Source organism: Paenibacillus sp. J22P90 (assembly GCF_059692195.1).
In genome coordinates this window covers 115,344-230,686 of the sequence record NZ_JCAUAY010000003.1, presented here as the reverse complement: position 1 = coordinate 230,686, position 115,343 = coordinate 115,344, and the positions used below count along the sequence as shown (strand labels likewise).

Genomic DNA, 115,343 nt, shown 5'->3' with positions numbered 1-115,343 from the left:
AAATTTTGCGTTCTGAAATAAGGGATGTCATATGATGGTTAAAAATGATTTTGTTGTTGAGATTAAAGATTTATCTAAAAAGTATAAGATTTATTCTAAGCCCCATCATCGATTACTAGAGTGGATCACGCTTGGAAAATTGAAGAAGCATGCTGACTTTTGGGCTCTAAAAGATGTTAGTTTTTCTGTATCAAAAGGAGAATGTATAGGCGTAATTGGACATAATGGTGCTGGAAAAAGTACGCTTTTGAAAATATTATCAAGAGCGCTTTATCCATCTAGTGGCAGCATGAAGGTCAAAGGAAATATGGTTTCATTGCTTGAATTAGGAACAGGTTTTAACCCAGAACTTACAGGTCTACAGAACATATTTACAAGTGGAAAGCTGTTAGGTTTTTCTGATGAATATCTAAATGCGAAATTAACATCTATTCTCGAATTTTCAGAACTAGGCGACTTTATACATCAACCTGTGAAATCCTATTCTTCAGGGATGTATGTTCGGTTAGCTTTTTCACTATATGCAAGCTTAGAGCCAGATATATATGTAGTAGATGAAGCATTGTCCGTAGGTGACATCTTCTTTCAACAAAAGTGTTTTGATTTCCTCCAAAAACTTAAGGCTAATGGGGCAGCAATCATACTTGTTACTCATGATATGCAAAGCGTAAAAAAATATTGTGATCGCGTCCTTATCCTCAATAATGGTAAAGTTACTAATGAGGGTAGTCCATTAGAGATGGTTAATCTTTTTTATTCTTTAAATAAAAAGAATTTAGTTAACCGGAAATTAGAAGGAGAGCTAGTTGAAATTAATCCTAATGGTATAGTGGAGATGGATATTCCAGAGGAGAGCATACAGAATATTCAAAATGCTGTTGGTATTCGTCGTGGAGACGGTAAAGTAAGAGTTATTGGAGCAATCTTTTGCGATAGTGATGGTAAAGAAGCTAGAACAGCAAACACTGGTGATAATTTAACTTTACATATATTCTCTGAGATTATTGAAAATGTTGATGATTTAACATTTACATTTCAAATGTCCGACAGGCATAACACAGTAGTATTTGGACAAAACTCATATATGCTTAATAAAAATATTTTGAGCGCAAGGAAAGGCAATATTATTAAAGCTTCATTTAATTTAGAGATGAATCTTTTTCAAGGGTTATATACGGTTATGGTTGGTGCTACAGATTGTCAGACTGAAGTAAGCAATCAGATTTATGATTTAGTTGAAGGTTGCATGACACTAGAAATAATGAAACCAACATGGAGATCGTTCCACGGGGTGGCGTTTATGAAATCTTCGTTTGAAATTGAGGGTATAGCTAATACGATTGAAGTAATTCAAAGGAATGAGGTAAAGTATGCAAGAAAATAACTCCATTGAGATATTAGAATGCTGGTGTGGTTGTACGGAATTGGATAACTTCAGTGAAAAATATAAAAAGTGTAGAGAATGCCAAACCCTAATAAACACACCAAGGCAAATTACAATGTACTATGAAGTTGAGAATGATGAAGAAGCTTTTTATGGGAAAAACTATTGGATGGGCCATCAAACAGAAGATTTAGGTCATCCGAGCATATTTCAAAGATCCAGAAGAGATTTAACAGAAAGATGTCTGTACTGGCTTCGTTCCATCTTAAAGTATAAAAATACAGGTAATACGTTAGAGATCGGTAGCGGACCCGGTGCATTTGTACAGATGCTTAAGAGTGTTGGTTTTGATGCAAAAGGCCTAGAATTAAGTCCATGGGTCGCCGAGTATGGTAGGAATTCTCACGGAGTGGAGATTATTAATAGTAAAATTGAAGACGTTTCGGAAGATATGGATTTAAAAGATATAGTTGTTATGATGGATGTTCTCGAACACTTTACTGATCCAGTAGAGTCAATGAAACATACCCTTAGAGTAATTAAAAATGATGGGATAATCGTTATTCAAACACCATGTTATAACCATATGAGTTATGAAGAAATGGTTGCAACAAACGATCCTTTTCTAATTCAACTTAAGGATCAAGAGCATTTATACTTATTTAGTACTAAAGCAGTCACTATGCTTCTTGAATCTTTTGGATTTAAGTACATTAATTTTGTAGATCCATTGTTTCCTTATGATATGTTTTTAATTGCAAGTGCTGAGGAATTAGTACAAGCTGGTAACGATCAAGTTACAGAGCATTTGAAATCGAAACCAGAAACAAGGCTCATATTAGCATTACTTGATTTATACGATGAAGTGAATAGAGTTAGTAAAGAAGCTGAGATAAGGCTAGCAAATAACAAAAAACTAGATCAATTGCTTTGTGAATGTGAATCTGATAGAGAAGCAAGGTTGCAGTCAATTCATAAATTAGAAGGGCTGCTGAAGGAGTCAGAAGCAGATAGAGAAGCAAGATTAAAGTCAATTCAAAAACTAGAAGAGCTTTTGAAGGAGTCAGAGGCAGACAGAGAAGCAAGATTGGAATCGATTCAAAAGTTAGAGAAGCTTTTGCAAGAAAAACAAGGTCAGGTGTGAGATGAAAGTAGCGATTGATGTTGTCCCAATTAGAAATACTGGTGAAATGGGTGGAGCTTTTCAATTAGTTATCGAGCTAATTAAAGGCTTAGCTCAATTCAATAGCAATGATCAATACTATTTGCTAACAGCTGAATGGAATCATCAGTACTTCGAGGCATTCGAGCAATACGGAATTGAGAGAATATTAGTTCAAGCATCTAGCAAGCCACAACAACCCATTAAAACTAGTTTCTTTTATAAAGTTAAAAGAAAAATATTCAATAAGATTAAAAAGATTTCAAAAAAAATATTCAAATCAGTGAAACTGCCTAGAACTTCAATTCTAAAATCTAGATCAATTGATGTTTTGTTTTGTCCTATGAGCGCGGTGAATTATTCAGAACCTGGCATACCTACTCTCAGTTTGATTTATGATTTGCAACATAAATATTATCCGCAATTTTTCACAGAAGAAGAGAAAGCTGTACGTGATAATTATTATAAAGGGATATCTGAACTGGCGGATTATGTAGTATGTATCTCAGAATTCACCAAGAACACATTGATAGAGACGCTAAATTATCCTCAAGATAGAGCTGAAGTTATTTATATCAGTATTCAGGACAGATTGAATGGAAATAGTTCCATTGACCAAGCTGAGATCATTCATAAACTCGGTCTAAAAGGTAAGAGCTACGCCTATTATCCAGCAAATTTTTGGTCACACAAAAACCATCGTGTTCTTCTCACGGCTATGTCAATATTCATTAATAAATACCCTGAATTAGACTTACATTTATGCTTGACAGGGAGTTTATTAAAACAAGAAGTTTATTTTAGCGAATTAATCAATCAAATGAAGTTGCAAGATCGAGTACATCATTTGGGATATGTTACTGAACATGAAGTATCGGTGCTAATGGAGAATGCTAACTTTTTAATATTTCCAAGTTTGTTCGAAGGATTTGGAATTCCCGTAGCCGAAGCGATGTCGATGGGAACTCCTGTGATTTGCAGTAAAAACACAAGTCTTCCTGAGGTGGGGGGAGATGCAGTCCTTTACTTTGATCCTAGAAAACCCGAAGAAATTGCTGAAGTTATGAAAAACATTGTAACCGACACAGGTGTAAGAGATAGGCTAGTCCGAGAAGGTTATGAACAAATTAAAAAATTTGATAATAGTAATATGATTAAACAATACCATGAACTACTATGTAAAGTAGCAAACGTTGAGTCATTTAATAAATATTCAATTAATGGGATATACGGTGATAATTGGAGCGGGGAAGTTGTTGATATTTCAATTAATAATGAGTCAGTAGATCGTTATTTATATGTGGAATTGATTCTTCCTTCTATTTCTCCTCATAGGCGAGGACAATTGCATTTGAGTATTAATGGGAAAATAAAGAAATATTCCTTGACCACAGATTCACTTTTAGTAATAACTGAAGATTTACCCAAGGTAACTCGTGAGATTTTATTGGTAGTGCAACCAACCTTTAGGCCTAATGAAATTGGCATCCCAGATGACCGTCAATTAGGGGTGCAAATAATAAAGGTTGATATAAGGGAAAAGAACTCAGCTAATTCATTAAAAACGCTTCATGGAGCGTAAAATAATTTAAAGGATTTGAAACAAAAATGACAATAAAGATTTCAATCGTCACCCCATCGTATAATCAAGGTGTTTTTCTAAAAAGAACTTTAGATAGTATTCTTGATCAAAAAATAGAGAATTTAGAATTAATTGTTTTTGATGGTGGGAGCAAAGATAGTTCTGTTGAAGTCCTTCAAAGTTATGGTGAGCTGCTTTCCTATGTTTCACAAAGAGATGAAGGTCAATCCGACGCGGTAAATAAAGGGTTGACTCAAGCTAAAGGTGAAATAATAGGCTGGTTAAACTCGGATGATGTTTATTATCCAGGATCATTAAATAAAGTTATTGAAATATTTGATAACAACCCTGACATTGATGTGATTTATGGTAAAGCAGACCACATCGACGAAAATGACAATTATATGGAAGACTACTATACAGAACAATGGGATTATGAAAAATTAAAGGAGATATGTTATATCTGTCAACCAGCTGTATTCTTCAGGAAATCTGTTGTCGACAAATATGGGATATTAAACAAAGAGCTACGATATTGTATGGATTATGAATTCTGGCTTAGAATAGGACGCGAAAAGCCTTTTTATTTTCTTGAACAGAAACTAGCTGGATCTAGACTTTATTCTGATAACAAAACATTAGGAAGTCGAAGAGCGGTTCATGAAGAAATAATACTAATGCTTAAAGAGAAGTTTGGGTCAGCCCCAGAAAAATGGATATACAATCTTGCTCATGTAATTACTGAAGAGGCAGGGTATACCCGCGGGAATGAAAAAGAGAATTATGAGTTCGTAAAGGAATTAGTCAAAAAATCTGCTCTGTCATTTATGAAATATCAAAGATATATTAGGCTTTCTCAGGTTAGAGTAATGATGTCTTGGTTGAAGAGTTCCAGAAAAGCTATGTTGGAGGCGGAGGCTAAGTAAGTGAAAATTGGATTTGATGTTAGCCAAACTGCAGAAGAAATGGCTGGATGTGGCTTTTTTTCAAAACAAATGATTTCTCATTTGCTTGAAATTGATAAAGAAAATAAATACATGTTGTATCCATTGTTTTATGGTTATCGGCATCCGGATTATAAAAAGGCTTACCAGAGCACCCAGCATAATGTTACAAATCATTTCATAAATAACTCGTTAAATCATTTTAATCAAAAATGGAAAGATAACGTTGATAAAAGTGAAATGCTGGGGAACCCTGATATTGTTCATTCGAATAATTTCAGTTTTCCAAGTAATGTGAATGCCAAGAGGGTAATGACTATCTATGATATGGGATATTTAGATTGTCCAGAATATACGACTGAGGCGAATCGTTTAGTATGTTTTGAAGGCGCATTTGAAGCGAGTATATATGCAGATCATATTTTAACAATTTCTGAGTTCTCTAAACGATGCTTTATGAAGTATTTCCCTTATTACCCGGAAGAAAGAATTTCTGTCGTATATTTAGGTTCTAGACCGACATTAACTAAAGTGACAAATGTAACAACCATACAAGAAGTTCAAAAAAAGTTTGGTTTAAGCGATTCGTTTTGGTTAGGAGTTGGAACAATTGAGCCAAGGAAAAATTATCGGCTTTTGCTGGAGGCATACGCACAATTAGTTGAAGAGCAGACCGAACCGAAGCCTTTATATATTGCTGGAGGAAAAGGTTGGATGGAGCAAGATATTCAAGATAGAATTAACGAGTTGGGGATAGCTGATAAGATCAAATTTCTTGGTTATGTATCCGATGAGGAACTATCAGTTTTGTATTCAAAGTGTTTTGCTTTTATATATCCTTCTCTATATGAAGGTTTTGGGTTACCGGTTCTAGAGGCCATGAGTTGTGGTGCACCAGTAATAACAAGTAATACTTCGAGTATTCCAGAAGTAATAGGCCAAGCAGGGATCCTAATAGATCCAACAGATGTAAAAAGCTTATTAATAGCAATGCATAATCTTGAAAATAATAAGGAGCTTAGGACTGAGCTTATCGAGAAATCTGTTGGCCAAGCACAAAAGTTCTCATGGCACACAGCTGCTCAACAAATGTTAGATATTTATCATAAGGTGATGATTACTGAAACATGGTACAAGAAGAAAGTATAACAAGGTTACTACCATCCGTATCGGTAGTTGTCCCAAATTTGAATCAAGGACACTTTCTAGAAGAAGCACTCTTAAGTATTATAAATCAACCAAACTTGGATATTAGAATTGCAGTAATGGATGCAGGATCAACTGATGATTCACTCTCTATAATAAAAAAATATGAACAACATATTACATTCTGGAGATCGCATCCTGATAATGGACAAGCCGCGGCAATAAATGAGGGAGTGAAGAAGTTAGCTCCCTCTGATTATGTGTGTTGGCTCAATGCCGATGATACATATCTGGAAAATGGGTTAATCAAAATGGTGGAATATTTAGAAATGAACAAACAATGTGCTGCCGTGTATTCTCAAGCTTATATAACTGATCCCAAGAACCAGATTTTATTTGAGTATCCCACAGTTAACTTTTCAGTAGAACAACTTTCAAACTCTTGTATTATTTGCCAACCTGCTACTTTAATCAGACATAATGCTTGGGAAAAAAGTAATGGAATAAATGCATCATTACATATGTGCATGGACTATGATTTATGGTGGAGATTGCTCGAGCAGGGGGAAATCGGATATTTACGTGATTTTACAGCATGCTCGCGTGATCATGAAGGGACAAAAACAAGAAACAATAAAGAACGACACTTCAAAGAAGCATTCAACTTACTCAAAAAACATAATGGTTATGTACCTTGGAGTTGGTGTATAAGTAGGGTAATAGAAACACAAATAGAGCGAAAAAGCACATTTTCCAAAATTCGTATTAGATTGAAGGCTGCTTATTATTTCTTAAGATTTAAATATATAAAGTGAGAATGGAGAATTTCCAGTGGAAAACCTAATGTTTCTGCAAAGAATTAATATTGCACTTTCCAAGGGTGCTGTTACATCACAACTTAGAGACATCGATGAGACAAACCCGATAAGCTGGGAATTTTCAGCATTTAGTCAAAATGGTGAAGATGGAATTATTGACTATTTAACTAGAAGAATAATTAATCCAAACTATTATTTTATAGAAGTTGGTGCATCAGAAGGGCTTGAAAATAATACTTCTTGGCTAGCTTTAGGAAGAAAGTACGAAGGTACTATGTATGAAGGTAACTTGGAAGCGGTCTCGAGATTAAGAGAACACATATTACCCTTAGCTTTAGGTGTAGAAGCTTACCCTTTGTTTGTTAACTTGGAAAATACAGAAGAGATACTCTCTCGTTCACTATATAAAAATCCTGATGTCGTTTCTCTTGATATTGATGGTAATGATTATTACATTGTGAAAAAAATGTTAGAAGATGGGTTGAGACCTAAGATATTTGTTGTAGAATATAACTCTGCTTTTGGTCCAGATCAAAGTATGACTATTGTATATGATAAAGATTTTGTGATGGATTATGGTAGTTACGAGAATTACTTGTATTTTGGAGTTTCAATAACAGCGTGGAGAAAGCTATTTGAAGAGCATGGTTATAAATTTGTTACTGTAGAAAGAAGAGGCGTGAATGCGTTTTTCGTAGATCCAGCATGTTTTGAAACTTGTTTTCTTAATAATATAAAAGAATTATCTTTTGAAGAGAATTTTTATCAAATACAAAAATATAGAGTTCAATGGGAAGAACAATTTCAACTAATTAAAGATAGAATGTTTGTTAGTATCAATTAAAATGTATAATTAGGGAGTTTGAAATATGCTAAACTTTGATTTTGGATCACTATTATTTTATACATCGAGTTTAATTATTATATTTTGCTCCGGTATTTGGCTTAGTATATTATTAATCCCTACTGTAAATCGCAAATACATTATTGAATTTAGTTTTGTGTTAGGGATCTGTTGGTTAATACTTTCAAGCTCTATTTTGAGTTATATTGGATTATCAGTGAAGCAATTTGCTCATTACTTACTAGTTTTCTCCATATTAAGTAGTAGTTTGTCTATATATTTTGCCTATAAGCGCGGAATTATTGTAAAAGGGTTGATACCATCTAAAGGACAATTTGCTACATTTTTAATAGCATTTTTGTCAGGGATAGTAATTTTACTACCTATTCTTCTTTTTAATGCTTTAAATCCTTTTATTGATGGATTTACTTATATCTCTATTGCAGATTATTTGCAAAATTTCAGTTATTTTGAAAAGGCAGATCCGAATCCATATTTTCCATCGCTTACACAAATGAGTCTTTATCAGCATTTTGGGTTTAGAATGGGATTCCAATTTATCCTTTCTTTTTTTACAGTGCTTTTCAAAGAACATTTCTCGATTGCTTTATTTATGCCAGTTTTAGCAATAGGTCAATTCTGTCTGGTAATCACCATGCATTTATTTTGTAGAGTAGGACTAAAGCTTCCCAAACTGGCCTCGATTATTGCAGTAATATTCACTGCTTTCCATGCAAGCATTCCAATTATGTATTCTTATTTAGGATTTTCTCCACAAGCATATGGGATTTTTATTGCTTTGTTTTTATTTGTAGTATTCTTAAATATGATTAGTTGGAAAAATAGCTACACTTTTGTATTAATCGCTTCGATTTCTCTTTCAACATTGATCGTTACTTACAGTGAATTACTCCCATTTATTACATTATCAATTTTGTTTTTAATGATAAAATTTGGTGTTCAGGTTAAAGAAAAAATAAAAATTGTAGCAGTTAGATTATTATCAATAATTATTGTGACAACTGGATTATCTAATATTTCATTGTACAATGCATACAGAGCTATAAAAACTCAATTAAATGCTGTAGTTGGTTGGAACATACCATATACGTTGTGGGATTACATCCTAATCGTGTTTTCTGTTCCAATCGAAATTAAAATTAGACTATCCAATAGCTATCCTCTTTTATATGCCGTTTTAGCACTATTTGTTTTTACAGGGCTTTATTTAATCTTGAAGAATTTTATTAAATCTGTGGAATGGAAAGAACAAATTGGAAACATTTTAGTATTGGTAACACCATTTTTATTAATTATTTGTTATTTCTTATTTTTTGTTAAAAATCCATGGTTACCTGATGAAAGAGGACAAACATGGAGCATATATAAGACAGTGCAATATTCGTTTGTGTTAGTTCCACCAATTATAGGTATGACAGTTTACTATTTATACAAACAAGGCAGGCTATATAAATATGGAATAATATTATGGGTTGTTATGTTTGTAATATTCGGATTATCAACTAGCTATTTTTCCTCTAAGTCTAATGTTCAAGAGATGAGACAATATACAGGTAATACTACCAACCCTTTGGGCCAATATTACTTGCTCTATGATCAATTAAAAGATAATAATAAACCAATTAACTTAATAGTCCCGCAAAATTTAGCAAAACATAAACAACTTCTCGCTTATTTTTTAAGAGATCATGAAATAATAAGTGATTGGTCAAATGATGGGTATATTTATCCGCATTTATTGCCGGAAAACCGATCTCCAAAGATGAATACCAATGGAGTTATGCTAACATATAGCCCTAGTTCACCAGATCGGATTGCTAATATGGAAGTATCCACAAGCAATGTATTAATCGATTTTAAATCAGGCGTATATGATATAGAAAGAAATGATGTAAGGACTTGGAGATGGGCCTCCGGCGCTGTTGATATGTCAGTATTAAATTTCTCATCTGAAAAAAAAGAAGTAAAAGTAAGTTTTGAAGTTACGTTACCACCGAATGTCTCTAAGAGTGAAAATATAGAATTATGGTATAAAGAGAAATTGATTAAAAGAGTGAATGTTGAACCAAACATTTCAGAAAAGATAGATGTTAGTGTTCCGATAGATATTGGTGAAAGTAATATCAATATTAAATATAGTGGAACCCCTATTAAAGTTGGGACAGATCCACGTAATTTGGCATTCAATATTGTCAATTTTAATTATAAGACTGAATAAACATTAGTAATTTAATAAATCAATTGCCAATTTAATTGTTATCTCAAAGGAGAACCTACATGGTTTTTAGTTCTAATGTTTTTTTGTTTTTGTTTTTACCTACTTTACTCGGTATGTACTATTTAATTAATGCAAGGTTTAAAAATATACTACTATTAATATTTAGTTTGCTTTTTTATGCTTGGGGTGAGCCTAAGGCAGTTTTTATTATGTTAATTTCCATTCTTTTTAATTATATTTTAGCAATTGCGATAGATAAATATAGTGAATATAAGTCTATTCAAAAAAGCTTATTAATAATAGTGATTATATTAAATGTTGGTCTACTTGTATTCTACAAATATTTGAATTTCGTTTTTGAAAATTTTAATTATGTTTTATCCAAATTCGGATACTCGATTACAAGTGTAATAACAAGTGATATTACACTTCCTATAGGGATCTCTTTTTTTACATTTCATATAATGTCCTATGTCATAGATGTTTTTCGTAAACAAGTACCTGCTCAAAAAAATATTTTTGACTTATCTCTTTATATCTCATTCTTTCCACAATTAGTTGCTGGCCCCATTGTCAGATATCATGATATCGCGGATCAATTGACAAATCGCAACATAAATATGGATGACATTGTATATGGAATTAAAAGATTTGTAATAGGCCTAGCAAAGAAAGTGATTATTGCTAACTATCTTGCACAGTTTGCCGATCTTATTTTTGAAGGAAACATTTCAAATACTCCGCAAATTGTTGCATGGATCGGAATATTAGCTTATATGCTGCAAATTTATTTTGATTTCTCTGCTTATTCCGATATGGCTATAGGCTTAGCTAGAATTTTTGGGTTTAAATTTTTGGAGAATTTCAAATATCCATATTCTTCTCAAAATATCCATGAATTTTGGCGTAGGTGGCATATATCCTTATCTACATGGTTTAAAGATTATCTTTATATCCCATTAGGTGGGAATAAAAAAGGTAAGTTAAGAACCCACTTTAACAAATTTACTATTTTTATACTTTGTGGCCTTTGGCATGGTGCAAGTTGGAATTTTCTTGTTTGGGGTTTTTACCATGGTCTATTTTTATCTCTTGAAGGTTTATTTCTTGGAGGATTATTGATTAAACTATGGAGACCGTTAAGACATTTATATACTTGGGTAATTGTAATGGTTGGATGGGTCTTTTTTAGAACAGAAACGATGAGCGATGCTTTTGTATTTATTAAAAAAATGATAATTTTTGATGGGAAAAGTGTATTCAATTACTATAACATAATAAAATATTTGGATGCTGAAATGGTAGTTGTTTTCTTACTTGCAATCCTGTTTTCTTTCCCTATTATTAATAGATTAGAAATAGTATTGGAGAATAAAAAAAGCATTGCTATTAATGTAATTCATAACATCTCAATATTGATTATTTTTGTCATTTGTATACTATATTTAATTAATACAACGCATAACCCTTTTATTTATTTTAGATTTTAGTGAGGGAAGAGTGAACAAATGAAGAATGTACTTCAAAAGGTATATATAGCAATTTTTATGCTGTTGCTTTTATTTCCTACTCTTAATAGTTTACTACATGTTCTACCTCCCATTACGTTGGCAGGCGTAGAACAAAAAACAGAAAAACCAAAACTAAATCTACAAAGCTTTCTTCAAGGGATTTTTCCCAAACAATATGAGAAGTTCTATAATGAAAATTTAAGCATAAGAGGATATGCAGTGAAAAGTTATAATCAAATTAAATATGAGCTCTTTAATAAATCGACCAATAATGACATTGAAATTGGTTTAAATAAAACACTGTATTCTAGAACTTACATCAATGATTTATTTAAAGACAGTGATATTAATGGCGAAGATATGGATAAACTTGTAGAAAAAATGGCTGTGATTCAGCGTTTACTTAAAGAGCGTGGTACAGCCTTTATTTATAATATTGCCCCTAGCAAGGCAACCTTATATAGTGACAAAATACCAGCTAAATATAGCAACCTGACACAGAGCGCAAATAGAACATATGAACAATTCATTCCTTTATTAGATAAATATGATATTAATTATGTCAACGGTTTTAAAGTATTAAATGAACAGAAAAATAAGATAGAATACCCATTTTTTTCAGATGGAGGTCATCATTGGAATGAATTGGGGGCACTGCTGGTATTAAAAGAATTAATTAAAAAAAGTTCAATGGAACTAAATGTAAATATTTTTAATCCAAATTACAAAAAAATTATAGTTGATCAGATTCCTGAAAATGATGAAAATGATATTGCTAACTTAATGAATCTTGTGGAGGCACCCAAAAGTGATGTCCCTCACTTAGAATTTTCTTCTAGAGAAGGGGATTACTATAAACCCAATATTTTAATTGTAGGAGATAGTTTTAGTGATAGGCTAATTCGGATTATGAAAAAAAATAGTATTTATGACAGGCTTGATTTTTTCTATTATTATAATACGAAGATTAGTTTTCCAGAAGAAGAATCAAAGCCTATTCAATCATTGAACTGGGAAAACGAAGTATTAAATAAAAAATTAATTATTTTGAATTTTACAGAACCTCAATTGTATTTTTGCAAAGATTTTGTAGAAGATCTTTATAAAGTATTAACGAAGCAACAATTTACAAAAATCAACATAAATTTATCGGAAAATAAAGACTTCGTTGAAAAGCAAATAATAGATACAACTGAGGTATACAAAATGGTTGCTAAAAATCAAGAGCCAAAGATGTTGCTTCAATCTGATTCATTAAAACTTAAGAAGAATACGAAATACTTACTTAAATTTAAAGCGAAATCAGAAGGGGTTTCAAGATTAAACATTGATATGTTTCCGGACGTACTTCCTCAATATAAGGTTGAGATATCAAGCAATAATCAGTTAGTAGAGCAACAGTATGAGTTTATTAGTTCAGATGCTGCCATCGAGAATTGTGTATTGAGATTTTTCACTGATAGAGAATCCGCATACTTCGATACGGGTGCTAAATTAACATTATATGATATAGAGTTGCTTGAACAAGTAACAGTTCATTAAAAAGAAGCTTGCTTTGTTGAAAAGGAGCATTTATTTCAATGAGTTATGTATTGCAGGTAATTAATTTAACATCATTATTATGTTTGTTGTTTTTACTTTTTTGGGCAGGAGCTTTTATTCCAAGAGCTTTCCTTTCATCAACAAACGCTAAAAGTTTTATGCCAGAAGAAAAGGTAATCGGATTCATTATCCTTTCCTTGTTATGCATGTTTTCGTTACTATTAACAGGATCATTGCTAATAGGTGGAATAACTGGTTTCAGCCTAAATTTATTAGCTATTTGTTTAGTTATTAAAAGAAAGCATTGGGAGCCGAAATTTCCAGATTTGAATCTTGCACTTATTATACAAGTCGCTTTTATCGCAATAATCATAGCTGTTTTTGCTCCAACAATATTAGGAAGAGGAATAGAATACAAATTTCCACCAATATATGATTTTCCAAAACAAGTAGCTGCTGTATTATCGTTAGCTAATTCTCAAAGTTGGCCTCCGGTGAATCCATATTATCCTGAGGGGACATTTGCTTATAATGTATTATTTTATGCTGCATTAGGTTTCATAGTTAAAATATCAGCGTTATCCAGTTCGTTCATTGTTGTATTTTGTTTGTCTTTGATTTGGGTTTGTTGGCAAACTTTAAATGTATTTATTAGAATAGCAAATATGTTGAAACTTCAAAAAACAGTAGTGATAGTTGGTCTATTATTGTTAACGTTTATTGCAGGTATAATTCCACTGTTTGTGAAAAGTAATTTTCCTATTGGTTCTTTACTGCACACAACAGATATACCAGGTTTCTGGCTGGAGGATCCTTTTACATACTTTATATATTTGCCCCAGCATGTGTTTGCAATTATTTGTTTGCAGATACTTTGGGTATTACTAATTCAAAATCAAATTAAAGTTCATACCAGATCGGTGTTGTTAACAATTACAGCAGTTGGTGGAGCGTTAAGCAGTTATATATTAGCGCCGATAATAGTAGTAGTCTACTTCATTTTTATGGTATTTTTAGTTTGGAATAATAAGGTTAATATTAAATCAAGAATTACAACTGCCATAATAATAGCTTTATCTATTTTGTTCTTTATTTGTGCTGTATTCCCACTACTATTCCAAGCAACTCGTTGGGCAAGTGCTGGAGAAAATCCAGCATTATTTAATATGCATAGTCTGAAAGGATGGTATTACGTTGTCATTTCAGCTGGCCCCAATAGCCTTTTAACATGCATAGGATTAACAGTAATTTGGCAAAAACGAAAAGTTGAAAATTTTAATTTATGGTTGCTATATATAGTTCCTTTTTTTATTTCAATAATATCCCTAGTTGCTTTCGAATTTACAGATTCGAAAATTAAAACAGCGATGTTGCTTCGCTTTGTTTCGGTCCCAATAGCATGTTTAGGAATTTCAATGTTATATGAAAAATTTCGCGGATATTTTTATTCAGTATCTTTTATTCTTGGACTGTTCATTGTACTTATAAATGTTCTTTCAATTGGTAATTCAATAACCTTTGCGTACCAGCCAAGGAGTATAGAAGAAAAAAAATTAGTAACGCAACTCAGAGGGCTTGAGAAAAATAAAACAATTACGTTCTTGAGTCCTAATCAAGAGCTCGCTGCGGCATCAGGACACTTAGTATATATGGATTTTAAAGTTTATAGAGGGGATAGGTATTTGCCCTCTGACGAAAGAAGTCTTGCTGAGGACTATTTTAAGAAGATGACTGAAGATCATTTACAAAGTTATGATTTTGCAGATTTAAAAAGTGATTATTTACTTGTAGACAAAAAGTATATACCTCTTATTAAAGAAAACATTCTTGTTAAAACAAAAGAAGATTTTGAATATGCGACTTATTATAATTTGAATAAACTTCAAGAATCTGACATTCGATTAAAATACTCTAAAGATAACCTTAATTGGAACTTCTGGTCAGGTACAGAAAAGGATAAGGCAACTTATAATATCACCGACTTAAAAATTTCATCTCTGACTCTTGCCGATAATGCCTTAACTGCTCCAATGCAATTGGAAGAGGGTACTTATTTGTTAGAAGTTAACTTATCAGCCAATGTTAAAGGACCTAATGAAGGTGCAGCACACATTTCTTTATTGGGGAAAAGAAAATTAATTAATATTTTCACAAGTCAATTCGACTCAAAGACTTTTAAAACAATTATAACTGCAAACGAAGAAATGAATGATTATACTTTAGCTATTGGTCTAGGAGGATGGAGTCAAGGTTCTGGAGAAATAAAGATTAACGATATAAACATATATAAACTTGATTCAAAGATTGCGGGAGAAAAAAATGAGTGAATATTCTAATTTAATTGTTTTCGCATTCACCTTAAAGGCTATTGCTGTAATTGTATTGTCACAAATTTGCAGGAAATTTTGTAAAACGTTGTTGGAGGCAATTGTTGCAGCTTGGACCTTAACGTTTGTTTTTATGATAGGGATCATGCTTGTACTGTCCTCTGTAACAGCATTAACCGGTTTAAATCTAGTTGTATTATTCGCAATACTAATACTTATTTTGATGATTATTTATAAGTATACAAATTACAAGAAAAATATTGTTATAGATGATTTGAATTTTATAAGAGATGGCTTTGCACCTATCATTGTAATAATCGTTTTATTTATTTTTGGCATTTTATTTTACAGAAGTTTATTTTTTTTCGATACAACTTGGGATGCGATAGTCTATGAGCTGCCGAAGATATTCTTTTTTACACAAGAAATGTCACTTTTTGCAGCGGAGCCTACTATAGCAGTGAATATTTTCTCTAATGAATGGAACGGGGAATTGAACGCATTATTTTATTCATTAATTGCTAAAAATGATCAAGCAACTTCTTTTGGCAACGTGGAAATATGGTTATATGTAGTTTTCGTATTTACTTGGTTTGCATCTATACTTAAATTGGAGCCTAAATATAACTTATTAATTGGTTTAGCTGTTGGAACGTTACCTGTAACAATTGGGCTTTCTATGACTGTAAAGGGAGATCTTTTATCCTTCGTAACATTAACTTTGGTTTTTGGATGGTTAATTATTATTTTTAAACAGAGGAGACACAATTCTGTTATAATTATAGTGGCTTTTGCGTCAACTGGTCTTCTGGCAGGATCAAAAATTACTGTCTTTCCAGCAGCTATGCTCTTATTTGTAACCTTGTTTTTATATGTAACTTTCGTGAAAGTCGAATTAAATGTATCGGAAAAGATAAAATGTTTAACCGCGGGAACATTACTTTTTTTTATTGGAATTTCAAGATATATTGTTAACATATTTGTATATGGTAATTTCCTAAAGAGAGTTGAAGCTGAGAAAGCAGTATTCAATATTAATAACGTGATATTGAATACTAAGGGGATTTTGGGTAGCCTAATTAGTAGTTATTCTACCCCAGTCCATTTAAATGAGATTGTATGGGTTCTTGGGAAAGATACAGGTTATTTAGGTGTGATTTTATTAATTGCACCTGTATTCATTTATTTATACTTGAAAAAAAATATTAATAAACAATGGTTACATCAAAATTTTAATATTATTGTGACTGTTTCTATTATATCTTTTGGGTTCTTCCTACTTTTTGGTACGACAATATGGCAGTCATGGTCTTTTAGATATTTTGCTCCTTATTTATTAGGTATTTTTACAGTTATTTTGATAAGGATATTATTGATTTCAATTGATAAATGGAGACTTCCAGTAATTGTTGTTTTGCCACTGATATTGATAAGCTTATTTCATGTATATCTTATGATTCAAAAAGGTGAAGCGAGACCGACAAGTTTTATGCAGGCTTTGGATAAAACTCCCCTAGAACGAAGACTTGCATTTCATCCCTTTCTCTACGAAAATAAATATGGATTAAAATCAAATGATTTATTTAATAGAGGTGGAGGCAGGGTTCTAATATACAATGAACTCAATACTGCCATTTATCCTGTGTTTGGTAATGAAGTTAGAAATTTAATCGAATTGGTGGATACACCTGAATTATTAATTAGTATGGCTAAAAAATCTAAATATGATGCGATCGTAATAACCTTAAAATCATTATCAGCAAATTATGAAAATGCAATAATAAATCTAGGTTACATCAAAACAATAAATACTGATCAGTGGATAATTTATACACAAAAGAGTATGTAGTTCAAAAAAATATGTAAGTAAGGACCTGAAAATGAAAAAAATTCAACTGTGTATTGGTATTTTAATCAGCTTGCTCTTTGTATTCGTATTGTTGCGTAATATTGAGTTTAAACAGGTAGGTCAAATACTTCAAAATATTAATTATCTGATTCTAGTACCTGCTGTCTTCATTCAGTTAATGAGTTATTGGGTTAGGAGTTTACGTTGGTCTTTAATGTTAAGGGGTATTAAATATGTAAAATCATCTAATTTATTTCCGATAATATGTATTAGTTATATGGCTAATAATACATTACCTCTTAGACTTGGAGAATTTGTTAGAGCCTATTTAATTGGGCGGAAGGAAGAAATTAGCAAAACAGCAGCATTCTCAACAGTTATTTTAGAAAGAATTTATGATGGATTAACTTTAATATTATTATTAGGGGTAACAGCTATGTTGTTTCCTTTTCCTGATTGGGTAAAACTTATTGGATATTTAACGGCTATTCTATTCTTATGTGCTTTAATTTTTGTCATATCAATGGTGATTTTTAAAGAGCACACTCAAAGATTAATTCTGTTATGTTGTCGGCCCTTAAAGCCAAAAATGAGTGAGAAGATTAACAGTATTTTCGAACAGTTCACAAGAGGTTTTGATGTTATTAAAAACAAACGTAATTTATTGCCAATAGCGTTGTATTCTATTTTAATTTGGAGTATGGAAGGTTACTTGTTTTATGCGATCGCTGAGGCGTTTCATTTTTCAAGCACGATTTATATAGGAATGTTTGTATTAGTAGTTGTCAATCTTGGAATCATGATTCCATCATCTCCTGGATATGTGGGAACACTAGAATATTTTTGTTCTAAAGCACTTGAAATATTTAACGTTTCCAAAGAATTATCACTTAGTTATGCACTTGTGTTGAGAGTATTCCAGTATATTCCTATAACCGTTTTAGGTTTTTATTTCCTCCTACGCGAAGGAATTAGCATCTCACAAATGATTAAAATGAAGAATTCCAATACTATAGTGATGAGGGAGAGCCAAAAGTGAGTAAAAGATTAATATCAATCGTGGTACCCGTTTATAATGAAGAGTTAAATATTCGACGTATGTATGACCGTGTAACTAATGTTTTTAAAAATTTAAAGAATTACAATTATGAATTAGTTTATGTTGATAACTGCAGTACAGATAGAACAATTGAAGAAATTAAATCTTTGACTGAAATAGACATTAATGTATGTGGGTTATCTATGGCTCGGAATTTTGGTAGTTCTCAGCCAAGTACAATAGCTGGTATTCATTATGCTAAAGGTGATGCAGTCGTATTAATTGATGGTGATATCCAAGACCCTCCTGAAATGATCAAGGATTTTGTTGCAAAATGGGAGGAAGGGTACGAAGTTATCTACGGCATCAGAACAAAGCGAAAAGGCTCTATACTGAGAAGAATAGGTTATAAAGCATTCTATAGAATATTCAAAAAAATGTCGTACATTGATATGCCATTAGATGCTGGCGATTTTGGTCTGATGGATCGTGTTGTCGTCGAAGAAATAAAGAAATTAAAAGAAGTAGAGATTTTCTTTAGAGGCATTAGAGCATGGATTGGATTTAGACAGACAGGTATTGAATATACCAGAGATGATAGAGAACTTGGACAAACTTCAATACCATTTTTAGCTAATCTAAAGTGGGCTAAAATGGGGATTTTTAATTTCTCCTATAAACCATTAGAGTGGATATCTAATTTTGCTTTTATTGTAACTCTCATATCTTTAATAGGTATTGTGTATTATGTATTTCTTCATTTCTTCAAACCAGATACTCCATACGGATTTTCAACGATTATAGTGCTTGTTTTATTTTTAGGGGCTGCTCAGTTATTATCTCTAAGTATAATAGGAGAGTATGTTGCTCGAATATTTAATGAAACTAAAGGAAGACCGCGGTATATTGTTAGAGAAGTAATACGCCAAAATGATCAGCATCTTTATGTGTATACTAATGATGAGGTAGCAGCCGGGTTAGGGGAGAAGAACTAATATGATGAAGGATATTCCAGTAGTTTTATTGTGTGGGGGAAAAGGAACAAGAATTAAGGAAATGACGGAGACAATTCCTAAGCCATTAGTTGAAATTGGTGGGAAGCCAATATTGTGGCATATTATGAAAATATATTCATCATATGGATTCGTTAATTTCAACCTGTGTTTAGGTTATAAAGGGCAAAAGATAAAGGAATATTTCTTGAACTATGATTTGTTAAATAGTGATATTACTTTGGATTTAGGTAATAAGAGCAATGTTAATATTCACAATCTTCACAACGAGAAGGATTGGAAAGTTACATTGGCAAACACTGGTGAAGATAATATGACTGGCTCAAGAATAAAGCAAATTGAAAAATATATAAAAGGTGATGTCTTTATGTTGACGTATGGTGATGGGGTATGCAACGTAGATATCAATCGTTTATTAGATTTTCATTATTCTCATGGTAAGATTGGGACAGTAACTGGTGTGAGACCCCCATCTAGATTCGGTGAACTATTATTGGATGGAGAAAAAGTTGAGAGTTTCAGTGAAAAACCACAAACCTCTGAAGGCCGCATCAATGGAGGGTTCTTTATTTTTAATAGAGAAATTTTTAATTATGTAAGTGAGGATGAGGATTGTATCTTCGAAAGAGAACCCTTGGAGCGTTTGGCTGAAGACAATGAGCTCATGATGTACAAACATGATGGATTCTGGCAATGTATGGATACACTTAGGGACATGCAATATCTTGAAAAGTTATGGCAGGAAAAGAATACTCCTTGGAATGTATGGGACAAGTAAGGGGAACGTTATGTTTAATAATTTCTATAAGGGCAAACGAGTATTAGTTACAGGACATACTGGCTTTAAAGGCTCATGGCTTACCATATGGCTTCAAAAGCTTGGAGCAGAGGTCATTGGTTACTCGCTTGACCCATACACTGAACTAGATAATTTCGTGGTTTCAAATTTAGAAGATCGTATAATGGATATTCGGGGTAATATCTTAGATTTGGCAAAACTTCAAGAAGTTTTTGAAGTTCACAAACCAGATATGGTATTTCATTTAGCAGCACAACCTCTCGTTCGGTTGTCATATGAGATCCCAAGACAAACATTTGAAGAAAATGTCATGGGAACAATCAATGTTCTTGAGTGTGTTAGAATGAGTCCAAGTGTTACAAGTTGTATATGCATTACGAGTGATAAATGTTATGACAATAAAGAATGGGTGTGGGGTTATCGCGAGAATGATTCTATGGGAGGCTACGACCCCTATAGTGCTTCCAAAGGGTGCGCTGAGCTTGTTATAAGTTCTTATATTAATTCCTTTTTTAACCCAGATCAATATACAATGCATGGCAAGGTAGTGGCCTCTGTTAGAGCTGGTAATGTAATTGGAGGAGGAGACTGGTCCAAAGATCGAATCATTCCAGATTGTATGAGGGCTTTGGATGGAAATATTCCAATAGAAGTTAGGAGTCCCCAATCGATTCGTCCTTGGCAACATGTATTGGAGCCACTTAGTGGTTATTTATTAATTGGATCAAGATTGCATGCAAATCCAAGGAAATATTCAGGTGGTTGGAATTTCGGACCAGATAATGAATCAATCATCACAGTTGGTCAAGTTGTAGAGAAGATTCTTTCTCTCTTCCCTAATGGATCTTGGGTCGATAAGTCCAATAAGGATGAACCACATGAAGCTAAGCTGCTTAACTTAGATTGTAGTAAGGCTAATTTCATTTTAGGTTGGAAGCCTTCATTAAATATTGAAGAGTGTATAGCTCTAACTTGTGAATGGTACAAAGAATATAATCAAACTGACTCATACAATTTATGTTCGAATCAAATTGATTACTTTGTAGATAAATCTATTCAAAGAAATAACGATTGGGCACATTAATATTGTTTCTTTAAAGACTTAAACCTTGGTGTTTAAGTCTTATGTTACTTTAGCGAGGTGAATAATTTGCTTTTTGAATCTAACAAGAACAAGCGGATTCTAATTACGGGTGCAAGCGGTTTTGTAGGGCAGAGGCTAATAACCTTTTTGTTGAATAACAACTATACTCAAATTTATGCAGTTTCAAGGGACTGGCAAAATGTAAAACAAAAGCTTAATGCAGTGAGCTATATTTTCTGTGATTTAGAAGATATTGAACAAATCAGTCGTCTGTTAACCGAAGTAAGTCCTCACTTTATCTATCATCTCGCGGCTGATACGAGGCCAAGTCGAGAACTTAAGGATTTACATAGTATGATTCATTCCAATGTAATAAGTACTGCGAATTTATTATCCAGTATTGTTAAAGTTTCTTTAGATATTGAATGTTTTATCTCAGCAGGCACTTGTGAAGAATATGGTTTTAATAATCAACCATTTGATGAGAACATGGCAGTTAGCCCGATTTCCATGTACTCTGGAACAAAAGCTTCTGCAAACGCAATTACGAAAATGTTTCATAATTTATTTCAGGTCCCGATAGTGATTGTGAGGCCATCACTTATTTACGGTCCAGGACAAAGTGAACGTTTTTTTATCCCACAAGCTATAGGAAAGCTATTAAATCACCAGGACTTTCACATGACTCTAGGCGAACAAACACGAGATTTCATATATATTGATGATGTTGCAGAGGGGTTAGTAAGAATCAGTGAATGCAAAACGCTTATTGGCGAAACTGTAAATTTAGCTTACGGAAGTAGTTATAGTTTGAAGAAAATAGTTGATAAATTGTATAGTTTCATCAACTCAAATAGCAGAGTATATTATGGTTCTGTCCCATATCGGCCTAGTGAAATTATGAGTTTTGATGTAAGTAATGAAAAATTATTTACTCATACAGGTTGGAAGCCTCAAATTGCAATTGAGGAAGGAATTGAAAAAACCATTGCTTACTCGAAAGGAGAATCGTTTTGAAAATAGCTGTTATAGGTGGGGGAATAGCTGGAATGTCTTCGGCTTATTACCTCAATAAATTTTACCCTGATGCGCAAATTGAAATCTATGAAAAGAGTAGTGAAATAGGAGGATTAGCCGGAGCTATAGAAATCGGTAATACACATATTGAGAAGTATTATCATCATCTTTTCACTCATGATAAATACTATCTCGAATTGGTCAAAGAATTAGGATTAGAAGATAAGTTAATTTGGAAAGAATCGAAAGTAGGATTTTATTATAAAGGAATTAGTTATCCGTTTACTACAGCAATTGATTTAATTAAGTTTAAACCTTTAAGTTTCTTTAACAGAATACAGGTCGGACTATCGTCCCTTCTGATTTCGAAATACAAAAATGTTGATAAATTAGAAACAATGACTACAGAGCAATTTCTTACAAAATATGTTGGTAAACAAGGCTGGGAAGTTATATGGAAGCCGATGTTAAGAATCAAATTCGGGGATAATTACAATAAGATTCCAGCGGTATGGATATGGGAACGAATTGTTCAAAGATTTAAATCTAGATCTGGTGGTGGACAAAAGGAACTGCTTGGTTACATGAGAGGGAGTTTCCATACTTTAAATCAAAAGTTGCTAGAAACATTAGAAAGTAGAAAGATTAAGGTACACTTAAATGCCAATGTTGAAGAAATTGTAATTGAAAGTGGAATTAGTAAAGGTTTAAAGGTTGACGAAAACTTTCACGAGTTCGATATAGTTGTTTGTACTGCTGCGTTGCCAGTATTTGTGAATTTGATTAAGAAAGCACCTCGTGAATACATTGAGCCTTTAAAACAGATAAAATATGACTGTGCATTAGTAGTAATGATGACTTTGAATAAGAAATTAAGTGATTTATATTGGCTAAATATTGCAGATAATGAAATCCCTTTTGGTGGCCTTATTGAGCATACAAATTTTATTCCAAGTGAAGAATATGCTGGGAAAACAATCGTATATTTTTCGAAATATTTAAGTGTAGAACATCCTCTTTTATCATCAAAAAATGAAGATATCATTGAGCAGTACGTAGAACAATTGCTCAAAATATACCCCGATTTTGATCCAACAAGTATAGAAAGTTATGTAGTATCTAGAGACCGTTATGCACAACCTATTTGGCCAATGAAATACTCGAAGTTTAAGCCAACATATCAAACTCCGATTAGTGGATTATATTTGTCAAATACATCTCAGATATATCCAAATGATCGTGGAATGAATTTTAGTGTTAAGTTAGGAAAAGAAGTGGCGGAGGCAATTAAAAAAGCAGAGTCATGAAACTTGCCAACTTAATTTCAAAAGCAGTTATAATTTTCTCTGTTTGTATTATGTTATATCTAATCTTTATATTTTGGGGAGATTACCCTAGTATAAAAAACATTATTCGCAAAATTCATTTTCATGAATATTTCTTAGCTATATTGTCTTCGTTATGTGGCATATTAATTCGATTTATTAAATGGGATTTTATGATTAAGCAACTAGAAATTCGTATCCCCAGAACAGAGAGTGGTCATATTTTTTTGTTTGGTTTAGGGTTTAGTATTACGCCTGGAAGAATAGGTGAACTGATAAAATCCTATATTTTATATCGCAAATTTAATGTGGATGTTAGCATTAGTGCACCAGTTATTGTGGTTGATCACCTTACAAATTTCATATCGTTAAGTTTAATTGTTACTACTGGTGTAGGCTATATTGCCTTAGGAGTAAAAGCAGCTTCAATAATAATTGGTGTTTTTCTGTTAAGTATCTTTGTTTTACAAAAAAAAACTTTTATCATGTTCTTAATAAATAAGCTTTCATCTTACGGCAAACTTACCAAATATCAAAAATCTTTGAGTAAGTTATATCTAAGCTCTCATTCACTTTTGAGAGTTAGGCCTCTAACTGTTGCGGTTCTACTTACTTTAATTGGATGCTTATTTGAAGCACTCCCGCTCTGGATTTTTATTAATGCTCTAGATTTAAGTTTATCTTATCGAGATATTTTGTTTGTTTTGTCGACAGGTACTATAGCAGGTACACTCTCTATGTTTCCAGGAGGTATAGGGGTTGCAGATGCTAGTGTAATTGGTTTATTGATACAAATGGATATTCCAAAGTCAATGGCGGTTTCTATTTCACTGCTCGAGCGCATGATAGTGGTCTGGTTAGGAGTGCTAATTGGTTTAATAACTGTGATTTTCTTAAAGAATCGTTATTGGGGCACTAGTAATTATGAAGATAATAGTTAGAGGATAACTGAAAGCAATAGGGTTGGAAATAATAATTCTATTGGAGGCTTAGACATGAAAGGTATCATACTTGCTGGCGGCACCGGATCCCGCTTATTTCCTCTAACTAAAGTAACGAACAAACACCTATTACCTGTAGGTAAATATCCAATGATTTTCCACCCAATATATAAACTAAAAGAAGCGGGCATACAAGACTTCTTAGTTGTAACCGGAATCGAACATATGGGCGATGTGGTTAGCTTATTGGGTAGTGGTCGTGACATGGGGGTTAGTTTTACTTTTAAAGTCCAAGACGAAGCAGGTGGTATTGCACAGGCTCTGGGGCTTGCAGAGCAATTTGTTGGAGATGACCAAATGGTCGTTATTCTTGGAGATAATGTGTTCGAAGATAGCATTGTACCATTCGTGAGTAACTTTCGCGATCAGCAAAATGGAGCGAAAATCCTCATTCAACAAGTACATGACCCCCAGCGTTATGGTGTACCAGAGTTACATGGAGACAAGATTATTTCAATTGAGGAAAAACCAACGATTCCAAAAAGCAGCTATGCAGTAACGGGAATATATATGTATGACAGTTCAGTTTTTGATATAATTAAACAATTGAAGCCTTCACATAGAGGAGAACTTGAAATCACAGATGTGAACAACGCATATATCGAAAAGACTCAATTAACCTACGATATTCTCCAAGGTTGGTGGACGGATGCTGGTACACATGCTTCATTAGCAAAAGCCAACGAACTAGCTAAAGATATAGTGTTTGGCGAAGAGTTTGGAAAACTTAAATTTTAAGAGGTGCTCTAGCTGATGAAAATGATTTCTACTAAGCTACAGGGGCTTTATCTTATCGAACCCGATGTCTTTGGTGATAATCGGGGCTTTTTTATGGAGAGCTACAGCAGTAAGAAGTTTGCCGAGCTTGGCGTGGATCAATTGTTTGTTCAAGATAATCACTCCCTATCTGTGGAAGCTGGTGTGCTGCGTGGACTACATTATCAGCTATCTCCAAAAGCGCAAACAAAGCTCGTTCGTGTAGCAGCTGGTGCCATATATGATGTGGCAGTTGATATCCGCAAAAACTCCCCAACGTTCGGGCAATGGATAGGCATCATTCTAAGTGAAGCGAATAAACGCCAATTGCTCGTTCCTCAAGGCTTCGCGCATGGCTTCTGTACGCTTGTACCGAATACGCAGGTTTTATACAAAGTAGACGAGTATTACTCTCCTGAACATGATCGCGGTATTCTCTGGAATGATCCAGCATTAGGAATTGATTGGCCAACTTCGAATCCAATTCTATCGGATAAAGATCAGAAGCACCCATTGCTTAAAGATGCGGAAATTAACTTTTAATAGGAGTCATATCTACATGAAAATTCTTGTAACGGGCGGGGCCGGTTTCATCGGCAGCAACTTTGTGCACTATATGCTGGATCGCTATCCTAGCTATGGAATTATCAATTTGGATGCGCTGACGTATGCCGGTAATTTAGAGAATTTGGCTTCAATTCAAAATAAACACCAATACACCTTTATTAAAGGCGATATTACGAATTCGGAACTTGTGAACAGTTTGTTCGACAAGGGAATTGATACAGTCGTTCATTTCGCCGCGGAGTCCCATGTTGATCGTAGTATTCTTGAACCGGACATTTTTGTGAAAACGAATGTGCTGGGTACGCAAGTTTTGCTGGAAGCTGCCAGGAAGCATACGATAAAGAAATTTGTTCATGTCTCGACAGATGAAGTGTATGGTTCTCTTGGAGAGACTGGTCTTTTCACGGAAGAGACTCCCCTAGCTCCGAATAGTCCCTATTCGGCAAGCAAAGCAGGCTCCGATCTACTGGTGCGTTCCTATCATGAGACTTTTGGACTCAATGTGAATATTACTCGTTGCTCGAATAATTACGGACCCTATCAGTTCCCTGAAAAGTTAATACCTTTGATGATTGCTAATGCTCTAAGTGATAAAGCCTTACCTGTTTATGGTGATGGACTTAATATTAGAGATTGGCTGTATGTGGAGGATCATTGTAGTGCGATTGACTTGGTACTGCATAATGGAGTCAGTGGTGAGGTTTATAATATCGGTGGAAATAATGAGCGAACAAATATTCAAATTATCCAAACGATACTTCGAGAGCTTGGCAAGCCTGAGTCACTGATGCATTTCGTCAAAGATCGCCCAGGACATGATCGTCGTTATGGAATCGATGCGACCAAAATAACGAATGAGCTTGGCTGGAAGCCGAAGCATAATTTTGATACGGGTATTAAGGAGACGATTCATTGGTATCTGAACAATCAGGATTGGTGGAAACGAATTCAAACGGGTGAGTATCAAAAGTATTTTAATGAACAGTATAGTTCTCGTTTAGGTGAACAAGTATGAGAATAGTTGTAACTGGCGCAAATGGACAATTAGGACAAGATGTTGTTAAGCTGCTAGAAGCTAAGCATGAGGTACACGGGCTAGCGAGAGATCAGCTTGATATTACGAATGAGAGTCAGTGTCTTGAAGTAATTCGGCGCCTTAAGCCAGAGGTAATCATCCATAGTGCTGCGTACACTGCAGTTGATCTTGCAGAAACCAATGTTGCGGAGGCCTACCGAGTAAATTCAGACGGAACCAGAAATCTGGCGATTGCTGCTGAGAAGATCGGAGCTAAGTTCGTATACATAAGCACTGATTACGTTTTTGACGGGAAGGCTTCACATGCTTACCGAGAAGATGATGAAACGAATCCTCAAAGTGTGTACGGAAAGTCGAAAAGAGCTGGAGAAGTAAACGTGCAATCCATTTCTTCTAAGCATTTTATTGTAAGAACGTCTTGGGTTTATGGCTTGTACGGTAATAATTTCGTAAAAACAATGTTGCAGTTAGCAAAAACACGCGACTCACTAAAGGTTGTAAGCGATCAATTTGGATCACCTACGTATACACTTGATCTTGCTTTGTTCCTTGAGCAACTGATTCAGACAGATCGTTACGGCATTTATCATGCTTCTAACTCTGGCATTTGTTCGTGGTATGACTTCGCGTGTGCGATTTTTGAAGAAAGTGGCATTACGATTAAGGTTGAACCATGTACAACGGAAGAATTTCCGAGACCTGCTCGGAGACCCCAAAATTCGGCGATGGAGCACGAAGCGATTCGAGCAAATGGATTTGAAGATTTACGTAATTGGCGAGAAGGGCTTAGGGCTTTCTTACAAGAGCTCGGGAGGCTGATTTAGTTTGGAAGCTAGCAAACGGACGGTCAGTGTCCATATTGTCACGTATAACAGCGCAGAACACATCCAGGATTGCTTGGAGGCGGTTCTGAAACAGTCCAATCCTATTGACCGAATCATTATCATCGATAATGCATCCAAGGATTACACCCTTGCTACACTGGCAAAATGGCAAGACACATGCATCATTATTCGAAACGAGCATAACAATGGCTTCGCCGGCGGCCACAATCAAGCGATCCGGATGACGGAAACGGACTATTGTTTGATCCTGAATCCAGATGTCGTCCTTGAAACGGATTATGTTCTTAACACTATCCAGGCACTTCAGAATCACGCGAACGCAGGCAGTGCAACAGGCAAACTACTTTTCAAAGCAGCACCTCATCACATCGACAGCACGGGTCTCATTATAAACAAAGCACGAAGAGCCTTTGACCGCGGCGCTCATCAGTCTAACGAACAGTATCTTCACTCGGAAGAAGTATTCGGTGTTTCTGGTGCTGCTGCAATGTATTCACGTGAGATGATCAATGACATAAGTCTGAATGGCGAGTTTTTTGATGAGGACTTTTTTGCTTATAAGGAAGATGTGGATGTGGCTTGGCGCGCGCAAACACTAGGTTGGAAAGCCATCTATGAGCCAACTGCGATAGCTTATCATGAACGAGGTTGGAAGGAAGGCGGCAGGAGCAGTAAACCGCTTTTTGTTAGAAGATTATCCTATATCAATCGTTATAAAATGATGCTGAAAAACGATGACTTCTCTATAATGATGAAGCAACTCCTTCCACTTTTGATATACGAATGCCTTAGTCTCATATACGCACTCGTACGCGAACCTAGATTATTAGGAGCTTGGTTAGACTTGTATCACAAGTATTCCGAACTGAAGTACAAAAGAAGCCTAATTCAGAGTAAACGAAGAAGAGCATCATCCGAAGTATATAAATGGTTCATAAAATAATTTCCTGAGATTAGCAGCAGCTAGTCTTATTTTTTTAGGCGAAAATTAATAATCCCGTGCTATACTAAGGTTAATCAATCAATAAATGAGGTCATCTCTTGGATTTATCCATTATCATCGTGAACTACAAAACAAAGGATCTAACATTAGCCTGTATTGAATCGGTCTATACGTCAACTACAGCATACAATTACGAAATCATCCTAATTGATAATGCATCTAACGACGGCACTATTGAAGCGGTGAATGAGCGTTTCCCACAGTTGGTCACAATCACTAACACGGACAATGTAGGCTTCTCTAGAGCTAATAACCAGGGGATTCGCATCGCTCAAGGCCGATATGTCCTGCTTTTGAACTCAGACACCATCGTCCAAGAAGACACACTCCAAACCATGCTCCGTTTCATGGACGAGAACCCGACTGTAGGCGCTTCCGGTTGCAAAATCGTGCTGCCAGACGGTTCACTCGATAAAGCGTGTAAGAGGGGCTTTCCAACGCCCTCCGCGTCGTTTTACTATGCTTTTGGGTTCTCTAAGCTGTTTCCTAACATTCCACGATTCAATCAATATCAATTGGGATATTTAGATCCAGATCAAGCTTACCCGATAGATTCTCTTGTTGGAGCATTTATGTTGATCCGACGTGAGGCCATTGAGCAGGTTGGTATGTTGGATGAGGAATTTTTTATGTATGGAGAAGATATCGACTGGTGTTATAGAATTAAGGAAGCGGGCTGGGTTAATTACTATTACCCTCACACTCAGATTGTTCATCATAAAGGGGCTAGCAGTCGAAGGAAGCCGTACAAAATCATTTATGAATTTCATAGAGCCATGTTCCTTTTCCATAATAAGCACTACAAGCGTAAGTATTTTTTCCTTACAAATGGTCTCGTATACGCTGGAATTTCGTTGAAGTTCTTTTTAACTTTATTAAAAAATAAACTAATTAGGTGACATAATGTCTATTACTACTACTAAAATCGTTAAAGAAAAAGATTTTCACAATGAAGTGTTCGGCGGAAATAACGATGCACGCGAGAAAGCGAATGAAAAGTACTACTCCATTACACAAGCGATTATTACTTATTATTCGGATTTGCTCCTAGCGCACTGTGCCAATAAAGATGTGTTAGAATACGGTTGTGGTTTGAGTAGCTACTCTTATTTCTTAGTCAGAAATGGTGCCGCATCAGCGAAAGGAATTGACATTTCCGATGTTGCTATTCAACAGGCGAATGCCAGAGCCCAACATGAGGGACTTCAAGATAAGATGGACTTTTTAGTCATGGACGCAGAAAATCTCGATTTTCCAAACAATACATTTGATTTAATTTGCGGAAATGGGATTATTCATCATTTGGATTTACATAAAGCATATCGGGAGCTTGCCAGAACGATAAAACCGGATGGTGCTGTTATTTTCTCAGAGCCTTTAGGACATAATCCACTCATTAATTTATTTCGGAAACTGACGCCAGGAATTCGAACTGAGGATGAACATCCGTTGCTAATGAAAGATATCGAGTTGGCAAAAACATATTTTGATTCCGTGGAATTGAAATATTTCTATTTAGCAACACTTGCCTTAAGTCCTTTTCGTAAATTTTCTGCATTTTCTTCATTGGTTAAATTCGCTGATCGCTTCGACAATATGTTGTTCCGTACGCTCCCATTTATTCGTAAACACGCTTGGATGGCCGTTATTGTTCTTAAACAACCTAAACTATAAAACATCATTAATCTTTCGTTAGAGGAGGTGGAAGACATGATTCGGAAAAACGAGAAGTTTTTAACACAAATTTACGCACTTGCGGACTTTATCACTATTCAATTTGTATTTCTTTTGGCATGGTGGCTGAAGTTCAAAAGCAATTTGATCCCACACGAAGTGCCGCTGCCCATAGGAGACTATGCGATTTGGAGCCTTGTTTATGGGGCGATCGCGGTTGGAATTGGTTTTAATATTACGTTGTATTCGCCTAAAAGGAAGAAGAAGTTCGCGGAAGAATCCTTCAGGATTATCCAAGTTCATCTTATAAGTATATTTGTGCTTTTAAGCTTGCTCTTCTTTTTCAAAGCTGTTCATATCTCGAGAACGTACTTGGCGATTTACTTTATTGGTAGTGTCTGTTTCATATCGATTTATCGATATTTGGTGAAGCTTGGATTGAAGCGACTAAGAAAGAAGGGCTATAATAAGCAATTCATTTTGATTCTTGGTGCTGGTACGTTAGGACGGCGCTTTTATGCAAATCTGAAGCAGCATCCTGAGCTTGGTTTTGAGGTCGTTGGGTTCCTGGATGACTATACGGATCAGCACGAAGCTAACCATAAAAATTACAAACCCATTATTGGAACAATTGATCAACTGGAAGAAACCCTTCGGAACGTTATGATTGATGAAGTAATCATTGCACTGCCTTTGGAGGCACATCAGAAGTTCGGTAAGATCATTAGCATTTGTGAAAAATCAGGCGTTCGGACGATGATTATTCCTGACTTTTTTGATATTTTGCCATCAAAGCCTCACTTTGATAATTTTGCGGGAATGCCTCTGATTAATGTTCGTGATATTCCTCTTGATGAAATGTCTAACCGTACGTTAAAAAGAGGATTTGATATCCTGTTTTCATTAACAGCGATCATTATTATTTTTCCTCTATTGCTGATCATAGCCATAGCCATCAAACTCAATTCCGAAGGCCCAGTCATCTTCAAGCAAGAGCGCGTAGGCCTGAATCGTAGACGCTTCATGATGTACAAGTTCCGCAGCATGAAGAACCTTGGAGACAAGGTTTCAAACACGGAGTGGACGGTGGAAAATGACCCGCGGCGAACGAAGGTCGGCACGTTTTTACGTAAAACAAGCCTCGACGAGCTGCCGCAGTTCTTTAATGTGCTTTTTGGACACATGAGTGTTGTCGGACCAAGACCGGAGCGTCCTTATTTCGTGGAACAATTTAAGGAAGAAGTACCGAAGTATATGGTGAAGCATCATATCAGGCCTGGAATTACGGGCTGGGCGCAGAGCAATGGGTTGCGTGGCGATACGTCGATTGAGGAACGGATTAAGCATGACATTTTCTATATCGAAAATTGGACTTTTTTATTTGATATTAAAATTATTTGGAGAACCATTGTGAATGGCTTTATAAATAAGAACGCCTATTAATAAAAATTTGAATCCACCCGCATGATTCGCCAACATTTTCCCCATACTATTGCATATACTGTGTATGCGGGGAGGTTTTGGGTATGATCGATCATGAAGACGCTTACCAAGATGATCATTTGTCGATTGGCAAAGGATTGATAGTCGGTGTAGTGTTCGGTTCCCTGATTTGGGCAGGTATTATTTCGTGCATCGTGTATATGTGGTAGTTTCATCTCATACAAACAAGGAAAAGGCTGCTGGGGCTGAAAAGCCCATGGCGGCCTTTTTACGCTCCAGAGCTCTAGACTGCCTACCAATCGGTAAACTGCCTCTAAACCATTGTCTGAGGCTTTCTACGATTCTCTTGCATATGTTAGAAACAGAGGTGAGAGAAGGTATGAAGATTACGACAACAGCTTTAGAAGGGCTTGTGATTATCGAACCTGAGGTCCATGCGGATCATCGGGGCTTTTTTATGGAAAGTTATCATGCTGCGAAGCTGGCTGAACAGAGGATTACGATAGATTTTGTGCAAGATAATCATTCGCTCTCTGAAGAGATTGGCGTGCTGCGCGGGCTGCATTATCAGCTGAACCCACACGCACAATCGAAGCTTGTTAGGGTTATATCAGGTTCTATCTATGATGTAGCTGTAGACATACGTCCAAACTCTACAACTTTTGGCCAGTGGGTAGGTGTTACACTTAGCGCCGCCAATAAAGGGCAGTTGCTTGTACCACAGGGCTTCGCCCACGGCTTTTGTACGTTGGAACCGGGGACGCAGGTGCTGTATAAGGTCGACGCATATTATTCACCGCAGCATGACCGCGGAATTCTCTGGAATGATCCAGCAATCGGAATAGCATGGCCGACGACGAACCCTGTTTTATCAGCGAAGGATGAAAAGCACCCTTTGTTGAAGGATGCGGAGATTAATTTTTAAATTCAAGGCCAAGCCGTAAGCTTGGCTGCATAATCGAACAAGTCCCCTCATATGCATGTACTATGTTGATGTTAATCATGAGTGAGGGGATGATCGAATGCGCCGGGTCACATGGATGGTAGCAGTGGTAATGTGCGTAGCATTGGTTCTCGCAGGGTGCGGGATGGGCAAAAAGGATGCAGGATCTATCGTAAAGGATTTGGATCATGTGATGGGCAAGGCAAGCAGCTATCAAGCATCAGGTAGCATGATTTTGAACACAGGGCAGCAGCCGCAGGAGTATGCAGTTGAGGTGGCGTTCTCTCCGGAGCACTTGTACCGGATTTCCCTGACAAATGCTACGAAGGATGTTACACAGATTGTTCTGCGTAATGAAGAAGGCGTGTTCGTATTGACACCGCATTTGAAGAAGAGCTTCCGCTTCCAAAGCGATTGGCCAGAGAATCAAGGTCAAGTGTACTTGTTCCAATCGTTAGCTAAGAGCATCATTGCGGATAAGGATCGCCAATTTACGACGGACAAGGATGCCTATGTATTCGATGTTGCCGCTAACTATCAGAATGAGCAGCTATCCCGCCAAAAAATTTGGCTGAATAAGAAAACACTCGCACCTACACAAGTTCAAGTGTCCGATGCGAATCAGAATGTGTTGGTTCAGGTGAATTTCACGCATTTTGAATTCGATACGAAGTTCGATAAGGACTTTTTCCAAATGGAGCGCAACATGACTAGCTGGAATTTGCAGCAAACCATGCCTACGTCAGCTGACGTTGCGGTTACAGATGCTGATCACCCGACAACGGGGGGCAAATCGGTAACGGACAAAAATCTGTCTGCGACAGGTGGACAATCCGATCAATCCAAAGCTACGGGTGCAGCGAAACCGGATGCGACGAAAACGGCGCCAGCAGCGGCCAAAGCACAAAGTATTGGTATTGTTGAGCCGTACTACCTGCCCAAGGACGTTGTGAAGCAAGACATCAGCGATATGAAGCTGGGTGAGGATGCCGCGGTGCTTTTACGATACAAAGGCAAATATAACTTCAATCTGATTGAGGTTAGACCGCAAGCAAAATCCGTTTCATTGCCTCCAGGAGACATTGTGGATCTCGGGTTCACGGTTGGGGTAATTACGGGGAACAAGTCGAAGGATGAGCCTAGAACATTGACTTGGACGAACGATGGCGTTGAGTTCCGTATGTTTACGGGCGATATGCCAGTGAATGAAATGATTCAAGTCGCGATGGCGACGGATGGACAGTCTGGGAAATAATCGTAGACTCGTGGGAATGAAGGCTCTGTGCCATGGCGCAGATGCCTTTTTTCTCATTTTTGACAATAAAATTTGTGAAAATATGCAAGAAGATTTAACCAACTCCCACGAGCGGCTGTTTTTTTGGTATAATGCAACTTTGGAGCGAATAAGTAATTGGAGTGTTTGAGATGAATACAATTGATAATTTAACATCGGAAGAGCAACGGCAGTTCTGGGAAACTGAGTTGGGTGCTTTTGCGGATTATTTAACGAATGAAGGTAAATTAAAAGCGGAAACCGCTCAGAAGCATGCGGAGCGTATCGAATTTGTGACGACGGAGTATATGGTTCGTTACGGTATTCGTTATGAGGATCTGCAAGGTGAAACGATTGTTGATTTCTTAGGTCGTTTCGCGATTAGCCATGTTCTGAATAGCACAGAGTCGGATATAAGTGCTTATTTGACTGCGCTGAAAAAATGGGTGCAATTTCTAAGCCTGACATCGAAAATTTCGAAGGAGCAATCTGCTTCACTAAACGAAGTTTGCAAGCATAAACAATATTTTATAGATCGCTTTGATCAATATATGAAGGCAGACAGTGACTACGCATTGGAGCGTTGGCTGAATTCTAATGAGATCGAGGCCTATATAACCCCTAAGAAGGCATCATCTAAGCAAAAGCTAAAACCACTTGTGGTTGATCCGAAGCTGCTTCATCTTTGGATGGATACGCGCACGGCTGTTCCGCAGATTGTAGGGGAATTTAAAGCTTTTCTAGAGGCTGTACAGGAAGGGAAAAACGTTAAATTATCCGCTGCGCGCAAGCATTTGCCGCGGAAGTTCTGGAGCGAGTTCGACGAGCAGATTGGCTTGCAGCTATTCCGTAAACCAACACTCAATCAGGACCAAGAGCCGGTGTACCAATTCTTTTTCTATGTGGCGTTAGTGCTAGGGATCACAGAAGAAGGAACACAACTTAAGGTAAATGCGAAGCAATTGGCTAATTTCCAAGCGTTAACGGAGAAGGATCAGGCAGTCCTCCTTTTAGATACACTTTGGAACAAGTTAGCTTGGGGGATCCTGGAGGAAGTCAATGAAGGTGGCCGCCCTGAAGATATTCAGGCTTGGAGAAGAGCAACCGCAAGTGTGTTGGCAAGCTGGCCAGTCGGGCGTGAACACCATGTGGATACTGAATGGAAAAAGCATCGTCAATCCGGAATTTTGCTGGATACGAGCGTTGATGTATTTTTGCATGCGGTAGCAACGATTTTGGTGCGTTTCGGGCTGATCCAAGCACAATACTTGCCAGATTCCGAGATGAAATATGCTAATGAGCGAAAACCAGTGATGATGACCGTATTAGAATCAGGTAACCGAGTATTCCGTTATTTTGTGAATGAAGCGGCTTATGCCTTGAAGAACTATTCAAATGCAGCGCCTGAGCCAAAAATCGGACGTAATGACCCATGCCCATGCGGCAGCGGCAAAAAATATAAAAAGTGCTGTTTGTAAGCAATGACAATTTACTTGGAAGTGGATAGAAGAGGTGAACGCTGATGGATGCTTTTTATCGGCCCACGTGGGTGGAAATATCGTTAGATGCACTGCGGAGCAACATTGAGCAATTTCAGAAGGTACTGCCTGCGGGCATGAAGCAGATGGCAGTCGTTAAAGCGGATGCTTACGGACACGGGGCTGTTGAGGTATCCAAAGAGGTTCTCGCCGCGGGTGTGGATTATTTGGGAGTCGCTTTTTTCGATGAGGCGTTGGAGCTCCGAAATGCTGGGATTACGGCGCCTATTCTTGCGCTCGGCTACACGCCGCCTGAAGGCATTAATCGGGCACGTGAGCTGGATCTAACGATAGCGGTGTATAGCCGTGATGTGTTGGAAGCGCTGCGTGAGCAAGGACGTAAGCAGGAGAATGCAGCTCAGAAAAAGCTGAAAATCCATATCAAGTTGGATACCGGCATGGGAAGACTTGGCTTGCATACGGAAGCGGATGCCATTCCTTTTATTGAGGAGGCATTAACGCTGCCTGGTGTGGAAGTGGAAGGCTTGTTCACCCATTATGCGAATGCAGATGAAGTAGATAAAAGCTATACGCTGGAGCAATACGCCCGATTTGAGCGGATCGTGAGCTATTTTGCAGATAAAGGGGTAAGCTTCCCTTATATTCACGCGGGCAATAGCGCGGCGGCTATTGATTTGCCACACTTGACGTATTCGATGGTGCGTCTGGGCATATCGATGTATGGTTTGTATCCTTCTAGGGATGTGGATCAATCGAAAATTGAGCTAAAGCCGGTGCTGAGCCTCAAAACAGGGATTGTTCATCTGAAGACGCTGCCAGCGGGCTCTGGGGTTAGCTATGGAACGATTTATCACACCAAGGGTGAAGAGCAAATTGGGACGTTGCCGATCGGGTATGCGGATGGGTACTCGCGAATGCTTTCGGGTAAAGCGGAAGTGCTGGTTCGAGGCAAAAGAGTGCCGATCGTCGGCCGAATTTGTATGGATCAATGTATGATCAATGTTTCGGATGTGCCTGATGTAGAGGCGCTCGATGAGGTTGTTCTCATCGGAGAGCAAGGAGAAGACCGGATTACCGCAGAAGATGTCGCTGATCTGCTCGGAACGATTAATTATGAAATCATTTGTATGATTTCACACCGTGTTGCGCGTGTCTATGTTCGTAATGGGGAACGGGTTGAGGCTTTAAATCCTCTCATGCGACACCGTTATTAATAGGGTTCAAGGGATGACTTCCTAAAAATTTCATGAATTTACCATGCAACTTTTGCAGGTATTGGGAAGGGTTTTCAGATTAGGGTATAGAATACTATGTAATAACAATCTTATATCTTAAGGTGTAACATATTTGATATACCGGAGGCATATATTTTATTGTATAATTTGGTTTTTGGAATGACATACTGGTAATATTGTCTTTGTATCGTTTCTGGGGGTGCGAGAGTGTGAGCAATGCGCATAATACGAAAAGGATCATGATTAGCTTGCCTGACAATCTGTTGCAAGAAGTGGACGGAATTGTCGAGAAGGAGAACTCCAATCGGAGTGAATTCATTCGTCAGGCAATGAAGCTGTATTTAATTGAACGCAAAAAGCGCAGTCTACGCGAATCCATGCAGCGTGGGTATATGGAAATGGCGAAAATAAATCTCAGCATGGCATCTGAAGCTTTTCAAGCGGAGGAAGAAGCGGACGGAACGCTTGATCGCTTAGTAAGCGGGGTGTAAGACGTGATTGTGAAACGTGGCGATGTATTTTTCGCAGATCTTTCGCCGGTCGTAGGATCGGAGCAGGGAGGAGTCCGTCCTGTTCTAGTGATCCAAAATGATATCGGCAACCGCTTTAGCCCCACCGTGATTGTTGCAGCGATTACAGCTCAAATCCAAAAGGCAAAGCTTCCCACGCATGTAGAAATCGATGCGGAGACCCACGGTTTCGATCGAGATTCGGTCATTCTGCTTGAGCAAATCAGAACAATCGACAAGCAAAGACTGACGGACAAAATTACGCATTTGGATGAAGAAACGATGCGAAAGGTTGACGACGCTTTGCAAATTAGTGTGGGACTGATAGAATTTTGAATAAGGTCTGGAACGGACGAGGGAGGAAAGGTACCCTCGTTTTTTGGTTTGTACATACATATACATACGATCAATAGAAGAGAGGTATGACTGTGGCAAATGTGGAGACGGAAGGGCAAGTGACGGACAACGTAGGAAAACCAAAAGCAAGTGAGTATGAGGAACCGAAAGAGAAGATCCAGGTTTCTGCGGAGAAGAAAGCGGAGATTCAGGAGCGGATCCTGAAACAAATCTCCGCTGAATTACAGCTGCCTAGCGGCAAAGTGAAGACGACGATGGAGCTGCTGGATGAGGGCAACACGATTCCGTTTATCGCGCGTTATCGGAAAGAGATGACGGGGGAGCTTGACGAGAATCAGCTGCGGGATATCGAGGAGCGGTTGCAGTATTTGCGTAATCTCGAGGATCGGAAAATCGAGGTTGTCCGTTTGATCGATGAGCAGGGCAAACTGACGGATGAGCTGCGCAGCTCGATTGAGAAAGCTGTGAAGCTGCAGGAAATCGAGGATCTCTACAGACCTTATCGTCAGAAGCGGAAAACGAGAGCTAGCGTAGCTAAGGAGCGCGGTCTGGAGCCGCTTGCTGCGTGGATTTGGAAGCAGCCTCGTCAAGGCTCGCTGGAGCAAGAGGCTGCGCGTTATATTAACGCGGACAAGCAGGTTGGAAGCGCTGCAGAGGCGATTCAAGGCGCGATGGATATCCTAGCGGAGAATATCGCGGATGATGCGAAAATACGTGCCTGGGTGCGTCGATATACACAGGATAACGGCATTATGCGGACAGAGGCGAAGGATGCGAAAGCAGAGTCCGTCTACGAGATGTACTATGCATATCAAGAGCCTGTGAAGCGTCTGCCGCCGCACCGTATTCTCGCGATTAATCGCGGGGAGCGGGAAGAGATTCTAAAGGTTGGTCTCGATGTTGGGCCGGATAAAATTCACGACTATATGCTGCGTCAAATCGTGAGAGGCGATTCGGTCGTAAGAGACGTTCTGCGCAGCATCGTTGAAGACGCATATAAAAGGCTGCTAGCCCCGTCCATCGAGCGCGAGGTGCGCGGTGAAATGACGGAAGCAGGCGAGGAGCAAGCGATTAAGATTTTCGCGGAAAATCTGCGCAATCTCTTGCTGCAAGCGCCGATTAAGGGCCATGTCGTGCTCGGTGTCGATCCGGCGTATCGGACAGGCTGTAAGCTGGCCGTCATCGACGACACAGGCAAAATGCTTGAAATCGCCGTCACCTACCCAACCCCACCGAATAATAAGGTGGCGGAAGCGAAGGCGAAGTTCAAGCAGTTGATCAGCCAATACAGCGTGGAGCTGATTGTGATCGGGAATGGGACGGCTTCCCGTGAAACGGAGCAGTTTGTTGCGGAGCTGATCGGTGAGATCAAGGAGCGGAAGCTCAAGTACTTGATCGTCAGCGAAGCGGGCGCGAGCGTGTACTCCGCGTCGAAGCTGGCGCAGACGGAGTTCCCTGAGCTCGACGTCGCCGAGCGCAGCGCGATTTCGATCGCGCGGAGGCTGCAGGACCCGCTCGCGGAGCTTGTGAAAATCGAGCCGAAAGCGATCGGCGTCGGGCAGTACCAGCATGACGTATCGCAGAAACGTCTGGACGAGAACTTGAAGGCCGTCGTAGAATCGGCCGTTAACCATGTCGGGGTGGACTTGAACACGGCGTCCCCGTCCTTGCTTTCGTACGTGTCGGGGGTTAATGCGACACTAGCGAAAAACATCGTGAAGTATCGCGAGGAGAATGGCAAGTTCAACTCCCGACAGGAGCTGTCGAAGGTTCCGCGCCTCGGCGCGAAATCCTTCGAGCAGTGTGTCGGGTTCATGCGGATTCCGGGCGGCCGGAACCCGCTCGACAACACCCCGATCCATCCGGAGTCTTACGACGTGGTGGATCGGTTGTTCAAGGAGCTGCGCATCGATCTTGCGCAGCTTGGCTCACAGCAGCTGCTAGCGCTGCTGCAGACGCTGGAGCCAGAGGAACTGGCTCCTAAGCTTGGCGTCGGTGTCCCGACGATGCGGGACATCCTAGACAGCCTGCAGCGGCCTGGGCGGGATCCGCGGGACGAAGTCCCTGCGCCGATCTTCCGCACGGACGTGCTGCAGCTGGAGGACCTTGTGCCGGGCATGGAATTGACCGGCACGGTGCGTAACGTCATCGACTTCGGCGCCTTCGTCGATATCGGCATTAAGAACGATGGGCTGGTGCACATCTCCCAGCTCAAGAACGGCTTCGTGAAACATCCGATGGATGTGGTTTCCGTTGGAGACATCGTCCAAGTATGGGTGCTCAACGTGGACCAGAAGAAGGGCCGCGTAGGCTTAACCATGAAAAAACCGCAATCGTAGGTTGATGAGGATAGTTATATGGCAGTTGGGAGATAGGTCCCAACTGCTTTTTTTTGATTAAGACGATCACCTCCATATCTGCTGCATTTCATCTACCATCTACTGGCGCAATTTCTCTGCACTCCTCACCTCCTTCACCAAATAAGTCATCGTATACCGCTGACCGGCAATTAGTGAAAGCATCCCTTCTGTGGACAGGCGGATGAGCCACTCTGCAGCTATACGTATGTTCACATTGCACTCGGCTGCAACTTCTTGTAGCCGAATTATTCCATTACGCCGATTGGCGATCTGGAGGATAAACTGCTTCCGCAGCTCCCACACGTCCGCCTCAAGCTCAGCGATGCTAGGAGGATGTGATTTGTGAGCATTCTTTTTTTGTTCAAAAGGGATCACGTTGTTTTTGAAGCTAACAGCAGGAATATTCGCATTCTCCAATCCGTTTTTATGTCCTTTCTGCTGCCCTTGACTATTCAATCGTCCTTTATCTGCTCTTTCAAGCTGCACTTGTCCTATCCCTTCCTCCTTCACCCCAATCAAAATCCCCTTCTCCCTCAACCCTAAAATCCTACGATGCTTCTCACGCATTCTACGTAGCCATTGATTGCTATTTTGCTGCATGTCATTAAGCCCCCTTATGAATACCAGCACGCAAAAAAAGCACAAACGAACTGCAGAATAATCTGCAAGCTCGAGTGTGCTTCACTCAGGTCTGGTATTTAGTTTTTTTTATTTCATTACAATTTACTTTTCGTTACATTTATTTACAGTATAGTGGGCTCATTTCAAATATGCAACCACTTTTTTCCAAATGTTGATTCTTGGTTCCTGTAGGCAGCAAGCTCAGTTTGGGGATGCGTATGTAAGTACGACAAAAAAGCCAGCACTTGTGGCACAAGTACTAGCTTTTTGATCAAAATTTACGTTTACTCGGTCCGTCCGTCGATTGGCTGTCAGGCCACTCCTCTTGTGAGCGGCGAGTGCGGTAAAAGTACCAGCTATCGTTCAATAATCGAATTTGTCTGCGGTTTTTGTTCTGGAAGGCACGCATTAATTGATTACAAAGCCATTGAGGCATATGCCCATCCCCTTCTTCGCCATGTACTTATAGCATATGAAGAATGAGGGTATTGGGTGCAGGTCCTTTATGATTAGAGATCAAATTCCTCTTCATACCACTGCTCAAGCTGAGCTTGCAGCGCACGAATTTCAGTGAGCAAAGAGATCAATGGATATGATTTCTCTTGAATGCCCGCGAACGTTTTTTCAAGACGGTTGATGTAGTCCAAGCCTTGAATCAAAGTGTACGTCGTACCGATCAGTTCCAAGTCGTCACATTCAGCAATCACGCGTGGGAGCTGTGGTACATGATCAGCGGTTAGTTTCTCTAATTCTTTGTGCAAGCGTTGGTTCAAAGCTGTTAATTGATAGGAATAGGAGGAAGGCATTTCGACGAATTCTAGTTGTTGATCAAGCTTTAAAATCGCATAGCGCATCTGTGGCATAGGGTGGTTCAATTCCTTTCTGTATAGGGCGTTCGATCTTCTTTTCTACTTGACAGTATAGCCGTACATACGGTACAAATTCAAGTAAGAACTTGTCTTTGGGAGTGTTCGTAGATGGAAGATCAAGAGCTGCAGCAATGGATCGAGCAAATTTCGATGGAATCGTTTGGGAGACCCTTCATTCATCAGGCCCGTTTTAACCGGAGATTGCGGTCAACAGGTGGGCGTTACTTTATGAAATCCCATGATATTGAGATCAGTTGGAGCCAATGGGAGACGTACGGTCGAGATGAGATCGAGAAAATAATCAAACATGAGCTGTGCCATTATCATTTGCATATTTTGAAGCGAGGCTACAAGCATCGTGATCAAGATTTCAAAACATTGCTAGCCCGAGTAGGAGGCACCCGATTTTGCCAATCGTTACCGCGGCCTAAGGCGATACAACCCTACAAATACAGGCTGGAGTGCGTGAATTGCAAGACGGAATATTTTCGTAAGCGCAAGATGGATGTTCGTAAATTTGCCTGTGGGAATTGTAGGGGAAAATTGAAATCGTATACACTTGACTTAACAGCGCCTTCATAATAAAATAAAACTTGTCCATTCCCTGATAGCTCAGTTGGTAGAGCACTCGACTGTTAATCGAGTTGTCACAGGTTCGAGTCCTGTTCGGGGAGCCATATGGAGAGATACCCAAGTGGCTATAAGGGGACCCTCTGCTAAGGGGTTAGACTGCGTAAGCGGTGCGAGGGTTCGAATCCCTCTCTCTCCGTCACGAAATAAGTTCAACGGCATTTATGCTGTTGGGCTTATTTTTGTTCATCTCAATCTCAACTAATTCTAACAATTTTCTAATACCTGTTAAATGATTGTCCTCTATAGTGGATAAAAAATGCTTCACGATGGAGGGTCTTCCAAGTGACTAAATTATTTTCGATACGTGTACGGCTTATCTTATTACTACTGATTCCTTCCCTGTTCTATTTAGGGACGAGCGTGTATTTACTGCAGCTAAACAAATCAAATACGGCTGAGCTGTCCTCCTCCTTATACGAGACTACGGAAGTGAGTACATCCCTTATTTTGAATGCTGATCGCGATCTATATCAGGCTTTAGCTGCCTATCAATTGCTGGTGTCTGGTGCGTTGACTGCTGAGGAGAAAACGAGCCAGCTGAAGGCGTTGAAAGACAATATTGATCAAACGAATACGAGGGTCGGACAGGCTGTTACTATTTTAAAAAACAAAGAACTACTGCAAACTGCACATGTCGAAACGAAAGTGACGATTGAGCAAAGTGCAGCGAGCTTCCAAGCGTCCTTCGATCAATGGGTCAAAGATGCAAATGCCGTTGTCCAGGCCGGGAGTGTTGGCAAAGGCGTTTTGAATGAAGCGAAGCTGCAAGCAACGTTTGATAAAGGACGAGAAGGTCTGAATGCGATTGGAGAAATTCTAGACGCTTATGCCCACCAGAGCATTGTTTCTATCGAGGAGCAAAATAGTAAATCAGCACAAGGGGTCTATATTGGCGTTGTGGTTGTTATCCTCCTTTTGGCAGGAGCTGGCGTGTTTGTGATCCGGAGAATCATGCTGATGGTTCATAGGATTTTGACGATCACGAGTAAAGTTTCTGCAGGGGATTTGCGTCACGATCCACTGACGACTTACTCCCATGATGAGTTAGGTCAGATTTCAGCATCGGTCGATGATATGGTTGCGAAAATGAAGGGATTAATCGGCACGATCGCGCATAATACGCAATTCGTGCACGATGCTTCCGTGGAGCTTTCGGACAGCTCCAAAGAGTCTGCTCATGCTGCTGAGCATGTGGCTACGAATATTCAAGAGATGACACAAGAAGTCGAAGTGCAGGCGAGAAGCAGTGAAGAGACGAGCCGAGCTATCGAGGAGATGGCGATTGGCATTCAACGCGTCGCAGAGAACTCAAGTGTCATGGCGGATCACTCCTCGCTGACCTCCCAGCACGCAACACTCGGGAATGAGCTGCTATCGAAGCTTCAGCATCAAATTGTGAATATGCTTAGCTCGGTCGAGCAGTTATCGATGACGGTGCAGTCGTTAACACGTAAATCAGATGAGATCGGGCAGATTGCAGCGAGCATCACGAGCTTCGCTAACCAGACGAACCTGCTATCGCTTAACGCTTCGATTGAGGCGGCTAGAGCGGGGGAGCATGGCAAAGGGTTTAATGTTGTTGCCCAAGAAATTCGCAAATTAGCTTCACAATCTATTGAATCCGCTGACGGCATCAATCAGCTCATTCACGAGACGAGAGTTGAGATTGCAAGTGTATCTGACTCGATGAATGCGACGAAGCAAGAGGCGAGTGCAGGCTCACAAATGATGCTGGAAGTGAATCAAAGCTTCAAGACGATCATGCAATCCGTGACGCACATCGTTACACAAATTCACGAGACTTCCGCAATTACACAGCAAATGTCGGCTAGCTCGGAAGAAATTTCGGCAACGATGGACCAGTCAGCGGCAAGCTCATCCCACATCCTTACGAGATCTCAAACCGTGGCTGCGGCAACGGAGGAGCAGTTGGCTATGATGCAGAACATCGCTGCTGCTTCGGAGCAGCTGAAGTCGGTCGTACATACCTTGAACGAATCTGTGTCCTATTTCAAAATCAAATAGAAGGTCACCAAGGGGAGTTCTCATGGTATTCGTAACGGGAACAGGGGACTCCTTGCTAGCTAGCTTTTGTTTTCATGAATTAGACTTGTCAAAGTAAGCAGAATCCTTTATAATAACACTTGTCGTCCTAACGGGCTGAAATGTTCAATGACGATGTTATGGCCCGTTGGTCAAGTGGTTAAGACACCTCCCTTTCACGGAGGTAACAGGGGTTCGAGTCCCCTACGGGTCATTGTTTTTCTCTCTCGCGGTCGTGGTGGAACGGCAGACACACCATCTTGAGGGGGTGGCGCTCACAAGGCGTGAGGGTTCAAATCCCTCCGACCGCATCCCAGTTTCACAAGGAAGAACCCTTGATTCTCAAGGGTTCTTTTGTTTTTTTAGATGGAAAGAATTCGTTAGTACAGCTTCATAATACTTCTTGTTGACGAACTGTTGACTAAATATTTAATCGCTGAGGTGAGTGCTCGGTAGAGGTCAGAGTCAAGTCGCCTGCATTACTTTAAAGTCCACAATTTAGGGTTAATGCCTACTGTTTTCATAAGAAGTTCCAGATAATAATAGTCTCCCCATATTGTATAGCTGTTCATGACCCCTAATTTGGGATCTCTTACATAGCAATTTTGCAAAATCCCCTCTACCGATGGATCCATAGCTTTTGAATAGTTGGTTCTCAAGGATTCCAGAATTTTGTATGCAGAAGTTTCATAGAATCGGGCTTTTTCGGCTTCAGGCTCCAAGGTTGCTATATCAAGCATTCCGGCAGCAGCGATAGCTGCGGCTGAAGCATCCTTCACTGCATCCGTAAAGTCGGGAAGCTTGAAATCCCAATAAGGGATTAAATCTTGCGGCAAGTTGGCCAGGTAATAATCGGCAAGGTTTTCTGCAGCTGTTAAGTACTTACCTAAGCCAGTATGCTCATAGGAAAGGGCAAAACCGTAGATTCCCCAGGCCTGACCTCTTGACCAAGCTGACTCGTCCGCGTAGCCTCCTTCATTAAAACCAGCGATTGGTTCACCGGTATTGGGATTGAAATCATAGGTATGGTATGTTGAATAATCCTGGCGTATACAATATTGATAGGTGGTAGCTGCATGTCCTTCTGCAGCCTTGAGAAATTTATCTTGCCCTGATATTTCCGAAGCACAGTAGAGTAGAGGTAGATTCATCATACAATCCATGATGAGCTTTCCCTTACGATCATCCTCCTCCAATCTTCCCCATGCGCGTATGAATTTCCCTAAGGGATTATATCTTTTTAGAAGCTCCTCCCCGGCTTCAACGGCCATTACCTTGGCCTCTTCGTTTCCTGTGAGCTTATACAGTGCAGTAGCATATAGCTGATACAAAAAGCCCAGATCATGGTCTTTATAGCCGGTTTCAAGTCTTTGACGGAATACAGGCATATAATTTAATAGATAATCAATGTATTTCTTATCCTCTGTATACACATAGGCAAGTAGTACCATCCCTGTCCAAAAAGAACCAGTCCAATTTCCGTCTAAATTGAGTAAATCCGAATAATTTCCAGTGGCTGTTTTATGAGGAAACTTGTTTTGAAATGTATGTATATTGGTATCAATTTTATGAATAATGGCTTCAATTTCTGCCGTAATAACATTTTTTTCTGGGATAACCTCTTTGAATTTCATTTTCGTTTTTTCCTCTTTCATCTGAATTCCTCCACTATAATAAGGTTTGAAACCGTTGCAATTCCGGGAAACAGAGAAGGGAGCCATCGCATGGAACTTTGTGACTTGGCAGCCTTCTCCTGACTGCGGGCCTTTAACCTTTCATCGATCCATCGGATACGCCGGAAATAATGAACCGCTGCAGGAAGAGATAGAGCAGCAGAGTGGGAATGAGGACCGTTACAATGGCAGCTGACATCACAGGCCAATCAGTCGCATTTTCGCTGGAAAAGGAGTTAAGAGCAACGGTGACCGTCCGCAGAGAGGTCTTCGGCATAAACAAATACGGATTCAGGAAGTCGTTATAAATAGAAATCGTCTTCAGAATAATGACCGTCGCGATGCCGGGCATCATCTGAGGCAGAATGACTGACCAGTAAATGCGGAAGTAGGACGCTCCGTCAATCTTCGCGCTCTCGTCCATATGCTTCGGGATTTTCTCCAGGAACTGAAGGAAAATATAAATGCCAACGACATCGGCGCCTGTATACAGTAGAAAACCGGCCTCTCTTGTATTGAACAATCCCAAGGATTTGATGACCATGAACGTCGACACGGATGTCAGCACATGGGGAATCAGGACGGAAGCGACGAATGCCGTAATGATGATTTTCTTGAAGCGGAAGTCAAAACGGTTTAGGACATACGAGGCCATGGAACCAAGCAATACGCTTCCGGTTACACCTACCGCAACTTGGGCAAAGGAATTCACGAAAGCAGATAGCATTTTGCCCTGCTTAATTGCCTTTATGTAGTTATCGAAGTTAAACAGATTGTCAGGTAAAGCCATAAAGCCTTTCAGCCCATACTCCTCACTGGTTTTCAACGAGACGTTTAGGATGATAAAGAGCGGCAACATAATAATGGCCACCCCGATCAAAGCCATGGCATAATTGAATAGCTTCAGAAGAGGGTGGCTTATCTCTAGTCCGATGTCGGTTGCTTGGGATTTCATATCTGCCGCTCTCCTTTCGATAACCAGATTCTTTGCAGACCAACCACGATAGATACAATGATCAGCATGACCACAGCCATTGCAGCCGCTTTACCATAATTGCTGAATTCGAATGCGATGGCCAAGGATTTGGAGACGAATGTGTCGCTCAGGCCGTAAGGACCGCCCTTTGTCAGGACGAAAGGTTGGAAGTAGGCCTGCAGTGCTCCGTTAATTCCGAGGAACAGATTAAGCTCGAACACGGTTATGATGTTAGGAATAATCATATAGCGAATCATCTGATGAAAGTTGGCCCCATCGATACTGGCTGCTTCATATACGTCCTTTGGAATGGACTGTAAGCCGGCCAGATAGACGACCATACACCAGCCCGTGAACATCCATGTGCCGATGAAGGCAAGGGAGAAGTTGATCAGATAATTCTCCGGCAGCCAGTGCACTGGGTTCATGCCGATCCACTTCAGTGCGGCGTTTAGTGGACTGTTGGTGTAGTTGTACAAATAATTGAACATGAATGCGATCGCGATGCCGTTCAGAATGTTCGGCATGAATAGAACTGAACGAAAGAAATTTTTGCCTTTCATCTTGGTGCTGAGGATAATGGCAAAATACAAACCAATCACGTTCTGAACAAGCATGGCCACAATATAAGCCCCGTTGTTTTTGACCGCAGTCCAGACATCGGTATCCTCGAATACATCCAAGTAGTTTTTGAACCCGACAAACTGCATATCCGGGGATATGCCGTCCCATTTCGAGAAGCTCATTTGAAACAGTTTAAGGGCAGGCAGGTACGTAAAAGTTATCAGGAGTATGACCGGCAAGACCAAAAAAGCCAGTATGGTCAAACCTTTCTGATAGTCGTATCTGCGTCCCCTTCTGAAGGTATTCTCTCTCATAACTCCATCCTTCTTATATCCAGATTTTGAAACAAAAGATGGATCCAAGTTGAACCCATCTTCTGAACTGTGCAGCTATGTTATTTCCCTAGAACTTCTAATCTTGCCTTTTGCCATTTCTCATTGTACTTTTTCACGACGTCATCTGTATTTTTGCTCAGCATAAACTCTTGAACGACCTGCGACAGATTGATTTGAGATTTGTTCAAAGTGTCTTGGAATTTAATGTCAACAGCTGTGTCTTCAATGATAGGCAGCTTGGATGCCAGCAATTCATCTACTCCTGGAATGACGGCTTTATCTGCTTTGATGGATGAGTTCACACCACTTGCCTGTGCATAACGGCTATTGGTGAGCAGGAATTTGACGAACGCTTTGCTAGCCTCCGGGTATTTTGTGTTCTTGGATACGACAAATGGTTTGTCTGGTCCGACATAAACGGCTTTCGATCCCGGGTGGGGAAACATGCCGACTGAATCTGCCTTAGCACCTAAGTCGATCAACTGTGGAACAAGCCAATCCGCCATAAACATCATACCGACCTTGCCTGCCGCCAAATCTTTTTTGGTCTGTTCCCAGTTCGCCGACATGAGATCAGGTTCTGTAAATCCTTTCTGATAAGCATCCCTTGCCAAATTGAAGCCTTTCAAAAACTCGCTGTTGAACAGGTCTCCAGCTTTGGCAATTAAATCGTTTCTCCAATTCGCGTTGCCTGTGCTCACATGTGTGTATTGGAAGAAGTAAGGATCGAGTGTAAACGCGTCTTTAAAACCTGTACCCAGAGGAATAATGTTTTTGTCCTTCAGCTTTTGGAAGGCAGCGAACAACTCTTCTGTAGTTTTTGGCGTTGTAGTGATCCCAGCCGCCTGGAATGCGGTCTTGCTATAAACAACGCCTAGGTATGCTGCGCCGGAGTTGACCTTATACAGCTTCCCGTCTTCGCCTAAACCGCTTGCATGAAACCAGAGGTTATCCTTGTTAAAGCCCAAATCATCCAATGGCATATAATATTTAGGTAGATCAGCCTTCGTAATTTCGGGAAGGGCAATCGTAACATCCGGCAATTCACTAGCTGCCGCACGCGTCTTTAAGATTTGCTTCCAATCTTTATAAGATTCAATCGTAACTTGAACCCCTGGATTCGCTTTCATAAACTCGTCTGCAAGCGCTTTAATTTTGGTTTCAGCAATATCCGTACGATGGGTACCGAATACGATCTTGCCTTGCAAATTAGCAGCTTCGGAAGTCGGCTTCGCAGCAGTTGCTGCAGTGGCCGCTGGAGAGGAAGCGGGGGAGATGCTGTTGCCTACTTTGTTGCTTGAACATGCGACGATCGGCACTACGAGACTGAGAGAAAAAACGAGCGTGAGCAATTTTTTCATATTGACCTCCTTGTATGTCTGTTCTTGTTCATCAGGATGCATCCTCTGATACCCCTATTTTAAGCGTTTTCAAGAGAGCAAATGAATGACTTGATATTGGATTTCTTAACAGATCATTTGATTGTCCGTTTACTTGATCTTTTTTCTGTATTCCGTAGGGGACACGCCTACTACTTTCTTGAAGGCTCGGCTGAACGATTCAGGTTCCTCATATCCAACCATTCCTCCTACTTCGTACACCTTAATTTCGGGCATTGCCAGCAGTTTCTTGGCTTCTTGAATGCGAGCCTCCATGAGAAAATTCGTAAAGCTTTTTCCGGTCTGATCTTTGAATAGCTTACTGAAATAGAAGGGATTCAGGCATACCCGGTCCGCAACGCTCTGAAGCATCAAGTCCTCGCGGAAGTGTTGCTGAATATATTCCTTGGCGATTTCAATAATGCGAATGCTTCTCTCGCTTTTACGATTTTGAATCGTGGTTGTTCGATCAGTAAAATCTTCGGCGAGCAGCCCGATAAGATCTTTCATGGTGGGAACGAGATCGATACAAGCAAATAATTCCTGCCCGTTCGCCACCTTGCTGGATGAGGCCGCTTCGGCAAAGTCACGAGATGATGCTTCCATGCGGGTAACAATTTTTTTGCAGACATCCTTCACGTGAACGGGTTTCGCCCGAAGCATGTCCAAGCGATGCATCAATTGCATCAGTACATTTTTGGCCTGGCCAAAATCCCCCAATTCCATCAGGCTGGAAATTTGTTGAACCTCCGGCTCCCATGGAAACGATGCAATCGTTGACTTGTTCGATTCATCCTGCGAAGTAAGAAATTTCGCGCCTGCATCTTCGTAGAAGCCAGTTTCCAGAGCACGCTCCGCCTCCTTGGCTCTATTGGGCAGTTCATCTATTCTTGTAAATACATCACTGATGCCGCACGTAACTTTGATGTCTAGCCGGGAAGTCCAGTTGGCTCCCTGTAAGTTCAGAGCTTCCTGCACCACATTCTTGAAATGGACGAATTCCTTATTTCCGCAAAAAACAGCAATAACCTGAGTACCGCGTAAAGCAAGCATGACACGAACCAATGGGTCCGTTTCCGGGACTAGCGAGAGCAAATCGTTCTTTATTGTTTCAAGAATCAAAGGATCATTCTGGTGAACCTGTAGGATGGCGACCAGAAAATTCCCGCTGTCTGCCAGTCCACAGTCTCGCAGCCTTTGCTTACATGGCTCTAGATCTTGTGCTCTGGCATGGAGTAATTGCAGCAATGCCTTTTCCTCGACCAACAGCTGCACTTCCTCAGATCTATCCTTCAGCAGCTCGTCCCGCCGAGAGGATTCCTGCTCCAGAGCATGGTCATCCCTGATCTTCTGCAGCAACGCCACAATATCCGGTGTGGGGATCGGCTTCAACAAATAATCCACCGCGCCATGACGCAATGTCTCCCTGACATACGGGTATTCGCCGTACCCGCTCAGCACGATGATTTTCATCCGATCAAGTGGCTCTTGTTGCGCCTTCACCTTCCGAATCAGCTCCACGCCATCCAGAACAGGCATCTTGATATCCGTGATTAACAAGTCTGGCTTGCACACCAAGATGTCCTCATAGGCCTGTTGTCCATTCGATGCCTCTCCAACGACCGTCCATTCCGGACAATTTCTCTCGATAATTTTTCTCAGACCGGTCCGAATGATTCTGTCGTCATCTGCAATGAATACGTGATACATAGATTAGCCTCGCTTCTATATGGTCTAGGTCTCGATTGGAATTTGAAAAAATACCGTCGTTTGAACCTGCTCCACACTTCGAATTTGTAAACCATATCCAGCTCCATAATGCAGGCCGATCCTTTGATGGACGTTTTTCAGGCCAATACTGCCGGGGAATTCATTGATTCCGTTCAAATCATCCATAGTCTGCTTAAGCTTGTCAGCGGAGATGCCGCACCCGTTATCCATTACCTCGAACAAAACATCGCTCCCAAGCTTTCTTACGGATACGGTTATGAGTCCTCCAGCGGACGTGTATTTCAAGCCATGGTTTATGGCATTTTCCACCAGTGGCTGTAAGACCATCTTGGGAATCGGAATATCCTCAATTTCTTCTTCAACGTCGATAACAATTTGGAATAAGTCGCCGTATCTGACCTGCTGAAGTAAGACATACTCCTTTAGATAATGAATTTCATCCCGCAATTGCACCTTGGACAATGGGTCGGTGATGCCATACCTCAGGATGCCGCCAAGGGCAACAGCCATCCGGGATGCTTCGTCGTCATCATTGATTTCGGCCATCATCCGTATCGATTCAATGGTGTTGTACAGAAAATGGGGGTTGATCTGATTCTGAAGGCTTTGCAGTTGTAATTCCTTCTTCAGGAGCTTGTCAATATATACTTCCTGAATAAGATCCTGAATTCGGTGTGTCATTCGGTTGAACGATGTGCCCAAGGCACCGATTTCATCCGCTCTGTTATCTTGGACCTTCACACCAAAATTGCCTTTCTCAAATTTCTTGATGGTATTGATAAGCGCTTTAATCGGATTCACGATTTGTCTGGAAATGATAAACAAAAAGAAAAAGGAACCCGCGATGGCAAGGAAGGTAATAAACATCGTCACTTTGCCTGCCTTATTGATCTGCCGGAACAATTCACGCTCCGGGATGATGGTCAGAATGGTCCAGCCGTTCGCTTCGGAAGTGAAGCTTCGGACAATGGAATGCGTGCCGTCAATGATGCTTGCCTGACTGAGCCGTGCGCCGGCTATGCTTTGCAGATCCATATCGGCGGGACTGCCGATATTCGGAGTGCTGGTATCGTATATGGTCTGACCATACTTATCCACGATGACTACTCTTTGATTGGGAAAAAGCATCAAATTTTTGATTTGTTCGGCCAAGTAATCAACCTTCGTATTGACAAGCAGCACAGCCGCTACGGCTCCTGCATTAACGTCCACAAGCCCTCTAGCCACTCCGAACACTTGAATGGGCCGTGTCCTCTGGTCGGATACATTGGGCAAGTGATAGGTGGAGACGATCTGCGGCATGCCATAGCTCTCGATGCTTTTGTGAAACCAATCTTCTCGAACAGGATCAAACGGGCGTAGCAAGGCTGTATCCAGCACCTTGTATTCGCTCATTCCGTTTAGATTGAATAAGAAAATGGAGTGGATGTCTTTTTTGAACAAAAACATCTTATTGAATATCATGTCAGCTTCCCGTTGAAAATCCAGGCTGACTTGATTATTCTGAAATGATTTAAGGTTCTGAAAAAAATTATCTTTCGAATTCTGTTCCATGAGAGGGATGATGGTAATAGAAGACAAATCCGCCAAATAAGAGTCGATTCTGCCCATGGTTTGCTTGTTGGCCTGGTCGATTGCTTCCAGAGATACAGCTTCCTTATCCTTCTTGTAGTTTATAAAGTGGCCATAAGATAGAAGGATCATAAGGAAAGACAGGAACAAGAAACAGATGCTCAGTTTATAAAATAAAGGAATATCGGATAATTTCCATCTCATCCCATTAAAGGGAGTGAACTTACGTTTCTCCACAGCCATTCGCCCCTATCTATGATGTAGTCATCCTACAGAGAAAACTCTTCCAGGAGGCCCTACTAACAATAGTGATGATACCCCCTTTCCAGAAAACCCGCAACAGGCTTACCAACGATACAAGTTGGACGGAGGAGGGTATTACTTGTGATGGTAACTGACACGGGGAAGATGAGGATAACATCCAGCAAGAGGCGTAGAGCGCCAACAAAGACGATAAGTTCACTATGAACTTCGATGAGTTTTGCGGCATTTCAGCGATCGGCTAGCTACCTGTGAAGCGGCAAAAATTGCTCTTGCACGGACCAGCCATTACAATGGAATTAAGTAATTAGGCAAATATTCTGGAGGTGCAGGAATGGCAGATCAAGCAGGAATTCAATCACTTATTTTGGATATGGACGTGAATGGGAACCCATTTACCGTACATGCGGCATTACTTTGGGACGAGCAGGATGTCATCCTTGTTGATACGGGTATCCCAGGCCAGTTAGGACTGATTCGTGACCAACTTAATGCAGCATCCTTCCCTTTTGAAAAGCTGACGAAAATCATCATTACGCACCATGATATGGATCACATTGGCAGCCTGCCCGATCTGGTCAACGCTTCAGAAGGACGGATTGAAGTGCTGGCGCACGAACTAGGCAAGCCTTATATTCAAGGGGAAGTACCGACGGTGAAACGTAAAATTTTGGTCACGCCGACCAAAGTGGATGTGACGCTTCAGGATGGGGATGTACTACCTTATGCCGGGGGCATTCAAGTCATTTATACGCCCGGCCATACGCCAGATCATATCAGTCTGTATCACCCAAGCAGTAAAACGTTAATTTCCGGAGACGCGCTAACTTCGCAAGACGGCGTGCTGATGCCACCAAATCCTCAGTTCACGCCGGATATGCCGTTAGCACTCGAATCGGTAGCCAGACTGCTGGATTATGATATTGAAACCGTCATTACCTTTCATGGTGGCGTGTGTACAGAAAATATTAAAGAGCGTCTCACTAAAATTTCGCAAGGTCAAGCTTAGGCAACCTTTTGACTTCTTATATGTATAACCAGTTCTTCCGCGATTGTTCGAAAGCTATTCCAAAGTCTATTGACTAAGGGATAGTTTTTTTTATTTTTCACATCAAAATCATTAGTAACTTGCATGTCATTTAATATTACATACTTTGGCATTTTTCAAAGAGGAATTAAGTCGAAAGATGGCGAAATCCGATACATAATGTAATTATCGAGGAGGAGAAATCATGATAAATACCTTATTTAACCCTGCGATTAACGTTATGAATCGGCTTAATTATGGGCGAAAATTCATTGCTGTGGGTGTAGTTCTCATTATCCCCATTGTTTTTTTAATCTACTTTTATGTATCGGAAAAAAATAACGCAATTGATTTCGGGAAAGATGAGATTATTGGAAGTAAATATAACATGGGACTAATAAACCTGCTTGGGCCAGCGATGGATTTAAGAGTATTTGTGAACCAATACATAGCTGGAGATACCTCAGCAGTAGCCAAAATTAACACAAGTATCCAACAAGTCGATAAGAATATGACGCTTCAAAATAAACTTGATGCCGAGTTGGGACGAAGTCTTCGTACTTCAGAGGCTTGGGAAAAGCTCACTACAGAGTGGCAGCGGTATAAAGAAACTGCTCTCCGATCGAAGGAGACGGCTAATTATGATAGCCACATCACATTTGTTAACCATCTCAATGCGTTAATTACGCTGACAAGTAACAATTCTAACTTAATCTTGGATCCCGATATCGACACCTTTTATATCATGAGCGCAACGTTGCAGACATTGCCGGATTTGGCAGACAGGATCAGTTTATCCCAAGGTCTTGCTCTCCATGCCATTCAAAAAAATCAGATAGACGAGGCAACGAAGCGGCAGCTTCTTCGAAATACAACATTAATTCAAACTCATTTTGAAAGCATACAGGCTGATTTACAGACGGCTTTCGCGAACAACCCCTCCATACAATCAAGTCTTAACAAACAATTGGAAGACTACAATGTTCTTATTTCTCAGTATAGTAAACTGCTAAATGATCGTTTTATTGATTCAGAACAAATGAAAGTAACAATTGGTGAATTGGAAAGCATCGCAACTCCTACGATGGCTTCTGCTTTTAAACTATATAACACGGCTACTCCCATCCTTAATGAGTTACTTCAGAAGCGGATAGATTCGTTTTCCACGGGGCGGCTTCAAGCGATGTCGTTCGTTACTGTGTTGTTAGCTTTAGCGTTCTACTTATCGATTGCTTTTTGCATATCTACACGTAATGCGCTGCAGCATCTGGAGAATATTTCGAGTAGAGTGGCCAACGGGGATTTGACGCTTGAAAGCAGCTTGGTTTCTAGGGATGAAGTTGGAAATTTCACGATTTCATTCAATCATATGGTTGCAAGCTTAAGGGAATTGATTAGTAAAGTGAAACAGGATGCCATCCTAGTCTCTAACTCCTCGACCATCATTTCCCGAAGTACGACCGAAATTGCAAAAGGCAGTAATGATCAAGCTTTGGCCACGCAATCGATGAATGAATTGTTGGAGGAACTCTCCACTGCGATTGACAATGTAGCACAAAATGCGCAAGATGCCTCCCAAATGTGCAGCGACGCACAGCGAGTTGCCGATGAAAGTGGCAAAATCGTACAGCAATCCATTGAAAGTATGGATACCTTGAGCGTTAAAATGGATACTTTGCAAACCGCATCTATCAAAATCGGTGAAATTATCGAGGTGATCGATGAAATTGCGCAGCAAACCAATTTACTATCCTTAAATGCTGCGATCGAAGCGGCGCGTGCGGGGGAACATGGACGCGGTTTTTCAGTCGTTGCCGATGAAGTTCGCAAATTGGCGGAAAGAAGCTCTGAAGCGGCAAACGAAATTACTGGCATTATTCGGGATGTGCAGAATTATACGACACAGAGCTCTCAAGCTGCCGCAAATGCTGTGATTTTTTCCAGGAAAACAGGAGAATCACTTGTCCAAATTTCGGATAAAGTCAATGATGCAGCCAAGCAAGTGACAGAAATCGTTGCGGCAAGTGCCCAGCAATCGGTGCAAACCAAAGTCGTATTAACCTCCATTGAAACGATTGCAGCCGTTTGTGAAGAAGCGACTGCCAGCACCGAAGAAACAGCTGCGAATTCACTGAATTTGTTGAATTTAGCTCATGAATTAACAGAATCCGCATCCAACTTTAAGGTCGATTTGGGTTAAATTGGTTGCAGAAAAACCTGAAATTCCTTTTCTAAGGATTTTCAGGTTTTTTGTGTTTTTTGCTGTAATCAATCGTATTTATCTTCATCAACACGTTCTATACGATCTATAATTAACTCTAATTCGGTCTCGAAATTCAAATGTAACGGCGGAGGAAGCAGGTCGAAAATATCTTGGATTATATCCATTTCAAGCATTTCATCCAATGTTAATGGTGGCGAGTCTAGATGGACTACCCAATCGCGGACCGTCTCTATGAATACATAGAATGAAGATTGGAATTGATCAGCCACAGCTTCCTTCTCATCACTTTGATAAGAGGTCATCGTCTGCCAGTTGTGAAGTGTTACGGATAGGGCTTCTTTAACTTTCGGATCCATTAGGGGGCCTCCTTTGTTCGTACTAAACCCGACTAAAACAATCAGTCAAAGGGGTGAAATTGGTATTTAATCAATACTAAAATATAACATAATCATTTAACTGAAAGCAATATATTTTTCGGAAAAGACTTGATAAATGTTTCCAAATGGGTTAATCTTCTAATTGTTGGAACAAAAAACATAGTAGAGAGAAAGGAGTGGAACAAATGGAAATGATGAGCATGAAAATGATGATGTCGATGTGCATGGAAGAAATGATGTGCAAAATGAACAACATGAAAATGATGATGGATTGCATGCAAGGTATGGAAATGACGGACATGATGGATATGGATATGATGATGTCCAAAATGCAATCTTGCGATGAGATGATGACGATGATGATGGGTATGATGCGTGAAATGAAACAAACCGCTGTGTAAGTAACGTCCTCAGGCAAGGAGTTATCGAACACACACGGTTATCATTGAATTCATACGATGAAATTAATATTGCAAGTACATATCAATCTGCAAATTGATGCGTACCTTGAAATGCAATTCTGCAGAGCAGGTGACTGCATGCATGGCATGATGAATAGACATGAACCGATGTCCGGTAGAGCGGAAAGCCGCATACGGGATTTTTTTGTGTTTTTATCTTGGATTCGTTGCGTTCAACTGTTTACCAATTTCAACCCGTTGTAGTTTCAATCCCCAAACTTCCTCGATCAACCGAGAAGAGACATACACGTTATCTGTTTCCCTCAACTGTCTGTAGAGTTCCAGCATCTTATTATTAACGGCATCGAATTGGTGCCACAACTGGCTTATTTGATATTCAAGTGTCGTTTGTTGCATATATAAGGCTGACTTCGTCAGCGTCTGAATAATTTCGTTTTGCCATTCAATGTCTCCGATTTGCTTCGCATAATTCAACAAATCTAGATAATCATCTTTCCAGCGTTGCTCTAGTTTCACAGTTTCTAGCATGGCGGTTACCTCATTTCGCGGTTATACCTAGTATTATACTCGGAATATAAGGGATTGCAATAATTAGTTTGAAAAATAATTGTGACGTCTGAATTTTATCTAATCGGGCAATAGCCCACTTGACATCCTTACTAAATATGTCATAATGATAATATCAAATCGACATTAAACTAACGATGAAGCAGGTGTACAAATGAGCAAATACCGGACACCAGATGGCGCCCCTAGTGACATTGTCATCTTCACCATAACATCTACCGAAAAGCATACAACGAAAAAGGCCCTGCCCATTCGGGAACTACAGGTTATGCTGATTCAAAGGAAACAAGAGCCATTCGTAGGTCAGTGGGCATTGCCTGGCGGGTTTTGTAATGAGAGGGAGAGTATGTATGAATGCGCGCGGCGGGAGCTCCAAGAGGAAACTGGCGTGACAGATGTTCACATGGAATATTTTAATGTGTACAGTACCCCTGGTCGTGACCCGAGAGGTTGGATCATTTCACATGCGTTCTTTGCCTTGGTTCACGAGAAGCAGCTGGCAGAGCGGCGTGCCGATACGGATGCGGCAGATGTACGTTTATTTCCATTAGATGAAGCGCTTCGTTTGGAGCTGGCTTTTGATCATAGGGAGATTTTGACTGATGCTTTACATCACATTCAGGCCAAGATGATCACCACGACGATCGCGAAGGAATTTCTCCCTGAGGAGTTCACGATTAGCGAGCTGTATCAAGTGATCCAGACGGTCGTACCGCATTTCGAGGAACGCAACTTCATCCGCAAAATCACCTCTACACAGAGCCGCAAGGGAATTATTGAAGAAGTGCATGATCGGCACGGAGAGCCGAAGCTTTCGAATCGCTACTCGCAACGAGCAGCACAGTTATACCGGTTTACCGATTTGACGCCGCAGCTATCGATTTACAGCTAGGCGCTTCTCTTTTAGAATTTGATATTGTCATTATGAAGTTATTAGGAGGGGTTCTATATGAAAAAGGTATGGACACTAGCTGTTGTCTTCATCTGTATGATGGCCATTGCCGTTTACACGTCATCAGCACCTATTGAAATCGTGGCGACGACAACAGGGTTGCTGTGTGTTTGGTTGACCGCAAAAGAAAATATATGGGCATGGCCCATCGGACTGGTTAATGTTGGCTGTTTCTTCTTCATGTTTTGGGAAGCGAAGCTTTATGCGGATACGATGCTGCAGGTGTTCTTTTTCCTATTAAGCGTGTATGGTTGGATCATTTGGCTGACGAAAAGAGAAGGTACGAAGGTGCGCCCTACTCGAAAAACAACTCCCCGACTCATGCTTATTCTTAGCCTGATTTTTGTAGCGGTGACACTCCTCTGGGGATATGGACTAAAATCGTATACAGACGCATCTATTCCTTATGTAGATGCTTTGATTGCTACGCTGAGCCTCATTGCACAGTATTTACTATCATCCAAAATATTGGAGAATTGGCTTTGTTGGATCGCTGTCGATGTGATGTCCATCGCGATGTATGCTTATAAAGATTTATATACAATATCGTTCTTATACGTAATTTTCTTGATCATTGCTACGGCGGGGTACATTTCATGGAAACGAGAGTTGCAAGCAGTAGATCGGAGGGAACCCGTATGTCACAACACAGAACAGGTCTGACACTTGGGAAGTTTGCGCCGCTTCATCGTGGCCATCAGTTCATGATCGAAACAGCCATTCAGGAAATGGATGAAGTCATTGTTGTTATTTATGATTGTCCCGAAACGACGGATATTCCTTTGCGAGTGCGGTCCAATTGGATCCGTACTCTCTATCCGCAGGTACAGGTCATCGAGGCCTGGGACGGTCCGACTGAAATCGGAGATACGCCTGAAATAAAAAGTATGCATGAAGCCTATATGCTGCAAAAGCTGGCAGGGCGGAAGATTACCCATTTTTACTCCAGTGAGTTTTATGGGGAGCATATGAGTGCAGCTTTGGGGGCAGAGAACCGTCAGGTTGATCCAGATCGGGTGACATTCCCGGTTTCTGGCACGGTGGTTCGGGAGCAGCCTTTTGACCATAGAAGGTTCCTGAGTCCGTTTGTTTATAAGGATATGATTAGGAAAGTCGTATTTCTTGGGGCTCCTTCAACTGGCAAATCGACACTGTCCGCTTATATGGCGAAACAGATGGATACCGTCTGGATGGCAGAGTATGGTCGCGAATATTGGGAAAAGCACCAAGTGGATCGCAGATTATCGTTAGCGCAGCTGGAAGAAATCGCAGAGGGTCACATAGAAAGGGAGGATCGTCTCGTACAGGATGCGCGTGAATTCCTTTTTGTGGATACGAATGCGATTACGACGTATATGTTTTCGTACGATTATCATGGGGAGGCGACGCCGCGTTTGGGTCAAATGGCAGTGGAAGCAGCATCACGGTATGATTGTGTTTTTGTGTGCGATACGGATATTCCTTACGATGATACCTGGGATCGTTCCGGTGATGTGCAGAGACTTTCGTTTCAGAAGCAGATTATCGCTGATTTGAACATGCGGCAAATCCCTTATGTGGTGCTAAGTGGGACGCTGGAGGAGCGGGCAGAGAAGGTTACTAAGGTTTTAAAAGACCGTTATCCGACTGTGGGGAGGTAGTATCGATGATAGAAATTGATGTGTTGGAAAAAATCAAAGGTGGGCTTTACGGTGTTGCCATTGGTGACGCTTTGGGTGGCACAACCGAATTTATGAGTGTTCGGGAAGTTCAAGCGAAATACGGTTATTTAACCGAGATCGTTGGCGGGGGCGTCTGGCGTTTAGAGCCTGGTGAAGTGACGGATGACACGATGATGACGTTGTGTGTGGCGGAAGGGATTTTGGACAATCCCATCGATCCCCTTGATGCCATCGGATCACACTTTATGAAGTGGTATCAAACGAGGCCGAAAGATATCGGCAATATCATTAGGCATACTTTTGAGAATGTTGAAGGGAATTGGTTCGAGGCTGCTTATGTAACTCATATCGAGATGGGCCAAAGTGCGGGGAATGGATCATTAATGCGCTGTTTGCCTGTAGCGTTGGCTTACAAGGACTGGTCAATGATCGAGCGAATTTCCCACATGCAATCGAAAATGACCCACTATGATGAAAGATGCAACGAAGCTTGCATTCTCTATAATCGCATTGCTTTTCGACTGATTCAGGGGGAAGAGATGAAAACCGTGATCCAGCAGGAGCTGATCGGAACGGAATATGAAAGTATGCTCACATCAGCGCCTGACTGCGAAGCTAGCGGTTTTGTTGTTCATACGTTGCGTTGGGTGCTCCATATTTTGCTGGAAGCTTCTGACTTTAGCGATGTTGTTCAGAGAGCGGCCAATTTGGGCGGAGACTCCGATACCATTGGGGCCATTGCTGGTGGGTTAGCGGGCATTTATTATGGGTATGAGCAAATACCGGCTAAGTATGCCGAGGCGATACTGATTAGGGAGCGGTTGGATGAGGTTTCGGTGAGGTTGGTTGGGGTGCGGGGTGTAGGGTAAGAAACTGCATTAATTAGATAAAATCAAACTAAATTGAATTATTTTGATCCTCAATATAGTTTAATTCGATTTTGCCGAACTAATTGACCAAATTTTAGTGTGACAGCTGGTTAGGGGCTGTTTAGTTGTGTTAAATCGAACTATTGCCCCTAATCTCTGCAGAATGTAGTAAATAAGTAGGCAAAATCGAACTAACAGCTTCTCCTGTGGGAAAAAATCAAGTTCGACGGAAGTAGGACAGCAACTAGCACCTACTTCCAATTTCGCTGCAACAGCTCACTCACCTAACACCCCGTAATCCCACATATCTGAGCAAAAAAATGCTTAAACGCAAGGAACACGAGGTACATCCCTACTGCTACGATAAACACAGATCCCGCAATGGCAATCCAAATATGTGACTTCGGTCTTGAATTTTTCATATAACTTCCTCCTCGTCCTCGCCACTGGAACTCACGCCATACCGCGCCAATGCCTTCGTCGACGACTCCAGCATGCGTCTTTTCAAAAAATCCCCCTCAACGACACGAACTCGTTTGCCGAGAAAACGGATCTTGGATAGCAGATACTCCGCTTCATTGCCGAGTATGACCACCCTAACCCTATAGATATCATTATCTGTATCATAGGCGACGTCTTTTTCGAAGCTGGAGAGGGCGTATAGGATTCGCGACAGCTCTTTATTGTAAACACGAACGACCTCAAGGACGGCTTCGCCTTTTCGAGCGTCGAGGGCAATCTTGATTTTCGCCAGGATGCTATCTGCCTCTATAGTTTCCAAAGTCTCTGCCGTGACGGAAGCGATCTTATCCAGTTTGGTACGCATGAACGTGTGATGCCGCAGGTGGAACCAGAGGAGGTACCATTCTCTTTTGACCATGGAGTATTCTAACTTATAGGGCAGCCCAGATTGGCCAGACTGAATGCATCCGCCTTTGATCTCATGTGTAATACGGATACCGCTTTTCTCGGTGATAAGCCGTCTTAAAACTCGCAGGAGCGGGTGGTAGACCTGTTTCTCTCTACTGCGGGCTTTTTCAATGAGATGGTCGGAGATATCCATAACCCGATCTTGTTCAAGGATAGCTCGTAGTTTATTCAACGTATCAGGCGTAAAAGCCTCATCCGCCGCAGGATGCCCCAGCATCGTTTTCAGCCAGGACCTTTCGTGCGCAGTGACCATGAACGTCCCTGAGTCCTCAAGCCGGGAAATAATCTGGTAATTAAAAATCTTCTCAAACAGATTCATAATAAGCCCCAATCTCCTTCCATTCAGCGATCATTTCCCTGCGGAACTGAATCGGCTCGAGTATTTCACAGCTAGACCCGAAGCTGCGCAGCCAAGGCTTAATTTCTGTGGTCCCGTTAACCAGAATCTCATAGATAAAAGAATGCCCATCCTCCTGCACGATTTGTCCCCATTGTCCTTGAAGCAACACCCGGTCCTTAATAAAGTTAGGCGCAGAACCTTCCGGCTTGAAAAATCGGGCACGAACCGTCACAGGTTGCCCCGTATCAATTAGCCAGCTATAGCGAATTTTTTCCTGAAGCTCGGTCGATCTATTTTCAAACACATCTTCAGCAACCGATTCATCCTCTTCGATCTGCGTAATGCCTTCCAAACGATATTTTCGGATCCCCTCTCGGCCATTGGAAAGTAAATACCATCGCCCATACTGATGATCATAGACCACTTTCAGCGGGAGTGTTTTCTCCGCTTTTCCGTTCGTATCCCGCTCGAATAGCGGGTTGGTGTTCTTGGAGGCGTAGCTTTTTTCCGACTTGGGTGAAAAATATAGAAATCGAACCTTCCGACGGTTACGGATGGCACTAAGAATCGTGAACAAATGCGCCTCATCTAAGATGCGGGAATAATAGTGATATTTATATAAAAATGGCTCAATGGTATGCTTCTCAACTTGTTTGCGAGTCAAATGCTTTTTCAAGCCATCGCGCAGCAAATAGCCTTGAACAGATGGTACCTGCGTGTTCGCCATGACATCTACAAAATCATAAAGATCGTACAGTTCATCGTCTGTCTGTTCGTGGATCAGGTCATTTTGAATGCGGTATCGATAGGGACGAGCACCTGCTTGCTTTGTAATGACACCAACTTCTTCCAAATATTTGAGGTCGGAACGAATTGTTTTTTCATCGGGCTGGGAAAGCTCGGCAGACTGACTGGAACAAATCATGTCTAACAGCTCCATGGCTGTCAAAGCTTGTTCGTCCATAGCAGCTAAAAGCAGCGATATTCGCTGAGATTCCGATTCCTTCAGGGATTTGGCACGAAATAAGAAAAGCAGCATCGGATCGGTGGACTCGTAATAGCTGAAGCGAATCGTCTCGGCGAACTCTTTTCGCTCCTCCTGCGGTAAGTGCTGGTAGGTGGAGCTCACGATCTCTTTTAACCGTCGAAGCGTCTTGTCAAAAGTATGGATAGAAATGCCCAGTCTCTCTGAGAATTGCTGTCTGTTGTAGGCGCCACTCGTCAGCACGAGCATGCGTAGAAACTGGATTTCTTTATCAAAGCTTTCCTTAGCCACCTAACTCCTCCGTTCAAACTACTTCATAACTCCATTGTAACAGGGGATGGAATTGGGCGAAATGGTAAACTTTCTCTGTTGTCGTAATACTTTTACCATGTTCGATGGGAAGGAAATGAGTGAAAATAAGGTTATAAGGCTTTATATACAAGAACAAAAGGAGGAAGAACCTCATGTCAGATGTACAACAACAAATCATAGAGGAATTGAAACGGATCGAAAAGGAAGAGAATGTGCGCATCTTATATGCTTGTGAATCAGGCAGTCGAGCATGGGGCTTCCCTTCCAAAGATAGCGACTATGATGTAAGATTTATATACATTCGGCCAGTGGATTGGTATTTATCGATTTTTGAAAAACGCGATGTCATTGAACGACCGATCAGCGATATGCTGGATATCAACGGCTGGGATTTGAGAAAAGCGCTGAGTTTGTTTCGAAAGTCTAATCCACCATTGCTAGAGTGGTTGCAGTCTCCGATACTGTATATAGAAAATTTCTCGATAGCCGATCAAATCCGCCGAATATCGCCTTTGACCTTCTCGCCCAAATCGTGTATGCATCATTACCTGCACATGGCGAAGGGAAATTATAGGAAATACTTGCAAGGGGATCATGTCAAAATTAAAAAGTATTTCTATGTCCTGCGCCCGATCTTGGCCTGTGAATGGATTGAGCGGAATAACACGATGCCGCCCATCGAGTTTCAAGATCTTGTCGACAGCTTAGTGCCAGAAGGACTGCTAAAGTCGGCTATTCAAGAGCTCCTTGCTCGTAAAATAGCAGGCGATGAAATGGATTATGAGCCAAGAATCAATCCGATTATTGAGTTTTTAGAGGCGAGAATAGCCTACTATGATCGAACCGCATCCACCATGCAGACTGGTGAGGGTGCTCAGGATCAGCAGCTTGATGAGTTGTTTCGTTCGGCATTGAGGGAAGTATGGGGATAGGGATTTATCATTTTCAAATTTAGGAGTTGAACTACATGGCCTATCAAAATATAAACGGCGTCCGCGTCTGGGGGCAACCTGATGAAGGCGCTGTGTCACAAGCAAAAACTTGTTCAGAAACAGGAAGAGTCGTTCAAACATTACTGATGGCAGATCATCACAAAGGATATAGCCAGCCGATAGGTGGGGTAGTCGTATACGACGGTCAGTTATCGCCTTCTGGCGTAGGTTACGATATCGCTTGCGGCAATAAAGCGGTAAGAACCAATCTCATGGCTTCCGATGTAAAGCCTCGTATGGCTGGCATCATGGATCAAATTGCGCGTAAAATTTCCTTCGGGATTGGGCGCGTAAACAATGAAAAGGTCGATCATGATCTGTTCGATGATCCAGATTGGGATGTGTATAAAGCCATTGGTAAACAAGAACATGACAAGTTGAAGGCACTAGCACGAGATCAGCTTGGAACGGTTGGCAGCGGGAATCATTTTGTGGACGTGTTCGAGGAGGAGAGTACGGGACGAGTGTGGGTGGCGAACCATTTTGGCAGCCGCGGGTTCGGCCATAAGACGGCGAGTGGTTTTATCAATCTGACGGCTGGGCGCGAGTTTCTGGGCAACGCACCAGGTGAAAAGATGGATCAACCGCCGATTCTTTTGGATGTGTCGAGCGAAATGGGAGACATGTACTACAGAGCCATGAAGCTGGCAGGGCGCTATGCTTACGCGGGGCGAGATTACGTCATGGAGCAGGTGTTGACGATTTTAGGAGCAGAAGCGGAATTCGCGGTGCATAATCATCACAATTTTGCCTGGAAAGAAGTTCATAATGGTCAGGATACCGTAGTAGTTCGGAAAGGGGCTACGCCATCTGCGCCAGATCAGCTGGGTTTTATCGGGGGCAGCATGTGCGATATTTCCGTGATTGTGAGAGGGAAAGATACGGACGAGAATCGGGACGCTTTTTACAGCACCGTGCATGGCGCCGGCAGAGTTATGAGTCGGACGCAGGCGGCAGGCAAAATGAACTGGAAAACCCGCACCCGAAGCGGCGGGCAAATCTCAACAGACCGCATGATGGATGCGGTCAAGGATTACGGCGTGGAGCTTCGCGGCGCTGGGACGGACGAGAGTCCTTTTGTCTATCGGAAGCTGGAAGATGTGCTGGATGCGCATGCGGAGACGATTGAGGTGCTGCATGTTTTGAAGCCCATTGGTGTGTGTATGGCTGGGGCGGATGAGTTTGATCCGTATAAGGATTAGGGGGGGGGGGGGAGGAAGAGAAAGGGAACCAGAGGACGCTATTTTCGGCAAAATGCGCGAAATGGACAGTGAAAGGGAACTACAGTCCCTTATTTGTCCGAAAAATGCCCAAAACATCGAAAATCGGGCAAATAGCGGAACCACGTTCCGTTAGTCACGGAAATCGGCAGATTTTAGCCAAATAGCGGAACCACGTTCCCTTTCGAGGCTTCGTTTTGGAAAAAAAGGCAATCCCCAAGTAGAAATCTACTTCAGGGACTGCCTTTTCTCTTTCACGCCTTTGCTACTCATTCAACGCATCCTCTAACTCCCACGTATCCCCGATCCCGCTCACCTTGTAGCAGGAACCCTCGAACGAAATACACGCTTCCAGCTGAAGCTGCGGAAAGGTTAGCAGCCAGCTCTCCTCGTTGTTCTCATATCGAATCGGCAAGACCGTAGGCAGGTGCCGGATGAAATCGAGGACATGCGTATCATCGCCTGAACGTGTGAAATCAACCCAGTGCCCTGTGACTTTTCTGTCATTTACCGCAGAAAGTAGATCAATCAGCCAAGAAGGAGCAGCCCCCTCTTCATTAAGCTCATTTTCTTCAAGCAGCTCCTCGATAGCCTGCTTCTCTACCATCCGAGACTGCCAGTCCACTAAAGCTGCAGCCAGCTCATCCAAGAGCTGACTCAATTTGTTCCCTTCAGATGAACCCATTTCCTACTCCTCCTAGCTTACTGGAAACATCGTATTAATTCTCAATTTGCCGCCGTCAGCCTGGATATCCAAATTGACTTTATCGCAGTCGACTTGTGTGCCGTCTCGGAGATAACCGACTCCAGCACCAGCAACGTCGATGACGCCACCCATACCGAGTAAGTTTTTCTTAGGTGCATTTTTGGTCACCAATGCCGTGTAAGCCTTCGTGAAAGCTTCCTTATGCTTATCATCCGAAGCGAATTTGGAAGCGGCTTTGCCCGATGGCACCTTACTCTCCCGGCCGGAAGGAGCGACACCGGTTTTCAATCGATTCCGCTGCTGTTCTTCCGTTGTATGCGCCCCATGATCGGCATAGGAGTGCCCGCCACCGGCATCATAAGTACTTGGATTGTCCTTATCCAATCCATCATACAGCGTAGCTGCCACCTTTTGAATTGTATCCGTAGATGGAGCTTCGCCTTCTAAACTAGCGTTGTCCGATCGCTGCATTTGCATACGTTCTCCGCCAAAATCAGCTGCTTTAGCTCCCATAGTATCGGCTTCAGATTCTAATCCATGATCATCATTAATCGCGACTCCGCCAGCTTGCATGGTAGAGGCTACTCGTCCTTGACGCTGTTGAACCACGTGCCACGCCTCATGCGGCAAATGCTGCTCTTGACCAGGTCCGACATGGATGTTATTCCCCTGCGCATAAGCTAAGGCTTGCAGCTGAGCAGGTTTATCGGAATTGTAGTGCACCTTAACGGAATCCAAGGACATACCGGACAGGCTTTCAACACCTGATTTGAGGTTATCGGGCATGCCTGTTTTGTTTTCTTTTTTCTGAATCGGCTTCTCAGCTTGTGGTTGTGTTTGCGATCTAAATAATTGAGCAACGGCGCGATTTCCGATGGTTCTCTGTAGCTGTGCGATATGTGAAGTGGAAAAAGGGGACATGCGATCCGCTGTTCCAGTCTGTTTAGCCGTGTTGTTCGTTTTCGTATGCGTGTTGAGTTGATCTGACGATTGGTTATTTCTCATTTGTGATTGATAACTCATGAATGGAATTCACCGCCTTAGCCTGTTTACCTAATAGATTTACTTTCGGTCTCTTTACATTTTAAGGTAAAAGTTACCAGGGGACAACAGTTCTAAAGTTGTGTTTATTCCTAGCTTGCTGCAGCTTTCATCCACATATTTTAATTTGAGTGCTGATTTTGACTCTTCGAAGCTGATAAAATTACCCGTTTTTCGATCGATACAGTCAATAATGAGAAAGTACGAAGGACCCTCGATTAGGCTGCTGTGTTCGCCCTTTTTCAGCTTGCTAACCTCGGCAAAAATCCACTCTTCACCCTCGCTTCGATCAGCACGAAACGTAGATTCGTCAAATACTCTCTCTTTAGCTTCTGCCTTCCATAAAAATAAAACGCTTACATTTTTGTTTAGTTGTAGGCTGACACAATTATTTTAAAGTAAAAATATGAGCGAGACATATACTACTTTTTAACCTTTTTGCGAAAAATTTTGACTATTCAGAAATATTGTATTAGATCATTTTGTGGGCTAACGGTATGGCAATTATAAATCAAAATTTTATAGAAAGACTGTAAGTTTTACCATACATTATCTATTGAATGAGAAGAGGTGTTCTGATACAATTTGTATCGAAGCGTATGGTTAATACAACGAGGTTAAGTCTTCACAGTGCCTGGTGTTATCCAATGATGGATTACATAATAATGATCTGGTGAGGAGAATATTTGAATGCGCAAAAAGGTAATGGCTCTATTGTTGTCATCTGCATTGTTGCTTGCTTCGTACGGAACTGCATTCGCCGCAGAAACTGCTGCTCCACAATCGTGGAACGTTTCCGTAGGAAAGGAACAGGATCAAACCTCTTTGGACTCCATGTTTCCGAAAGTCATCTACATTCATGAAGGGGATACGGTTAAATTTACAGATGGTGCAAAGTTTACACCGCACACTGTCACTTTTTTTGCCGGTGCCGCCCCGCTTAACCCGCAAGATCCTAAATCCCTCGCACCTTCTGCCGCGAGTGGAAGTAAATGGGATGGAAAAAGCTTAATGAATTCTGGCTTACTAGCGCCAGGAGATTCGTACTCCATTACGTTTACGACAGCAGGAGCTTACCCCTATGCTTGTATTTTGCATCCACTCATGACAGGAACGGTTGTTGTTCTCCCAGTTGGAGCGCCTATCCCTAATCTTGTTGAACAAATGGCAGGGGTCAAGTCCGATGTAGATGATTTATTAGCGCAAGTTGAAGCACTGAAACATACCAGTATGGACGGAAATTATATGAAGAATGCCGATGGCAGCACGATGTACATGGTGGATGCAGGGATGGGGCATCGCGGTTTTACATTGAATACCATGATGCCGGAAATTCTATACATTAATGAAGGCGACTCCGTGGAGTGGATGAATGACAATTTGTATGAACCGCATTTTATTACGTTCAACAAACCAGACGATTTAAGCTTTTTCGGCCCGATGGGGGATATGAATCCAGCATTCTTGGCACCTGCTGGAACAGATAAATTTGATGGAAAAGGGTTTACCAATTCAGGCATGCTTATGGCGCAAAAGTCGTACACCCTGACATTTACCAAAGCCGGCACCTATGTCTACGAATGTTACCTACACTCCGGCAGCAAAATGACAGGTATCATCGTTGTAGCGCCAAAAGGTGCCGTTAAGCTAATGGTGAATGGCAAACCTTTCACTACGGCTTCAGCGCAGCTGTATCATAATCATGCCTATGCGGCAATTGTCCCAGTAATCGAAGCTTTAGGCGGGACGACGGTATGGAACGAAGATTTGCATGCCGTGGTTGTCAACATTGGAGGAAAACATGCCCTGCCTGCTCAGCTAGTACCTACACCAGGCGTTAAGGTTATTATCAACGGCAAACAGTTCTTCTCCGATCTCGCACCACAAATTATCGATGGCCATAGCTATGCAGCATTGGAAGACATCGTTAGTTTGCTAGGCGGCAGCTATAGCTGGAATGAAGCATTGAAATTATTTACCGTTACCGTGAATTAATTGATGAAGGGCATGGGAGAAGCGAATGCTTCTCTCGTGCTTTGTATCAGGAGGCCTGCAAGCGATGAATAGATTAGGTTCGACTAGATGGCTGCGCCGAGCGTGTCTTCCCTTCCTTTTCGCAGCAATGATTGTGTTAGTAGGATTACTATGCATCGAGTCGGGTTCGGTTCGTGCAGAGGAATCCGTGTCAGTTAAAAAATTTCACTTATATGCGACAGACGGTTATTTAACGCTGCCTGACCAAACGCAGGTCTATGTCTGGGGCTACAGTCTAAAGAACGAACAAGGAACTGCTGTATATCCTGCCCCAACTTTAGTTGTGAACGAAGGGGATCAGGTAGAAGTGACGTTAACCAACATCGGGCCGAAAAAAACGGGCATTAAACGTTTGGCCCATACGATCCATTTTCATGGACTCGACACCGATCAAGCCAATGACGGGGTACCACATACCTCCACAGATATTTTGGTAGGCGATAGCTTTACTTATCATTTTACAGCCGATCATGCAGGTACATATTTTTATCATTGTCATGTGGATACCGTGGAACATTTGCAGATGGGGATGCATGGTGCATTTATTGTTAAGGCAAAAGACGGAGCCAATCAAGCATGGACTGGCGGTCCAGCCTATGACAAAGAGTATACGTATGTTATGAACGAAATTGATCCTGTGTGGCATAAAGCTGTTGAAACAGGCACGGCCTATGATCGTACCGATTTTCATCCTCGTTATTGGACAATTAACGGAAAAGCTTTTCCGGATACAGAAGCAGACCCAACAACCTTAATTGAGGGCAAAGTTGGTGAAACGGTCCTCATTCGCGTGATTAACTCGGGCTATCAGGCACATGCTTTGCATTTACATGGGCATCATTTTCAGGTCATTGCATCGGATGGACGGCCTTTACCGGCTTTTTTGAATAAGGACACAATTAATATCGGTCCAGCGGAAAGATACGACTTGCTAGTTACCTTCACACAGGACGGCGACTTTCCGTTCCATAGCCACAATATCGTAGACAATACGAATAATGGCGTGTATCCAGGTGGACTGCATACGATGGTTAGCATTGCGTCCGCTGCGAGTAAATCAATTGTTTTGCATGCAGGCGATGCGAATGTCCAGGTGAATGGAAAAGTGACGCTTTTGGATGTTCCGCCACAGTTGATTGATGACACCACGTATGTTCCGTTAAGATTCATCGGGAATCAGCTGGGGGCTGAGATTCTCTGGATAGATGAAGAGAAGTCCGTCGTCTATACGACACCCAATACCCGAATTCAACTTTGGATTAATCGCAACAAAGTTATTGTAAACGGTAAAGAGCTGACGATGGAGCAGCCGCCCCTTAACCAAAACGGTTTCAGTATGGTTCCGCTCAGATTTGTTTCTGAGAACCTTGGGGCTAAGGTTAAATACGACCCCACAACGGGAAATGTCACACTCTTGTATGATCCCGACAAACATGACATGAACATGCATGCGGGTATGAACATGGACATGGGAGCGCACGCATCAACACCTTCATCTAAGGATTCATCCTCTTCGACACAAGCAGGGGAGCAAATTGTGACGATCAATCAAGCCGCCTTTTCGATCAAGGAGCTAAAGATCAAAGCGGGCACCAAAGTGACCTGGATCAACAAGGATACGCAAATTCATACGGTTACGGATCTTGATGTTCAATTTGATAGCCGAAACATTACGCCTGGCGATACATGGAGCTATACCTTTACTCGGGCTGGCACTTATACGTATTACTGTTCCACCCATCCAAGCATGCAAGCAACAGTAATTGTTGAATAACACTATTTCATATAATGGAGGATTTACTACGCATGCGGATGAAAAAAATAGCCGTTTTCGCGCTTACTGCAGCGCTCACCTTCAGTTTGGCATCACACGCGTTAGCGCATGATGGCTGGTCTCAAACGAATGCTCCCATCATGGCTCAGGGCGAAGTATCCTATGTGGAATTGCTGCTTGGCAATCACTCGAACGAGCACAAGAGCTATCGGATCGCTGGTCAGTGGAGCCCAGATACCTCCAAGGTATATGTAACGACGCCTGCAGGTAAAAAGGTAGATATTACATCGACGCGTTTCTACGCTGGCGAAGCGGCTACGGATAAAGAGCCTGCGGTAAATAATGGATTTGTGGCGTCATTTACATCGTCTACACCAGGAGCCTATATTATTACGGCTGAGGCCGACAGCATTAACAAGACAGCGTCCACGAGGTCGCTTCGAAGTGCAAAATCATTCGTAGCTGTAACCGATATCCCGACGCTCGACCGTGCAAAAGCCTTGCGTGGATTCGCTAAGCCTGTCAATCTCGACCGTGCTGAATTCGTTCCACAATTTAATCCAGCAGCCGTGACACCGAATGAAAAAGTCGCAGTTCAGCTTCTTTTGAAGGGAAACCCCTTAGCGTATACGGAAGTATCGCTCATCCGTCGCAGCAATTCGGAGGCGCAAACCTTTCAAACGGATGCAAACGGCTTGATTTCCTTTCAAACGGGCTTGGCGGATGACTATTTATTGAGAGCTTCCCTTACCACGGACGAGAGTAAGGCGGGTGAGTACAAGAAAGTAACTTATGCGATTACGATGACCTATCGGGTGCAAAATGGTTCTGTTCATTTGCCATTGGGCCAGGTAAATCCGCATCCTCATGTTTATGTAAATGGGAAGCAGGTGGAAGCTCGCGACATATTTATTCAAGACGGGGTAACGTATGTCAGTGCTTCGTTTCTACAAGAGCATATTGATGCATCCTATACCAAAGACGGGGTAGTCGCTATTCGAACTGCTGGAGAGAGCTTGGGAGCGATTGTTGAATATTTACCTGCAGTTGGGGAATCTCGAGCGGCGGTTCTCATTTATACTAAGCCATAGATGAATAAAGGCAGAGCCGACCATGTGATAGCATGCGGCTCTGTTTGTTATAGAAGGAAGGGATGTCTATTGAGGTTCCCATGGATGAGACTTGCTGTATGCCTGATCGTTGTCATACTTGGGCTGCCCTCTCAAGTAAGTGCTCATGCTAGTTTGGCGCGATCTACGCCGCTGCAGGATGCGGTTCTGAAGGAGTCGCCTCCTGAAATCCGCGTTCAATTTACGGAAGCAGTTAACTTGAAGCTGAGTCAAATTACGGTAGAAGATCGAAATGGAAAAATCATCAGCGGTCAATTAAGTGCAGCAGATGATCGATGGTTGATCTATACAATTCCGAAGCTGGATGACGGGATGTATAAGGTGAAATGGCAGGTGCTGTCTGCGGATACACATGTGACGGAAGGATCATTCCGCTTCTCGGTTGCAGTGCCGCTGATGAAAGAGAAGCCGAGTGAAACCATTTCACTCGAGGAGGCTGTGCCCTCTTCAGTGCCAAGTGCACCGCCGTCATTAGAGCCAAGTGCAGCGCCGTCATCAGTACCGATTCCGACACCTGAGGTAAAGGCTGAGATAAAGCCAGAGGTGAAAGTTGAGGTAAAGGCAGAGGTAAAAGCAGAAGTAAAGGCAGAGGTAAAACCGGAAATAAAACCCGAACAGAAGGTTGAAGTTGTGATGCCTGCTCTTTCATCGCCACTACCTCAATTGGCGACTGCACAACCGGCAGTGACATTACAGAATGAAGTCACGGAGAAGAAAGAGGAGGGTCCTTTAGCGGTTATTGAGCACTCAACAGAATTGAAAAATGACCCAATAAACGATATTCAAGCGCATGCGGCAAATACGGAGTCAAAAGATCAGCCCCCCGAAACTTGGCGTACGAACCTCTATCACCTGCTGCGAATAGTTGAAGTTCTGGTAACGATCGGCCTATCTGGAGCACTGTTCAGTAAATGGATGAGCTGGGATTTTGCGATGAAGCTGACAGAGGAGAGACGTTCACAAAGCAAACAGCGCCGAATCTATGTCATTGCATTAGTCCTTTTGTTTGTGTTGGGGGCAACGCATGATTGGATACTAGCAGATCAGTTGAGTGGCGGCGGATTGCATAGGGTCTGGAAAACGTTACAAACCCTTATCCCTTCAACGATGATGGGTATGATTTCGTGGATACGTCCTGCAATCGTCGGTTTGATGCTCGTCCTAACGTTCGTTCCGACACGAGATGAACGCAAGGTTTACTTGCTGCAAACCATATTAGCTAGTCTACTCATTATCACTTTTCCATTAACTGGACATGCATTTGCTGCTGAATCTGGGGTTTGGTATGCCGTAGTGACCCATGGACTGCACATGCTTGCCGCAGCCATATGGTTTGGAGGATTAACAGCAATTGTGGCCGCAATAAGTAAACGTGATTATACACTCGAAAAGGTGGCCTCAATTAACAAACTGATTTTGCGATTTTCCTTATTTGCACTCCCAGCAATGGGAATCGTGTCCATAAGTGGTATTCTGCTTTCTATGCAGCGGTTAAAAAGTTTGGAAGCGCTATTTCAAAGTGATTATGGCCAACTCGTGCTGGCAAAATCATCAGTATTTATCGTTATTATGGTGATTGCTGGATATCACAGATGGATACTGATGCCACAAATGAAAACGAGGGTCTTCCATCGCTTTGTTTGGGGAGTTCGTCTAGAGATTGCACTAGCCCTCGTAGCTATTTTGCTGGCGGGGATGCTTTCGACAACGGCTCCTATGTGAAAAGGAGGGGCACAGGCCCCTCCTTTAAATTTTGTATACAGTTCGTAAATTTTATTGATATGGGTAATAAGGAAACGCAACGTGTTCGATTTTTACACCTACGGGTTTAATAATGATATCCTTGGCATCTGACGTTTTCTGGAGTAATTGAATCGTACCGCTTCCATCATAATACATAGGCTTATCTTGTTCATTTTTCATTCTTAAACCCTCCTGTAAATTACATATTACAGTATATATCGTACCATTTTTCAGGAAATTGCACAACGAATAAAAAGTGTGTTCCTAGGTAAATGTGGCGATCCCAGATTACCAAATTAGGTGCAGGTTTTAGCAGTTCGGTTAAAGATGCAAAAGAGCACTCATTTTCGGGGATTTCGACTAAACAAAGATAAATTAGTGCAAAAAGGCATCATTTAGTACTGAATAAGCGCCAAACGAGTTGTTCCAGCAAAAATAATTGCACATTTGCACGCATTTCAAATAGAGGGGTTTAATCGATAAAAATAGATGCACTTTCGCACTTTTGCATGCTTTACGCAGGCAGTAAAAGGACTGCCAGGAAAAATAAAAACCATACCCATACATAATCTTGGCTTTGACAACATGCTATGCCCACATCCTAAGTTTATGATTGATACAAAATGTATCACAACATATCGTATTCGATAATTTGAAATGAATTCCTGCTGCATATAAAAGAAAATAAATGGTGCAATACCTAGTAAATAGCAGAGAAAAACCCCTTGCGATATGGTTTTTTCCTCATCCTCAGAAATATATTTATTTATATTCGATTTCAAGAAGGAATTTCAAAAAATATGTCGAAAAATCTAATGGGTTTCGCAATTTCACATTTAGATCACACTTTTTTTACAAATTCATCACAATTACAGATTTGGAGATGTAACCTGCGTGTATCAACTCTATCACAAGTACAAAAATTGCGAATGGATCTATATCCTCCCCCTTTTATTGCTGGCGTTGAAGGAAGTTTTACAGTACTTTTTTTATAAATTGCACTCCGAGAAGGGGTTTCCACAGTCAGAAGACTCGGAGTGGTACCTCAATTACGCGTATAACTTGTTAGCCGATTTCAAAATTGGCTTACATATGAATGATCTATTATACATGGGCTATAATCTCATTCTCACGTTATTGCTAGGCGTGTTTAAGAACCCTCACGCGGTCATTTTTGCTCAGGCGATCTCGACAGCCGCGAGTGTTGTGCTAGTGTATCTCATTACACGTAAGTTATTTAACCGATTAGCAGCGATTATTGCCTCGTACTTTTATGCCACCTCCTGGCATATCATGATTTGGTCGATGTACATTCTTTCCGATAGTTTTTTCATGAATCTAGTTCTGCTGAATGTTTTTCTCCTTCTTAAAATGCTAGAGAGCTACAAGAAAGTATATATAACTTTGTTTGCTATTTCATCGCTCATTATGCTGGTATTCCGGCCAACGGGCGTGTTGACGCTAGTTTTTATCCTCCTCTATCTCGCAATTCATCTTAACAAAAATAAAATAATAGCTTTGTTTAAAAGGTACTGGTATCTTGTTGTATGCGCTTTATTTTTGGCACTAGCAGCCGCTGTCTATCTAGTATGGAGTCATAATCCGTTTATTGCCTCCTTGCAATATAACGCGAAGCTGGTTCTCTATAATATTTACGCCAAAGGTTGGATCTATGATAATCCTTCGAAATATGACTACGCCTATCGTCCGGACTATCGCATCGATATTTTTGGCAGCTTGATCCTAAGCTTTCTCATTCATAACTGGGATCATGTTCTGTTGCTATACGGTAGAAGGGTTATTGCCTTTCTCGGTTGGTGGGTTTGGAAGACGGATTTACGGAATGTGGCGGGGCTTATCAAATTTGGCAATGATCTCATTCCGTTGCTGCTATTCATAACCGGAACTTACGCAGCCATAAAAAACCAGATTTTCAGAAAGTCATCGATTATCTGGCTGGTCATTCTCTCGATATTTATTTTTTGCTTGGTGTTGTTCATGGATAGCATGTATCGATATAAGCTGCCTGCTTTACCTTTTATCTGTATTGTTTGCGGGTACGGGCTGGACAGATTGATCAACTTCATCCTAGTCATAATTAAAAATCTAACGGGGAGGCTGCTCGAATGGAACCGAAACAAACACTCATTGTAATCCCGGCCTACAATGAGCAAAGCAACATTTTAAAAGTCATCAAGGATGTTCGGGAGCATCTTCCACATTGCGATATTCTCGTTATTAATGATTGCTCGAAGGACAACACCTCGGTTATAGCCAAGCAGGCGGAAGGCGTCCATGTCGTGGATCTTCCCTATAATTTAGGGATTGGCGGCGCGGTGCAAACCGGCTTCAAATATGCGAATACGCACGGTTACTCGTATATGGTTCAAATTGACGGCGACGGCCAGCACCTCCCCCGCGAAGTGGGTAAGCTCTATGCTTCCATGCTGCAAACGGGCAACGATATGGTCATCGGCTCTAGGTTCCTAGACATTAAATCGTTCCAGACCACATGGTCAAGACGCATGGGGATTAAAGTGTTCTATTATCTGTTCCGTTTATTAATCCAGACGAAAATTACGGACGGGACTTCAGGCTTCCGTATGTACAATCGCAAAAGTATTGAGCTATTGAGTCAATTTTATCCAGACGATTATCCTGAACCTGATGCGATTATTTTACTCAGTAAGCATGGGCTTCGGATCGGTGAAATCGGTGTTGAAATGAGAGAACGCGAACACGGCGTCTCATCCATTACCCCGATTAAAAGTCCCTACTATATGACAAAGGTAATCATGTCAATCTTATTCTCTTATTCAAGGACAAGAACAAGGACGAGGTGATAGGGATGATGGCGAGTGACAATCATCTGTATAGTGTGCAAGTGATGGGTGTGGTTTTCAGTTTTATTTTGATTTGTACGGTATTTATGATGGTTAGAGCTAGAAGACTTAGAGAGAAATACGCCATTGTTTGGTTTGTCATCGGCATTTTCACGCTAATTATGTCTATGTTCACGGGGTTGATGGATTGGTTCTCTGGTCTACTGGGCATCGACTATGCGCCTTCTGCTTTTTTCGCGATTCTCATCGCGTCGGCCTATCTGCTTCTATTGAATACGAGTATTAGTATTTCGGGCTTAAAGCTGCATAACAAAACACTTACGCAAGAGTTAGGTTTGACGAAGCTCAGAATAGAGGAGCTAGAGAAGAAATTAAGCAAGGAGGAACAGTCATCAAATATTTCATGCTAGTTGCAAGTGTGCTTATGACGGTTGTTGCCAGCACATTGCTTAAAATAGGTGGCCGCGCTGTCAATTTTGAAGGCGGGATTATGGCGATTGCCATAGGTTACATGACGACACCTTTGATTGTAACCGGGTTTGCTTTTTATGCGTTGGCTGCGTTTATTTGGATCTATTGCCTATCCCAGTTCGATCTGAGCTATGTAACCTTTGTATCGAGTATTCAATATATTTTTATGATCCTCGTTTCGATTATGATTTTCCATGAACAAATTAGCGCTATGAAGTGGGCTGGCTGTGTGTTTATCATGATTGGCGTCATTTTATGGTTGAGAGGATAGTTCGTATGTACCGTTGTTTGCCATATACAGAAAGCATGAGGGAAGAGTGGGATCAGCTTGCTTGGACCCAGGGGACGGTATTTCATACGTTAGCTTTTCGACAAATCCTGCTCGATTCGTTCGGTTATCGTTGCTTGTATCATGCGGTTGTGGATCAAAATGACCACATTTGCGCCTTGATCCCTTTGATCGGCGGTCGCAACTTAGGACTCAAACAAGTAGGCGTTTCGCTTCCTTTTGTCAATTATACCGATATTTGTGCCTTAAATAGGATGGCGGGTCACTTTGCGATTGCGGCCATGGCTGAATTGAAGGCGAAATATCGTCTGAGCTACTTGGAGCTAAGATTGAAAGATGGGACGAGCTCCTGCGTAGACACGCAACTGTCGCAGATAATTACCCAACTGGAAACATGTCAGGGTAAATTGAGCCTTGCGAATCATACGTTTGTGCTTCCATTAACGGAGGAAGATGAGGTATTGTCGCTCTCCACGCGAAGCAATCGAAATCATGTTCGGAAGGTATATAAGAACAATTGGTTTAAAGTTTCCTTTGATAAGGGAAATCTAGCTCAATTTCATAAAGTGTACGTCCGGCGCATGAAGCAGCTCGGATCACCGGCTCAGGATATGTCCTTTTTCGAGCGATTCTTCACCTATTTACCTGATCATTCGGCGCTGTTAACGGTCATGGATGCGGAGAGCGGGGAGGTTGCAGGGGGGATGCTGCTGCTCATGAGTCCGGGAGATTCCACGCTTTATTATCCGTATGGCGCCAATTTGACCGAGTACAATCACAAGTATCTGAATAACTTTATGTACTGGGAAGCTGTGAAGTTTGGCATCAAGAACGGGCTAAAGCAGCTTGATCTCGGTCGATCTCAAACAGGCTCAGGTACGTATAAATACAAAGAACAATGGGGCGCCAAGGCTGAGCAGTTGCACTATTTCGTTATGGGTACTGCTGATCAGAACGATGGTCCGCCAGACAGAGACAAGCTGCGTGTATTCGTCGAGCTCTGGAAAGTCATGCCTAACGTGCTGACCGAACCTGTTGGTAAGCAGCTCATTAAGTATCTCATGCCGTAGGGTTTACAACATATATGATATCTAAATCGGGGGAAATCGAGCATGTCTAATCTTAGCTGGAAGCAGTATTTTGACAAGAGAGCGGAAGTTCATGGAGCGTCTGTACAATCCTCGGATTACTATAACGAAGAGAGCTTCTTTTTGCAGCGAAATCATACGTTGGGATGGCTGGGAGAGCTTCAAGGGAAAGAAGTTCTGGACGCAGGCTGTGGCGTAGGAGCCTTTAGTGAACCACTCGTTGGGGCCAATACCGTGTATGGCGTGGATTTTTCGGAGCGCAGCCTCGCCTTCGCGGCGGAAAGAGGACTCAGAACCTCATCAGATGATCTGACGGCGCTTCATTTTGAAAAGGGGAAATTTGACCTCGTCTTGTGCATTGGCGTCATTCAGCTTATCGAGCAATATCGCGCGGTAATTGGCGAACTGGCTAGAGTGACGAAGCCTGGAGGGACATTGCTGATCGAAACGTTGCATCGCCGTTCATGGCAGCGGAAATTGCTGCGCCTGTTCGAGAAAACGAAAAAATTCGATCAGATGTACGGCATGGACGAGCTGAAAAAAGTGTTTATCGAGCACGGATTTGAGCAGATCGAGTTCTTAAAAATTTATCATCCGTTCCCATACGTGACGAAGGGCAGCGCAGAATGGAAGGTCTATGACCGCTTATGTACCTCATTCGCCATTAAGGGGATTAAGAAGCATGTCTGATGTGTTGAAACCGATGACGAATATCCTGACATTCGATATTGAGGAATGGTTCCACGCGAACTATGACAACGTAAGACCTGACCGCAGCAAGGGCTCCAGCTTTCGAGCGCATATGGATACACTGCTGCAGATGTGCAGCGATGCGGGATGTAAAGCGACCTTTTTTACACTTGGCTGTATTGGCGAGGATTACCCGGATATCGTGAAGGCGATCGCGAACGAGGGACATGATGTGGCATCGCATGGCTACGCGCATGAATTAGCTTATAAGCAAACTAAGGAAGAGTTTCGATTGGATGTTCAGAAATCCGTCGATATTCTTGAAAATTTAACCGGAACGAAAGTGATGGGGTACCGTGCCCCGTCGTGGTCCATCATTGAAAAAAATCTACACTATCTCGAAGTTTTGGAAGAGATGGGCTTGCAGTATGACGCGAGTATTTTTCCGGTAAAAACGTTCCTATACGGTATTCCGACAGCTCCGACAGGGATTCATAAGCCCGTGGTGAATGGCAGAGAGCTTAACTTATTCGAGATTCCGATGTCCGTGACGAGAGTGGCTGGTCGAAATATCGGTTACTCCGGCGGATTTTATTTCCGATTTTTTCCTGAATTTTTCATTAAAAAAGCTATTCAATCTGCTAATCGCCAAGGGAAGAGCTCGATTGTTTACTTGCATCCACGGGAAATTGATGAGAAGGAGCATAAGCTGGAGCTTCCTTTCAAAGAGCGTTTCATCCATTACTATAATGTAAATGGTACGAAGGCGAAGCTGGAAAATATTTTGAAGGACTTCGCTTTTACGTCGATTTCGGAGCATTTAAAAAAGCAATACAACTGAGTCTCTCGTCCGATACTCTTTACAAGTTGCTCACATATACATTAAAGTGTACATTTAATAGTTATGAGGCACGATAATGGAAGCATAAAGGAGTACGGTAACGATGAGCTTTATCGCAACTAGAAATAAATTAACAGATGTCAGTCGTACGCTAGCTAAGGTTGCCATGGGAGAAGCAGCTGCAGATCTCGTTATTCAAAATGGTACATTGGTGAATGTGTATTCAGGTGAACTCATCGCACATATGGATGTCGCGATTGTTGCAGGACGCATCGCCTACATAGGGAAAGCAGATCATACCATCGGAGCACAAACGCATGTCATTGATGCCGCTGGGAAATATATGGTGCCTGGCTTGCTGGACGGCCATATGCATGTGGAAAGCACGATGCTGTCCGTCACGGAATTTGCTAAGGCGGCTATTGTCAAAGGGACAACGGGGATTTTCATGGACCCGCATGAGATCGCGAATGTGTTCGGGGCGGAAGGTGTTCGTCTTATGCATGAAGAGGGGCAGGGGCTGCCGCTCAAAGTGTTTACGACATTCCCATCCTGCGTACCCGCGACAAATGATTTGGAAGATGCCGGCGCTACGTTAGAGGTAGCGGATATTCAAGCGGGTCTACAATGGGATAACGTGGTCGGACTGGGCGAAGTCATGAACTTCCCAGGCGTCGTGTTTGGTGATCCTAAAATGTGCGGAGAAATCGAAGCGACGCTGCAAAGCGGCAAGACGGTCACTGGGCATTTTCCAAGTGACGATGATCGTATGCTGCAAGCTTACCTCGCAGCCGGCGTAACGTCCGATCACGAAACGGTGACTCGGGAGCAAGGTCTGCATAAGGTTCGCATGGGGATGCACCTCATGATTCGGGAAGGCTCTGCGTGGCACGATGTCAAAGAGGTGATCAAGATTGTCACCGAGGATGGTGTCAACACGTCCAATATTTCTCTCGTTACGGATGACGTGAATCCGCAAACGCTGGTGGAGAAAGGGCATCTCAATCATGTGGCGCGACGCGCGATCGAAGAAGGTGTTAATCCGGTCACGGCGATCCAGATGGTGACGATTAATGTGGCGCGCTATTTTAAGCTGGAGCATGATATCGGTTCGATCACACCAGGCAAATGTGCAGACATTCTGCTGATAGATGATCTGCAAAAGATGGAGCCTTCCACCGTCATTACGGATGGCCAAGTTATTGCTGAGCAAGGGAAGCTCGCGGTGGAATTCCCTGTGTTCACCTATCCGGCGCATATCCGCAGCTCGATGAACGTGAAGCAGGAGCTGAAGGCGGCGGACTTCAAGCTGACGAGTCGCGTGGAACAGGATAAGACAAAAGTAAATGTCATCAACGTGATCGAAAATAGCGCCAGAACAGAGAAGATGACAGCTGAGCTTCCGGTCAGTGACGGGATCATTCAGCCCGATGCGGAGCAAGACATTGTCCGTCTGGCATGTATCGAGCGGCACAAGGGGACTGGCGAGATTTCGCTTGCTTTTGCCCGTGGCTTTGGCGTGAAGTCTGGCGCGGTTGCCTCAACGGTCGCGCATGACAGTCACAATCTGATCGTGATGGGGATCGATGAAGCAGATATGGCGTTTGCTGCGAATGAGCTGGTGAAGTTGGGCGGCGGCATGATCGTGGTTGAAAATGGCAAGGTGCTGGCGCAAGTTCAAATGACGATCGCGGGTCTAATGTCGGAGAAAGGCTTGCCTGAAGTGGTGGCGGAAGTTGCGCAGATGGATCAAGCGTGGAAACAAATCGGCTGTTCGATGAATGCGCCGTTCATGACGTTCTCCCTGATCGCGCTGCCTGTGATTCCGGAGATTCGTATTTCGAATCGCGGACTTGTCGACGTGACGCAGTTCAAGTTGATTGATGTGGAGATTGTTTAACAAAAAAGAACACAACTCTAGATGATTCTAGTGTTGTGTTCTTTTTTTCATAACTTTCTACCGCATTAGCATATCGCGCCGCGCTACTCTTTAGGTACATTATTCGTTTTCCACTTGTGAAACTCCAAAAGCTCGCGAAACTGCTCTTTGTTCACACCGGAGGCCATGGCATCTAAGACTAGTTGATACCAGCCAGGATCTAAATCTCCACCTTCAGTTGTTTCAACTAAAATGGATTCAATCGAGACATCTAAAGCCGTCGCAATTTTTTCAACAACCTGAATAGAGGGGTTGGATTGAATCCCCCGTTCGACATTGCTTAAATAGGACTTGGCGATGGATGCCTTTTCAGCTAGTTCAGATAAGGAGAGCCCTCTTTCATTGCGAATTTGTTGGATGCGTCGACCGATCATAATAAACTTCCTTTTTAGAGTTAATTTAATACTCTTATTATAGCAAATCTTAACTCAAAAACGAATAAAATTGATAAAATATGTAAATTTTTTAAGAGAGTGGCTATATAACGAAAAGCGGGATGGACATTAAGTCCAACCCGCTTTTCGGGTTCTTTATAGTGTTATTTTCTTTGATTTCCTCTTGTTTTCGTTCTTTATTAAGAAATGATAAACAAAATAAGAACCGTTAGCGTAACTAACAGTTCTTTATCTACAAATCTACAAAAATTTACAGAACATTCCTTTAAACTACATACGTCAAACGACAAACATTTTGCTGGATCCTAGTTATTATAGGACTAGAAGAATATGGAGATAGGACAAGAGTAACGTAGCGATTTGAAAAATAAAAACCACAACTACGTATTGGAGTTGTGGTTTGTTCGCTTTAATGCAGTGTTGTCCTTATCCGACAAGTTTTACGACAAGTAGGGTCATATCATCTTTATAAGTACCATTCTCAGCGAACGAATGAACATTAGAGAGGATCTTCGATTTGATGTCGTTTGGAGAGGTGGTTACGAAGGGCTGCGAGCTTAACATGGTTTCAAATCGGTCGAAGCCATACATCTCTTTCTCTTGGTTCTCGAGTTCGATCATTCCATCCGTATACAACACGAGAATATCACCTTGCTTCATCGCTCTTTGGATAACGAATGGCTCGATCTCGGCATCGACTCCAATGGGAAATGAGCAGGAATCGATCGATTCCAGGACGTTTTCTTGGATGAGGTAAGGCGAGACATGACCTGCGCTGGCATAAGTTAATGTTCGTGTTTCTGTATCGACTAAAGCCAGACCTAGCGTGACAATCATACTTGTGGAATTGTGGGAGTAGATGACGCGATTGAGCTGTGTAATCATTTCGGTTAAGGAGTGCTTATGGTAGGCTTCTGAGCGGATCAGGCCGACGACGGTGGACATCACTAATGCGGCAGGTGAGCCTTTATCGGTAACGTCACCAATGACGAATAAGACACGATTAGCATCTAAGGAGATGACATCGTAGAAATCCCCTCCGACTTCTTTCGCTGGAGCTAAGAAAGCGGCGGCTTCAACGCCAACCGGGAGTTCCAAGCGACTCGGCAGCATTTGTTGTTGCATTTTAGCTGCAAGCTTTAATTCAGCATCTTTCTCGTTATAGTAATGAGAGAGCTCGCCTAATTGCACATTCTTCTCCACTTCACGCGGCTCCACATCCCTTAACCAATGGACGAGAAGGAAACAGATCATCAGGATGACGAGCGCTAAGAGGTAGGTCAGTTGGTAATTTCCTTGGGAAATCGGAACGATCAGGGCATTCAGGTTTAGCCCCACGCGAATCGACAGGATGTAGACAGCTAGTCCCGCTCCCATAAAGAGAAAAGGTCGATTGTTGCTTTTCCATACGGCTAAGGAGTAAAGAACAAATACATCGAGAAACGCAAAGCCAATTTCAATAAATGTACTTCCCACGATCGCTGTGCCGAAGGAAGCAGGCAGTGCAAACGTCGTATAAGCAATGCCCAAGCAGGCCATTCCGTAGACAACTGCTTTAAAGCCATGACGATCGATGATCCAGCCGATAAGGGGTATCAATAGCACATAGGGTAATTTTTCGAAATAGTTCATGAAAATGGTGTGACTAGCCATAAAGGGAGCAATGACCTCATACATGATCCCTCCGAGCAAGTAAATGATGAAAAAGAAGAGGAACAAGGGAGTTGCGTTGCCGCTATGTTTACTTTTCACCGAGTGATCGATGTCTGTATTGGGCTTCAGCTTGGAGATCAAAGGAAGCATAAGAAGGGCGAGTAAGATTGGCGCGCATGAAAGGAATACACCAGCCATAGCGGGTAAATCGGCAGCTCGAAAACCATAATTGAAAAGACTAACCAACGTACCGTTGATGCCAAAGATGAGTCCAAGGCGATTGCTAGGCACCAACTTCGTTAACATAAAAATCCAAGCCAGGGAAGGCAGGGTGGCGAATAGTCCTATGAGGCTAAAAATGAGGGGCCATGCTTCGGAATTCACCACTAACAAGGAGAGGTTGAGCAGCAGGCAAATGACGATATTCATATACATGAGAAGCTGTATACGTCTTAAATCTGGTTTTACGTAGTGTAAAATAAGTCCCCAGAGAAAAAAAGATGCGGCATAAAAGCTTAGAAATAAGGTTGCCATTTTTACCGGGTCGGCTCCATGCTCAGCCGCAAGCGGTCCCAACAAAGGACCAAACAATGGTAATGAGAGAACCCAGCCTTGAATGCCTGCCATGAAGAAGAGTAATGGAATGATTGGAATGAATGCCATAAACGCCCACCTTTGAAAGAGTTTGATAAATGATTTCTACAATATTTGGAAAATACCTTTCTCTATTTATATGAATTTGCCTACAAAGATAGAGCAAGTTTATAGTGATTTTTACTATCATTTTTAGTGGTGTATTTATATGACGAAAAGCCGAGAGAGGGGGGCTTACTTTGACGGTAATCGTTGATCCATGGGATTCTCATGGCCTGGAGTGGCTAGAAAGCAACATCGGCCGATATTGGTCGGAAGAACAGGAGAGCAGCATAGAGAAGGCTTGTTATGAACGGGAAGAATGGCTTCTGAACTGTTACCCGACTAGTGCGTATTTGCTGTTAGTGAGACAGTATTTATGTAAACCGGAACCGCTTGTTGAAAAAAGATTGCGCAAGCTCATCCCCATTCTCGGTCAAATTGGCGATACAAACAGGCTTACAGCTGGATTCTCGCTGCTCGGACTGCTCATTCTGGATATGCGCGGGTGGGAGCCTGATCTCGAGGTGTTGATGAAGCAAATCAAAGAAGAGACACCTGAAAAGTTTTCCTTCGAGTGGGTGATCCACCACTTTTTCCTCACACAATGTGCTGTGATGAACGGTAATTATCAGGAAGTGAATACCCGCTATTCTGAATTATTGCAGATCAAACCGGCAAATGACGATATAACGGGCTGGTTGTATGTACGAATTTATGAAAAGATGGCGTTGTATCTGCTTCGGGAGCTTGAACAGTCGCATCCGCTGGAGACAAGTTGGCAGGCTGCAATAGAGAACTGGTGCAAGTGGCATGGGGACAGTATGTTTTGCAATCGTCTCAAGCTGCTACTGCCAGGTGGTGAGCATCCGATTGTCAGGTGGAGACGGAAGGAAGCATTAACAGCTCCCATTCTGAGTACTGTCTATTTGGATATGGAAACCGAGCTTGTCCATCATCTATTAATAGGTGGAAACGACCCAGCATCAATCGTGCAATTGGCACGGCAATATGGGGATCCTTTCTGGATTCACCAAGCAGTACAACAACTAACACACAAACTTTTAGAACCGGAAGTCGTTTATGTACAAAATGACCCTCTAACTTATCAGTTTACATTTTTTGAAGTCTTTCAAGGATACGCCAGTTCCGGAACGGTGTTGCTGGATAACAATCAAGGCCGGAAGAAAACGAAGCAGCTCTTGGCGATGCTGCTGCTCCAGCCTAGGTATCGCGCAGTCAAAGAAATTGTGCTTCATCAACTATTTAATGATGAACAGGAAGAGCAAGCAGGCAATTATCTGCATGTGGTAGTGCATCGCTTGCGGAATCTTTTTAAGAAGAAAACAGGTTCCTCAGAAGGTTGGATTACGTTTCAGAATGGCTTGTTAATGCTCAATGAGGAACGCATCCGAGGCGTTGATATACAGGATTACAGAAAGCTGGCATCCGTAGGTCATCAATTATGGTACGACGATCGAGCGGCAGCATTAGAGCTTTACGAGCGGGCATCACGGATGTTCCGACCCGTCATAGCGCCGGAATTTGAATACGAGGATTGGATGGCCGAGTTCCGAACCGATATCATTCAGAGTCAGCAGCGGATATTGAAAAGATTGTGGGAGCACGCCAAAACAACTGGCGAGTTCGAGTCAGCTATCTTTTATGGGGAAGTGCTACTTAAGACAGATGAATGGAACTTATCGACGGTTCGACAGCTGTACCTCGATTACGAACATTTGGGAGATCATCATGCGTCAGCCAAGCTATGTGAGAGATACATTGCTAAGCTGGAACGGGAGAAGGAAGAAGTTCCGATGTGGATGTATAAAACCAAATCAAGTGGATCTGTAAGTAATCGGTAAGATGAGGCCTGTATACTAGGTCTAGCTCTACGTTGTGGTGGATATGAGATAGGGGGTGAACGAGTTGTTTGAACAGCGACATCAAAGCATGGAAATCCTGTTGCCATGTCTACCGAGATCGGAACGAATTGCTATGGCAGCAGTGGAACCCTTTATGGATTCGCTTGGACTGTTAAAGGATAGGCTGGAGGATATTCAGACTTTGGTTTCTGAGGCATGCCTCAATGCCATTGAACATGGGAATCGTTCGGATGTGAAAAAGACATGTGTGATGGTGTTTCATTATGAACGTGGCATCTTCATTATTCGTGTGTACGATGAGGGTGGTGGGCATAATTGGAAGGGGATTTCTGCATTTCAAGATATCATGAGCGTTATGGAAAGTGAACGTAATCCGCGCGGCTGGGGGCTTCAGATTATTAATCAATTAGCGGATTCATGGCGATTTCATAAAGATAGAGGTCTTTCGTATATTGAAATGAAGTTAAATATGAATACGAGCGTGGGAGAGGATCACGATGGAGCAGGATCTGAAGTTATCAACTCATAAAAAGGAAGATATTTGGTGTGTGACCTTGAGTGGCGAGCTCAATAGGGATGGGGAGAATCTCATACTGCAAGCGTTCCCTTGGCTTCATGGCGCCAATGATGTTCATTATATTTTGTTTCATATGGGGCAGCTCCATTATTTGAACAGCGCGGGGATTGCTGTCTTGATACGTTTCGTACGAGAGGCGCGGAAGCGGGAGTATACGATTTGCGCTTGCGGTGTTTCGAAGCATTATCAGAAAATATTTCGTATCGTTGGATTAACGAGCTATGTGGAATTGTTTGAGGATGAGTATACGGCGTTAGAGACACTTCAAACCAGAATTTTAAATCATTTACGAAATTGAAGGGTAATGATTTGGTAAGTGCGCCATTATACAATACATGTAAGTTGAATTGAGGAGCTTGACGCATAGGAAAGGGTGGAGAGTATGTATGACATTCATTGGAGCGGGATGAATCGAATGCGATGCAAGATCGACAGCTAGATGCTTTAAAAAGATACTTTAAAATATGTAATATGCATGCTACAATCGACAGGCTTTTTACTAGTTCTTCGTTATAATAAGTCCATGATCGTATATGAAGCGAAACGGACTTCGTGGGAGGACGAATCTACCTTGGAAAAGAAAGAGTGGTCAAACGATTTAAACGAGGAAGAGGCATGGATTCAATTAATGAAGACGGCTCGTGATTACGGATTGGACATGGATCAAGTAAGAGGGATGTTGACACAATTAACAGAGAAGAAAACGGATCCAAGTGCAGCCGTGGATCAATTGTCTAATCCAGGAATGTTACGAATTCCAAAGCATCGTGCACCAGAGTATCGGAAAAATGAGAAAAGCGGTTTTTTTTATGAAGTCCGATACAATCTGTAGCATAAAGAGAGGCGACTGATCAAAGTGATCAGTCGTTTTTTGTTACTGTTCAAGCTAATTTCCAATATTTATAATTTTTTTTCAGAAATAGGGCAAAATGAAACCAACTTACACATATCACATCTGGGTGGTGTACACACATTGTTGTCTGATCTGAAGCGATTGTTAATTGGTCACCCTCTGAAGTCCCACGAATTGGGGGAGCAGAAGCTTAATAAAAAGAAGGCCCTGGCCATTCTTTCATCGGATGCCTTGTCCTCGGTTGCTTACGGACCTGAGCAGATTCTGATCGTGTTAATCACGGTCAGCGCGGCCGCTTTTTGGTATACAATCCCCATAGCTTGCGGTGTTCTGTTTCTATTGTTAGCTCTTATTTTGTCGTATAGACAAATCATCTTTGCCTATCCACAGGGGGGAGGTGCCTATGTCGTCTCGAAAGAGAACCTAGGTATGAATGCCGGGTTATTCGCGGGCGGCTCCTTGCTGGTCGACTACATCCTAACCGTAGCGGTAAGTATATCCGCGGGGACAGATGCGATCACATCGGCATTTCCTAGCCTTCACTCGTATACAGTGCCAATCGCGCTCTCGCTTGTACTCTTTATTACCATTCTCAATCTGCGCGGAATCACGGAGTCAGCCTCGATCTTGGCGTATCCCGTGTATTTATTTGTGGTGGCGCTGTTTATCTTGATAGGCGTCGGTTTGTACAAAATTTTAACAGGGCAAATCTCCCCTGATTTGCATGCTCCCTTGGGGACATCGGTTTCGGGGATTTCCTTATTCATCTTGTTAAGAGCGTTTTCCTCGGGAAGCTCAGCCTTAACCGGGGTTGAGGCCATATCCAATGCTATTCCCAACTTCAAGGAGCCTGCCCCGCGAAATGCTTCTAAAACCTTGATCGCCATGGGCTTGCTATTGGCTATTTTGTTCGCAGGCATCATTTACTTAGCTTACTATTATGGCATTGCACCGGAGGAAAAGGAAACCGTCGTTTCGCAAATCGCAACGGTGACATTTGGGCGTAACGTGATGTATTATATCGTCCAAGGTACAACGGCCATGATTCTTGTTCTCGCAGCAAACACGGGATATTCCGCGTTTCCCTTGTTGGCGGTGAATTTAGCGAAGGACAAGTTTATCGCTAGAATGTTTACGATGCGTGGAGACCGATTGGGGTATTCGAACGGGATTATTTTTCTAGCGGTTACCTCGATGCTGCTCATCATCATATTTAAAGGGCAAACCGAGCAGCTCATCCCCCTCTATGCGGTCGGTGTATTCATCCCTTTTACGCTTGCACAGACTGGCATGTTGATGAAATGGATAAGGGAGAAGCCTGGTGGCTGGCTACTTAAATTAACCATCAATTTGGTCGGCGCTTTTATGAGCTTCATTGTCATGATGATTTTCTTCATCACCAAGTTTGGTCAAGTGTGGAGTGTGCTGATTTTCCTTCCACTGATCGTTTTCATTTTTCATCAAATCAAAAAACACTACGATGCTGTCGGCGAACAATTACGCCTCTCCTCTTGCGAACCAGCGATTCCGATTGAAGGGAATGTCATGATCGTGCCTGTTGCGGGCTTTACGCATGTGGTCGAGAATTCACTGAACTACGCCAAATCGCTATCGCCGGATCAAATTATCGCGGTATATGTGGCTTTTGAGCGGGACGATGAGAAGCAGTTTGAAGAGAAATGGAATAAATGGCAGCCGGATGTTCGGCTCGTCACCTTGCACTCTCATTATCGCAGCATCGTTCATCCATTGACGAAATTTATTGATACAGTGGAACATAAAGCTTCAGAATCGAATTACCGGGTAACGGTGATTATCCCGCAGTTTATCCCGAAGCGGAATTGGCATAACATTCTTCACAATCAATCGAGCTTGTTGATCCGAGCGTTCCTGCTGTATAAGCGGAATCTGATTGTGACGACGGTGCCTTATCATTTGAAGAAATAGTGTATGAAAAGGGCAGTCCTTACTTCACAGTAGGGCTGCCTTTTTTCAATAGGGTTTCCATCAGATGCTCTTCACTCACCCGCTTCATGAACGCATGAAGCTCTTGTTCTGTTTCACATACGGCTGCATGTTCCAACCAAACAAAAAACTTCTTCTTAAGAATGGCTGAAGCATGAAGGGGGTATGTCTCCCGAGATTTAATAATATACAAGCCTGGGGAAACTTCATTCCACGGTGACTTGAAAATGGTACGAATCGATAATCGAGTCCGATTCTCCCAATCTTGTTTTTTCTGCTTGTTCCTTATCGACTGATACATCCTCATAATGATCTGCTCATCGGATATTTGGATCCATTTGGATAATCCAGTTTGGATCACGTTTTGAGTGATTTCGGACTCTTCTCTAGCAAACCAGTATCCGACAATAATGGGGAAACGGTTATCCTCTTCTTGCCATAAGACACCAAACCATTCGTAATCCAAATCAATCGGATTCAATAAATGAGGGAGGATCCCTAAATAATATCGAGGGGAGGTAGTCATGACATTGCTCCTTCTGACTCATTGGTCGGTCTTAGCTTGATGAAAGCCATCTAATAGTTAACATTGTATGATTGAACCTTATAAAAAGGGGGTAAAGAATAATTAGCAAACGTATAAAAAAATGATAAAAACGCAATTTCACTAATTTTCTCAAAGCCGAGAGGTCATAGGGCCAATCTTTACGAACTGGTAAAAACGGAAGCAAGCCGAAGCATTTCTATCGAAAATGCATGTGATTTATTAATGGGCGCGCTTTCATAAACATTAAAGGCCACAGATTGCGAAATAATTGCCTCAAGCGTATTTTACATTCATGTGTAATCGGCGTAACATTCGTTTCAGCAACAACATAAAGATGCAAAACGCTGAGTTCCCGCAAGGGAAACGGGGGAACCAACCGAAGCTGATTCCATGTAGAATCGGTTTCTCGGGGTGAATCTAAAGCAAGATCAGCTTGCTAAAGTAGGGCACTTCCAAGCCCGAATCCGACAGCTAACCTCGTAAGCGAATTGGGAGAGAACGACCTTCTTTTCGTGGTGTCCACAGCGTGTTTGATCACGCTGCTTCGAAGCCCGAGAGTAGAGATTCTCTGCTCTTTGGCTTCTTTTTTGTTGTTCACAAAATGAGGAGAGTGAGTCTATTATGTATCCCGAACCCCTGACTCTAGTAAGAGAATCAGATGAATGTACGAAGGAATGTAAGATTTCCCGCATTGAATGTTTTCAATTTGATTGTGAATTATCCGATAAATTGCAGCTTGGACATGGCACGGACTGTCATTGCGGTTTACTGACGATTTCAACGAATGTTGGAACATGCGGTTTAGGTCAATTCGTGATTCCATGCGGCAACCTAAAAGGGGATTTCGTCCAATGGGCGTTGGTTTTCCAGAAGCTCAAAGGTCTAACTCTTCAGGACGGTTTGCAGTACGTTCATCAGAAGCAAGAGGCATGGGGAGAAGTACGAACACAATTAATGGCATCTGCACTAACGAATTTATTTGAAAAGCTAGAGAACTCATCAACTGCAACAGTACAAGAACAACCTTGCCTATCTGATCGCACTTATTTATTTGAGCATTCTGGGGCGTATATCTCTTTCTAAGAGAGACGCTAGATAGAAAATGAAAGAGCACCTCTTTCCATTCGTGATACGAGTGGGAGAGGTGCTCTTTATCTTAACTAGGATTGGCTGGAATGGGTTCTTCATCAATCAGAATAAAAATATTTTTATACTTTTTTTATACGGACACTACAGATTCTTTACCCCCTTTTTATACAGATCGGCGTTACAATGTTTCAGGAAAGGGGGCGGTGACGTCATGCAAAGTGATTTTTTGCTGATCGCTGCGCCAACCAAGGCAGGCGAGGCGTTTATGAAATATACGAAATTGGTTGGTCTTCCTTTTGTTGCATTAACGAACAACAAGATGGAGAGAATCAAGTTAGAAGGTCAAGGAGTGAAGCAAATTATCCAAGTGGATACGACGGATTCAGGGGCGTCCTTCATTCCAGACTTTCCGATTGGGAATGTCGTTCTGTTCGAGGATAGCTTACCTTTATATTGCAGGTATATCCAGATATGCCGTAGTTGGACCTCCAAATCCATTTATGTCATCACACAAAGCGTGAATTACCGGTTGATTTACAAAGGACTGGGTGCTGATTATATCATTTATTCGAATAATGGTGATGTCAAATTTCTAATCTCATCCCTTAAAACAAACAAAAGATTGTGATTCTGTCTGATTTGAAGGAGGTGTGTCATGTTTAACGATGTAACGATGATTCTATTATTTGCAGTAAGCTTTCTAGGATTTTGGGGATTTGCGAAATATTGTGAAAAAGCGTAAAGGAGGTAACCATATGATCGTTATTGGACTCATTGGATGTGCCATTATGGTATATCTCGGTTTTGTTTTAGTAAAGCCTGAGAAATTTTAATTGTAGAATATGAGCTTATGTAAGCAGGGGGAGAACCTACTATGGGTATGGGATTGTTACAAGTAGTCGTCACACTAGGGATTATCATGCTTTTGGTAAAGCCTGTGGGAAGTTACTTGGTCAAAGTTTTCGGCTATGAAAAGAGTGGCCTTGATCGTGTTTTTGGTCCTTTCGAGCGTGTATCTTATCGCATAATGGGTGTTAAAGAAGACGAAGCCATGGGTTGGAAAAAGTATTTAGGAGCTGTGCTGTTAGTTAACTTTGTCATGATGCTTCTCATGTACGCGGTATTCCGGCTTCAGAAATACTTACCGCTTAACCCCGATGACATAGGTAATATGCCTCCGGCACTCGCTTTCAATACAGCAGTTTCTTTCATTACAAATACGAACTGGCAGTCTTACAGTGGTGAAAATGCCATGTCCTATTTGTCACAAATGGTGGGGCTTACGTTCCCGATGTTTACTTCGGCTGCCACTGGATTTGCTATTGCCGTAGCTTTCACACGGGGTCTAGTTGGCCGACAAGATAATCTCGGGAATTTTTACGTGGATATGACTAGGGCTATTACACGTGTTTTTCTACCGCTTAGCTTCATCATTGCTTTGATCTTAGTTTTCCAAGGTGTACCACAAACCCTGCTAGGGGCCGTACAAGCTACAACGATCGAAGGTGCTGGGCAAACCATTACCCGTGGTTTAGTCGCTTCATTTGAATCCATTAAACATATTGGTACGAACGGCGGTGGTTGGTTCGGAACGAACGCTGCGCATCCATTTGAAAATCCAACGCCTGTTTCGAACTTGATTCACATTATTTGTATGATGCTTCTGCCTACATCACTGGTGTACGCTTTCGGACTCATGATCAAGAACAAGAAGCAAGGCTGGACGATTTTTGCTGCGATGGGGATTATCTTTATCGTGATGTTATCGACGGTTTTCTATGCCGAGTATAAAGGGATCACTGCGATCGATGCGATGGGTGTTCATGGCAATATGGAAGGTAAGGAGGTGCGGTTCGGTGTGTCAGAGACTGCCCTATTTGCGGCTGTGACTACGGCTGCCACAACAGGCAGCGTGAACGCGATGCATGAGTCACTTACGCCTCTCGGAAGTATCGCTCCTTTTGCAGAAATGATGTTGAACAATGTGTTCGGTGGTAAAGGGGTAGGTTTGTTAAACGGCTTACTTTACTTGATCTTATCTGTGTTTATCTGCGGGTTGATGGTGGGGCGTACACCAGAGTTTCTGGGTAAAAAGATTGAAGGTAAAGAGATTAAGCTAGCGGCCATCGCGATTCTTACTCATCCGCTTATTATTCTAGCTCCGACGGCTTGGGCACTGACTCGTCCAGAATCGATTCATTCCATAGCTAACCAAGGCATGCATGGTCTCTCTGAAGTGTTGTATGCCTTCACATCGGGTGCAGCAAATAATGGATCTGCCTTTGGCGGTCTGACCGCGAACACGAACTTCTACAACTTGGGCATTGGTATGGTCATGTTGTTTGGCCGTTACATTTCAATCATCGCGATGTTGGCCATTGCAGGTTCACTTGCTACGAAGCGAGTCGTTCCTGTAACAACAGGTACACTGCGAACGAATACACCCTTATTTATGGGGATTATGATCATGATTATTCTAGTTATTGGTGCTCTAACGTTCTTCCCGGCGCTGGCATTGGGGCCGATTGCTGAACATTTGGCGGCGCGTTAAACGGATAGACGTAATAGAGATGGAGGATTGATTGGACTGTGGAACGTAAAAAAACATTAACCAAAGAAATTGTGAATCAAGCTATCGTGGATTCGTTCAAAAAATTAAATCCTTGGGTCATGATGAAGAATCCGGTTATGTTCGTGGTTGAGATTGGTACGGTGATTACCCTTCTGCTTTCATTTGCACCCGAGCTATTTGGCAGCTCAGAAGTAGGGCGTGGTTATAATATCGCGGTGTTCCTGATCCTGTTGTTCACCTTGTTATTTGCTAACTTCGCTGAAGCTTTGGCGGAAGGTCGCGGTAAGGCTCAGGCCGATTCTCTCCGGAAGACGAAATCCGATACGATGGCTCGTTTAGTTCAAAAGGATGGCACTTATAAGCAAGTTTCTTCGACTTCTCTTCGTAAGGGAGATATCGTCCGTATTGAAATTGGCGAGATCATCCCGTCCGACGGCGAAATCATTGAAGGCTTAGCTTCCATTGATGAGTCAGCCATTACAGGTGAATCTGCTCCGGTCATTAAGGAAGCTGGCGGAGATTTCTCATCTGTGACCGGCGGTACGCGGGTAGCTTCTGACTATATCGTTGTCAAAGTAATGACGGATCCCGGCGAATCATTCCTGGACCGCATGATCTCACTCGTTGAAGGTGCCAAACGGCAGAAAACACCAAATGAAATCGCGCTAACAACGCTGCTTGCTGTATTAACACTGATCTTCCTAATTGTCATCATGACGATGGTTCCGATGGCATCGTATTTAAACGTAAAATTAGAAATTTCCACGTTGATTGCGCTGCTCGTATGTCTTATTCCAACGACGATCGGCGGTCTTTTGTCAGCGATCGGTATCGCCGGGATGGACCGTGTGACGCAGTTTAATGTGCTTGCGATGTCCGGTAAGGCGGTTGAAGCTGCAGGCGATATCGACACGATGATCCTGGATAAAACAGGGACGATTACGTTCGGTAATCGGATGGCTTCCGAGTTTGTTCCTGTGGGTGGAAAATCGGTGAAAGACATTACGTTTGCCGCGCTGCAAGCTTCTGTGAAGGATGAAACACCAGAAGGTCGCTCGATTGTTGAGCTTGCGAATAAACTTGGTGAGTCTTGGCAAGTGGATCAATACTCAGATGCAGAAGTGGTGGAGTTTACCGCAGAAACGCGAATGTCAGGGCTTGATCTCGCAGACGGAATAAAATTCCGCAAAGGTGCAGTAGATGCGATTAAAACATATGTAACGGCACTTGGCGGCAAAATTCCAGCTGACTTAGAAGCGATAACGAACCGTATATCGAAAGCAGGCGGCACTCCGCTAGCTGTCACGATAAACGAGCGGATCTATGGCGTTATTTACCTCAAGGACACGGTAAAACCGGGCTTGAAGGAACGGTTTGCCGAACTTCGCGCTATGGGCATCAAAACCGTCATGTGCACAGGGGATAACCCGCTGACAGCTGCAACGATTGCGCTCGAGGCAGGCGTCGATGAATTCATCGCTGAGGCGAAGCCGGAAGATAAAATCGCTGCGATTAAAAAAGAGCAGCAAGAAGGCAAGCTCGTTGCGATGACAGGCGACGGAACGAATGATGCGCCTGCACTGGCGCAGGCGGATGTTGGGCTCGCCATGAATTCAGGTACGATGGCTGCCAAGGAAGCGGCAAACATGATCGATTTGGATTCCGATCCGACCAAGCTGCTTTCCGTCATTTCCATTGGTAAACAATTGTTGATCACGCGTGGAGCTTTGACGACGTTCTCGATCGCCAACGACATTGCCAAGTATTTCGCGATCATTCCTGCGATGTTTATTCTAGCAATGCCGCAGCTGCAAGCCTTGAATATTATGAATCTGGCATCGCCAGAGTCGGCTATCCTATCGGCTTTAATCTTCAATGCGATCATAATCCCGTTATTGATTCCGATCGCGATGAAGGGCGTGAAGTATCGGGCAATGTCAGCAGATCGATTGTTATCACGTAATGTTTTGATCTATGGTATCGGCGGTGTCATTGTACCCTTTATTGGGATTAAAGTCATTGATATGGTGCTTCATGGCTTAAACATCGTGTAAAGAGAAAGAGAGACGAGGAGATCGTGTTATGAAATCGGTTATGATAGCTGTTCGAGTATCTTTATTGTTCATGATCGTTTGTGGACTCATATATCCGCTTGCGACGACAGGTGTGGCACAAATTTTATTTCCCAAACAAGCCAATGGCAGTCTTATTGAAGCTGACGGTATTGTAGTTGGATCAGAATTGCTTGCTCAAAGCTTCGAGTCTCCAAAACTGTTCCATCCAAGAGCATCGGCAGCCAAGTATGATCCTACGGCTTCTTCAGGCTCCAATACAGCGGTAGCTTCAAGCGATTATGCTGCAGCGATGGCAGAGAAAATTGCCGCTTGGAGGCTGGAAAATCCGAAATTAACGGAAATTCCGGCTGACATTGTCACGATTTCTGGTTCTGGTTTTGATCCAGACTTGTCTCCGGAAGGGGCAAAAGCCCAAGTTCCGAGAATTAGTAAGGAAACAGGGATTGCTGAAAGCAAGCTCAATGACCTTGTTGACCAGTTTTCAAAAACTAGGCAGCTTGGCATTTTCGGGGAGCCTAGGGTCAATGTCACTGAATTGAATAGGGAACTGCTCAAACAAGTCAAATTGTGATCTAAGCAGACAGCCACTCTCGTATATATGGAGAGTGGTTTCTGCCTATTTTGAAATATCAGAATTTATAAGTTTCACATTATAATTATGCTGAATTTCTAGATAAACGCTCCCGTCCAAGTAGGACGGTGTATCCGTTTATTTCGGGACATGGGAGAAGGTTACGACAGTGGATGGTTTCAAAAGAAAGACGCCGGAAGAGATCCTATTATCCATCTCCAAATTGCACCGTGGCAGCTTAAAAATTTATATCGGAGCAGTCAGTGGATCTGGTAAAACGTATCATATGCTTCGGGAAGGACATAACCTCAAGGGGCAAGGGATTGATGTGGTCATCTGTGCGGTTTCGACGCTCCAAAGGCCAGAAACCGTGGAACAATTGGGGGATTTGGAAAGGGTACCGAGTATTCATTGGATGAAAGACGGCGTGGAACAAAAGGATTTGAATTTGGATGCCTTGCTTGAAAGAAATCCGGAGGTTGTCCTTGTGGATGGTTTAGCGCACCTTAATCGCAAGGAGGCTCTTTTTCCTACTAGACTCGAAGATATTAAATATTTGCTTGCACGCGATATCAGTGTGATTACCACGGTGAATGTTTATGAATTAGAGGCGGCGATGGAGGTTGCTCATAAATTAACAGGGATTGAAGTGGGACACTGTGTGCCGTCAGACATACTAGAACTTGCTGATGAGGTGAGACTCATCGATGCGACGCCAGAAACCATTTTAACTCGACTAGAAGAGGGTCATTTAAAAGGGAATAAGGATTCAGCCTTATTTAAACGCGGTAACTTAGGTGTGTTGCGTGAGCTAGCCCTCCGACTTGTCGCAGAGGATGTGAATGATTCATTAGTAGCACATCGCGAGCAAATGGGAATTCAGGGTCCATCGGGGGCTACCGAACGAATTCTAGTTACGACGCAATATCACTGGAACGGTTCTATTTATGTGCGGCGTGGTCAACAAATCGCTAAACGCTTGAATGGTGATCTTCATGTGGTCACCCTGCGGCAAATGAGTAAAACACTGACTAAAGAAGCAGCTGCTTTTCGAAGATCCATTATGAAACTTATTGAGAAAATAGGTGGTAAATTTGAAGAGCTGCCACTTACTTTTCGCCGCTGTATCCCGCAGATCCTAGTGGATTATGCCAACAAACATCATGTTACACGCATCGTATTGGGTCACTCCAAGCAAACGAGATGGCAAACTTTTCTACGCGGCTCCGTAATCAATGGACTTTTGAAACGCGCAAAAAACGTGGATGTCTTCCTAGTAGCCGATCGTGCATCTCAAGAGGGGGAGCGCATTTTGCCTGCCCATATCGCTTCCCCAAAGGAGCCTTACAGATATAAACGTCTGAATAAGCAAGAAGTGGAGGCGAAAATCGAAAAAATTAGACGTGGTCGATTCAAGGTTTACATTGGCGCTGCGCCTGGTGTCGGCAAAACGTACGCGATGCTGCGAGAGGGCAACGATCTGCTTAAAAAGGGGATCGATGTGCATATTGGTCTACTTGAAACGCATGGACGGAAAGAGACCATCGCGCAGGTTGGCGATCTGGCTATCCTGCCGCGGGCAGAAATACACTATCAAGGTGTAAAACTTGAGGAAATGGATACTGAAGCTATCCTTCGTTTACGCCCTGAAGTGGTCTTGGTTGATGAACTTGCACATACCAATGTACCTGGAAGTAAGCACAAGAAACGTTATGAAGATGTGTTGGATATTTTGGAAGCTGGCATTTCGGTGATCTCTACGGTAAATGTCCAGCATCTGGAGAGCTTAAATGATGCCGTCGAGCAGCTAACAGGCATTCGTGTGAGGGAAACGGTGCCAGATAGTATGCTTCGTACAGCAGACGAAGTGCAATTAATTGATGTTTCGCCAGAAGCCCTGCGGCTTCGGATGAGGGATGGCAATATTTACGCGATGGCCAAAGTGGATCAAGCATTAAATCATTTTTTTAAAACGGGGAATCTCATCGCGTTACGGGAACTAGCGCTGCGTGAAATCGCGGATGATGTTGATGAGCGCTTGGAGTCTATGGAGCGTACAAATTCATTGCGTGGTCCTTGGCGACGCAAAGAAGTTATTTACGTGTGCATCACGGAGATCTCGCAAGCGGATCGCTTAATCCGGCGGGGGTTTCGGATTGCCCATCGGCTTAAAGCTGTGTGGCACGTGAGCTTTATTGCGGCTCCGCATACGGATGGCGAGTGGGAGTCAAAGCTAGAGGCGCTTAAGAAGCTGACGAAACGCTTGGGAGGCGAGTTTTCCTATCAACAAGCAGCGAAACGCGGCCAGATCCCACTTATTTATGTAGCAAAAACGAAGGAAGCCGGTGCAACGCAGCTGATCGTTTGGAATGATGCCGTCGTTAATAAGCTTTTGCCGCATGTCACTCAAATGGATGTACTCATTGTCGCTGATTATGATTCGTGGCAATCTTCGAGAAATAGGGTAAAATAAGCCTATGGAAACTCAAAAAAATGAACATGTAAGCTGGAAAGCGTATGGTGTGACTGCTCTTTTTATCGTCGTATTGACGATTGTATTAAAAGGCTTTGATCACTTCTTCGATCTCGTCAATATTTCGCTCCTGTACTTATTTCCCGTTCTGTTTAGTGCTGTTCGATGGGGGAGGGGACCCTCTTTTTTTGCTGCAGGATTAGGTGTGTTGGCTTTTGACTTCTTTTTCGTGCCACCTGCCCTGAGTCTGACGGTTGCGGATTTGCGTTATCTCTTAACCTTTGTTGTGTTCTTATGTGTGGCTGGACTTACGGCAAGCCTTGCTTCAAAGCTACGAAATCAATTCCAACAAGCACAGCAGAAGGAGGCCAATACCGCTGCTCTTTACGCGTTAAGCCGCAAGATTACAGCGATTTCGGACTTAGACGTTTTGCTGGAGCAGATTGTTCAGCATGTCTCGGAGACACTAGATACGAAAGTCGCCATCCTATTACGCAATCCGTTGGATGAACTGCAGCTTGAAGCTTATTCGCTCGGTAGTAAGGAATGGGCAAGTGATGAGTCCCATCTTTCTATCGCAGCTTGGGTATACAAGAACAATACCATCGCTGGCCGAGGGACGCAGACTTTACGGGAATCCGCAGACCTGTATATCCCGTTGGACACGGATCATCAAGTACATGGTGTGTTGGTTGTCAATGTTGGTCATCGCAGTGTGATGGAAATGCCAGAGCTCATTCGCATTATTGAAGCGCTATCTGATCTTGCAGCCGTTGCCATTTCGCGGGTTAAGCTTGCGAATGAGGCCAAGATCGCGCAATTAACTGCCGAGTCCGAGAAGCTTCGGACTGCTCTGCTGGACTCACTCTCTCATGAATTACGCACACCGCTGGCCACGATTATCGGGTCCGTTACCGGATTGCTCGAAGGGGAGGACGTCTTTAGCGCTGAAGATCGACGAGAGTTATTGCTTACGACACGCGAGGGAGCTGCTCGTATGAATAGACTCGTTGGGAATTTGCTCGGCATGGTTCGAATTGAGAGTGGGATGTTGCGTTTGAACAAAATGTGGTGCGGGATCGAGGATGTGCTAGGTGTTGCCTTAACACAGTTGAAGGATTCTCTACAGCATAGAGCGGTTACGATAACGCTGGATCCGGAACTTCCATCCGTTCCACTAGATGAAGTTCTTATTGAACAAGTGCTTATAAATGTGATCAGCAATGCGATCAAGTATTCGCCGGAAGGAAGCGAAATTCGCATCCATGCAGAGCAGCAGCAAGATAAGCTGAGTTTGACGATTGCAGACGAAGGAGCAGGCGTTATTCCAGCTGATAGGGAGCGGATCTTCGAGAAATTTTATCGCGGACATCATACGAGGAAGATTCCTGGTACAGGGCTTGGACTCGCAATCTGCAAAAGCATCGTAGAAGCGCATGGCGGTTGGATTACCGCAGATGCCAGGGAAGACGGCAAACAGGGAACCGTTATTCACCTAAGCTTGCCTTTATCGCAGTAGCAAGTTAAGAAGGACGGAGAGAATCATGACAACCTCAGGCGCAAAAATTCTAGTCATTGATGACGAGGCACAAATACGCAAATTATTGCGCGTCACCTTAACCGCACATGGCTTTGATATCGCAGAAGCGGCAACAGGCCAAGAAGGCTTGCTGCAAGCTGCCATGTTCCGGCCGGATCTGATCGTATTGGATTTGGGATTGCCGGATATGACCGGCATGGAGGTGCTGGATGGCATTCGGGAATGGTCACACGTTCCCATCATTATTTTAACTGCGCAGGATCAAGAGGCCGACAAAATCGCTGCCTTAGATCGCGGTGCAGACGATTATGTGACCAAACCGTTCGGTATGGGCGAATTCATGGCCCGGATGCGCGTCGCCCTACGGCATATCGCCAAAGTAGTTGACGAGCCTGTGCTGAAGCTGGGGCAATTGGTCATTGATTTGGCGAAACGCAGCGTCGAGCTGCAAGGTGAGAAACTCAAGCTAACGCCAACCGAGTATGATTTACTCAAGGTTCTTGGCGTTAATGCGGGTCGTGTCATGACGCATAAGCAGCTGCTGAAGCAGGTGTGGGGCGGCCAGCAATATGAATCCGACAGTCAATATCTTCGGGTGTATGTTGGGCATTTGAGAAAGAAGATTGAGGCCGACCCGACGAGGCCGCAGTATATATTGACGGAGCCGGGGATTGGGTATCGGTTTGCTTGGCAGGAGAATTGATGAGTGAAAAAGCGTAAATGCGTAAAAAAGCTTCCAAACCCACTTTGACGTGGTGTTGGAAGCTTTTTGATTTGAACAATTAGCAAGTGAATGAGTCGATAAAGCGTAAATCGACGCCAAAGAACATCCAAGAGAATCCCGTCCAGCGGAAGCCGGCAATCGAAGTCCGTCCAACGAACACTGGATAGTACCAGTACTGTTGTCCATTGCTTTGCCATATATACGTGAATCTGAACAAGCAGCGGGAGATACCGCCTGGATCTACAGCGTAGACACCTGGCGCTTTAAGCGGCTTTTGCGGGATGTGAGCTGGTGGCGCAGAAGTTGGCGGTTGATGTCCGCCCGGCCCTGGTCCTGGAGGTGGAAATCCTGGTCCTGGTCCGCCTGGGAAGCCGCCAGGCCCGCCAGGAAACCCTGGACCACCTGGGAAACCGCCTGGACCACCAGGAAACCCTGGCCCGCCTGGGAAACCACCCGGTCCACCAGGGAAGCCGCCGGACCCACCCGGGAAGCCAGGGATCATGCCGCCAGTTCCTGGGAAGCCAGGTATGCCGAAACCGCCTAAACCACGCGGGTCATAAGCAGGAACCCAGGCATAATAGCCATAAGCGTATGGTGAAGGTTGCGGATAATACGCTGCAGGATAGTCCGAATCCGTTGCCGCGCTTTGTGAAATTTCATTTTCAAGCTCTACGTCGCGCAGTTCTTGTTTTTTATTCGAAGCCATTCGTGAAGTCCTCCTTAGGTAAAAGCGGATAGTCGATACTTACTATATGCAGCGGAATAGACGGATGTCACGATTAGCCATGACCAAAAGTAAAAGGATCACAAGACCCAAAAACAATGCTCTATTAAAATTTATTGGGAAATTTAACCTAGATAAATTGTCGAAATATAGGCGAAATATCCCATATATATGAAGTTATATGTCGTATATAATTGAAAATGGAACGATTTTGAAATTAATGGGGCGGATTTCTTGAGAGACCTACTGGGCAAAAGATTAAGATATGATGTGACAACAAGTTATGGGCTAGTCTTAGTTCCCGTTCATACCGTTCTCAATCAAGAGCACTTGGATTTATTTGTGCAGCACCGTATTGTTCGCATGGATATCGTAACCACGACCATGTCGGATACCCAGATCGAAACCGCACCCGAACAAGATGCGAATCGTCTTGTTCAAAAAGCGACAGAATATGCCAAGGATTTATTCGAACGTATCAAGACACACAAGAAAATACCGCTTCTTGAGATCAAGAATGAACTAATCCCTATTGTTTTACAGGCAGCCGATACCCCTGATTTATTTCAACTATTTCAAGCCGTCAAAGCTAAAGATGAGTACACGCACCAACATAATATCGGAGTAGGCGTACTCTCAACGCTGCTTGGCAAGTGGATGGATTTAGGCGAAAACGAAGTAGCCTTACTATCTTTAGCAGCTACAATGCACGATGTGGGTAAAATTAAGGTTTCAGAAGAGATCCTGATGAAGCCGGGGAAATTAACGAAAGAAGAGTACGAAGAAATTAAAAAACACACCATACTAGGCTATAATATGCTGCGTGAAACTGTAGGCATTAACTATCGCGTAGCGCTGGTTGCCCTTCAGCATCATGAACGAGCCGATGGCACTGGATATCCCTTACAGCTGAAAGATAGCCAGTTGGACAAAATGAGTCGAATCGTCGCCGTTGCCGATGTGTTCCATGCCATGTCTTCAAAGCGGCCATATCATGAAATGATGCCATTTCATGAGGTCGTCAGCCGTTTGCGGGATGGGTTTTTCGGTGAATTAGATCCGCATATCGTCTCCATCTTTTTACAAAATATTATCTACAATTTAGTAGGCAGACAAGTACTTCTTACCGATGGACGCTGGGGCGAGGTCGTCTACATTAATCCAACCGATGATACGAATCCACTTGTGAAAATAGAAGATTCCTTTCTTGATCTCAGTCGAGAAAGACATATTCATATAAAGGAAGTTGTCATATGAAGCCAATGATCCCAGATGAGCCAGATGTTTTACTTCAATTTTATTCCAACTATGGCCTAACACAACGTGAAACCGAAATTCTTTCTTTACTCGCTACCTATGGATACACAAACAAAGAAATTGCCGAAAGCTGCTGTATTAGTGAGAAAACAGTGAAAATTCACCTTGCCAACATTATGAGTAAAATAGGCATCGGCTCGATGCGCAAGCTGCTAGCCTTGCTGCTGCAGCAAGCTTTGCTAGTTTCTAGATTAGGAACGAGCGAGTCTGTGCGTGTTGCGTCGATGTGAAAATGAGATAAATAATAAAAAGAAATCTCTCTTAAATAAAATGGAGGTACCACCTGACCATTTAGTTTAGAGAGATTTCTTACGTTAGGATGCGTCAAAGGTTCCATTACCTTTTTTATTACGAGTAGCTAAACTACCCGAGCTGCTTGTCATTACATATCCTGTAGAAGCAACTCCACCATTATAAGTGTCATTTCCTTGTAGTAGTGCACGTGCACACGATTCTACTACAATACCGTTTGCTGGCTTATTTGTAAGTGAACCTTTTCTAACTTGGTTTTGTACAATTTGTGCATCACTACTGCCTGATACGTAGATATTATTGTAAAGATTATTTGTAATTTGTGAATTCTCGAAGCAAGAATTGTTTGCAATCATGCTATCATTAGCGTTTTCCATTCGAATTCCTGTCTTCAAATTACGATTTGCTTTGTTGTCTGAAATTTGTGTTTGCGGAGATGTACCAAAGCTATAGATACCATTTCCCATATTTTCAGATGTGATGTTTCCATTAATCAGAGTGCCTACACTCAAGTAAATACATATCCCATCAGTCGTATTTCTAAAACAAACATTATTATTTACTACATTATAACTGCTCCCACTGACTGCGATACCTACATCTTTATTACTTTTGCAGGTATTACCAGAAACTACATTATAGTTGGAAGTGGTCTTCACTTTTATACCGCATTGCGTGTTGGAGTTAGCTTGATTTCCAATCACAGAACTGTTTGTGGCCACTTCTAACTGAATGCCATTTGCTAAATTGCCTGTACATACATTGTTGCTAGCTGTAATGTTGTCACACACATAGAAAAGTAAACCATGGTAGGCATTTCCAATTGAACTGCATCCTTTTACAATAATGTTAGAAACAGAGCCAGCCCCACTACTTCCATCACAACCAAATCCAGATTCAGCATTACTTAAGAATTGACAATTTGAGAATACAATATTTTTTGCAAAATAATTGGGTACAGGTTCAATGTCCACGCCGCGTGCAGGATCGGTTCCATTCGTATTTTTAAATACACTTCCATTTACTACCATGCCATCAGCGTGAATGATAGACATACCTTGTCTTCTATTATTGTCACAGACTACGTTATTTATTGTCACACGTCTTGCTGGAGCAGGCTCGAAAGCTGCGCCAGAACCGATAAATATTCCATCTCCCCAGCAGTCTCTAATTGTAACATTCTCAATTAATACATCTATTCCACCTTGAATCATAATACCTTGTCCCCAGCTGCCCGTAGTGCCTGTATGTGTGGTACGATCACCTTGAATGGTGCCTCCAGAAATAGTAACGTTCGTACTGTCAGGAATGCGTACAATTCCGTATGTTTGAGAATTATTCGTAATCGCTTTTAAAATAGTTTTTTCACTAAGAATTAATGTTGTATTGCTTGGCAAAGTAATCCCACCTGTAGTCGGATTATCCGTATCATTTGTAACTGCATTGATCATATATGTCCCAGCAGGTATGAAAACAACTCCTGCTGATGCATTAATTGCAGCTTGGATTGAAGCAGTATCGTCCTTCACGCCATCTCCCTTAGCTCCAAATGCTTTTACATTAACCCCGATTTCTTTAATTCTCGCATCATGCTCATTTATTGCGTTTACGATACTAGACTTATCTGTCGTTTTTAAATCACTTAAATTTCCCACTGTTGGATCCGCCATAGTCACACTCTCCTTTTTTAGTATTTATTTACAATCTTCTAATTAAAATTAGTATATTCGATTTATCTCGGTATGTGATAGATATTAACCTGATTTTAGAATTATGTGTAATTTGAGAGAAAGTGTCGAAATGAGGGGAAAAGAATGTTTGTACATTCTATTGACAAAATACACTTTGTATCATAAATTAGATACAAAGTGTATCCGAGACGTGAGTGCTTTATTCTCAGTAAAGGCATCACGAGTATATAAACTATGATACATTTTGTATCTAGAAAGAAAATCCAAAGGATGTGTCACGATGAAGCGTTGGGTACTGTACTCAGCAGGCTCCATCCTCCTTGGATTGGTTGGTGCAGGCGGCTACATTTATTTGAAATATGAACCCGAAAATCATTTTAAACAGATGACAGTGCCTGTTCTGAGTAGGCCGGCCGTTTCCATGGAAACAGCCCCCCAACCAGTGGAGCAAAGACCAGAGAAAGAATTAGTTGAAGAATCGGCAAGAGAACTAACGAATAACACGGTCACAACCAAAGAACCGATGGTCATGAAAGCATTCAATGTGTTGATTCTTGGCGTAGATGCCAGAGAGGAGGAGATATCCAGATCAGATGTCATGATGGTTATGCATGTCATTCCATCGAGTCGAAAAGTTAATCTTGTTTCGATCCCTAGAGATACACGGGTTATGGTTAAAGGTGTTGGTTTAACAAAAATAAACCATGCTCACATTCTTGGTGAATCCAAGGGAGGCAATCAAGAAGGGACACAAGCTGCTTTACAGGCAGCTAGCGATTTTTTACAAATACCGATCAATTACTATATGAAGACTGATTTTAAGGGATTTGAAGATTTTATTGATACCATCGGCGGTGTGGATGTTGAGGTGGAGAATGATATCACCTTATCGGATGATAGTGGGACTTTGACCAAAGGCATGCAGCACATTAACGGTAAACTCGCACTAAGTCTGGCAAGAGAAAGGTACTCGTTTCCAAACGGTGACTTTGGTCGACAGGAGGAGCAATCCAATATTCTGAAAAGTGTGGCGAAAGAAATACTAAAACCCGAACATATTGGAGAAATTGCTAATTTGTTAATTAAAGTCAAGAAGGACATTTTGGATACCAACTTTAAGGATGATGATTTAATTAGCTTAGCTTGGTTATTTAAGGGAATGATGGAAGAGGATTTTAGTTATCGACAGATTCCTGGACGTAGTGGCTCTGAGTTGGACCCTTTGGTTGGCATGAAATTATATTATTGGATTCCAGATATGGTAGAAGTTAATAAACTTAGTCGTACATTTTTGAATGAAAACGAACATAAATAATTTAATTTGAAAAAGGAGCGTTGTTGCAATGCAAGTCGTTCAGCCTATTCGCGATCAAGAGAAGATTGAGCAGCTTCAAGAAGTATTGATTAGACAATCACAACGAGATTGGCTCTTATTCACGATTGGAATTAATTCAGGATTGCACTTAAGTGATTTATTAATGTTGAAGGTAGGGGATTTAAAAGGAAAGAATCGCGTTTCGATAAAAGAAGAAAAAACGGGTAAAGAGAAAAATTTTGTTATCAACAATCAATTGCGAGAATCTATCTTTGAGTATGTGAAATATATGGAAGATGGAGACTTCGTATTTCCTTCGCAGCGAACAGGAAAGCCAATTAAGCGTATTCGTGTGTATCGCATTTTGAATGAGGCGGCCAAACAGGTTGGTCTTCATGATATTGGCACCCACACACTTAGGAAGACTTATGGATATCACTATTATCAAAAGACGAAAAATATATCCGTATTACGTGACCTATTCAATCATTCTGCCCCCTCAGTCACCTTAAGGTATATTGGGGTTAACGCTGATAAATCGTCGTAATATAGATACGATTCGTATCAAAAAAAACTTAATGCTAAAAAGATCATGATTTATTTTACATGATCTGGAAAAGGGGCTTTTTTATGGAGAATCACTCGAAAGTCACACTAGATATTCAAGTTTTGCTAAAACAATTGGGTATAGATCCAAATAAATCTATGTCGTTATGTTTATCAGAAGCAGAGATAAAGGAAAGCACTACTCAAGAGAGCGTTCAGCCCGTACAAAAGCAATGAAGCGTCGTGCTTCGTTGGCAGATAACTTTTTCCCATCAACCGTTAAAGAAAACTTTTCGAGAATTTTTTCGTCCGAGAGCTCCAAATGATCTACAAACTCCTGAACTTCTTGATCCATAATACGTTCTGGTGAGTCTGTACGCCCTAGCAAGTAATCTACGGAAACTCGGAAAAATGAAGCGAATTTATTAATCGTATCGTAATCCGGTTCTCTACGAGAAGTCTCGTAGTGTGAAAGAGCGGCTCTTGAAATGCCCAGCTTATTAGCAAGATCTTCTTGGGTAAGTGCATGCTTTTCGCGAAGCAGGGCAATTCTGTCCCCGTATTTAGTCATGATCAATTTCCTCACATTTCAATAAGAATAGTAATATTATAACCATTTACCAGTATGTTAGACCTATTATACCAGTGTTAGGCAAGATATGAAAATGAAAATGTCAACTTGCGAAAAGGGCGATGAAAGTATGGGGAGTCATGTCATCAAAAGGCGAAAATTTGATCTCAAACGTGAGTCTATGGTTCATTGTTTAATTAAGATTATACAAATCAATAATAAGAGAATTGAATCTAATCCTACGAAAGTAACGATTACTGAAACTAGTTCTCGTGGTATGAAGTTTCATTCTTTATTAGATTTGCCTATTGATGGAAGAATTATTTGGAATTTTCGATTATTGCTGAATGAAATGCCAATTTCGGCTGCTGGTGTTCTTATTAAAGCTCAAAAGATGGACGAAGGATACGAATATGAGTCAGAGTGGAATGACGGAGAAGAGCTTGGCCGTTACATTTTAGATTTTTTTAAAGAACCACATCTACTTATGTCCCAAGCCATACAACACTATGATTACTTTAGTGCACCGATCTCAAGTAAGCAAAATGTCGATTTGCTATGTTAAAAGAGGTGGGAATCTAATGTTAGTTGATACTCATTTCCATATTCTACCCAATTTAGATGATGGTGCTGAATCTTTGGAAGAAGCTATTCTTATGGCTCGTTATGCAGAGCAGAACGGTTTACACTCCGTCATAGCCACTCCGCATCACGCAGATGGAAAGTACGAGAATGAGGCAGATGTCGTAGATAATGCAGTAAATTTCCTTAATGTAGAACTTAATAAGCGTGAAATCGGGCTCAAAATTCTTCCTGGGCAGGAAGTCCGCCTTTATAAGGGCTTGTTGGATGACTTGTTAAATGGAAAAATACGCACCTTAAATCATACACAATATATTTTATTAGAACTTCCTGCTTACGGTGTACCTGAATATTTTGACGAGCTATTATATGAGCTAAACATCCTTAAACTAACAGCTGTTTTTGCTCATCCAGAAAGAAATAATGAGTTTATCAAATATCCAAAACGACTTAGGGAATACGTTGAACATGGGGTACTATGTCAAGTTACTTCCCCCTCTTTGTTGGGCTTATTTGGTAAAAAAATTCAAAAGTTTGCTTTTCATCTATGCAAGGAAGGTTTAGCTCATGTTATTGCCTCTGATGCACATAACACAAGTAATAGGCCAGGAAATTTAGCTCATGCAATGGTTTACCTACGTGATTCTCTTGGAAAGGATCGTGCAGAACGTTACATGAATAATGCTGTCCGATTAATAAAAGGTGAAACAATTGAGTATTTATCATTCAGCAGTAAGAAGAAATGGTTCGGAATAATCTAGTCTTAAAACACTGCTTGACAAGATACAATTTGTATCTTAATCTAGTTATAAGATACAAATTGTATTTATAAGTAGGTCTAAGGGCAGGGGATTATGCCAGGACATAACATTTTTGATACAAAATGTAACAAAATTATTAACTCGTGAGCACATCGTTAGAGGAGGGCAAAATGGGATTAGAACTGAAAGATTATTTGATGGTTATTAAGAAAAGGTTATGGATGATTGTAAGTATCGTTGTCATTTCTTGTCTGGCTACAGGAATTATTAGTTTCTATTACATCCAACCGGTATATGCGGCCACTGCAAAGATTATTGTAAGTAAAACAAGTGCTGACCAAAGTTTGCTTTCAATTGACTCCGACAGCATAAGTACAAATATGATGTTAATCAATACCTATAAAGAAATAATCGAAATGCCAGCTATTCTGGATAAAGTTGTTGAAAAATATCCTGAGTTACAGTTATCAGCAGAAGAACTGAGTAAAAAAATTAGTGTTAGCTCAACAAATCAAACACAGGTTATGACGATATCCTCGGAGGACCATTCCCATACTCAAGCGGTAAAGATTGTAAATGCAGTTGCTGAGGTATTTAAAATTCAAATTCCCACAATTATGAAAGTAGATAATGTAACCATTTTAAATGCAGCTAAAGAGAAAGTTAATCCTCGACCAGCAAAGCCTAGACCTGAAATTAATATCATCATCAGCTTGCTCGCTTCTTTTTTAGTAGCCATAGGACTTTCCTTTTTGTTAGAGTACCTGGATGATTCTATTAAAACGGATAGTGATGTTGAAACTCACTTAGGAATTCCAACGTTAGGGGTTATTCCTAAAATTAAGTCTAAATCATACAAAAAAAGAACGGTAGGAGAGGGAGCTTATGTCAGCGCAAATCAGTAAGAACAAAAGTGTACTTGTCACTAATATGAACTCCAAATCACATATTTCAGAAGCGTACAGAACATTGAGAACAAATATTAAATTCTCATCCGTTGATCAGCAAATTAGAAAAATCCTAGTAACCTCTTCTCAACCAGGGGAAGGTAAGTCAACAACGGTTGCTAATTTAGCTATAGCATTTGCTCAAGAAGACAAGAAGGTTGTAATCATGGATGCTGACTTACGAAAACCTACTCTCCATCAATACTTTTTTAAATCAAATCGGATTGGTTTAACTAACATTCTTGCAAAGCAAAACAATATTAAAGACGTGATTGTAGAAACAGATATTCCTAATTTATCGCTGATTCCCTCTGGACCTATTCCTCCTAATCCTGCTGAACTTTTATCCTCTAAAAATATGCACGAATTACTAGAGCAACTTAGTCAGGAATACGATCTGATTCTGATCGATTCTCCACCTACACTGGCAGTGACAGATTCACAAATTTTATCAACCATATGTGACGGTGTCCTAATTGTTATTCATTCCGGTAAAGTAAAATGCCGTGCAGTGAAAAAGACACTTCTAAATTTGAAGTTAGTTCAAGCAAAGGTATTAGGTGTTGTTCTGAATCACAAAACGCACGCCAGACAACAATCATCTTATCTGTATTACTAATGTCATTCGGATAAATCTGAATGACATTATAGCTAATAGGTAATGTCTACTGCACCTTTATCACTGTAGACACTCGATCACGCTGTGGGCGTATAAGCGCCTTAGACATTATTGTCGATGGTGTGAAGTGAGGAGGGGTTAGATGCCCCAATTTTTTTATATAAAAAGTGTAGGTATTTTTTCTTATCGGTTAAGACGACATACCTAGACTTTTTATATTTTTCTAATAGCGGGATGGATATAAGAATCATTAAGCACATAGGGGGTTGCATAGATGAAAAAAGTAAAAAAAGCTATTATTCCAGCAGCGGGTTTAGGGACAAGATTTTTGCCGGCGACAAAAGCAATGCCGAAAGAAATGCTGCCAATCGTGGATAAACCAACTATACAGTATATTGTGGAGGAGGCAGTCGAATCCGGTATCGAGGATATCATAATTGTTACCGGTAAAGGTAAGCGAGCAATTGAGGATCATTTTGATAATGCTTTTGAATTAGAGCATGCATTGTTAGAGAAAAGAAAGCTAGAGCTGCTTGAAGAGGTACGGCGAAGTTCGAATATCGTGGATATCCACTACATTCGCCAGAAAGAACCCAAGGGTTTGGGTCATGCTGTCTGGTGCGCACGGAAGTTTATAGGTGATGAACCGTTTGCCGTCCTTCTTGGTGATGACATTGTCAAGGCAGAGACGCCTTGCATGCTTCAAATGATTAAGAAATTTGAATTGCTGCAGAATGCGATTGTCGCAGTAAAGCATGTTTCAGATGAGGATGTAAGTCGTTATGGGATTATCGCGCCAGGTGAAATTCATGATCGACTTTGTGAAGTGAAATATATGGTTGAAAAACCGAAGAGGGAAAATGCGCCTTCGAATTTAGCTATTATGGGACGTTATATACTGACTCCGAGGATTTTTGGCTTTTTGGAAAATACAGAGAAAGACGTAAATGGGGAAATTCAACTAACGGATGCAATTCAAAGACTTGCGGAGATTGAAGGTGTACATGCTTATGAATTTGAAGGCACACGTTATGATGTTGGCGAAAAGCTAGGTTTTATACTAACCTCTCTCGATTTCGCATTAATGAATAATGAGCTGCGAAAGCCGCTTTTGAAGGCATTAGAAGAAATATTAAGTCGCTCGGGGACTGCAGTCAGATAATTGGACATTATTCAGATTAACTAAAGTAAAGAGCGGGGGCGTAATATGCTTGTAACCATTGGCATTCCTTTTTTTAATGCTGAGTTAACTTTATTAAGTGCCATCAAGTCTATTTTTGCACAAACCTTTAAAGAGTGGGAATTAATTCTCTTAGATGATGGATCTACAGATCGATCGGTCAGTATTGCAGAATCTGTTTCGGATCCTAGAGTTCGCGTTATTAAAGACGGGCAAAATAAAGGCCTGCCATTCCGATTAAACCAGTTGTCGAAACTGGCTAAGGGAAAGTATTTAGCAAGAATGGATGCTGACGACTTGATGCATCCAGAACGAATAGCACAACAGATTGCTTATATGGAAAGTAATCCACATGTAAATCTAGTCGGAACCGGGGTCTATGTTATTGATGAAGAAAATAAAGTCACGGGTTGGAGGGCTTTAGGAGAATTAGATTGTAATCCCAGGTCGGTATTAAGTAAGGGATTGTTTATTCATCCTTCCGTTTTAGGTCAAACCACATGGTTCAGAGAAAATCCATATGATGAGTATTATGTTCGGGCAGAAGATCATGAGTTGTGGGTAAGAACCGTTGGACACTCCACATTCTACAAGATTGACTGTCCTTTATTTTTTTACCGTGAGAACAGCACGGTTAACCTTCCAAATTATCTTCTTAGTTGTAAAACGGATAGAAATATATTCAGAAAATATGGTCCAGAGATCGTTGGGGAGATCGGGACTAAGGTACTTATTATGAAGTCATATTTAAAAGGACTTACCTATATGTTATTTCAAATCCTAAGTAAGGGCCGTGTATTGACAGAAAAGAGAAATCTGACTGTTCCTGATCATGAGCTATTGTCAGCAAGTCGTACTTTGTCTGCAATTTGCAATTTAGATATACCAGTTCAATATAATCGATGAATAGGTGGGGGAACATGTGAGTGCTCAGAAGACAAAAATAGCATTTCTGGCAACGGTTTATGGCCATTTGGAGAGGTTCCATCTTCCCTATATCGAGTTGCTACAGGACCAGGGCTACGAAGTACATGCGTATGCTAGAGGAAGCATTAAACGTAAGGAATTAGAGAACAAGGGAGTTATTTGCCATGATATTCCCTTCAAAAGGAATCCATTTTATCCGAGTAATTTGATTGCTCTTTGGAGATTAATTCAAAGTTTTAGAAATGAAAAATTCAACTTTATTCATGTTCACACACCAGTTGCTGGAATATTGGGCAGAATTGCGGGGCGAATAACGAATGTTCCATTTGTAATTTATACGGCACACGGATTTCATTTTTTTAAAGGGGCTCCTCTAGTAAACTGGCTTCTATACTATCCAGTAGAGTGGATCATGTCTCGCTGGACAGACATCTTAATTACGATGAATAGAGAAGACGAGATGAGAGCTAAACGGTTTCCTGTTAGAGGTCATTCTGAATATGTGCCAGGCGTAGGGTTAGATATCAGTGAATATTCAGGTAATACATCGGATTTAACTACCATCAAAGCTAATCTGGATATTAAATCAGATGATTTCGTATTGCTATGCATTGCTGAATTAAGCAGGAGAAAAAATCAAAGGCAGTTACTTGATGCCATCCAAATTCTGAAAGCAAATGGAAAGAATATAAAAGGCTTGTTCGCCGGCAGCGGACCTGAAGAAGCGAAACTTAAGGAATATGCCCGAAAGAAGGGAATTGAAGATGTAGTTTCATTCTTAGGCCAGTATACAGATATTCCACAATTACTGCAGATTAGTGATGCTGTTAGTCTTGTATCTTTTCATGAGGGCTTGCCGAGGTCATTAATGGAAGCAATGGCTGCTGGAAAGCCTTTAATTGCAACTAACATTCGGGGTAATAATGACTTAGTCATGGATGGACAGAATGGTTTTCTTGTTCCCGTTTCTGATAAGGAAGCAACCGCTAAAGCAATCTCTACATTAATAGATGATAAAGAATTAAAACTAGCGATGGGGATTAATAATCAGTCTATTGTTAAACAGTATAGTTTGACAGAAATAGTTATTACGATGAATCGCATATATACATCAGCACGATCACGCAGAGAAAAGGTTAGACTTCAAAATGCTGATTTAGAAATCTGAAGAAAATGGGTGAATACATTCACATGGGAAATAAACTACGTCTATTCACATTAGGAATGCTTGATGCTGCAATTGTAAGTCTCGCTGTGTATCTTGCATTTTTAGTTCGTTTTGATTTTGTTATCCCCGAACCTTATCTAAATATACTACCATTAGCCATCTTCATTCACACTATTCTCAATCTATCGCTACTATATGTTTTTAAGGCCTATCATCGTATTTGGCAGTTTGCAGGCATGAAAGAAATGTTATTAATCTTTAAAGCGACCGTTTTATCATCTGTTGGTGTTCTTTTCTTAAACTTAGTTTTGCAGAGAGACACGAGTATTCTTCCAATTCCACGATCTATTTATCTAGCATGGATTTATGTATTTCTAGGGATTGCAGGTTCTAGATTAGTTTGGAGAATGATTCGGGAAATAAAAGCGAAAATACCGAGTTCTGAGAATTGTGCAAATCTTTTAATTGTCGGCGCAGGTAAAGCCGGTGTGAATATTGCCAGAGAAATCACACAATCTCGGTACGCTAATATGAACCCAGTTGCTTTTATTGATGACGATTTGACAAAGAAGGGGTTAGAAGTATTCGGACTAAAAATTTTGGGGAATAGATTTCAAATTCCAGAAGCGGTTGAAATACATAAAATTAAATATATTCTAATTGCAATTCCATCAATCTCTAAATCAGAGGTTTCCAAAATAATTGAGATTTGCAAATTAAGTAAAGCGCAAGTTAAAATCTTACCTTCTTTGAACGAATTTATTAATGGAAAGCCAATGATTAATATGATTCGAGAAGTATCTGCAGAGGATTTATTAGGACGAGATCCTGTAGAGATTGATCTTGATCGTATTACGGAGGATTTAGCCGATCAAACCATATTAGTAACTGGAGCAGGGGGATCTATCGGGTCCGAGTTGTGTCGGCAATTGTCAAGATT

108 protein-coding genes, 4 tRNA genes and 1 riboswitch (2 of these 113 cut by a window edge) are annotated in these 115,343 nt (G+C 41.8%); of the genes, 89 read left to right on the top strand and 23 right to left on the bottom strand.

Going from position 1 to position 115,343, the window contains the following annotated elements:
* From AC58UX_RS11385 to AC58UX_RS11210, 36 genes are all read left to right on the top strand, one after another.
* On the top strand, positions 1 to 35 hold the final stretch of the coding sequence (locus AC58UX_RS11385; protein ID WP_497252570.1) for an ABC transporter permease. The gene continues 748 nt to the left of window position 1, outside the view; only the last 35 of its 783 coding nucleotides appear in the window; its start codon lies off the left edge, out of view; the stop codon is at positions 33 to 35.
* On the top strand, positions 35 to 1,384 hold the full coding sequence (locus AC58UX_RS11380; protein WP_497252568.1) for an ABC transporter ATP-binding protein: 1,350 nt from the start codon (positions 35 to 37) through the stop codon (positions 1,382 to 1,384). Before AC58UX_RS11385 ends, AC58UX_RS11380 begins: the two co-directional genes overlap by 1 nt.
* A complete protein-coding gene (locus AC58UX_RS11375) occupies positions 1,371 to 2,528 on the top strand; it encodes a class I SAM-dependent methyltransferase (RefSeq protein WP_497252566.1) in 1,158 nt (385 codons plus the stop codon). Before AC58UX_RS11380 ends, AC58UX_RS11375 begins: the two co-directional genes overlap by 14 nt.
* A 1-nt stretch (position 2,529) precedes the next feature.
* Positions 2,530 to 4,128, top strand: a complete 1,599-nt coding sequence (locus AC58UX_RS11370) for a glycosyltransferase family 4 protein (RefSeq protein ID WP_497252564.1) — start codon at positions 2,530 to 2,532, stop codon at positions 4,126 to 4,128.
* Positions 4,129 to 4,154: 26 nt separating this feature from the next.
* Entirely contained in the window at positions 4,155 to 5,054 is a 900-nt protein-coding gene (locus AC58UX_RS11365) for a glycosyltransferase family 2 protein (RefSeq protein ID WP_497252562.1), read from the top strand.
* Positions 5,055 to 6,221, top strand: coding sequence for a glycosyltransferase family 4 protein (locus AC58UX_RS11360; protein WP_497252559.1), 1,167 nt, complete (start codon positions 5,055 to 5,057; stop codon positions 6,219 to 6,221).
* Positions 6,200 to 7,033: a glycosyltransferase family 2 protein gene (locus AC58UX_RS11355; RefSeq protein WP_497252557.1), complete on the top strand. Its 834-nt coding sequence runs from the start codon at positions 6,200 to 6,202 to the stop codon at positions 7,031 to 7,033. The genes AC58UX_RS11360 and AC58UX_RS11355 overlap by 22 nt, the downstream gene beginning before the upstream one ends.
* Positions 7,034 to 7,049: 16 nt before the next feature.
* The gene (locus tag AC58UX_RS11350) at positions 7,050 to 7,880 is read left to right on the top strand and encodes a hypothetical protein (RefSeq protein WP_497252555.1); all 831 of its coding nucleotides are present in this window, start codon (positions 7,050 to 7,052) and stop codon (positions 7,878 to 7,880) included.
* Between the two features lie 25 nt (positions 7,881 to 7,905).
* Positions 7,906 to 10,119 carry a hypothetical protein gene (locus AC58UX_RS11345; protein WP_497252553.1) on the top strand — a complete coding sequence of 738 codons (2,214 nt, stop codon included), beginning with the start codon at positions 7,906 to 7,908 and terminating at the stop codon, positions 10,117 to 10,119.
* Positions 10,120 to 10,178: 59 nt separating this feature from the next.
* Complete coding sequence (locus AC58UX_RS11340; protein ID WP_497252551.1) at positions 10,179 to 11,609, top strand: MBOAT family O-acyltransferase; 1,431 nt, start codon at positions 10,179 to 10,181, stop codon at positions 11,607 to 11,609.
* A gap of 18 nt (positions 11,610 to 11,627) precedes the next feature.
* Positions 11,628 to 13,172, top strand: coding sequence for an alginate O-acetyltransferase AlgX-related protein (locus tag AC58UX_RS11335; RefSeq protein ID WP_497252549.1), 1,545 nt, complete (start codon positions 11,628 to 11,630; stop codon positions 13,170 to 13,172).
* A gap of 38 nt (positions 13,173 to 13,210) precedes the next feature.
* Positions 13,211 to 15,499, top strand: coding sequence for a hypothetical protein (locus tag AC58UX_RS11330; RefSeq protein ID WP_497252547.1), 2,289 nt, complete (start codon positions 13,211 to 13,213; stop codon positions 15,497 to 15,499).
* Positions 15,465 to 17,348: a hypothetical protein gene (locus tag AC58UX_RS11325; protein ID WP_497252545.1), complete on the top strand. Its 1,884-nt coding sequence runs from the start codon at positions 15,465 to 15,467 to the stop codon at positions 17,346 to 17,348. Before AC58UX_RS11330 ends, AC58UX_RS11325 begins: the two co-directional genes overlap by 35 nt.
* A gap of 31 nt (positions 17,349 to 17,379) precedes the next feature.
* Positions 17,380 to 18,387 (top strand): lysylphosphatidylglycerol synthase transmembrane domain-containing protein, encoded by a 1,008-nt coding sequence (locus AC58UX_RS11320; RefSeq protein ID WP_497252543.1) that lies wholly within the window; start codon positions 17,380 to 17,382, stop codon positions 18,385 to 18,387.
* Positions 18,384 to 19,382, top strand: coding sequence for a glycosyltransferase family 2 protein (locus tag AC58UX_RS11315; protein ID WP_497252541.1), 999 nt, complete (start codon positions 18,384 to 18,386; stop codon positions 19,380 to 19,382). The genes AC58UX_RS11320 and AC58UX_RS11315 overlap by 4 nt, the downstream gene beginning before the upstream one ends.
* Before the next feature lie 13 nt (positions 19,383 to 19,395).
* On the top strand, positions 19,396 to 20,178 hold the full coding sequence (gene rfbF, locus AC58UX_RS11310; protein WP_497253629.1) for a glucose-1-phosphate cytidylyltransferase: 783 nt from the start codon (positions 19,396 to 19,398) through the stop codon (positions 20,176 to 20,178).
* A 10-nt stretch (positions 20,179 to 20,188) separates the two neighbouring features.
* Positions 20,189 to 21,283, top strand: coding sequence for a CDP-glucose 4,6-dehydratase (gene rfbG, locus AC58UX_RS11305; protein WP_497252539.1), 1,095 nt, complete (start codon positions 20,189 to 20,191; stop codon positions 21,281 to 21,283).
* A 66-nt stretch (positions 21,284 to 21,349) separates the two neighbouring features.
* Positions 21,350 to 22,300, top strand: a complete 951-nt coding sequence (locus tag AC58UX_RS11300; protein WP_497252537.1) for an NAD-dependent epimerase/dehydratase family protein — start codon at positions 21,350 to 21,352, stop codon at positions 22,298 to 22,300.
* Positions 22,297 to 23,607: an NAD(P)/FAD-dependent oxidoreductase gene (locus AC58UX_RS11295; protein ID WP_497252535.1), complete on the top strand. Its 1,311-nt coding sequence runs from the start codon at positions 22,297 to 22,299 to the stop codon at positions 23,605 to 23,607. Before AC58UX_RS11300 ends, AC58UX_RS11295 begins: the two co-directional genes overlap by 4 nt.
* Positions 23,604 to 24,566 (top strand): lysylphosphatidylglycerol synthase transmembrane domain-containing protein, encoded by a 963-nt coding sequence (locus tag AC58UX_RS11290; protein ID WP_497252533.1) that lies wholly within the window; start codon positions 23,604 to 23,606, stop codon positions 24,564 to 24,566. The genes AC58UX_RS11295 and AC58UX_RS11290 overlap by 4 nt, the downstream gene beginning before the upstream one ends.
* Before the next feature lie 54 nt (positions 24,567 to 24,620).
* A complete protein-coding gene (locus tag AC58UX_RS11285; protein ID WP_497252531.1) occupies positions 24,621 to 25,364 on the top strand; it encodes a sugar phosphate nucleotidyltransferase in 744 nt (247 codons plus the stop codon).
* 15 nt (positions 25,365 to 25,379) lie between these two features.
* The gene (gene rfbC, locus AC58UX_RS11280) at positions 25,380 to 25,925 is read left to right on the top strand and encodes a dTDP-4-dehydrorhamnose 3,5-epimerase (protein WP_497252529.1); all 546 of its coding nucleotides are present in this window, start codon (positions 25,380 to 25,382) and stop codon (positions 25,923 to 25,925) included.
* Positions 25,926 to 25,941: 16 nt separating this feature from the next.
* Positions 25,942 to 26,964 carry a dTDP-glucose 4,6-dehydratase gene (gene rfbB / locus AC58UX_RS11275; RefSeq protein ID WP_497252527.1) on the top strand — a complete coding sequence of 341 codons (1,023 nt, stop codon included), beginning with the start codon at positions 25,942 to 25,944 and terminating at the stop codon, positions 26,962 to 26,964.
* On the top strand, positions 26,961 to 27,809 hold the full coding sequence (gene rfbD, locus AC58UX_RS11270; RefSeq protein ID WP_497252525.1) for a dTDP-4-dehydrorhamnose reductase: 849 nt from the start codon (positions 26,961 to 26,963) through the stop codon (positions 27,807 to 27,809). Before rfbB ends, rfbD begins: the two co-directional genes overlap by 4 nt.
* 1 nt (position 27,810) lies before the next feature.
* Positions 27,811 to 28,773: a glycosyltransferase family 2 protein gene (locus AC58UX_RS11265; RefSeq protein ID WP_497252523.1), complete on the top strand. Its 963-nt coding sequence runs from the start codon at positions 27,811 to 27,813 to the stop codon at positions 28,771 to 28,773.
* A 98-nt stretch (positions 28,774 to 28,871) separates the two neighbouring features.
* Positions 28,872 to 29,732, top strand: coding sequence for a glycosyltransferase family 2 protein (locus AC58UX_RS11260; RefSeq protein ID WP_497252521.1), 861 nt, complete (start codon positions 28,872 to 28,874; stop codon positions 29,730 to 29,732).
* A gap of 4 nt (positions 29,733 to 29,736) precedes the next feature.
* The gene (locus tag AC58UX_RS11255) at positions 29,737 to 30,507 is read left to right on the top strand and encodes a class I SAM-dependent methyltransferase (RefSeq protein WP_497252519.1); all 771 of its coding nucleotides are present in this window, start codon (positions 29,737 to 29,739) and stop codon (positions 30,505 to 30,507) included.
* A 36-nt stretch (positions 30,508 to 30,543) separates the two neighbouring features.
* On the top strand, positions 30,544 to 31,950 hold the full coding sequence (locus AC58UX_RS11250; RefSeq protein WP_497252517.1) for an undecaprenyl-phosphate glucose phosphotransferase: 1,407 nt from the start codon (positions 30,544 to 30,546) through the stop codon (positions 31,948 to 31,950).
* 83 nt (positions 31,951 to 32,033) lie between these two features.
* Positions 32,034 to 32,159, top strand: a complete 126-nt coding sequence (locus AC58UX_RS11245; RefSeq protein ID WP_497252515.1) for a hypothetical protein — start codon at positions 32,034 to 32,036, stop codon at positions 32,157 to 32,159.
* A 170-nt stretch (positions 32,160 to 32,329) separates the two neighbouring features.
* A complete protein-coding gene (gene rfbC, locus AC58UX_RS11240; RefSeq protein WP_497252513.1) occupies positions 32,330 to 32,875 on the top strand; it encodes a dTDP-4-dehydrorhamnose 3,5-epimerase in 546 nt (181 codons plus the stop codon).
* Positions 32,876 to 32,972: 97 nt separating this feature from the next.
* Positions 32,973 to 34,148: a LolA family protein gene (locus AC58UX_RS11235; RefSeq protein ID WP_497252511.1), complete on the top strand. Its 1,176-nt coding sequence runs from the start codon at positions 32,973 to 32,975 to the stop codon at positions 34,146 to 34,148.
* A 170-nt stretch (positions 34,149 to 34,318) separates the two neighbouring features.
* Positions 34,319 to 35,644 (top strand): YecA family protein, encoded by a 1,326-nt coding sequence (locus tag AC58UX_RS11230; protein ID WP_497252509.1) that lies wholly within the window; start codon positions 34,319 to 34,321, stop codon positions 35,642 to 35,644.
* Positions 35,645 to 35,688: 44 nt separating this feature from the next.
* Positions 35,689 to 36,879, top strand: coding sequence for an alanine racemase (gene alr / locus AC58UX_RS11225; protein ID WP_497252507.1), 1,191 nt, complete (start codon positions 35,689 to 35,691; stop codon positions 36,877 to 36,879).
* Positions 36,880 to 37,109: 230 nt separating this feature from the next.
* Entirely contained in the window at positions 37,110 to 37,391 is a 282-nt protein-coding gene (locus AC58UX_RS11220; RefSeq protein WP_028553892.1) for a CopG family ribbon-helix-helix protein, read from the top strand.
* A gap of 3 nt (positions 37,392 to 37,394) precedes the next feature.
* Positions 37,395 to 37,745, top strand: a complete 351-nt coding sequence (locus AC58UX_RS11215; RefSeq protein WP_028553893.1) for a type II toxin-antitoxin system PemK/MazF family toxin — start codon at positions 37,395 to 37,397, stop codon at positions 37,743 to 37,745.
* Between the two features lie 176 nt (positions 37,746 to 37,921).
* Positions 37,922 to 40,105 carry a Tex family protein gene (locus AC58UX_RS11210; protein WP_497253627.1) on the top strand — a complete coding sequence of 728 codons (2,184 nt, stop codon included), beginning with the start codon at positions 37,922 to 37,924 and terminating at the stop codon, positions 40,103 to 40,105.
* Between the two features lie 99 nt (positions 40,106 to 40,204).
* Here the strand turns inward: AC58UX_RS11210 and AC58UX_RS11205 are convergent, their stop codons facing one another.
* The 3 genes from AC58UX_RS11205 to AC58UX_RS11195 all read right to left on the bottom strand — a co-directional run bounded on the left by AC58UX_RS11205 (position 40,205) and on the right by AC58UX_RS11195 (position 41,610).
* Complete coding sequence (locus AC58UX_RS11205; RefSeq protein WP_497252505.1) at positions 40,205 to 40,726, bottom strand: hypothetical protein; 522 nt, start codon at positions 40,724 to 40,726, stop codon at positions 40,205 to 40,207.
* Positions 40,727 to 41,018: 292 nt separating this feature from the next.
* A complete protein-coding gene (cmpA, locus tag AC58UX_RS11200) occupies positions 41,019 to 41,183 on the bottom strand; it encodes a cortex morphogenetic protein CmpA (RefSeq protein WP_141692697.1) in 165 nt (54 codons plus the stop codon).
* Between the two features lie 73 nt (positions 41,184 to 41,256).
* The gene (locus AC58UX_RS11195) at positions 41,257 to 41,610 is read right to left on the bottom strand and encodes a hydrolase/acyltransferase (protein WP_497252502.1); all 354 of its coding nucleotides are present in this window, start codon (positions 41,608 to 41,610) and stop codon (positions 41,257 to 41,259) included.
* Between the two features lie 114 nt (positions 41,611 to 41,724).
* Between AC58UX_RS11195 and AC58UX_RS11190 the strand changes: the two genes are divergently transcribed.
* From AC58UX_RS11190 to AC58UX_RS11165, 6 genes are all read left to right on the top strand, one after another.
* Positions 41,725 to 42,198, top strand: coding sequence for a SprT family protein (locus tag AC58UX_RS11190; RefSeq protein ID WP_497252500.1), 474 nt, complete (start codon positions 41,725 to 41,727; stop codon positions 42,196 to 42,198).
* A gap of 19 nt (positions 42,199 to 42,217) precedes the next feature.
* Positions 42,218 to 42,293, top strand: a tRNA-Asn gene (locus AC58UX_RS11185).
* Between the two features lie 3 nt (positions 42,294 to 42,296).
* A tRNA-Ser gene (locus AC58UX_RS11180) sits at positions 42,297 to 42,385 on the top strand.
* 146 nt (positions 42,386 to 42,531) lie between these two features.
* Entirely contained in the window at positions 42,532 to 44,274 is a 1,743-nt protein-coding gene (locus tag AC58UX_RS11175) for a methyl-accepting chemotaxis protein (RefSeq protein ID WP_497252498.1), read from the top strand.
* A gap of 160 nt (positions 44,275 to 44,434) precedes the next feature.
* A tRNA-Glu gene (locus tag AC58UX_RS11170) sits at positions 44,435 to 44,506 on the top strand.
* Positions 44,507 to 44,521: 15 nt separating this feature from the next.
* Positions 44,522 to 44,603, top strand: a tRNA-Leu gene (locus AC58UX_RS11165).
* Positions 44,604 to 44,771: 168 nt separating this feature from the next.
* Here the strand turns inward: AC58UX_RS11165 and AC58UX_RS11160 are convergent.
* From AC58UX_RS11160 to AC58UX_RS11135, 6 genes are all read right to left on the bottom strand, one after another.
* Positions 44,772 to 45,947, bottom strand: a complete 1,176-nt coding sequence (locus tag AC58UX_RS11160; RefSeq protein WP_497252496.1) for a glycoside hydrolase family 88 protein — start codon at positions 45,945 to 45,947, stop codon at positions 44,772 to 44,774.
* Between the two features lie 112 nt (positions 45,948 to 46,059).
* Positions 46,060 to 46,920 carry a carbohydrate ABC transporter permease gene (locus tag AC58UX_RS11155; protein WP_497252494.1) on the bottom strand — a complete coding sequence of 287 codons (861 nt, stop codon included), beginning with the start codon at positions 46,918 to 46,920 and terminating at the stop codon, positions 46,060 to 46,062.
* Positions 46,917 to 47,819: a carbohydrate ABC transporter permease gene (locus AC58UX_RS11150; protein WP_497252492.1), complete on the bottom strand. Its 903-nt coding sequence runs from the start codon at positions 47,817 to 47,819 to the stop codon at positions 46,917 to 46,919. Before AC58UX_RS11150 ends, AC58UX_RS11155 begins: the two co-directional genes overlap by 4 nt.
* 80 nt (positions 47,820 to 47,899) lie before the next feature.
* Positions 47,900 to 49,201, bottom strand: a complete 1,302-nt coding sequence (locus AC58UX_RS11145) for an ABC transporter substrate-binding protein (protein ID WP_497252489.1) — start codon at positions 49,199 to 49,201, stop codon at positions 47,900 to 47,902.
* Between the two features lie 129 nt (positions 49,202 to 49,330).
* Positions 49,331 to 50,929, bottom strand: coding sequence for a response regulator (locus AC58UX_RS11140; RefSeq protein ID WP_497252487.1), 1,599 nt, complete (start codon positions 50,927 to 50,929; stop codon positions 49,331 to 49,333).
* A gap of 24 nt (positions 50,930 to 50,953) precedes the next feature.
* Positions 50,954 to 52,726, bottom strand: a complete 1,773-nt coding sequence (locus AC58UX_RS11135; RefSeq protein ID WP_497252485.1) for a sensor histidine kinase — start codon at positions 52,724 to 52,726, stop codon at positions 50,954 to 50,956.
* A 391-nt stretch (positions 52,727 to 53,117) separates the two neighbouring features.
* Between AC58UX_RS11135 and AC58UX_RS11130 the strand changes: the two genes are divergently transcribed.
* Positions 53,118 to 53,792 (top strand): MBL fold metallo-hydrolase, encoded by a 675-nt coding sequence (locus tag AC58UX_RS11130; RefSeq protein ID WP_497252483.1) that lies wholly within the window; start codon positions 53,118 to 53,120, stop codon positions 53,790 to 53,792.
* A gap of 223 nt (positions 53,793 to 54,015) precedes the next feature.
* Positions 54,016 to 56,010 (top strand): methyl-accepting chemotaxis protein, encoded by a 1,995-nt coding sequence (locus tag AC58UX_RS11125; RefSeq protein ID WP_497252481.1) that lies wholly within the window; start codon positions 54,016 to 54,018, stop codon positions 56,008 to 56,010.
* Between the two features lie 68 nt (positions 56,011 to 56,078).
* Here the strand turns inward: AC58UX_RS11125 and AC58UX_RS11120 are convergent, their stop codons facing one another.
* Positions 56,079 to 56,390: a hypothetical protein gene (locus AC58UX_RS11120; protein WP_497252479.1), complete on the bottom strand. Its 312-nt coding sequence runs from the start codon at positions 56,388 to 56,390 to the stop codon at positions 56,079 to 56,081.
* 221 nt (positions 56,391 to 56,611) lie between these two features.
* On the opposite strand from AC58UX_RS11120, the gene AC58UX_RS11115 reads away from it, so the two are divergent.
* A complete protein-coding gene (locus AC58UX_RS11115; protein ID WP_497252477.1) occupies positions 56,612 to 56,812 on the top strand; it encodes a hypothetical protein in 201 nt (66 codons plus the stop codon).
* Positions 56,813 to 57,025: 213 nt separating this feature from the next.
* Here AC58UX_RS11115 and AC58UX_RS11110 read toward each other — a convergent pair whose 3' ends face one another.
* Complete coding sequence (locus tag AC58UX_RS11110) at positions 57,026 to 57,361, bottom strand: hypothetical protein (RefSeq protein ID WP_497252475.1); 336 nt, start codon at positions 57,359 to 57,361, stop codon at positions 57,026 to 57,028.
* A gap of 193 nt (positions 57,362 to 57,554) precedes the next feature.
* Between AC58UX_RS11110 and AC58UX_RS11105 the strand changes: the two genes are divergently transcribed.
* From AC58UX_RS11105 to AC58UX_RS11090, 4 genes are read left to right on the top strand one after another with little or no spacing between them, the layout of a single operon-like run.
* Positions 57,555 to 58,292: an NUDIX domain-containing protein gene (locus AC58UX_RS11105; protein WP_497252473.1), complete on the top strand. Its 738-nt coding sequence runs from the start codon at positions 57,555 to 57,557 to the stop codon at positions 58,290 to 58,292.
* Between the two features lie 57 nt (positions 58,293 to 58,349).
* Positions 58,350 to 59,015, top strand: coding sequence for a nicotinamide riboside transporter PnuC (pnuC, locus tag AC58UX_RS11100; RefSeq protein ID WP_497252471.1), 666 nt, complete (start codon positions 58,350 to 58,352; stop codon positions 59,013 to 59,015).
* On the top strand, positions 58,991 to 59,992 hold the full coding sequence (locus tag AC58UX_RS11095) for an AAA family ATPase (protein ID WP_497252469.1): 1,002 nt from the start codon (positions 58,991 to 58,993) through the stop codon (positions 59,990 to 59,992). Before pnuC ends, AC58UX_RS11095 begins: the two co-directional genes overlap by 25 nt.
* Before the next feature lie 5 nt (positions 59,993 to 59,997).
* Positions 59,998 to 60,882 (top strand): ADP-ribosylglycohydrolase family protein, encoded by an 885-nt coding sequence (locus AC58UX_RS11090; protein ID WP_497252467.1) that lies wholly within the window; start codon positions 59,998 to 60,000, stop codon positions 60,880 to 60,882.
* Positions 60,883 to 61,166: 284 nt separating this feature from the next.
* On the opposite strand, the gene AC58UX_RS11085 is transcribed toward AC58UX_RS11090, so the two are convergent.
* The 3 genes from AC58UX_RS11085 to AC58UX_RS11075 are packed head-to-tail and all read right to left on the bottom strand — an operon-like array spanning position 61,167 to position 63,428.
* Positions 61,167 to 61,304, bottom strand: a complete 138-nt coding sequence (locus AC58UX_RS11085) for a hypothetical protein (RefSeq protein ID WP_497252465.1) — start codon at positions 61,302 to 61,304, stop codon at positions 61,167 to 61,169.
* Positions 61,301 to 62,131, bottom strand: a complete 831-nt coding sequence (locus AC58UX_RS11080) for a WYL domain-containing protein (protein WP_497252463.1) — start codon at positions 62,129 to 62,131, stop codon at positions 61,301 to 61,303. The genes AC58UX_RS11085 and AC58UX_RS11080 overlap by 4 nt, the downstream gene beginning before the upstream one ends.
* Positions 62,118 to 63,428, bottom strand: a complete 1,311-nt coding sequence (locus tag AC58UX_RS11075) for a helix-turn-helix transcriptional regulator (RefSeq protein WP_497252461.1) — start codon at positions 63,426 to 63,428, stop codon at positions 62,118 to 62,120. Before AC58UX_RS11075 ends, AC58UX_RS11080 begins: the two co-directional genes overlap by 14 nt.
* 173 nt (positions 63,429 to 63,601) lie before the next feature.
* Here AC58UX_RS11075 and AC58UX_RS11070 point away from each other — a divergent pair, with 173 nt between their 5' ends.
* Together AC58UX_RS11070 and AC58UX_RS11065 are read left to right on the top strand one after the other, a co-directional pair.
* Complete coding sequence (locus tag AC58UX_RS11070; RefSeq protein ID WP_497252459.1) at positions 63,602 to 64,381, top strand: nucleotidyltransferase domain-containing protein; 780 nt, start codon at positions 63,602 to 63,604, stop codon at positions 64,379 to 64,381.
* A gap of 35 nt (positions 64,382 to 64,416) precedes the next feature.
* Complete coding sequence (locus tag AC58UX_RS11065) at positions 64,417 to 65,643, top strand: RtcB family protein (RefSeq protein ID WP_497252457.1); 1,227 nt, start codon at positions 64,417 to 64,419, stop codon at positions 65,641 to 65,643.
* Positions 65,644 to 65,926: 283 nt separating this feature from the next.
* On the opposite strand, the gene AC58UX_RS11060 is transcribed toward AC58UX_RS11065, so the two are convergent.
* Positions 65,927 to 66,346: a hypothetical protein gene (locus tag AC58UX_RS11060; protein WP_497252455.1), complete on the bottom strand. Its 420-nt coding sequence runs from the start codon at positions 66,344 to 66,346 to the stop codon at positions 65,927 to 65,929.
* Between the two features lie 12 nt (positions 66,347 to 66,358).
* Positions 66,359 to 67,390 (bottom strand): eCIS core domain-containing protein, encoded by a 1,032-nt coding sequence (locus AC58UX_RS11055; RefSeq protein WP_497252453.1) that lies wholly within the window; start codon positions 67,388 to 67,390, stop codon positions 66,359 to 66,361.
* 708 nt (positions 67,391 to 68,098) lie between these two features.
* On the opposite strand from AC58UX_RS11055, the gene AC58UX_RS11050 reads away from it, so the two are divergent.
* The 4 genes from AC58UX_RS11050 to AC58UX_RS11035 all read left to right on the top strand — a co-directional run bounded on the left by AC58UX_RS11050 (position 68,099) and on the right by AC58UX_RS11035 (position 74,068).
* Entirely contained in the window at positions 68,099 to 69,403 is a 1,305-nt protein-coding gene (locus AC58UX_RS11050; RefSeq protein ID WP_497252451.1) for a plastocyanin/azurin family copper-binding protein, read from the top strand.
* A gap of 64 nt (positions 69,404 to 69,467) precedes the next feature.
* Entirely contained in the window at positions 69,468 to 71,216 is a 1,749-nt protein-coding gene (locus AC58UX_RS11045; RefSeq protein ID WP_497252449.1) for a stalk domain-containing protein, read from the top strand.
* 32 nt (positions 71,217 to 71,248) lie between these two features.
* On the top strand, positions 71,249 to 72,307 hold the full coding sequence (locus AC58UX_RS11040; protein WP_497252447.1) for a DUF4198 domain-containing protein: 1,059 nt from the start codon (positions 71,249 to 71,251) through the stop codon (positions 72,305 to 72,307).
* An 84-nt stretch (positions 72,308 to 72,391) separates the two neighbouring features.
* Positions 72,392 to 74,068 (top strand): copper resistance CopC/CopD family protein, encoded by a 1,677-nt coding sequence (locus AC58UX_RS11035; protein WP_497252445.1) that lies wholly within the window; start codon positions 72,392 to 72,394, stop codon positions 74,066 to 74,068.
* A 51-nt stretch (positions 74,069 to 74,119) separates the two neighbouring features.
* Here AC58UX_RS11035 and AC58UX_RS11030 read toward each other — a convergent pair whose 3' ends face one another.
* Complete coding sequence (locus tag AC58UX_RS11030) at positions 74,120 to 74,269, bottom strand: hypothetical protein (RefSeq protein ID WP_497252443.1); 150 nt, start codon at positions 74,267 to 74,269, stop codon at positions 74,120 to 74,122.
* 783 nt (positions 74,270 to 75,052) lie between these two features.
* Between AC58UX_RS11030 and AC58UX_RS11025 the strand changes: the two genes are divergently transcribed.
* The 8 genes from AC58UX_RS11025 (at position 75,053) to ade (ending at position 82,211) form a co-directional block, all read left to right on the top strand.
* Positions 75,053 to 76,243 carry a glycosyltransferase family 39 protein gene (locus tag AC58UX_RS11025; protein ID WP_497252441.1) on the top strand — a complete coding sequence of 397 codons (1,191 nt, stop codon included), beginning with the start codon at positions 75,053 to 75,055 and terminating at the stop codon, positions 76,241 to 76,243.
* Positions 76,216 to 76,932, top strand: a complete 717-nt coding sequence (locus AC58UX_RS11020; protein ID WP_497252439.1) for a glycosyltransferase family 2 protein — start codon at positions 76,216 to 76,218, stop codon at positions 76,930 to 76,932. Before AC58UX_RS11025 ends, AC58UX_RS11020 begins: the two co-directional genes overlap by 28 nt.
* An 8-nt stretch (positions 76,933 to 76,940) precedes the next feature.
* Positions 76,941 to 77,342, top strand: coding sequence for a DUF2304 domain-containing protein (locus tag AC58UX_RS11015; RefSeq protein ID WP_497252437.1), 402 nt, complete (start codon positions 76,941 to 76,943; stop codon positions 77,340 to 77,342).
* The gene (locus AC58UX_RS11010; protein WP_497252435.1) at positions 77,336 to 77,674 is read left to right on the top strand and encodes a DMT family transporter; all 339 of its coding nucleotides are present in this window, start codon (positions 77,336 to 77,338) and stop codon (positions 77,672 to 77,674) included. The genes AC58UX_RS11015 and AC58UX_RS11010 overlap by 7 nt, the downstream gene beginning before the upstream one ends.
* A gap of 5 nt (positions 77,675 to 77,679) precedes the next feature.
* Positions 77,680 to 78,762, top strand: coding sequence for a GNAT family N-acetyltransferase (locus tag AC58UX_RS11005; protein WP_497252432.1), 1,083 nt, complete (start codon positions 77,680 to 77,682; stop codon positions 78,760 to 78,762).
* Between the two features lie 42 nt (positions 78,763 to 78,804).
* Positions 78,805 to 79,470, top strand: a complete 666-nt coding sequence (locus AC58UX_RS11000) for a class I SAM-dependent methyltransferase (protein WP_497252430.1) — start codon at positions 78,805 to 78,807, stop codon at positions 79,468 to 79,470.
* Entirely contained in the window at positions 79,463 to 80,311 is an 849-nt protein-coding gene (locus AC58UX_RS10995) for a DUF3473 domain-containing protein (RefSeq protein WP_497252428.1), read from the top strand. Before AC58UX_RS11000 ends, AC58UX_RS10995 begins: the two co-directional genes overlap by 8 nt.
* Positions 80,312 to 80,414: 103 nt before the next feature.
* A complete protein-coding gene (gene ade, locus AC58UX_RS10990; RefSeq protein WP_497252426.1) occupies positions 80,415 to 82,211 on the top strand; it encodes an adenine deaminase in 1,797 nt (598 codons plus the stop codon).
* A gap of 83 nt (positions 82,212 to 82,294) precedes the next feature.
* On the opposite strand, the gene AC58UX_RS10985 is transcribed toward ade, so the two are convergent.
* Complete coding sequence (locus AC58UX_RS10985; RefSeq protein WP_497252424.1) at positions 82,295 to 82,624, bottom strand: helix-turn-helix domain-containing protein; 330 nt, start codon at positions 82,622 to 82,624, stop codon at positions 82,295 to 82,297.
* A gap of 447 nt (positions 82,625 to 83,071) precedes the next feature.
* Positions 83,072 to 84,961 carry a PP2C family protein-serine/threonine phosphatase gene (locus AC58UX_RS10980; protein ID WP_497252422.1) on the bottom strand — a complete coding sequence of 630 codons (1,890 nt, stop codon included), beginning with the start codon at positions 84,959 to 84,961 and terminating at the stop codon, positions 83,072 to 83,074.
* Between the two features lie 170 nt (positions 84,962 to 85,131).
* Here AC58UX_RS10980 and AC58UX_RS10975 point away from each other — a divergent pair, with 170 nt between their 5' ends.
* The 5 genes from AC58UX_RS10975 to AC58UX_RS10955 all read left to right on the top strand — a co-directional run bounded on the left by AC58UX_RS10975 (position 85,132) and on the right by AC58UX_RS10955 (position 90,194).
* On the top strand, positions 85,132 to 86,796 hold the full coding sequence (locus AC58UX_RS10975; protein WP_497252420.1) for an AfsR/SARP family transcriptional regulator: 1,665 nt from the start codon (positions 85,132 to 85,134) through the stop codon (positions 86,794 to 86,796).
* A gap of 64 nt (positions 86,797 to 86,860) precedes the next feature.
* Positions 86,861 to 87,346 (top strand): ATP-binding protein, encoded by a 486-nt coding sequence (locus AC58UX_RS10970; RefSeq protein WP_497252418.1) that lies wholly within the window; start codon positions 86,861 to 86,863, stop codon positions 87,344 to 87,346.
* On the top strand, positions 87,315 to 87,692 hold the full coding sequence (locus AC58UX_RS10965; protein WP_497252416.1) for an STAS domain-containing protein: 378 nt from the start codon (positions 87,315 to 87,317) through the stop codon (positions 87,690 to 87,692). The genes AC58UX_RS10970 and AC58UX_RS10965 overlap by 32 nt, the downstream gene beginning before the upstream one ends.
* Before the next feature lie 177 nt (positions 87,693 to 87,869).
* A complete protein-coding gene (locus tag AC58UX_RS10960) occupies positions 87,870 to 88,226 on the top strand; it encodes a hypothetical protein (RefSeq protein ID WP_497252414.1) in 357 nt (118 codons plus the stop codon).
* A 141-nt stretch (positions 88,227 to 88,367) separates the two neighbouring features.
* Complete coding sequence (locus AC58UX_RS10955; protein WP_497252412.1) at positions 88,368 to 90,194, top strand: APC family permease; 1,827 nt, start codon at positions 88,368 to 88,370, stop codon at positions 90,192 to 90,194.
* 19 nt (positions 90,195 to 90,213) lie between these two features.
* Here the strand turns inward: AC58UX_RS10955 and AC58UX_RS10950 are convergent, their stop codons facing one another.
* Positions 90,214 to 90,738 (bottom strand): hypothetical protein, encoded by a 525-nt coding sequence (locus AC58UX_RS10950; RefSeq protein ID WP_497252410.1) that lies wholly within the window; start codon positions 90,736 to 90,738, stop codon positions 90,214 to 90,216.
* 353 nt (positions 90,739 to 91,091) lie between these two features.
* A riboswitch (cyclic di-AMP (ydaO/yuaA leader) is annotated at positions 91,092 to 91,261 on the top strand.
* A gap of 119 nt (positions 91,262 to 91,380) precedes the next feature.
* Between AC58UX_RS10950 and AC58UX_RS10945 the strand changes: the two genes are divergently transcribed.
* From AC58UX_RS10945 to AC58UX_RS10905, 9 genes are all read left to right on the top strand, one after another.
* Positions 91,381 to 91,842 (top strand): hypothetical protein, encoded by a 462-nt coding sequence (locus AC58UX_RS10945; RefSeq protein WP_497252408.1) that lies wholly within the window; start codon positions 91,381 to 91,383, stop codon positions 91,840 to 91,842.
* Positions 91,843 to 92,059: 217 nt separating this feature from the next.
* On the top strand, positions 92,060 to 92,476 hold the full coding sequence (locus AC58UX_RS10940) for a hypothetical protein (RefSeq protein WP_497252406.1): 417 nt from the start codon (positions 92,060 to 92,062) through the stop codon (positions 92,474 to 92,476).
* A 127-nt stretch (positions 92,477 to 92,603) separates the two neighbouring features.
* Entirely contained in the window at positions 92,604 to 92,681 is a 78-nt protein-coding gene (locus AC58UX_RS10935; protein WP_171631218.1) for a potassium-transporting ATPase subunit F, read from the top strand.
* Positions 92,682 to 92,728: 47 nt separating this feature from the next.
* A complete protein-coding gene (gene kdpA, locus AC58UX_RS10930; protein WP_497253625.1) occupies positions 92,729 to 94,399 on the top strand; it encodes a potassium-transporting ATPase subunit KdpA in 1,671 nt (556 codons plus the stop codon).
* Positions 94,400 to 94,437: 38 nt separating this feature from the next.
* Entirely contained in the window at positions 94,438 to 96,474 is a 2,037-nt protein-coding gene (gene kdpB / locus AC58UX_RS10925) for a potassium-transporting ATPase subunit KdpB (RefSeq protein ID WP_497252404.1), read from the top strand.
* Positions 96,475 to 96,502: 28 nt separating this feature from the next.
* A complete protein-coding gene (kdpC, locus tag AC58UX_RS10920; RefSeq protein ID WP_497252402.1) occupies positions 96,503 to 97,066 on the top strand; it encodes a potassium-transporting ATPase subunit KdpC in 564 nt (187 codons plus the stop codon).
* Positions 97,067 to 97,235: 169 nt separating this feature from the next.
* The gene (locus AC58UX_RS10915; protein ID WP_497252400.1) at positions 97,236 to 99,539 is read left to right on the top strand and encodes a histidine kinase; all 2,304 of its coding nucleotides are present in this window, start codon (positions 97,236 to 97,238) and stop codon (positions 99,537 to 99,539) included.
* Positions 99,540 to 99,543: 4 nt separating this feature from the next.
* Positions 99,544 to 101,058 (top strand): DUF4118 domain-containing protein, encoded by a 1,515-nt coding sequence (locus AC58UX_RS10910; RefSeq protein WP_497252398.1) that lies wholly within the window; start codon positions 99,544 to 99,546, stop codon positions 101,056 to 101,058.
* 25 nt (positions 101,059 to 101,083) lie between these two features.
* Complete coding sequence (locus AC58UX_RS10905; RefSeq protein WP_497252396.1) at positions 101,084 to 101,782, top strand: response regulator; 699 nt, start codon at positions 101,084 to 101,086, stop codon at positions 101,780 to 101,782.
* 79 nt (positions 101,783 to 101,861) lie between these two features.
* Here AC58UX_RS10905 and AC58UX_RS10900 read toward each other — a convergent pair whose 3' ends face one another.
* Entirely contained in the window at positions 101,862 to 102,509 is a 648-nt protein-coding gene (locus AC58UX_RS10900; protein ID WP_497252394.1) for a hypothetical protein, read from the bottom strand.
* A gap of 252 nt (positions 102,510 to 102,761) precedes the next feature.
* Between AC58UX_RS10900 and AC58UX_RS10895 the strand changes: the two genes are divergently transcribed.
* Positions 102,762 to 103,784 (top strand): HD-GYP domain-containing protein, encoded by a 1,023-nt coding sequence (locus tag AC58UX_RS10895; protein WP_497252392.1) that lies wholly within the window; start codon positions 102,762 to 102,764, stop codon positions 103,782 to 103,784.
* Positions 103,781 to 104,074, top strand: coding sequence for a helix-turn-helix domain-containing protein (locus AC58UX_RS10890; protein WP_497252390.1), 294 nt, complete (start codon positions 103,781 to 103,783; stop codon positions 104,072 to 104,074). The genes AC58UX_RS10895 and AC58UX_RS10890 overlap by 4 nt, the downstream gene beginning before the upstream one ends.
* Positions 104,075 to 104,158: 84 nt before the next feature.
* On the opposite strand, the gene AC58UX_RS10885 is transcribed toward AC58UX_RS10890, so the two are convergent.
* Entirely contained in the window at positions 104,159 to 105,766 is a 1,608-nt protein-coding gene (locus AC58UX_RS10885) for a right-handed parallel beta-helix repeat-containing protein (RefSeq protein ID WP_497252388.1), read from the bottom strand.
* 301 nt (positions 105,767 to 106,067) lie between these two features.
* Here AC58UX_RS10885 and AC58UX_RS10880 point away from each other — a divergent pair, with 301 nt between their 5' ends.
* Both AC58UX_RS10880 and AC58UX_RS10875 read left to right on the top strand, forming a co-directional pair.
* Entirely contained in the window at positions 106,068 to 107,102 is a 1,035-nt protein-coding gene (locus AC58UX_RS10880; RefSeq protein ID WP_497252386.1) for an LCP family protein, read from the top strand.
* 28 nt (positions 107,103 to 107,130) lie between these two features.
* Complete coding sequence (locus AC58UX_RS10875; protein WP_497252384.1) at positions 107,131 to 107,649, top strand: site-specific integrase; 519 nt, start codon at positions 107,131 to 107,133, stop codon at positions 107,647 to 107,649.
* Between the two features lie 198 nt (positions 107,650 to 107,847).
* Here AC58UX_RS10875 and AC58UX_RS10870 read toward each other — a convergent pair whose 3' ends face one another.
* Entirely contained in the window at positions 107,848 to 108,219 is a 372-nt protein-coding gene (locus AC58UX_RS10870) for a helix-turn-helix domain-containing protein (RefSeq protein WP_497252382.1), read from the bottom strand.
* An 88-nt stretch (positions 108,220 to 108,307) separates the two neighbouring features.
* On the opposite strand from AC58UX_RS10870, the gene AC58UX_RS10865 reads away from it, so the two are divergent.
* The 8 genes from AC58UX_RS10865 to AC58UX_RS10830 form a co-directional block, all read left to right on the top strand.
* Positions 108,308 to 108,784 carry a hypothetical protein gene (locus AC58UX_RS10865; protein ID WP_497252380.1) on the top strand — a complete coding sequence of 159 codons (477 nt, stop codon included), beginning with the start codon at positions 108,308 to 108,310 and terminating at the stop codon, positions 108,782 to 108,784.
* A gap of 16 nt (positions 108,785 to 108,800) precedes the next feature.
* Positions 108,801 to 109,562: a tyrosine-protein phosphatase gene (locus AC58UX_RS10860; RefSeq protein WP_497252378.1), complete on the top strand. Its 762-nt coding sequence runs from the start codon at positions 108,801 to 108,803 to the stop codon at positions 109,560 to 109,562.
* 170 nt (positions 109,563 to 109,732) lie between these two features.
* On the top strand, positions 109,733 to 110,467 hold the full coding sequence (locus AC58UX_RS10855; RefSeq protein ID WP_497252376.1) for a YveK family protein: 735 nt from the start codon (positions 109,733 to 109,735) through the stop codon (positions 110,465 to 110,467).
* Positions 110,448 to 111,128 (top strand): CpsD/CapB family tyrosine-protein kinase, encoded by a 681-nt coding sequence (locus AC58UX_RS10850; protein ID WP_497252374.1) that lies wholly within the window; start codon positions 110,448 to 110,450, stop codon positions 111,126 to 111,128. The genes AC58UX_RS10855 and AC58UX_RS10850 overlap by 20 nt, the downstream gene beginning before the upstream one ends.
* A 274-nt stretch (positions 111,129 to 111,402) precedes the next feature.
* Positions 111,403 to 112,290 (top strand): UTP--glucose-1-phosphate uridylyltransferase GalU, encoded by an 888-nt coding sequence (galU, locus tag AC58UX_RS10845; protein ID WP_497252372.1) that lies wholly within the window; start codon positions 111,403 to 111,405, stop codon positions 112,288 to 112,290.
* A gap of 45 nt (positions 112,291 to 112,335) precedes the next feature.
* Positions 112,336 to 113,214 carry a glycosyltransferase family 2 protein gene (locus AC58UX_RS10840; protein ID WP_497252370.1) on the top strand — a complete coding sequence of 293 codons (879 nt, stop codon included), beginning with the start codon at positions 112,336 to 112,338 and terminating at the stop codon, positions 113,212 to 113,214.
* Between the two features lie 16 nt (positions 113,215 to 113,230).
* On the top strand, positions 113,231 to 114,403 hold the full coding sequence (locus tag AC58UX_RS10835; protein ID WP_497252368.1) for a glycosyltransferase family 4 protein: 1,173 nt from the start codon (positions 113,231 to 113,233) through the stop codon (positions 114,401 to 114,403).
* A gap of 23 nt (positions 114,404 to 114,426) precedes the next feature.
* Positions 114,427 to 115,343: the 5' portion of a polysaccharide biosynthesis protein gene (locus AC58UX_RS10830; RefSeq protein ID WP_497252366.1), read on the top strand. It continues 1,015 nt past the right edge of the window; the window shows 917 of its 1,932 coding nt (coding positions 1-917); its start codon is at positions 114,427 to 114,429; its stop codon lies off the right edge, out of view.

Excerpts from the sequence above, each read along its gene's own strand:
- AC58UX_RS11380 (WP_497252568.1), top strand. The coding sequence starts at position 35 with ATGGTTAAAAATGATTTTGTTGTTGAGATTAAAGATTTATCTAAAAAG.
- AC58UX_RS11375 (WP_497252566.1), top strand. The coding sequence starts at position 1,371 with ATGCAAGAAAATAACTCCATTGAGATATTAGAATGCTGGTGTGGTTGT.
- AC58UX_RS11370 (WP_497252564.1), top strand. The coding sequence starts at position 2,530 with ATGAAAGTAGCGATTGATGTTGTCCCAATTAGAAATACTGGTGAAATG.
- AC58UX_RS11365 (WP_497252562.1), top strand. The coding sequence starts at position 4,155 with ATGACAATAAAGATTTCAATCGTCACCCCATCGTATAATCAAGGTGTT.
- AC58UX_RS11355 (WP_497252557.1), top strand. The coding sequence starts at position 6,200 with ATGGTACAAGAAGAAAGTATAACAAGGTTACTACCATCCGTATCGGTA.
- AC58UX_RS11345 (WP_497252553.1), top strand. The coding sequence starts at position 7,906 with ATGCTAAACTTTGATTTTGGATCACTATTATTTTATACATCGAGTTTA.
- AC58UX_RS11340 (WP_497252551.1), top strand. The coding sequence starts at position 10,179 with ATGGTTTTTAGTTCTAATGTTTTTTTGTTTTTGTTTTTACCTACTTTA.
- AC58UX_RS11335 (WP_497252549.1), top strand. The coding sequence starts at position 11,628 with ATGAAGAATGTACTTCAAAAGGTATATATAGCAATTTTTATGCTGTTG.
- AC58UX_RS11330 (WP_497252547.1), top strand. The coding sequence starts at position 13,211 with ATGAGTTATGTATTGCAGGTAATTAATTTAACATCATTATTATGTTTG.
- AC58UX_RS11320 (WP_497252543.1), top strand. The coding sequence starts at position 17,380 with ATGAAAAAAATTCAACTGTGTATTGGTATTTTAATCAGCTTGCTCTTT.
- rfbG (WP_497252539.1), top strand. The coding sequence starts at position 20,189 with ATGTTTAATAATTTCTATAAGGGCAAACGAGTATTAGTTACAGGACAT.
- AC58UX_RS11290 (WP_497252533.1), top strand. The coding sequence starts at position 23,604 with ATGAAACTTGCCAACTTAATTTCAAAAGCAGTTATAATTTTCTCTGTT.
- AC58UX_RS11285 (WP_497252531.1), top strand. The coding sequence starts at position 24,621 with ATGAAAGGTATCATACTTGCTGGCGGCACCGGATCCCGCTTATTTCCT.
- rfbC (WP_497252529.1), top strand. The coding sequence starts at position 25,380 with ATGAAAATGATTTCTACTAAGCTACAGGGGCTTTATCTTATCGAACCC.
- rfbB (WP_497252527.1), top strand. The coding sequence starts at position 25,942 with ATGAAAATTCTTGTAACGGGCGGGGCCGGTTTCATCGGCAGCAACTTT.
- rfbD (WP_497252525.1), top strand. The coding sequence starts at position 26,961 with ATGAGAATAGTTGTAACTGGCGCAAATGGACAATTAGGACAAGATGTT.
- AC58UX_RS11255 (WP_497252519.1), top strand. The coding sequence starts at position 29,737 with ATGTCTATTACTACTACTAAAATCGTTAAAGAAAAAGATTTTCACAAT.
- AC58UX_RS11250 (WP_497252517.1), top strand. The coding sequence starts at position 30,544 with ATGATTCGGAAAAACGAGAAGTTTTTAACACAAATTTACGCACTTGCG.
- AC58UX_RS11245 (WP_497252515.1), top strand. The coding sequence starts at position 32,034 with ATGATCGATCATGAAGACGCTTACCAAGATGATCATTTGTCGATTGGC.
- rfbC (WP_497252513.1), top strand. The coding sequence starts at position 32,330 with ATGAAGATTACGACAACAGCTTTAGAAGGGCTTGTGATTATCGAACCT.
- AC58UX_RS11235 (WP_497252511.1), top strand. The coding sequence starts at position 32,973 with ATGCGCCGGGTCACATGGATGGTAGCAGTGGTAATGTGCGTAGCATTG.
- AC58UX_RS11230 (WP_497252509.1), top strand. The coding sequence starts at position 34,319 with ATGAATACAATTGATAATTTAACATCGGAAGAGCAACGGCAGTTCTGG.
- alr (WP_497252507.1), top strand. The coding sequence starts at position 35,689 with ATGGATGCTTTTTATCGGCCCACGTGGGTGGAAATATCGTTAGATGCA.
- AC58UX_RS11205 (WP_497252505.1), bottom strand. The coding sequence starts at position 40,726 with ATGCAGCAAAATAGCAATCAATGGCTACGTAGAATGCGTGAGAAGCAT.
- cmpA (WP_141692697.1), bottom strand. The coding sequence starts at position 41,183 with ATGCCTCAATGGCTTTGTAATCAATTAATGCGTGCCTTCCAGAACAAA.
- AC58UX_RS11195 (WP_497252502.1), bottom strand. The coding sequence starts at position 41,610 with ATGCCACAGATGCGCTATGCGATTTTAAAGCTTGATCAACAACTAGAA.
- AC58UX_RS11190 (WP_497252500.1), top strand. The coding sequence starts at position 41,725 with ATGGAAGATCAAGAGCTGCAGCAATGGATCGAGCAAATTTCGATGGAA.
- AC58UX_RS11160 (WP_497252496.1), bottom strand. The coding sequence starts at position 45,947 with ATGAAAGAGGAAAAAACGAAAATGAAATTCAAAGAGGTTATCCCAGAA.
- AC58UX_RS11155 (WP_497252494.1), bottom strand. The coding sequence starts at position 46,920 with ATGAAATCCCAAGCAACCGACATCGGACTAGAGATAAGCCACCCTCTT.
- AC58UX_RS11150 (WP_497252492.1), bottom strand. The coding sequence starts at position 47,819 with ATGAGAGAGAATACCTTCAGAAGGGGACGCAGATACGACTATCAGAAA.
- AC58UX_RS11145 (WP_497252489.1), bottom strand. The coding sequence starts at position 49,201 with ATGAAAAAATTGCTCACGCTCGTTTTTTCTCTCAGTCTCGTAGTGCCG.
- AC58UX_RS11140 (WP_497252487.1), bottom strand. The coding sequence starts at position 50,929 with ATGTATCACGTATTCATTGCAGATGACGACAGAATCATTCGGACCGGT.
- AC58UX_RS11135 (WP_497252485.1), bottom strand. The coding sequence starts at position 52,726 with ATGAGATGGAAATTATCCGATATTCCTTTATTTTATAAACTGAGCATC.
- AC58UX_RS11130 (WP_497252483.1), top strand. The coding sequence starts at position 53,118 with ATGGCAGATCAAGCAGGAATTCAATCACTTATTTTGGATATGGACGTG.
- AC58UX_RS11125 (WP_497252481.1), top strand. The coding sequence starts at position 54,016 with ATGATAAATACCTTATTTAACCCTGCGATTAACGTTATGAATCGGCTT.
- AC58UX_RS11120 (WP_497252479.1), bottom strand. The coding sequence starts at position 56,390 with ATGGATCCGAAAGTTAAAGAAGCCCTATCCGTAACACTTCACAACTGG.
- AC58UX_RS11115 (WP_497252477.1), top strand. The coding sequence starts at position 56,612 with ATGAAAATGATGATGTCGATGTGCATGGAAGAAATGATGTGCAAAATG.
- AC58UX_RS11110 (WP_497252475.1), bottom strand. The coding sequence starts at position 57,361 with ATGCTAGAAACTGTGAAACTAGAGCAACGCTGGAAAGATGATTATCTA.
- AC58UX_RS11105 (WP_497252473.1), top strand. The coding sequence starts at position 57,555 with ATGAGCAAATACCGGACACCAGATGGCGCCCCTAGTGACATTGTCATC.
- pnuC (WP_497252471.1), top strand. The coding sequence starts at position 58,350 with ATGAAAAAGGTATGGACACTAGCTGTTGTCTTCATCTGTATGATGGCC.
- AC58UX_RS11095 (WP_497252469.1), top strand. The coding sequence starts at position 58,991 with ATGTCACAACACAGAACAGGTCTGACACTTGGGAAGTTTGCGCCGCTT.
- AC58UX_RS11090 (WP_497252467.1), top strand. The coding sequence starts at position 59,998 with ATGATAGAAATTGATGTGTTGGAAAAAATCAAAGGTGGGCTTTACGGT.
- AC58UX_RS11085 (WP_497252465.1), bottom strand. The coding sequence starts at position 61,304 with ATGAAAAATTCAAGACCGAAGTCACATATTTGGATTGCCATTGCGGGA.
- AC58UX_RS11080 (WP_497252463.1), bottom strand. The coding sequence starts at position 62,131 with ATGAATCTGTTTGAGAAGATTTTTAATTACCAGATTATTTCCCGGCTT.
- AC58UX_RS11070 (WP_497252459.1), top strand. The coding sequence starts at position 63,602 with ATGTCAGATGTACAACAACAAATCATAGAGGAATTGAAACGGATCGAA.
- AC58UX_RS11065 (WP_497252457.1), top strand. The coding sequence starts at position 64,417 with ATGGCCTATCAAAATATAAACGGCGTCCGCGTCTGGGGGCAACCTGAT.
- AC58UX_RS11060 (WP_497252455.1), bottom strand. The coding sequence starts at position 66,346 with ATGGGTTCATCTGAAGGGAACAAATTGAGTCAGCTCTTGGATGAGCTG.
- AC58UX_RS11055 (WP_497252453.1), bottom strand. The coding sequence starts at position 67,390 with ATGAGTTATCAATCACAAATGAGAAATAACCAATCGTCAGATCAACTC.
- AC58UX_RS11050 (WP_497252451.1), top strand. The coding sequence starts at position 68,099 with ATGCGCAAAAAGGTAATGGCTCTATTGTTGTCATCTGCATTGTTGCTT.
- AC58UX_RS11045 (WP_497252449.1), top strand. The coding sequence starts at position 69,468 with ATGAATAGATTAGGTTCGACTAGATGGCTGCGCCGAGCGTGTCTTCCC.
- AC58UX_RS11040 (WP_497252447.1), top strand. The coding sequence starts at position 71,249 with ATGCGGATGAAAAAAATAGCCGTTTTCGCGCTTACTGCAGCGCTCACC.
- AC58UX_RS11035 (WP_497252445.1), top strand. The coding sequence starts at position 72,392 with ATGAGACTTGCTGTATGCCTGATCGTTGTCATACTTGGGCTGCCCTCT.
- AC58UX_RS11030 (WP_497252443.1), bottom strand. The coding sequence starts at position 74,269 with ATGAAAAATGAACAAGATAAGCCTATGTATTATGATGGAAGCGGTACG.
- AC58UX_RS11020 (WP_497252439.1), top strand. The coding sequence starts at position 76,216 with ATGGAACCGAAACAAACACTCATTGTAATCCCGGCCTACAATGAGCAA.
- AC58UX_RS11015 (WP_497252437.1), top strand. The coding sequence starts at position 76,941 with ATGGCGAGTGACAATCATCTGTATAGTGTGCAAGTGATGGGTGTGGTT.
- AC58UX_RS11010 (WP_497252435.1), top strand. The coding sequence starts at position 77,336 with ATGCTAGTTGCAAGTGTGCTTATGACGGTTGTTGCCAGCACATTGCTT.
- AC58UX_RS11005 (WP_497252432.1), top strand. The coding sequence starts at position 77,680 with ATGTACCGTTGTTTGCCATATACAGAAAGCATGAGGGAAGAGTGGGAT.
- AC58UX_RS11000 (WP_497252430.1), top strand. The coding sequence starts at position 78,805 with ATGTCTAATCTTAGCTGGAAGCAGTATTTTGACAAGAGAGCGGAAGTT.
- AC58UX_RS10995 (WP_497252428.1), top strand. The coding sequence starts at position 79,463 with ATGTCTGATGTGTTGAAACCGATGACGAATATCCTGACATTCGATATT.
- ade (WP_497252426.1), top strand. The coding sequence starts at position 80,415 with ATGAGCTTTATCGCAACTAGAAATAAATTAACAGATGTCAGTCGTACG.
- AC58UX_RS10985 (WP_497252424.1), bottom strand. The coding sequence starts at position 82,624 with ATGATCGGTCGACGCATCCAACAAATTCGCAATGAAAGAGGGCTCTCC.
- AC58UX_RS10980 (WP_497252422.1), bottom strand. The coding sequence starts at position 84,961 with ATGGCATTCATTCCAATCATTCCATTACTCTTCTTCATGGCAGGCATT.
- AC58UX_RS10965 (WP_497252416.1), top strand. The coding sequence starts at position 87,315 with ATGGAGCAGGATCTGAAGTTATCAACTCATAAAAAGGAAGATATTTGG.
- AC58UX_RS10960 (WP_497252414.1), top strand. The coding sequence starts at position 87,870 with ATGCTACAATCGACAGGCTTTTTACTAGTTCTTCGTTATAATAAGTCC.
- AC58UX_RS10950 (WP_497252410.1), bottom strand. The coding sequence starts at position 90,738 with ATGACTACCTCCCCTCGATATTATTTAGGGATCCTCCCTCATTTATTG.
- AC58UX_RS10945 (WP_497252408.1), top strand. The coding sequence starts at position 91,381 with ATGTATCCCGAACCCCTGACTCTAGTAAGAGAATCAGATGAATGTACG.
- AC58UX_RS10940 (WP_497252406.1), top strand. The coding sequence starts at position 92,060 with ATGCAAAGTGATTTTTTGCTGATCGCTGCGCCAACCAAGGCAGGCGAG.
- AC58UX_RS10935 (WP_171631218.1), top strand. The coding sequence starts at position 92,604 with ATGATCGTTATTGGACTCATTGGATGTGCCATTATGGTATATCTCGGT.
- kdpA (WP_497253625.1), top strand. The coding sequence starts at position 92,729 with ATGGGATTGTTACAAGTAGTCGTCACACTAGGGATTATCATGCTTTTG.
- kdpC (WP_497252402.1), top strand. The coding sequence starts at position 96,503 with ATGAAATCGGTTATGATAGCTGTTCGAGTATCTTTATTGTTCATGATC.
- AC58UX_RS10910 (WP_497252398.1), top strand. The coding sequence starts at position 99,544 with ATGGAAACTCAAAAAAATGAACATGTAAGCTGGAAAGCGTATGGTGTG.
- AC58UX_RS10905 (WP_497252396.1), top strand. The coding sequence starts at position 101,084 with ATGACAACCTCAGGCGCAAAAATTCTAGTCATTGATGACGAGGCACAA.
- AC58UX_RS10900 (WP_497252394.1), bottom strand. The coding sequence starts at position 102,509 with ATGGCTTCGAATAAAAAACAAGAACTGCGCGACGTAGAGCTTGAAAAT.
- AC58UX_RS10890 (WP_497252390.1), top strand. The coding sequence starts at position 103,781 with ATGAAGCCAATGATCCCAGATGAGCCAGATGTTTTACTTCAATTTTAT.
- AC58UX_RS10885 (WP_497252388.1), bottom strand. The coding sequence starts at position 105,766 with ATGGCGGATCCAACAGTGGGAAATTTAAGTGATTTAAAAACGACAGAT.
- AC58UX_RS10880 (WP_497252386.1), top strand. The coding sequence starts at position 106,068 with ATGAAGCGTTGGGTACTGTACTCAGCAGGCTCCATCCTCCTTGGATTG.
- AC58UX_RS10875 (WP_497252384.1), top strand. The coding sequence starts at position 107,131 with ATGCAAGTCGTTCAGCCTATTCGCGATCAAGAGAAGATTGAGCAGCTT.
- AC58UX_RS10870 (WP_497252382.1), bottom strand. The coding sequence starts at position 108,219 with ATGACTAAATACGGGGACAGAATTGCCCTGCTTCGCGAAAAGCATGCA.
- AC58UX_RS10865 (WP_497252380.1), top strand. The coding sequence starts at position 108,308 with ATGAAAATGAAAATGTCAACTTGCGAAAAGGGCGATGAAAGTATGGGG.
- AC58UX_RS10860 (WP_497252378.1), top strand. The coding sequence starts at position 108,801 with ATGTTAGTTGATACTCATTTCCATATTCTACCCAATTTAGATGATGGT.
- AC58UX_RS10855 (WP_497252376.1), top strand. The coding sequence starts at position 109,733 with ATGGGATTAGAACTGAAAGATTATTTGATGGTTATTAAGAAAAGGTTA.
- AC58UX_RS10850 (WP_497252374.1), top strand. The coding sequence starts at position 110,448 with ATGTCAGCGCAAATCAGTAAGAACAAAAGTGTACTTGTCACTAATATG.
- galU (WP_497252372.1), top strand. The coding sequence starts at position 111,403 with ATGAAAAAAGTAAAAAAAGCTATTATTCCAGCAGCGGGTTTAGGGACA.
- AC58UX_RS10840 (WP_497252370.1), top strand. The coding sequence starts at position 112,336 with ATGCTTGTAACCATTGGCATTCCTTTTTTTAATGCTGAGTTAACTTTA.